Source organism: Janthinobacterium sp. YR213 (genome assembly GCF_900099875.1).
Lineage (GTDB): Bacteria > Pseudomonadota > Gammaproteobacteria > Burkholderiales > Burkholderiaceae_D > Janthinobacterium > Janthinobacterium lividum.
Window position 1 is genome coordinate 114,529 of record NZ_FNDA01000001.1, and the last position, 115,343, is coordinate 229,871.

95 protein-coding genes (2 of these 95 only partly in view) are annotated in these 115,343 nt (G+C 64.3%); 52 read left to right on the forward strand and 43 right to left on the reverse strand.

The genetic code is table 11. The features are described 5' to 3' along the window. The 4 genes from BLT98_RS00485 to BLT98_RS00500 all read left to right on the forward strand — a co-directional run. A protein-coding gene (locus BLT98_RS00485; RefSeq protein ID WP_034787320.1) for an NAD(P)-dependent alcohol dehydrogenase crosses the window boundary here: on the forward strand, nt 1-544 show its 3' portion. 503 nt of this gene lie to the left of the window's left edge; 544 of the gene's 1,047 nt are visible here — the last part of the coding sequence; its start codon lies off the left edge, out of view; the stop codon is at nt 542-544. Nucleotides 545-826: 282 nt separating this feature from the next. After that, entirely contained in the window at nt 827-3,253 is a 2,427-nt protein-coding gene (locus BLT98_RS00490; RefSeq protein ID WP_092604790.1) for a membrane-bound PQQ-dependent dehydrogenase, glucose/quinate/shikimate family, read from the forward strand. Nucleotides 3,254-3,264: 11 nt separating this feature from the next. After that, nucleotides 3,265-3,906, forward strand: coding sequence for a TetR/AcrR family transcriptional regulator (locus tag BLT98_RS00495; protein WP_080753695.1), 642 nt, complete (start codon nt 3,265-3,267; stop codon nt 3,904-3,906). 370 nt (nt 3,907-4,276) lie between these two features. Continuing rightward, a complete protein-coding gene (locus BLT98_RS00500) occupies nt 4,277-4,522 on the forward strand; it encodes a hypothetical protein (RefSeq protein ID WP_034787325.1) in 246 nt (81 codons plus the stop codon). 46 nt (nt 4,523-4,568) lie between these two features. Here the strand turns inward: BLT98_RS00500 and BLT98_RS00505 are convergent, their stop codons facing one another. Together BLT98_RS00505 and BLT98_RS00510 are read right to left on the reverse strand one after the other, a co-directional pair. After that, a complete protein-coding gene (locus tag BLT98_RS00505; protein WP_092604791.1) occupies nt 4,569-5,018 on the reverse strand; it encodes a VOC family protein in 450 nt (149 codons plus the stop codon). Between the two features lie 138 nt (nt 5,019-5,156). Next, nucleotides 5,157-6,782 carry a tetratricopeptide repeat-containing response regulator gene (locus BLT98_RS00510; protein ID WP_092604792.1) on the reverse strand — a complete coding sequence of 542 codons (1,626 nt, stop codon included), beginning with the start codon at nt 6,780-6,782 and terminating at the stop codon, nt 5,157-5,159. A gap of 348 nt (nt 6,783-7,130) precedes the next feature. Here BLT98_RS00510 and BLT98_RS00515 point away from each other — a divergent pair, with 348 nt between their 5' ends. Continuing rightward, nucleotides 7,131-8,195 carry a GGDEF domain-containing protein gene (locus BLT98_RS00515; protein WP_170846247.1) on the forward strand — a complete coding sequence of 355 codons (1,065 nt, stop codon included), beginning with the start codon at nt 7,131-7,133 and terminating at the stop codon, nt 8,193-8,195. A 193-nt stretch (nt 8,196-8,388) separates the two neighbouring features. Continuing rightward, nucleotides 8,389-12,426 carry a phosphoribosylformylglycinamidine synthase gene (gene purL / locus BLT98_RS00520; protein WP_092604793.1) on the forward strand — a complete coding sequence of 1,346 codons (4,038 nt, stop codon included), beginning with the start codon at nt 8,389-8,391 and terminating at the stop codon, nt 12,424-12,426. A gap of 107 nt (nt 12,427-12,533) precedes the next feature. On the opposite strand, the gene BLT98_RS00525 is transcribed toward purL, so the two are convergent. Both BLT98_RS00525 and BLT98_RS00530 read right to left on the reverse strand, forming a co-directional pair. Then, a complete protein-coding gene (locus tag BLT98_RS00525; protein ID WP_092604794.1) occupies nt 12,534-14,276 on the reverse strand; it encodes a TIGR04141 family sporadically distributed protein in 1,743 nt (580 codons plus the stop codon). A gap of 94 nt (nt 14,277-14,370) precedes the next feature. Beyond that, nucleotides 14,371-15,177, reverse strand: a complete 807-nt coding sequence (locus BLT98_RS00530; protein ID WP_092604795.1) for a lipid II flippase Amj family protein — start codon at nt 15,175-15,177, stop codon at nt 14,371-14,373. Nucleotides 15,178-15,446: 269 nt separating this feature from the next. On the opposite strand from BLT98_RS00530, the gene BLT98_RS00535 reads away from it, so the two are divergent. Continuing rightward, nucleotides 15,447-15,902, forward strand: a complete 456-nt coding sequence (locus BLT98_RS00535; RefSeq protein ID WP_092604796.1) for a tellurite resistance TerB family protein — start codon at nt 15,447-15,449, stop codon at nt 15,900-15,902. 39 nt (nt 15,903-15,941) lie between these two features. On the opposite strand, the gene BLT98_RS00540 is transcribed toward BLT98_RS00535, so the two are convergent. From BLT98_RS00540 to BLT98_RS00560, 5 genes are all read right to left on the reverse strand, one after another. Continuing rightward, the gene (locus BLT98_RS00540; protein WP_092604797.1) at nt 15,942-16,469 is read right to left on the reverse strand and encodes a hypothetical protein; all 528 of its coding nucleotides are present in this window, start codon (nt 16,467-16,469) and stop codon (nt 15,942-15,944) included. A gap of 63 nt (nt 16,470-16,532) precedes the next feature. Then, nucleotides 16,533-16,925: a hypothetical protein gene (locus BLT98_RS00545; RefSeq protein ID WP_092604798.1), complete on the reverse strand. Its 393-nt coding sequence runs from the start codon at nt 16,923-16,925 to the stop codon at nt 16,533-16,535. Between the two features lie 33 nt (nt 16,926-16,958). Then, the gene (locus BLT98_RS00550; protein WP_139178926.1) at nt 16,959-17,408 is read right to left on the reverse strand and encodes a hypothetical protein; all 450 of its coding nucleotides are present in this window, start codon (nt 17,406-17,408) and stop codon (nt 16,959-16,961) included. A gap of 186 nt (nt 17,409-17,594) precedes the next feature. Then, the gene (locus tag BLT98_RS00555; protein WP_083299630.1) at nt 17,595-18,320 is read right to left on the reverse strand and encodes a helix-turn-helix transcriptional regulator; all 726 of its coding nucleotides are present in this window, start codon (nt 18,318-18,320) and stop codon (nt 17,595-17,597) included. Nucleotides 18,321-18,635: 315 nt separating this feature from the next. Then, nucleotides 18,636-19,181 carry an NMCC_0638 family (lipo)protein gene (locus BLT98_RS00560; protein ID WP_092604800.1) on the reverse strand — a complete coding sequence of 182 codons (546 nt, stop codon included), beginning with the start codon at nt 19,179-19,181 and terminating at the stop codon, nt 18,636-18,638. A gap of 264 nt (nt 19,182-19,445) precedes the next feature. Between BLT98_RS00560 and BLT98_RS00565 the strand changes: the two genes are divergently transcribed. The 6 genes from BLT98_RS00565 to BLT98_RS29040 all read left to right on the forward strand — a co-directional run bounded on the left by BLT98_RS00565 (nt 19,446) and on the right by BLT98_RS29040 (nt 26,531). Continuing rightward, nucleotides 19,446-20,129 (forward strand): vWA domain-containing protein, encoded by a 684-nt coding sequence (locus BLT98_RS00565; RefSeq protein WP_034787343.1) that lies wholly within the window; start codon nt 19,446-19,448, stop codon nt 20,127-20,129. A gap of 14 nt (nt 20,130-20,143) precedes the next feature. After that, a complete protein-coding gene (locus BLT98_RS00570) occupies nt 20,144-20,902 on the forward strand; it encodes a PP2C family serine/threonine-protein phosphatase (protein WP_092604801.1) in 759 nt (252 codons plus the stop codon). Beyond that, entirely contained in the window at nt 20,899-23,247 is a 2,349-nt protein-coding gene (locus BLT98_RS00575; RefSeq protein WP_092604802.1) for a hypothetical protein, read from the forward strand. Before BLT98_RS00570 ends, BLT98_RS00575 begins: the two co-directional genes overlap by 4 nt. Before the next feature lie 9 nt (nt 23,248-23,256). Beyond that, entirely contained in the window at nt 23,257-24,603 is a 1,347-nt protein-coding gene (locus tag BLT98_RS00580) for a toxin-antitoxin system YwqK family antitoxin (protein WP_092604803.1), read from the forward strand. Further along, entirely contained in the window at nt 24,588-25,949 is a 1,362-nt protein-coding gene (locus BLT98_RS00585; protein ID WP_092604804.1) for a toxin-antitoxin system YwqK family antitoxin, read from the forward strand. Before BLT98_RS00580 ends, BLT98_RS00585 begins: the two co-directional genes overlap by 16 nt. A 243-nt stretch (nt 25,950-26,192) precedes the next feature. Further along, nucleotides 26,193-26,531, forward strand: coding sequence for a hypothetical protein (locus BLT98_RS29040; protein WP_170846248.1), 339 nt, complete (start codon nt 26,193-26,195; stop codon nt 26,529-26,531). Nucleotides 26,532-26,599: 68 nt separating this feature from the next. On the opposite strand, the gene nadB is transcribed toward BLT98_RS29040, so the two are convergent. Further along, entirely contained in the window at nt 26,600-28,213 is a 1,614-nt protein-coding gene (gene nadB, locus BLT98_RS00590) for an L-aspartate oxidase (protein WP_070279521.1), read from the reverse strand. A 204-nt stretch (nt 28,214-28,417) separates the two neighbouring features. Between nadB and BLT98_RS00595 the strand changes: the two genes are divergently transcribed. From BLT98_RS00595 to BLT98_RS00620, 6 genes are all read left to right on the forward strand, one after another. Next, the gene (locus tag BLT98_RS00595) at nt 28,418-29,806 is read left to right on the forward strand and encodes a TIGR03013 family XrtA/PEP-CTERM system glycosyltransferase (RefSeq protein ID WP_092604805.1); all 1,389 of its coding nucleotides are present in this window, start codon (nt 28,418-28,420) and stop codon (nt 29,804-29,806) included. Beyond that, the gene (gene prsK, locus BLT98_RS00600) at nt 29,803-31,854 is read left to right on the forward strand and encodes an XrtA/PEP-CTERM system histidine kinase PrsK (protein ID WP_092604806.1); all 2,052 of its coding nucleotides are present in this window, start codon (nt 29,803-29,805) and stop codon (nt 31,852-31,854) included. Before BLT98_RS00595 ends, prsK begins: the two co-directional genes overlap by 4 nt. A gap of 17 nt (nt 31,855-31,871) precedes the next feature. Then, nucleotides 31,872-33,227, forward strand: coding sequence for a PEP-CTERM-box response regulator transcription factor (gene prsR, locus BLT98_RS00605; RefSeq protein ID WP_092604807.1), 1,356 nt, complete (start codon nt 31,872-31,874; stop codon nt 33,225-33,227). A 104-nt stretch (nt 33,228-33,331) separates the two neighbouring features. Further along, the gene (locus tag BLT98_RS00610; protein WP_034787351.1) at nt 33,332-33,775 is read left to right on the forward strand and encodes a hemerythrin domain-containing protein; all 444 of its coding nucleotides are present in this window, start codon (nt 33,332-33,334) and stop codon (nt 33,773-33,775) included. Nucleotides 33,776-33,810: 35 nt separating this feature from the next. After that, the gene (locus BLT98_RS00615) at nt 33,811-34,758 is read left to right on the forward strand and encodes a hypothetical protein (RefSeq protein WP_092604808.1); all 948 of its coding nucleotides are present in this window, start codon (nt 33,811-33,813) and stop codon (nt 34,756-34,758) included. A gap of 207 nt (nt 34,759-34,965) precedes the next feature. Further along, nucleotides 34,966-35,535 carry a DUF1439 domain-containing protein gene (locus tag BLT98_RS00620; RefSeq protein WP_092604809.1) on the forward strand — a complete coding sequence of 190 codons (570 nt, stop codon included), beginning with the start codon at nt 34,966-34,968 and terminating at the stop codon, nt 35,533-35,535. 1 nt (nt 35,536) lies between these two features. On the opposite strand, the gene BLT98_RS00625 is transcribed toward BLT98_RS00620, so the two are convergent. Next, nucleotides 35,537-35,773, reverse strand: a complete 237-nt coding sequence (locus tag BLT98_RS00625; RefSeq protein WP_092604810.1) for a DUF7661 family protein — start codon at nt 35,771-35,773, stop codon at nt 35,537-35,539. Nucleotides 35,774-36,015: 242 nt separating this feature from the next. Here BLT98_RS00625 and BLT98_RS00630 point away from each other — a divergent pair, with 242 nt between their 5' ends. Next, the gene (locus BLT98_RS00630; protein WP_092604811.1) at nt 36,016-38,064 is read left to right on the forward strand and encodes a M13 family metallopeptidase; all 2,049 of its coding nucleotides are present in this window, start codon (nt 36,016-36,018) and stop codon (nt 38,062-38,064) included. A gap of 33 nt (nt 38,065-38,097) precedes the next feature. Here BLT98_RS00630 and fdx read toward each other — a convergent pair whose 3' ends face one another. From fdx to lpxO, 6 genes are all read right to left on the reverse strand, one after another. Further along, nucleotides 38,098-38,430 (reverse strand): ISC system 2Fe-2S type ferredoxin, encoded by a 333-nt coding sequence (gene fdx, locus BLT98_RS00635; RefSeq protein WP_034787357.1) that lies wholly within the window; start codon nt 38,428-38,430, stop codon nt 38,098-38,100. 100 nt (nt 38,431-38,530) lie between these two features. Next, nucleotides 38,531-39,163 (reverse strand): carbonic anhydrase, encoded by a 633-nt coding sequence (locus BLT98_RS00640; protein ID WP_034787358.1) that lies wholly within the window; start codon nt 39,161-39,163, stop codon nt 38,531-38,533. Between the two features lie 43 nt (nt 39,164-39,206). Continuing rightward, nucleotides 39,207-39,620, reverse strand: a complete 414-nt coding sequence (locus BLT98_RS00645) for a DUF6331 family protein (RefSeq protein WP_092604812.1) — start codon at nt 39,618-39,620, stop codon at nt 39,207-39,209. 137 nt (nt 39,621-39,757) lie between these two features. Next, on the reverse strand, nt 39,758-42,088 hold the full coding sequence (locus BLT98_RS00650; RefSeq protein WP_244517432.1) for a glucose/quinate/shikimate family membrane-bound PQQ-dependent dehydrogenase: 2,331 nt from the start codon (nt 42,086-42,088) through the stop codon (nt 39,758-39,760). Nucleotides 42,089-42,274: 186 nt separating this feature from the next. Continuing rightward, a complete protein-coding gene (locus BLT98_RS00655) occupies nt 42,275-42,694 on the reverse strand; it encodes a MarR family winged helix-turn-helix transcriptional regulator (RefSeq protein WP_211614771.1) in 420 nt (139 codons plus the stop codon). 166 nt (nt 42,695-42,860) lie between these two features. Next, on the reverse strand, nt 42,861-43,760 hold the full coding sequence (lpxO, locus tag BLT98_RS00660) for a lipid A hydroxylase LpxO (protein WP_034787360.1): 900 nt from the start codon (nt 43,758-43,760) through the stop codon (nt 42,861-42,863). 143 nt (nt 43,761-43,903) lie between these two features. On the opposite strand from lpxO, the gene BLT98_RS00665 reads away from it, so the two are divergent. The 3 genes from BLT98_RS00665 (at nt 43,904) to BLT98_RS00675 (ending at nt 46,811) form a co-directional block, all read left to right on the forward strand. Continuing rightward, nucleotides 43,904-44,338 (forward strand): hotdog fold thioesterase, encoded by a 435-nt coding sequence (locus tag BLT98_RS00665; RefSeq protein ID WP_034787361.1) that lies wholly within the window; start codon nt 43,904-43,906, stop codon nt 44,336-44,338. Nucleotides 44,339-44,606: 268 nt separating this feature from the next. Next, the gene (locus BLT98_RS00670; RefSeq protein WP_092604814.1) at nt 44,607-46,187 is read left to right on the forward strand and encodes a methyl-accepting chemotaxis protein; all 1,581 of its coding nucleotides are present in this window, start codon (nt 44,607-44,609) and stop codon (nt 46,185-46,187) included. Between the two features lie 87 nt (nt 46,188-46,274). Further along, nucleotides 46,275-46,811: a CPBP family intramembrane metalloprotease gene (locus tag BLT98_RS00675; protein WP_092604815.1), complete on the forward strand. Its 537-nt coding sequence runs from the start codon at nt 46,275-46,277 to the stop codon at nt 46,809-46,811. A 100-nt stretch (nt 46,812-46,911) separates the two neighbouring features. On the opposite strand, the gene BLT98_RS00680 is transcribed toward BLT98_RS00675, so the two are convergent. Then, nucleotides 46,912-48,411, reverse strand: a complete 1,500-nt coding sequence (locus BLT98_RS00680) for an MFS transporter (protein ID WP_092604816.1) — start codon at nt 48,409-48,411, stop codon at nt 46,912-46,914. 109 nt (nt 48,412-48,520) lie between these two features. On the opposite strand from BLT98_RS00680, the gene BLT98_RS00685 reads away from it, so the two are divergent. Together BLT98_RS00685 and BLT98_RS00690 are read left to right on the forward strand one after the other, a co-directional pair. Next, complete coding sequence (locus BLT98_RS00685) at nt 48,521-49,414, forward strand: LysR family transcriptional regulator (protein ID WP_092604817.1); 894 nt, start codon at nt 48,521-48,523, stop codon at nt 49,412-49,414. Beyond that, nucleotides 49,411-50,055, forward strand: coding sequence for a DUF6000 family protein (locus BLT98_RS00690; RefSeq protein WP_092604818.1), 645 nt, complete (start codon nt 49,411-49,413; stop codon nt 50,053-50,055). Before BLT98_RS00685 ends, BLT98_RS00690 begins: the two co-directional genes overlap by 4 nt. Nucleotides 50,056-50,100: 45 nt before the next feature. On the opposite strand, the gene BLT98_RS00695 is transcribed toward BLT98_RS00690, so the two are convergent. Further along, entirely contained in the window at nt 50,101-51,273 is a 1,173-nt protein-coding gene (locus tag BLT98_RS00695) for a serine hydrolase domain-containing protein (protein ID WP_092604819.1), read from the reverse strand. 343 nt (nt 51,274-51,616) lie between these two features. On the opposite strand from BLT98_RS00695, the gene BLT98_RS00700 reads away from it, so the two are divergent. From BLT98_RS00700 to BLT98_RS00740, 8 genes are all read left to right on the forward strand, one after another. Next, on the forward strand, nt 51,617-54,634 hold the full coding sequence (locus tag BLT98_RS00700; RefSeq protein WP_092604820.1) for a calcium-binding protein: 3,018 nt from the start codon (nt 51,617-51,619) through the stop codon (nt 54,632-54,634). A gap of 98 nt (nt 54,635-54,732) precedes the next feature. Continuing rightward, a complete protein-coding gene (locus BLT98_RS00705) occupies nt 54,733-56,904 on the forward strand; it encodes a type I secretion system permease/ATPase (protein ID WP_092604821.1) in 2,172 nt (723 codons plus the stop codon). After that, entirely contained in the window at nt 56,901-58,244 is a 1,344-nt protein-coding gene (locus tag BLT98_RS00710) for an HlyD family type I secretion periplasmic adaptor subunit (RefSeq protein WP_092604822.1), read from the forward strand. Before BLT98_RS00705 ends, BLT98_RS00710 begins: the two co-directional genes overlap by 4 nt. After that, nucleotides 58,234-59,661, forward strand: coding sequence for a TolC family protein (locus BLT98_RS28550; protein WP_170846249.1), 1,428 nt, complete (start codon nt 58,234-58,236; stop codon nt 59,659-59,661). The genes BLT98_RS00710 and BLT98_RS28550 overlap by 11 nt, the downstream gene beginning before the upstream one ends. Nucleotides 59,662-59,721: 60 nt before the next feature. Beyond that, complete coding sequence (locus BLT98_RS00725; protein ID WP_211614846.1) at nt 59,722-60,222, forward strand: VOC family protein; 501 nt, start codon at nt 59,722-59,724, stop codon at nt 60,220-60,222. Between the two features lie 112 nt (nt 60,223-60,334). Beyond that, nucleotides 60,335-61,564 (forward strand): formate-dependent phosphoribosylglycinamide formyltransferase, encoded by a 1,230-nt coding sequence (gene purT, locus BLT98_RS00730; protein WP_092604824.1) that lies wholly within the window; start codon nt 60,335-60,337, stop codon nt 61,562-61,564. Further along, nucleotides 61,564-62,001 carry a DUF6678 family protein gene (locus tag BLT98_RS00735; protein ID WP_092604825.1) on the forward strand — a complete coding sequence of 146 codons (438 nt, stop codon included), beginning with the start codon at nt 61,564-61,566 and terminating at the stop codon, nt 61,999-62,001. Before purT ends, BLT98_RS00735 begins: the two co-directional genes overlap by 1 nt. Before the next feature lie 16 nt (nt 62,002-62,017). Beyond that, nucleotides 62,018-62,755 carry a hypothetical protein gene (locus BLT98_RS00740; RefSeq protein WP_092604826.1) on the forward strand — a complete coding sequence of 246 codons (738 nt, stop codon included), beginning with the start codon at nt 62,018-62,020 and terminating at the stop codon, nt 62,753-62,755. Here BLT98_RS00740 and BLT98_RS00745 read toward each other — a convergent pair. From BLT98_RS00745 to BLT98_RS00770, 6 genes are read right to left on the reverse strand one after another with little or no spacing between them, the layout of a single operon-like run. Beyond that, nucleotides 62,742-63,443, reverse strand: coding sequence for an ABC transporter permease (locus BLT98_RS00745; protein WP_092604827.1), 702 nt, complete (start codon nt 63,441-63,443; stop codon nt 62,742-62,744). The genes BLT98_RS00740 and BLT98_RS00745 overlap by 14 nt on opposite strands. After that, the gene (locus tag BLT98_RS00750; RefSeq protein ID WP_244517333.1) at nt 63,440-64,714 is read right to left on the reverse strand and encodes a glycosyltransferase; all 1,275 of its coding nucleotides are present in this window, start codon (nt 64,712-64,714) and stop codon (nt 63,440-63,442) included. The genes BLT98_RS00745 and BLT98_RS00750 overlap by 4 nt, the downstream gene beginning before the upstream one ends. Then, complete coding sequence (locus tag BLT98_RS00755) at nt 64,708-65,595, reverse strand: hydrolase 1, exosortase A system-associated (RefSeq protein ID WP_092604828.1); 888 nt, start codon at nt 65,593-65,595, stop codon at nt 64,708-64,710. The genes BLT98_RS00750 and BLT98_RS00755 overlap by 7 nt, the downstream gene beginning before the upstream one ends. Then, nucleotides 65,592-66,452 carry a hydrolase 2, exosortase A system-associated gene (locus tag BLT98_RS00760; protein WP_092604829.1) on the reverse strand — a complete coding sequence of 287 codons (861 nt, stop codon included), beginning with the start codon at nt 66,450-66,452 and terminating at the stop codon, nt 65,592-65,594. Before BLT98_RS00760 ends, BLT98_RS00755 begins: the two co-directional genes overlap by 4 nt. After that, on the reverse strand, nt 66,449-66,694 hold the full coding sequence (locus BLT98_RS00765; protein WP_092604830.1) for an acyl carrier protein: 246 nt from the start codon (nt 66,692-66,694) through the stop codon (nt 66,449-66,451). Before BLT98_RS00765 ends, BLT98_RS00760 begins: the two co-directional genes overlap by 4 nt. Beyond that, nucleotides 66,673-67,428, reverse strand: a complete 756-nt coding sequence (locus BLT98_RS00770; protein WP_092604831.1) for a GNAT family N-acetyltransferase — start codon at nt 67,426-67,428, stop codon at nt 66,673-66,675. Before BLT98_RS00770 ends, BLT98_RS00765 begins: the two co-directional genes overlap by 22 nt. 210 nt (nt 67,429-67,638) lie before the next feature. Here BLT98_RS00770 and BLT98_RS00775 point away from each other — a divergent pair, with 210 nt between their 5' ends. From BLT98_RS00775 to BLT98_RS00785, 3 genes are read left to right on the forward strand one after another with little or no spacing between them, the layout of a single operon-like run. Then, on the forward strand, nt 67,639-69,249 hold the full coding sequence (locus tag BLT98_RS00775) for an acyl-CoA ligase (AMP-forming), exosortase A system-associated (RefSeq protein ID WP_092606710.1): 1,611 nt from the start codon (nt 67,639-67,641) through the stop codon (nt 69,247-69,249). Further along, the gene (locus BLT98_RS00780) at nt 69,246-70,502 is read left to right on the forward strand and encodes a pyridoxal-dependent decarboxylase, exosortase A system-associated (protein WP_092604832.1); all 1,257 of its coding nucleotides are present in this window, start codon (nt 69,246-69,248) and stop codon (nt 70,500-70,502) included. Before BLT98_RS00775 ends, BLT98_RS00780 begins: the two co-directional genes overlap by 4 nt. Further along, nucleotides 70,499-72,439 carry an asparagine synthetase B family protein gene (locus tag BLT98_RS00785; protein WP_092604833.1) on the forward strand — a complete coding sequence of 647 codons (1,941 nt, stop codon included), beginning with the start codon at nt 70,499-70,501 and terminating at the stop codon, nt 72,437-72,439. Before BLT98_RS00780 ends, BLT98_RS00785 begins: the two co-directional genes overlap by 4 nt. Here BLT98_RS00785 and BLT98_RS00790 read toward each other — a convergent pair. Both BLT98_RS00790 and BLT98_RS00795 read right to left on the reverse strand, forming a co-directional pair. Next, complete coding sequence (locus BLT98_RS00790) at nt 72,348-73,283, reverse strand: polysaccharide deacetylase family protein (RefSeq protein WP_092604834.1); 936 nt, start codon at nt 73,281-73,283, stop codon at nt 72,348-72,350. The two genes, BLT98_RS00785 and BLT98_RS00790, sit on opposite strands and share 92 nt — an antisense overlap. Next, entirely contained in the window at nt 73,280-74,566 is a 1,287-nt protein-coding gene (locus BLT98_RS00795; RefSeq protein WP_092604835.1) for a putative O-glycosylation ligase, exosortase A system-associated, read from the reverse strand. Before BLT98_RS00795 ends, BLT98_RS00790 begins: the two co-directional genes overlap by 4 nt. Before the next feature lie 152 nt (nt 74,567-74,718). On the opposite strand from BLT98_RS00795, the gene BLT98_RS00800 reads away from it, so the two are divergent. From BLT98_RS00800 to BLT98_RS00830, 7 genes are all read left to right on the forward strand, one after another. After that, complete coding sequence (locus BLT98_RS00800; RefSeq protein WP_244517334.1) at nt 74,719-76,803, forward strand: glycosyltransferase; 2,085 nt, start codon at nt 74,719-74,721, stop codon at nt 76,801-76,803. Between the two features lie 15 nt (nt 76,804-76,818). Continuing rightward, nucleotides 76,819-78,291, forward strand: a complete 1,473-nt coding sequence (locus tag BLT98_RS00805) for a lipopolysaccharide biosynthesis protein (RefSeq protein ID WP_092604837.1) — start codon at nt 76,819-76,821, stop codon at nt 78,289-78,291. A 2-nt stretch (nt 78,292-78,293) separates the two neighbouring features. Next, nucleotides 78,294-79,367, forward strand: a complete 1,074-nt coding sequence (locus BLT98_RS00810; RefSeq protein WP_348272723.1) for a glycosyltransferase family 4 protein — start codon at nt 78,294-78,296, stop codon at nt 79,365-79,367. Then, entirely contained in the window at nt 79,357-80,922 is a 1,566-nt protein-coding gene (locus BLT98_RS00815) for an MBOAT family O-acyltransferase (RefSeq protein WP_092604839.1), read from the forward strand. Before BLT98_RS00810 ends, BLT98_RS00815 begins: the two co-directional genes overlap by 11 nt. 2 nt (nt 80,923-80,924) lie before the next feature. Beyond that, the gene (locus tag BLT98_RS00820) at nt 80,925-82,115 is read left to right on the forward strand and encodes a hypothetical protein (protein WP_092604840.1); all 1,191 of its coding nucleotides are present in this window, start codon (nt 80,925-80,927) and stop codon (nt 82,113-82,115) included. 41 nt (nt 82,116-82,156) lie between these two features. After that, nucleotides 82,157-83,350, forward strand: coding sequence for a hypothetical protein (locus BLT98_RS00825; RefSeq protein ID WP_092606713.1), 1,194 nt, complete (start codon nt 82,157-82,159; stop codon nt 83,348-83,350). Between the two features lie 87 nt (nt 83,351-83,437). Beyond that, nucleotides 83,438-84,442 carry a 2-hydroxyacid dehydrogenase gene (locus BLT98_RS00830; protein ID WP_092604841.1) on the forward strand — a complete coding sequence of 335 codons (1,005 nt, stop codon included), beginning with the start codon at nt 83,438-83,440 and terminating at the stop codon, nt 84,440-84,442. Here the strand turns inward: BLT98_RS00830 and BLT98_RS00835 are convergent. Further along, entirely contained in the window at nt 84,431-84,793 is a 363-nt protein-coding gene (locus BLT98_RS00835; protein WP_092604842.1) for a TfoX/Sxy family protein, read from the reverse strand. The two genes, BLT98_RS00830 and BLT98_RS00835, sit on opposite strands and share 12 nt — an antisense overlap. 97 nt (nt 84,794-84,890) lie before the next feature. Here BLT98_RS00835 and BLT98_RS00840 point away from each other — a divergent pair, with 97 nt between their 5' ends. The 6 genes from BLT98_RS00840 (at nt 84,891) to BLT98_RS00870 (ending at nt 90,100) form a co-directional block, all read left to right on the forward strand. Next, complete coding sequence (locus tag BLT98_RS00840; protein WP_092606716.1) at nt 84,891-85,124, forward strand: hypothetical protein; 234 nt, start codon at nt 84,891-84,893, stop codon at nt 85,122-85,124. After that, nucleotides 85,121-85,591: a MepB family protein gene (locus tag BLT98_RS00845; RefSeq protein WP_092604843.1), complete on the forward strand. Its 471-nt coding sequence runs from the start codon at nt 85,121-85,123 to the stop codon at nt 85,589-85,591. Before BLT98_RS00840 ends, BLT98_RS00845 begins: the two co-directional genes overlap by 4 nt. A 52-nt stretch (nt 85,592-85,643) precedes the next feature. Continuing rightward, nucleotides 85,644-86,090 (forward strand): hypothetical protein, encoded by a 447-nt coding sequence (locus BLT98_RS00850; protein WP_092604844.1) that lies wholly within the window; start codon nt 85,644-85,646, stop codon nt 86,088-86,090. Nucleotides 86,091-86,351: 261 nt separating this feature from the next. Continuing rightward, nucleotides 86,352-86,996 carry a hypothetical protein gene (locus tag BLT98_RS00860; RefSeq protein ID WP_139178935.1) on the forward strand — a complete coding sequence of 215 codons (645 nt, stop codon included), beginning with the start codon at nt 86,352-86,354 and terminating at the stop codon, nt 86,994-86,996. Nucleotides 86,997-87,205: 209 nt separating this feature from the next. Next, complete coding sequence (locus tag BLT98_RS00865; protein ID WP_092604847.1) at nt 87,206-88,945, forward strand: serine hydrolase; 1,740 nt, start codon at nt 87,206-87,208, stop codon at nt 88,943-88,945. A gap of 57 nt (nt 88,946-89,002) precedes the next feature. Continuing rightward, nucleotides 89,003-90,100, forward strand: coding sequence for a serine hydrolase domain-containing protein (locus BLT98_RS00870; RefSeq protein ID WP_211614774.1), 1,098 nt, complete (start codon nt 89,003-89,005; stop codon nt 90,098-90,100). 159 nt (nt 90,101-90,259) lie between these two features. On the opposite strand, the gene BLT98_RS00875 is transcribed toward BLT98_RS00870, so the two are convergent. The 12 genes from BLT98_RS00875 to BLT98_RS00930 are packed head-to-tail and all read right to left on the reverse strand — an operon-like array spanning nt 90,260 to nt 106,999. Beyond that, nucleotides 90,260-92,695: a glycosyltransferase gene (locus BLT98_RS00875; protein WP_092604848.1), complete on the reverse strand. Its 2,436-nt coding sequence runs from the start codon at nt 92,693-92,695 to the stop codon at nt 90,260-90,262. Beyond that, nucleotides 92,692-93,930: a TIGR04063 family PEP-CTERM/XrtA system glycosyltransferase gene (locus BLT98_RS00880; protein WP_092604849.1), complete on the reverse strand. Its 1,239-nt coding sequence runs from the start codon at nt 93,928-93,930 to the stop codon at nt 92,692-92,694. The genes BLT98_RS00875 and BLT98_RS00880 overlap by 4 nt, the downstream gene beginning before the upstream one ends. Nucleotides 93,931-93,933: 3 nt before the next feature. Further along, the gene (locus BLT98_RS00885; RefSeq protein WP_244517336.1) at nt 93,934-95,895 is read right to left on the reverse strand and encodes an XrtA/PEP-CTERM system amidotransferase; all 1,962 of its coding nucleotides are present in this window, start codon (nt 95,893-95,895) and stop codon (nt 93,934-93,936) included. A 10-nt stretch (nt 95,896-95,905) separates the two neighbouring features. After that, nucleotides 95,906-97,108, reverse strand: coding sequence for a TIGR03088 family PEP-CTERM/XrtA system glycosyltransferase (locus tag BLT98_RS00890; protein WP_092604850.1), 1,203 nt, complete (start codon nt 97,106-97,108; stop codon nt 95,906-95,908). Beyond that, the gene (gene xrtA / locus BLT98_RS00895; protein WP_092604851.1) at nt 97,098-98,672 is read right to left on the reverse strand and encodes an exosortase A; all 1,575 of its coding nucleotides are present in this window, start codon (nt 98,670-98,672) and stop codon (nt 97,098-97,100) included. The genes BLT98_RS00890 and xrtA overlap by 11 nt, the downstream gene beginning before the upstream one ends. After that, nucleotides 98,669-99,964 (reverse strand): TIGR03087 family PEP-CTERM/XrtA system glycosyltransferase, encoded by a 1,296-nt coding sequence (locus BLT98_RS00900; protein WP_244517337.1) that lies wholly within the window; start codon nt 99,962-99,964, stop codon nt 98,669-98,671. The genes xrtA and BLT98_RS00900 overlap by 4 nt, the downstream gene beginning before the upstream one ends. A gap of 15 nt (nt 99,965-99,979) precedes the next feature. After that, a complete protein-coding gene (locus BLT98_RS00905) occupies nt 99,980-101,071 on the reverse strand; it encodes a FemAB family XrtA/PEP-CTERM system-associated protein (RefSeq protein WP_092606722.1) in 1,092 nt (363 codons plus the stop codon). Continuing rightward, nucleotides 101,071-101,928, reverse strand: coding sequence for an XrtA system polysaccharide deacetylase (locus BLT98_RS00910; RefSeq protein ID WP_092604852.1), 858 nt, complete (start codon nt 101,926-101,928; stop codon nt 101,071-101,073). Before BLT98_RS00910 ends, BLT98_RS00905 begins: the two co-directional genes overlap by 1 nt. Continuing rightward, nucleotides 101,925-103,085, reverse strand: coding sequence for a non-hydrolyzing UDP-N-acetylglucosamine 2-epimerase (gene wecB / locus BLT98_RS00915; protein WP_092604853.1), 1,161 nt, complete (start codon nt 103,083-103,085; stop codon nt 101,925-101,927). The genes BLT98_RS00910 and wecB overlap by 4 nt, the downstream gene beginning before the upstream one ends. A gap of 12 nt (nt 103,086-103,097) precedes the next feature. Next, the gene (locus BLT98_RS00920; RefSeq protein WP_092604854.1) at nt 103,098-104,636 is read right to left on the reverse strand and encodes a TIGR03016 family PEP-CTERM system-associated outer membrane protein; all 1,539 of its coding nucleotides are present in this window, start codon (nt 104,634-104,636) and stop codon (nt 103,098-103,100) included. Next, nucleotides 104,620-105,453, reverse strand: coding sequence for an XrtA-associated tyrosine autokinase (locus tag BLT98_RS00925; protein ID WP_092604855.1), 834 nt, complete (start codon nt 105,451-105,453; stop codon nt 104,620-104,622). Before BLT98_RS00925 ends, BLT98_RS00920 begins: the two co-directional genes overlap by 17 nt. Nucleotides 105,454-105,469: 16 nt before the next feature. Continuing rightward, entirely contained in the window at nt 105,470-106,999 is a 1,530-nt protein-coding gene (locus tag BLT98_RS00930; protein WP_092604856.1) for an XrtA system polysaccharide chain length determinant, read from the reverse strand. A gap of 255 nt (nt 107,000-107,254) precedes the next feature. Here BLT98_RS00930 and BLT98_RS00935 point away from each other — a divergent pair, with 255 nt between their 5' ends. Together BLT98_RS00935 and BLT98_RS00940 are read left to right on the forward strand one after the other, a co-directional pair. Continuing rightward, complete coding sequence (locus BLT98_RS00935; protein WP_070254397.1) at nt 107,255-107,878, forward strand: XrtA/PEP-CTERM system exopolysaccharide export protein; 624 nt, start codon at nt 107,255-107,257, stop codon at nt 107,876-107,878. A gap of 200 nt (nt 107,879-108,078) precedes the next feature. Continuing rightward, the gene (locus BLT98_RS00940; protein WP_070254398.1) at nt 108,079-108,825 is read left to right on the forward strand and encodes an N-acyl amino acid synthase FeeM domain-containing protein; all 747 of its coding nucleotides are present in this window, start codon (nt 108,079-108,081) and stop codon (nt 108,823-108,825) included. Between the two features lie 4 nt (nt 108,826-108,829). Here the strand turns inward: BLT98_RS00940 and BLT98_RS00945 are convergent, their stop codons facing one another. Genes BLT98_RS00945 through prsT form a run of 3 tightly spaced genes read right to left on the reverse strand, consistent with a single transcriptional unit; the run spans nt 108,830 to nt 114,858 of the window. After that, complete coding sequence (locus BLT98_RS00945) at nt 108,830-109,594, reverse strand: S1 family peptidase (protein ID WP_092604857.1); 765 nt, start codon at nt 109,592-109,594, stop codon at nt 108,830-108,832. Continuing rightward, nucleotides 109,591-112,071: a hypothetical protein gene (locus tag BLT98_RS00950; RefSeq protein ID WP_092604858.1), complete on the reverse strand. Its 2,481-nt coding sequence runs from the start codon at nt 112,069-112,071 to the stop codon at nt 109,591-109,593. The genes BLT98_RS00945 and BLT98_RS00950 overlap by 4 nt, the downstream gene beginning before the upstream one ends. A 3-nt stretch (nt 112,072-112,074) precedes the next feature. Further along, complete coding sequence (gene prsT, locus BLT98_RS00955) at nt 112,075-114,858, reverse strand: XrtA/PEP-CTERM system TPR-repeat protein PrsT (protein WP_092604859.1); 2,784 nt, start codon at nt 114,856-114,858, stop codon at nt 112,075-112,077. Nucleotides 114,859-115,077: 219 nt separating this feature from the next. Here prsT and BLT98_RS00960 point away from each other — a divergent pair, with 219 nt between their 5' ends. Then, a protein-coding gene (locus BLT98_RS00960) for a nucleotide sugar dehydrogenase (protein ID WP_092604860.1) crosses the window boundary here: on the forward strand, nt 115,078-115,343 show its 5' end (the start). Its footprint extends 1,039 nt past the window's final position; 266 of the gene's 1,305 nt are visible here — the first part of the coding sequence; its start codon is at nt 115,078-115,080; its stop codon lies off the right edge, out of view.

Here is a 115,343-nt window from a genome sequence, read left to right on the forward strand (position 1 = left end):
GAACCACTGGAAGGCCGGCCCTGGCAAGCAGGTCGCCATCCTCGGCATGGGTGGCCTGGGCCACATGGGCGTCAAGATCGCCCACGCCATGGGCGCCGAAGTGACGGTGCTGAGCCAGACCCTGTCGAAGCGCGAAGACGGCCTGCGCCTGGGCGCCAATCATTACTACGCCACCAACGATGCGGAAACGTTCAGCAAACTGGCCGGCACGTTTGACCTCATCATCTGCACGGTGGGCGCGTCCATCGACTGGAACCAGTACATCAACCTGCTGAAGGTCGATGGCAGCATGGTCATCGTCGGCATCCCGGACGGCGCCGTGCCGCCGATCAGCGCCTTCGGCCTGGTGGGCGCGCGCCGCAGCCTGTCCGGCTCCATGATCGGTTCGATCAAGGAAACCCAGGAAATGCTGGATTTCTGCGGCAAGCACAATATTGTGTCGGACATCGAGATCATCCGCATCCAGGATATCAATGAGGCGTTCGAGCGCGTCGTCAAAAGCGATGTCAGATATCGTTTTGTGATTGACATGGCGTCGCTGTAATACCCGGCGCGCCTGTGTTTGTTGGATTACGCGCTTTGCGCTAATCCAACCTACGCATATCCAGCGTTCCGGTAGGTCGGATTAGCTCACAGAGCGTAATCCGACATCCCACCAAATCACCCCCATTCCCGCCAAAAATCAAGCTCCCTTGTCAATTTTTCTTTCCTTGCGTCAAAAATCGGCATAAAATGAAACCGTACAGTACAGTTTCACTACGTAGATTTAAAAAATCAGCCATCCCCGGCGCGTTGGCCTGGGCAGGGGAGGCGTCATGGATAAAAAATGGACACTTCAGCAAATAAGGGAGCGCCGGCGATCCCGGCGGTCTTCAGGGGCAAGCGGCTTGCCCTGACGGTTTTTGGCATTTTTCTCGGGTTTTCGGGTCTGGCCCTGGCGGCCGGTGGCATCGAATTGATTACCCTCGGCGGTTCCTGGTATTACCTGCCGGCCGGTCTGGGCCTGCTCCTCGCCGGCGTGCTGTATTTGCGCCGCAAGCCGCTGGCCAGCAGCATCGTCGCCGTGCTGGTTGTCGCCACCCTGGTCTGGGCCGTATGGGAAATCGGCTTCGCCTTCTGGCCCATGGTGCCGCGCCTGGCGCCGTTCCTCGTCATCGGCCTGGTGGCCGCCTTGCTGCATCCGTGGCTGGCTGGCCGCAAGCACAATGGGCAGTCGCGCGGCTTCGCGGCCCTGTTTGCCGTCGTGCTGGTAGCCGGTTTCGCTGCCATGTTCAAGCCGCACGGCGTGCTGGAAGCCACCGCGCAGCCGCAGCAGGATGCCGTGAAGGCCATCAATGACGGCAGCGCCAACTGGGCGCATTATGGCTATGGACCGCAGGGCACGCGCTTCGCGCCGTACACGCAGATCGACAAGGCTAACGTCGATCAGTTGCAGGTGGCTTGGACCTACCGCTCGGGCGAACTGGCCGAAGGCGCGTCCGAATCGCAGAATACACCGCTGCAGATCGGAGACACCATCTATACGTGCACGCCGACCAGCAAGGTCATCGCGCTGGATGCGGACACGGGCAAGGAACGCTGGACCTTCGATCCGAAGCCAGCCAACACGAAGACGTGGAACCGCTGCCGCGGCGTCGGCTACTACGAGCCGGCGAAAGTGACAAAGCCGTTCCGTTTTGACGGCATGCAGGCGGCCAGCGCGCCGGTGGCGGGCGCGTGCGCCAGGCGCATCGTGCAAGTGACCATGGATGCGCGCCTGATCGAGATCGACGCGCAGACGGGCAAGCAGTGCGAGGGCTTCGGCGACAAGGGCTCCGTCGACCTCACCGTCGGCCTGGGCAAGGTCAAGATGAACGTGCCGTACTACGCCTACACGTCCGCGCCCACGGTGGCGCGCAACCTGATCATCCTTGGCGGCTGGGTCTTCGACGGCCGTTCCACGGATGAACCCTCGGGCGTCGTGCGCGCCTACAGCGCCGACACGGGGGAACTGGTGTGGGCCTGGGACCTGGGCAATCCGGCCATCACCAAACTGCCGCCGGAAGGGCAGACCTACACGCGCAGTACGCCCAACATGTGGTCGACGCCCGCGTTCGACGATGCACTGGGCCTGGTCTATCTGCCGACGGGGAACGAGCAGCCCGACTTCTGGGGCGGCAAGCGCCCGCCGCTGACGGAAAAATACGCGTCGGCCATCGTCGCCCTCGACATGGCCACGGGCCGCGAGCGCTGGACGTATCAAACCGTCCACCACGATATCTGGGATTACGACGTGGCCGCGCAGCCGGCCCTGTACGACGTCCCGGACGGCAAGGGCGGCAAGATTCCCGCGCTGGTTCAGCTGACCAAGCGCGGCCAGATATTCATGCTGGACCGCCGCACGGGCCAGCCGATCGCCGAAGTCATCGAAAAAGCCGTGCCGCAGGAGCACGCGGCCGGCGACTGGGTATCCAAAACGCAGCCATACTCCACCGGCATGCCGGCCCTGGGTGCGGAAACGCTGACGGAGCGCGACATGTGGGGCGCCACCTTCTTCGACCAGCTGGCGTGCCGCATCAGCTTCCGCAAGCTCAATTACCAGGGCGAGTTCACGGCGCCAAGCACGAAAGAAACCCTGATCTACCCGGGCTACTACGGCGGCTTCAACTGGGGTGGCGCGGCCGTCGATGAAAGCAATGGCTATATGTTCGTCAACGATATCCGCATGCCGCAAGTGGTCAGGCTGGTGCCGCGCGAAACGGTGGACGTGGCCAAGCTGACCTCGGGCCACGGCGTGGGCAGCACCTATCCGATGGATGGCACGCCCTTCGTCATCGACCACAAGGCCTTCAATTCGCCGCTGGGCATTCCCTGCCAAAGTCCGCCGTGGGGCGTGTTTGCCGCCATCGATCTGAAGACGCGCACGAAAGTGTGGGAGCGTCCCGCCGGCACGGTGCAGGATGCCGTCATCAACGGCGTGCGCGCCCGGTTGCCTGTCCCGCTGGGCATGCCGACCCTGGGCGGCGGCATGAGCACGGCGTCCGGCCTGGTGTTTTATGCGGGTACGCAGGATTATTATTTGCGCGCCATGGATATCGCCACCGGCCGCGAAGTGTGGAAGGCGCGCATGCCGGTCGGCTCGCAAGGCACGCCGATGACGTATGTGTCGCCCAGGTCGGGCCGCCAGTATGTCGTGGTGGTCGCGGGCGGCGCCCGCCAGAGCCCGGACCGGGGGGATTACGTGATAGCATACGCGCTTCCCAAGACACAGTAAGAGTTTGCTTCATGCCCCAGTTGCGCACCGTTCCAGCTTCCCCGACTACCCGAAGCGAGGAGCGGCGGCGCAAGCTGCTGGTGGCGGCAGCGCACCTCTTCCTCGCATCAGGCTATGACGGCGTCAGCATGGACGCCATCGTGGCCGAGGCGGGCGGCTCGAAGGCCACCGCCTACCGCTACTTCGGCAGCAAGCAGGAGCTGCTGGTGGCGGTGGTGGAATACCTGTGCGCCGACTTCATCATCGACTTGCGCCGTCTCGATACCTCGCAAGCGGGCCTGGAACAGGGCTTGCAGCTGATCCTCGATGAACTGGTGGCCGTCGTCACCAGTCCCCGCCACGTGGATTTCTACCGCCTCGTCGTCACGGGCGCGGCCGCCGTGCCGGCCGTGGGCCTCACCTGGTACGAACACGGCCCGCAAGTGTGGCACGCGCTGATCCTGCGCCTGCTGGAGCAACAGCGCACCCGGGGCCGCATCGCGCCCGATACCTCGTTTTCCAATTTGCCGCAAATCCTGTTCGATGCCGTCTTCTCGCACCTCACAACGCGTACCGTCATGCTGGGACAGGGCGGCGATGCGGCCACGTTCCGGCCCTTGATCGCGGAGCTGATCGAGCTGGTGGTGGCGCGGGTGGAGCGTAGCCCGGATTAGGCCCGGAAGGGTTGCAATCCGGCGGGCGTGATCTCGCGAATCGCATGCACGGATACGCTGCCGGTTGCGATGGCCTCCGCCGGCGCGCGCAAGCCGCGAGGAGTTCTAATATGCCGGCAACTCGCGCCATACATGCAGGCCGTCTGCAGCGCCGCTGTACCATTCCGCCAGACTATCCCGAGCCATCCGGTCTTCATCTTGCATTGTTTGCAACTGGGACATTTTGTCTCAATGTATGGAAATTGTTTTAAAGTAGTATGCATCAGAGCGTGCAGCAACACCAACCATGAACAGACGCTGCTGAAGCAGTGTTTTGAGGTAGCGCTCCTCACGATAGATAGTGTCAAGTAATAGACTGGAAATACGCAAAATGATGGATTGGACCCCTATAGTCTTCGTTACGTTCAAGGCTCTCGTGCTCGGCACGGGCATGTTCTTCGCCATCAAGTGGCATTACGATCAAGGGAAGAAGGATAAGGATAAGGCGAAGCAGAATCGCGCGGTGCTGCGCGCGAGCGGCAAGGTGGTCGCAGGCTTCGTGCTGTTGCTCATGGGCCTGGGACTCGTCACCTTCGTCATTGTGCGGATGGTCGGTCTGGACATGACCCTCCCATGATAGCCAAGAATAATCGGCCGATATCCAGTGATGCGGCAGCCATTCCTCAGGCCGTCTTCTGCGGGAGCTGTTCGGCAAGCCCGATGAGGATGCCTTCAGGGCCACGGATGTAGCAGAGCCGATACATGTTTTCGTACTGGACGACTTCGCCGGCCAGCTTCGCGCCGCGTTTGACGAGCCGGACGAGCGTATCGTCGATATCCTCGACGGTAAACATGACACGCAGGTAACCGAGAGCGTTCACTGGGGCGTTGCGGTGATCGGCGGCCACGGGCGGCGCGAGGAAGCGCGATAACTCGAGACGGCTGTGGCCGTCCGGCGTGCGCATCATGGCAATCTCTACGCGCATGCCGTGCAGTCCGGTGACGCCATCTGCCCAGTCTCCTTCAACCGGGGCGCGCCCTTCGAGAACGAGGCCCAGTTCGGTGAAGAACTCGATGGCGGCATCGATGTCTTCTACCACGATGCCGACATTGTCCATACGCTTGACTGTCATGTTGCCTCCTGGGTGCCTAACGTCAACTGGACGTCAAATTGACGCCTTACGCATGCAGCATGAGGTCTCGTCGCCTGGAGAAATCGTCGGCCCCTGGCTCTCGCCGCAGATTCTCTTGGTTACAGGGTTGCGACAGCATCAAGTGGCAATACCGTACTTATGCTGGGTCGCTGCATACTGCTGCTTCAGCGACTCCAGTTTCGGATGCTTGGGATCGATCTTGCTGATCACCTGCATCTGGTGCTGCGCCTGTTCGGCCAGCGGGGCTTCCCAGCCCAGCATGTTGAGCTGGCGCAGGATGGCGTCGACGGAAGCGAACAGCACTGGCAAGTTGCCCGGCGTCTTGCGCAGGGCCTGGCGCAGCACGAAGACGGCGCCCTTGAGCTCTCCGCTTTCCGATTTGCTGGCCGCATCCTGCATCAATTCCTGCACCTGGTTGCTGATCTGCTGGCCCATGCCTTGCGCCAGGTCGTGGCGGCCCGCCTTTTCAAAGACATCGACGGCTGCTTCCATCGTCACGTCGCTGTCGGCTTCGTTGACGAGTTTCATCATGACGTCGGACGCCGCCTGTTCCAGATTGTTTTTCAGGCAGCTTTGCACGAGGCCCACCTTCAGCTGCGTCGACAGGCCCCGCGCCGTGTCCAGGGCGGCGGCGGCCAGCTGCAGTTCGCTGGCGGCGGCGATCTCGTTGCCCGACAGTTCATGCAGCATGGCCGCCGAGATGGCGCGGCACGCTTCCACGTTGGCGCCGCCACGCAGCGAGCGTTCCATGTCGCGCAGCACGCCGCTCGCCTGCGGCGCATCGCCTTTCTTGACCAGCGTCTTGACCAGGTTGACATGGTCTTCCGGGTCGCGGAATTCGGAGTACTTCGCTTTCGTCACCACCTGTTTATATGCCCGTTCGGCCGCGCCGATGTCTCCCGTGTCATAGGCGATGCCGCCCAGGTGGCGCAAGCGGCGCACCATGTGCGGCGAAATGGCCACCGCGTCCTCGAGGATTTTCTTCGCCTGCAGCTGCTGGCCCATGGCTTCATGGTTTTGCGCCAGCAAGTCGTAGGCGGCCATGAAGCGGGGATAGACTTCCACCAGTTCCAGCAGCGCATCCTGCGCCTCTTCGTGGCGCTGCTGCTCGAACAGGGTACGCGCCAGTCCCAGATGGGCCCAGGCCATGGGCCGCGTGGCCAGCATGTCGCCGTACAGCTGTTCCGCTTCCTTCCATTCATCGAGCTCGATGTGCAGTTCGGCGCGCAGGCGGGCGAAATCGGCCGCCAGGCGCGGGTGCTGCAGCTCGGCCGCGCGGCAGCTTTTCACGGCTTCGCGCAGGTCGCCCTTGTCGATCAGCTGATACGTGGGCAGGAACATGGCGCGCCGTTCGATGGCGCGCGCGATGCGCCCGCTCAGCACGTCGACGGTGAACGGTTTCAATATGTAGTCGGACGGGGTCAGCTCGGCCGCGCTGATCACCTTGCTGTGGATGGCTTCCGAGGTCAGCATGATGAAGATCGTCCACAGCCCGATCAGCTTGTGGTGGCGCAAGTCTTCCAGCAATTGCTGGCCATCCTGGCCGTCCGTGCCGCTACCAAGATCGTATTCGCACAGGATGATGTCGAACGGTTTCTTCGTCAGCAAGCGGATGGCCGTGCCGGAATTGACGGCATATTCCACCTTGGTGATGGCCGCCTGGTTCAGCATATTGTGCAGATTGCCCCGCATGCTGGGGTTCGGGTCGACGATCAGGACAGATAAGTCGCTAGTTTCTGGCATGGTTCAGCTCTCGTTCATCTGTTCGGTCATTTGCGGGAACTCTTCTTATATGTATCTGTCTGGCAGTATTACTTTTTATCAGCATACTGCAAAGCCGGGCGACACTGCCAGCAAAATGCATGCAATCGGGCGCGGGGCAGGGCGCAGGGCGCGTCCGGTGGCGCGCGGCGTTGTATTTCATGGCGCGGCGGCCCTGCGCGCGGGTGCGGGCGACGCATATCCGAGCAAATAGTTGACTAGCATGATAGTATCCTAATTACAACTAGTGTTGAATGCCGCGCAATCTTGCGGCCAGGCATGCGCAAGGCTGTACCGGGCGCTTTTCTTCTTTCTGGTGTCGATACCCGTATGCGTATTCCTGACCTTTCTTCCCTGCGGCGCATTGCTGTTCCCCTCGCATTTGGCGGCAACAGCGAACAGCAGCACACCTATTTTGCGGAGCTGCACCGGGTCGGCATGGTCACGCAGCTGCTGGGCATCATTGCCTATAGCCTGACCTGGCTGATGATGCCGGAGCCTTATCATCCGAACTTCTCGCACGCCGTGCTGGCGCTGCTGGGCATGTTGACGAGCCTGATCGTGCGCTACCGCTGCACCACCTTGCCCGTGCTGACCATTACGGGCGCCTGCGCCGTGCTGACCCTGACTTTTGGCCTGCGCACCATGGCCGACGCCGTCCATCACGCCAGCTTCTGGGTCTTGCCCGTGGGCGTCTTCATGACCCTGGCCATCGCCTCCATCTTCAATGGCGGCCTCAGCTATCTGGCCGTGGTGGCCGGCGTGTGGTGGAACGTGGGCCACGGCCTGTATCCCGTCAACGCTGGCTTGCCCGACCAGTCCTGGGCGCCGTTGATGATCGCCGTCAGCATCCTGTTCGGGCTGGCGCTGAATGTCAGCTTCAGCTTGTTGCGCTTGCGTAACTACCACTCCAAGCTGGAATTGACGCGGCTGGCCTTCCAGGACAGCCTGACGGGCCTGAACAACCGCCGCATGTTCACGCAGCGCGCCCAGCAGATGCATGGCGCGCCGCAGGGCGGCATGCTGCATTTCCTGATGATCGATATCGACGATTTCAAGATCATCAACGACCAGCAGGGCCACGATGCGGGCGACGAGGTGCTCGTGCGCACGGCCGCCATCATCGCCGACAAGGCGCAGGGCCATCTGTGCGGGCGCCTGGGCGGCGAGGAATTCGGCGTCGTCTACGCGGGCGACCGCGAGGCCGTGCGCGCCTTTGCCGGCGCCCTGGTCGCTGCCGTCAGCCAGGCGTTTCATGCCGCACAGTTCGTGTCGATCAGCGTGGGCGTGGCCGAACTGGACCGGGGCAAGGACCTGGGCCACAGCTACCGGCTGGCCGACGAGGCGCTGTACCTGGCCAAGCGGCAGGGCAAGAACCGCTACGTGATCGCCTGATGCAAGGCCGAGGGTGTTGTTGCCATGTCAAAAATGGCCGCTGTGCGGGGCAAAAGGGGGGCAAAGCCCCAAGTTCCGGTCATAAGACAGGGGTAAAACGGGTATAATGCGCGCAAAGGAAATTTGCCGTACGAAAGATATTGTCATACCTACCTTTAACCCGCAGCCACGCTGCATCAACCACCTTCCAATCATGTTGATACTGCCGGGTTCCAATGCCCTGTCCCATTTCCGTAGCCACCGTCTGTTAAGCCAACTGCAAGCCGTCTCGCCTGCGATTGTTGCCGTACAAGCACGCTATGTCCATTTCATCGATGCCAGCGCGCCTCTCACCAATGACGACAGCACGCGCCTTGGCGCCTTGCTGACGTACGGCGAGCCGGCCCACGCTGACAATACGGAAGGCGCTGCCGAAGAATTCTTCGTCATCCCCCGTTTCGGCACGATTTCGCCGTGGGCCTCGAAAGCCACGGACATCGCGCACAACTGCGGCATGGCGCACATCAAGCGCGTCGAACGCGGCATCGCTTTCCGCATCAACCTGAAATCGGGCATCCTGGGCAGCGCCATTGGCGCCGGCAAACTGACGGACGAGCAGGTGCAAGCCGTGGCCGACCTGCTGCACGACCGCATGACGGAATCCGTGCTGCGCAGCGCGGACGACGCCAAGGACCTGTTCCGCACCCTGGAAGCGCGTCCACTGGAATCGATCGACTTGCTGGGGCAGGGCAAGCGCGCACTGGAAACGGCGAACACGGAACTGGGCCTGGCGATGTCGGAAGACGAAATCGACTACCTGGACGCCGCCTTCACCAAGGCCGGCCGCAACCCGACGGATGTGGAACTGATGATGTTCGCGCAGGCGAACAGCGAGCATTGCCGCCACAAGATCTTCAACGCCGACTGGACCATCGACGGCGTGGCGCAACCCAAATCGCTGTTCGGCATGATCAAGAATACGCATGAGCTGCAGCCGAAGGGCACCGTCGTTGCCTACAGCGACAACTCGTCCATCATGGAAGGCGCGACCGTGTCGCGCTTCTACCCGCGCGGCGCCAGCCACGAATATGCGGCGTCAAACGAACTGACGCACACCCTGATGAAGGTGGAAACGCATAACCACCCGACGGCCATCTCTCCCTTCCCGGGCGCTTCCACGGGCGCGGGCGGCGAGATCCGCGACGAAGGCGCGACGGGCCGCGGCGCCAAGCCGAAGGCCGGTTTGACGGGTTTCACCGTATCGAATCTGTCGCTGCCGGACGCCGTGCGCAGCTGGGAAACGGCCGCTTCCGTGACGGCGCCATTGGCCTCGCGCACGGATGCGGACCAATACGGCAAACCGGAGCGCATCGCTTCGCCCCTGCAGATCATGATCGAAGGCCCATTGGGCGGCGCCGCGTTCTCGAACGAGTTCGGCCGTCCGGTTCTGGGCGGTTATTTCCGCACGTATGAGCAGAACGTCGGCACGGACAAAGACGCCGTGTTCGGCTACCACAAGCCGATCATGATCGCGGGCGGCATCGGCAATATCTCGGCGCAGCACACGCACAAGAACGACATCCCTGTCGGCAGCCTGCTGGTGCAGCTGGGCGGTCCGGGCATGCGCATCGGCATGGGCGGCAGCGCCGCTTCGTCGATGACCACCGGCAGCAACACGGCCGACCTGGACTTCGATTCCGTCCAGCGCGGCAATCCGGAAATGGAACGCCGCGCCCAGGAAGTCATCAACGCCTGCTGGCAAATGGGCGCGGACAATCCGATCATCTCCATCCACGACGTGGGTGCGGGCGGCTTGTCGAACGCCTTCCCGGAAATCACCAACGATGCCAAGCGCGGCGCGATTTTCGACCTGCGCAAGGTGCCGCTGGAAGAATCGGGCATGGCGCCGAAGGAAATCTGGAGCAATGAGTCGCAGGAACGCTACGTTCTGGCCATCGCGCCGGAAAGCCTGCCACTGTTCAAAGCCATGTGCGAACGCGAACGCTGTTTGTTCGCCGCCGTGGGCGTGGCCACCGAAGAGCGTCAATTGAAGCTGATCGACCCGGAACTCGGTAACGAACCGGTCGACATGCCGATGGACGTTTTGCTGGGCAAGCCGCCGAAGATGCAGCGCGACGTGGTCCACGTGGCCAACGATTTCCCGGCGATTGATCTCACCGGCATGGACCTGGTTGATGTAGCGCAAAAAGTGCTGCTGCTGCCGACCGTGGCCGACAAATCCTTCCTGATCACCATCGGCGATCGCAGCGTGGGCGGCATGACCGTGCGCGACCAGATGGTGGGACCATGGCAAGTGCCGGTGGCCGATTGCGCCGTCACCACCATGAGCTTCGAGGGCTACCTGGGTGAAGCGATGGCCATGGGCGAACGCACGCCGCTGGCCGTCATCGACGCAGCAGCTTCCGGCCGCATGGCCGTGGGCGAAGCCGTCACCAACATCGCCGCAGCAGCCATCGGCGACATCTCCGACATCAAGTTGTCCGCCAACTGGATGGCCGCTTGCGGCCAGCCTGGCCAGGACGCGGCCCTGTACGACACGGTAAAAGCGGTCGGCATGGACCTGTGCCCGGCGCTGGGCATCAGCATCCCCGTCGGCAAGGATTCGCTGTCGATGCGCACGACGTGGAAAGACGACAGCACGGGCGCGGCGAAATCCGTCACGTCGCCGGTGTCCCTGATCGTGTCCTCGTTCGCGCCAGTGACGGACGTGCGCAAGTCGCTCACGCCGCAGCTGAAGACGGACAAGGGCGACACGTCCTTGATCTTGATCGACCTGGGTCGCGGCAAGAACCGCCTGGGCGCATCTGCGCTGGCGCAAGTCATGGGCCAGTTGGGCAATGAAACGCCGGACGTGGACAGCGCGGAAGACTTGAAAGGCTTCTTCGCCGCCATTCAAAAGCTCAACAGCGACGACAAGCTGCTGGCCTACCATGACCGTTCGGACGGCGGCCTGTACGCCACCCTGACGGAAATGGCCTTCGCCGGCCACACGGGCATGTCCGTCAACCTGGACATGCTGACCATGGAAGGCGAGCACTCGAGCGACTGGGGCGACGCCAAGAACTGGACGGGCCAGGTGGCGGAACGCCGCAACGAACTGACCCTGCGCGCCCTGTTCAGCGAAGAGCTGGGCGCCGTGATCCAGGTGCGCGCGGAAGAAAAATCGCTCGTCATGGACGTGCTGCGCACCTTCAACCTGGGCGCCTGCAGCCATATCATCGGCAAATTGAACGACCGCGACGTCATCGAATTCACGCGCGACGCCAAGCTGATCTACACCCAGCCGCGCGCGGACCTGCACCGCCTGTGGAGCGACACGAGCTGGCGCATCGCCCGCCTGCGCGACAATCCGGCTTGCGCGGACGCTGAATACGACCGCCTGCTGGATGTCCAAGATCCGGGCATGTCGCCGATCGTCACCTTCGACCAGAACGAGAACATCGCCGCGCCATTCATCGCCACCGGGGTGCGTCCCCGTGTCGCCATCCTGCGCGAGCAGGGCGTCAACTCGCACATCGAGACGGCCTACGTGATGCACCAGGCAGGCTTCACGGCGGTCGACGTGCACATGAGCGACCTGATTGCCGGCCGCGTCAAGCTGGACGACTTCCAGGGCGTCATCGCCGTGGGCGGCTTCTCGTACGGCGACGTGCTGGGCGCGGGCGAAGGCTGGGCGAAAACCATCCTGTTCAACGCCAGCCTGGCGGAACAGTTCGCGCGCTTCTTCAACCGCACGGACAGCTTCGGCCTCGGTATCTGCAACGGCTGCCAGATGATGAGCAACTTGAAATCCATCATCCCCGGCGCCCACGCCTGGCCCAAGTTCACGCGCAACAAGTCGGAGAAATTCGAAGGCCGCTTTGCCATGGTCGAAGTGATGGATTCCCCATCGATCTTCTTCAACGGCATGGCCGGCACCCAAGCCGGCATCGCCATCGCCCACGGCGAAGGCTACGCCGACTTCTCGCAAACGGGCGACATCACCCAGGTCACCAAAGCCATGCGCTTTGTGGACAACAAGGGCGCCGCCACCGAAGCGTATCCATACAACCCGAACGGCTCGCCGGAAGGCATCACCTCCGTCACCACGCCAGACGGCCGCTTCACCGTGCTGATGCCGCACGCGGAGCGCGTGTTCCGGAGCGTTCAACAGTCGTATCACCCTGAAGCGTGGGGCGAGGACTCGCCGTGGATGCGCATGTTCAGGAATGCACGGAAGTTTGTGGGGTAATCAGTTCGCTTGCAGAGCAGCGCTGGAGTTCAAGGCGCTGCTGCTGGGGTGGGAATGAGGAAGCCGCTGTCGGGAGATAGCGGCTTTTTTCTTGTGGAGTAAAATAATTACAGTATTGCTACTTCCTCTATATCCGTGCCAGCGATAGATACTGAATATTGCCGTTCAGATAAGCTTCGATAGGCGCCAACCAAGTTTATTTTACTGAAAAAAGGCAGGTCCTCTCTAACTGAGGCACATTTTGCCCCTAGCACTAAAAAAACCACTTCATAGTCTTTTGCCATAAATTTTATTTCTGGAATAAGTTTTCTGGATTTATACTTTAGCTGAGTTCTGGCGTTTGTTCTAAATTTCTGATCTGATATTAATAGCTCTGCTGCAACTCTTCCTTGCGCAAATAAATGGCTCAATCCACTGGAATTACCTTTCTTATGTTTTACATGAATGAATTTATTTCCCATCAATAAATCGCAAACCTCGATTGGTGAGGCACTTGAATCGGATTTAACTAATTTCTTATCTAGTAGGTCGCACTCTAATAAGGCAGAAACTCTTATATTGTAGTCGCCTTCAGACTCGTAAATATTGTTACTTTCTTTCTTTGGCATGGCGTCTTTGGAGCCTTTTCTGATTTTTTCATTTTTTTCCTTCGGAATCATCTTTACTTTTGGGAATGCTATTTCTGATATCGGTATAAGATTTAGCGCATCGTTTACTCTCTTAATGTAATCTTGATCTATGGTAAACCACTCTTTGTCAAATAGTATGTGTAACTTGTCGCCGTCTGAATATTCAAAGTATATACAGTCGTATATGGAGAAAGAGGTTGCTTCGACCTCCTTGCTTTGATGGCAAAAAAGTCTATGCGATTTTAATTTCTCGATTGATATTTCATCGGGTGGGTTGGTTAAGTAATAGTCAGATATATCAGGACTGGCCTTGTATTCTTTTTTTGAATTTGTATAAGAAAAACCAAATATATCACCCCAATCAATGATGCTTGGCAAGGTGAGTTTTGTTTTTTCGGTATCCTTCGCCTTAAGTTTTTCCAGTAGAGCATTATTGAGCTTCTCAATTTCTGCGCCATTTTTAATTCTTTGTATATTATCAACCCAGGCAAATCTGTCCTTATAATTAGGTTGCAATGATTTTTTTGCCACTTCTTTGGCAATATCAAATAATTCTGAGTAATTGAAAATTGTGGCCGAGAAACTATAGTGCCCGCCACTGCCTGATATTCCATGCCATGGTATTCCTTTTATTGCGTCGCCTGTTACTGCTTTCAATACATCTCTACTAACGTCTACACCAAAATCATTTATGTTTGAACTTTTTGTTGCCTGGCTTCTTTTTTGAATTGGCGCGACATCAAGAGATAATAGATCAACTGAGCGCAATGTGTCGTGATTTAATGTGTTTAACGCAGCTTTAATTCCAAAATCACTAGATAAATCATCGTCATTTAATAAATATCTGCCATATCCGAACGAAAATGCAATAATTCCATCTTCTAACCGAAGTAGTAAAACAGCTGATGATGACAGTGTTTCTAGTCCGGGAACTTTTTTTCCATGTATTTTATCAAGATAATTCGCCCATATCGGTCTTGTTTCATCTGTGGGTTTTTTCTTGATATAAATGATTCCATCAAGTCCAAAAGTTTTATCGATTTCTAGGGTTTCAACATCTTTAATGTCTACGCTTAATAGTCCTGATAAGTTGGCAATCTTCTTTGATGTATAGAAGGCACTTAAGTGTATGGTGAAAGGCTTTTTTTTATTTTCAAGCCCTTCTTCTTTGTTTTTATAGGCTTCAATAGGTATTGCATCAACTAGATTATCTGTTTTCATGATTTATCTCGCTATTGTAATTGCAGTTGATTTTAGTGATTTTATGTAATTAATTTCATTTTTTTGTCTTTTAGGTATTTTTTGACGTGAGAAATCACAACCCCGTCGCCACCCCCACAATCACCACCGCCGACGGCACCAGCAAAAACTGTGCAATCAGCGTCCCCGCCAACCGGCTCCCCACCAGCCATACCACCGCGCGCCGGAATTGCGATTCTTCGATCTTGCCCTCGATGACGTCATCCGTCATGCCCGACATGTGCGGGTCGATGAAGACGGCCATCATGATGGTGGCGCCGCCGTTGATGATGGAGGACAGGGTGCTGGAGGTGACGCGCACGCTGGGGTCCAGCACGCCCGCGTACAGGGCCGCGAAGACGCCTACCGTCCACAGGGCCGTGGCGATGACGTTCATGGCGGTCATGGAGACGGAAACGCCCGATTGTTGGCGCAGGCCCGTGACGTTGGCGGGCTTGGGCAGGCTGGCGGAGGTCTTGAGGTAGGACAAGCCGCCCTTAAAGACGGCGTGCAGCAGCAGTTTCGGCACGGACCTGTGTACCTGGAAATGCTCGACGGCGCGGCAGAAGGCGCGCTGAAAGGTGGGGATCAGGATCGCGCCCAGTAAGGTCGCCAGACTGGCGGAGAACAGCAGCCAGCGGAAGTCGCCCAACAGCGTGCTGGCGGCGACGTGCTGGTCGATGCCTGTTTCCACCCGCTTGGCGAGAAATGGCCCGAGGAAGGAATTCGAGGTGCGCGACAGCAGCATCAGAATGCTGAACAGGGCCAAGGACACGGCGATGCGCCGCGTGCGGATGCCGGCGATGCGCACGGAGTAGGCGAGGGTGCCGATGATGTGGATGATGAACGTCAGTGCACAAATCAACAGCAATTGCTTGTCCATCACAACCTTGCAATAAAGAAAATGTAATTCCATGCTGCCATGAAGTTACTTATTTTTCAACTGCAAATTATTTAACTTTGCGTGTGGCTCAATTGGTGGTGGATTGCAGTTGTTTTTCAGGGCAAGGCATGGCGATCGGCAAACGCGGCGCGCTCAGTTGCGCGCTTGTTGCTCGTCCCTTGCTTGTATTTCAAGCTTGCACCCTCAACTATCCCTGGTGGCGGCATGTGTTGCCGCTCGATATGCACCAACCAAACCGGAGGTACACCATGAGTTTCGATTCCTTTCTGTCCAAACTGAAGAGCAAAGCCAGCGAACTGAAAACCGAGGCCTTGAAGTACAAGAACAAGGATTTCCTGAATGCCGCGATGGCGGGATCGGCCCTGATCGCCATGGCGGACGGCAGCGTCAGTGCGGAAGAGAAGCAGAAGATGGTGAAGTTTATTGAAAGCAATGATGCGCTGTCCGTGTTTACCACCACGGACGTGATCAAGGCTTTCCAGGAATATGTCGGCCAGCTGGAGTTCGACAAGGATATCGGCGAAGCCAAGGCGTATCAGGCGCTGGGCAAGATGAAGTCGAATGTGGAGGCGTCGCGCCTGCTGGTGCGCATGATTATCGCCGTCGCTTCGTCGGACGGCAATTTCGACGCCAACGAGCAGCGCGTGGCCAGCAAGATCGCGCGCGAGCTGGGCTTGAATCCTGCGGAGTTCGAGCTGCAGTAAGCGCCAAGCCAGCCGGCCGGCCAGCCCCGGCTGGCTAGCTTAATCCTTGTCCCACCACGGCGGCGCGTCCTCCGACCTCGGGCATGCCGTCTTCAATGCACTTATCTTGTAGCGGATCTCGATCACCTGCCCATGGTGAAACGGACCGCGTATCCAGTCGCCGGAATGAAAGAGGTAGGATTTGCCATTGATGCAGCGTTCGGTCGGCATGTCGCCGATGGGGCCGGTCGAACGCAGGGTGACGCGCACTTCGCCAGTTGCATCGAGCGGCGCGTCGGCGCTTGCATACAGTATATCTATGCCGACATCGCAGACACTGGTGCTGCCTATCTTGCTGCAGTACTTGATATACGTTTGCTGGCGCGCCGTGACCATGTGATCCTCATGCCGCATCGGCTTGCCGTCGTCAAAGGTAAAGCGCAGGACGACTTGCGTGGGCTCGCTGGCAGGGTGGCGCGTGGTGCTGGTGCAGGCGGCGCTGACGAGGGCCAGCAAGGGCCAGGCCAGCAGGCGCAGGATGCCGCGCAGCAGCGCCGGGATCGGGTTGTTGCCGGATGGGTGTTGCATGTGGCGTTGCCATTTGTCTCATGAACGGGGCGCCGATCATAGCATGCGAAGGCAGCGGCTCCGCTAGCACGTGCCGCGATTCAATTCCTGCAACACCTTCTTGCACAGCATCCCATAACCGACCCCCGTGCCCCGCTTGTGTGTTGCCAGGTCGTAGCCGGCGCTGATGTCGTCCCACGCCACGCTGCCGGGCAGGGGGCGCAAGTCGTCGTCGAGCTCCATCTCGAAATGAATGAAGTGGCCATCGGCGCTCAGCAGCTTGCCGTACACGGCGGGCATGCCGGGGCAAGCCAGTTGCAGGTCGAGCATGAGGGCCGTGCCCAGCGCCACGCCATGGCTGGCCGCGCACTGGCGCAAGGCGTCGGGCAGGGGGCGCGCGCGCCACCAGGCCGCCGTCTGCTTGATGGCGGCCTGGGTCAGCGCGTTTTGCTGCTGGACAGAATACTGTTTGCTCATGGCTGCCACCCATGCGGCACGCGGCTTGCCGCCCTAACGCGATGCCAGGCCCATGCTTTTCACATGGGCTGGCACGATCTCGCCGCTGGCCAGTTTTTCGGCCGGTACCCGCATCAGCACTTCGCCACCCACGCTGCCGTCGTCGCGCAGGTCGATGCGCATGGCCAGTTGCTGGTCGAGCGCCACGAAGCTGTCGCTGCCGGTGGCGATGATGCGGTGTTCTTCCTGGTCATCGATGCGCGCATACATCATGGCGCCGATAGTTCCCGCGTTGCGCAGGTAAAGCACTTGTCCGTTCGACAGCTCATAGCCGCCGCGGAACGGGGCAAACCTTTCCGCACTCATGAAATGTTTGTGTGCCGGCAATTCGATCGTGTGCAGGCGTCCGCCGGGAACGACGACGGTCTGGCTGTCGGGCAGCGTTTGCGCATTTGCCAGCAGGGCGCAGACGCCCAGGGTGCCGGCCAAGATCCATGTTTTCATTTTTTTACCCATCCTTGAACTGTGGTGCCGTCCGCTGCCGGCGCGGCGATATTGATGCGGGTGACAGGGAAACCGAACCGGCTGGTCCGCAAGCGCTGCTGTCACACTGGCAAGGCGCGGACTGCCGGTGTTGCCAGTGTAGACAGGCAAGATGCACCGCGCATCATCCGATCGGATGACACGGCCTCATGCATCGAGCACGGCCAGGTGCGCCGTGGCGCCGTGGATCAGGGCAATCAGCTCGCCCTGGCGCCGCGTATCCGTCTTCAAATAGGTATGGTGCAGATGCGTCTTGACGGTGTTGACGCTGATGCCGCCCTGCGCGGCGATTTCCTCGATGGTGGCCCCTTGCGCCAGCGCCTTGCCCACTTGCGCCTCGGCTTGCGTCAAGTCAAACAGCTGGCGCAATGCAGGGACGGACGTGCTTGCTTTGGTGGGATCGCGCGCGATCAGCAGCGCGCATGGCGGCTGGCAATCGGCAAGCGGGGTGACGGTCAGGGCGAGGGGGGCTTGCTGCTTGCGCGTCAGGCGCAGCGACTGGCATTGCGCCGCGCCGCCGGCGCTGGCGATCACCAGGCGCACGGCGCGCATCAGGGCGGGCGGGGCAGCGTGTTCCAGCTGCGCCGCATGCAGGGCGTGGCCGGCGGGAGTGGCGAAGCGTAATCCGAGGTTGGCGTCGAGCACCAGCACGACGGCGCCCATCGCGTCGAGCGCTGCCAGCGCACAGTGGCTGGCCAGTTGCGCTTCGCGCAAGCGCTGCTGCAGGCACAGGGCGCGCTGCAGATGCGGCAAGAGCTCCTGCCATTGCTGGCCGCTGAGGCCGGCACTGTCGAGCTGCGGCCAGTCGCCGATGCCGCAGGCCGAGTCGTACATGGCGCCGATCAGTTTGCCCACATTCATTGCCGTGCTCATGCTTGCCCCCAATCCTGATTACATCAGTGTGCCGCGGGCGTGCAGGTGCGGAACTGGGTAAGGGCAGTGTGGTACAGCGATTGGCCCCACCTTTGTAAGGAAGGGCTGGACGCTGCCATCTGGCCTGGGCATCTTTCAAGATAGTATAAATATGGCACCGCTGCAATGCGGTGCTGCAGCTGATTGCGGATGTCCGTTACGCACTTTCGGCAACCAGGCGTTCCAGGAGCATGCGGGATTTTGCATCCCTGGCATGAACACAAGGTCACCAAGCTCTTTTGGGCCGAGCGCGCCTGTGACGTTCGTGTGCAACGATCAAGTTTCCGCTCTGGCTGCAGTCAGTGCAACCTGGAATGGACCGGTGCCAGGCGCAGCAATGGTCAAAGTCAAATGCATGATGACTTGGCCGTTCATCGATACCGCATAGCTCGTGCTCGATAGGCCTGCAGTCGCACTGGCCGGCGTGACCATCTTCGATTGGTAGGTGGCCCCCTGGGTCTTCAAATAATCCAGGAAGCCGACCACCAGATTCCTGGTCATCGACGCGTCCAGGTCATTTGCAAAGACATTGCATGCGCTCTCGCCGATACTCGTCAGGACGAAGCGCGAGTTGTCGAGTTGCACGTTCCAGGCGTTACCAGAGTAAGCCCCCAAATATACTGCCGCATCGATGCTTGATAGCTTTTGAAAGCCCGGCCGTGCTAACCAGGCCTGGAATTTTTCCGGATAGGGGAAGTTCATAAAACAGCCTTGAACGAACTGGTCAACGACCTGCGCGGTAGCCAATTCGGACGCTTTAGGAGAAGCGCAAGCGGCGAAAGGGGAAACAAACAGCAGAAGTGCCGCAACGATTTTCTTCATGAATAACCTTAAATTTAATAGGTACCTATCCGTTTCTGGCCGCTACCCGACAGCCGGAATAGTTCAGTGTACGAGGTTGTTGCTTTCACGGCAAGTTCGTCAGGTGCCCGATGGGTGAGGACAAGGAAACTGGCGGAGACAAAAAACCGGGAAAATGGCGATTTTGACCGCGCGCTATAGCATCCGAAGCAATCGGACACATGGAAAACATATCCATAGGGTAAGCTTCGGGGCTAAGCTATTTCGCAACTCTATCAAAATTACATGACCTCCATAATGATCCCCGACGTCGCCCTGGTCGACAATACCGAACAACGCACGCCGCTGGTGCTCGTGCTGGACTGCTCCGGCAGCATGGATGGCGAACCCGTCTCGCTGCTGAACGAAGGCCTGGCCTTGCTGGAACAGGAACTCAAGTCCGACGTGATCGCCGCCAAGCGCGTGCGCATCCTCGTGATTCAATATGGCGCCCACGATGAAGCGGTCGTGGCCAGCAACTGGTGCGATGCCATGGATTTCACGGCGCCACGTCTGGAAGCGAACGGCACGACGCCGACCGGCGCGGCCGTGGAACTGGCCCTGGCTGAGATCGAGCAGGAAAAGCAGCGTTTCCGCGCGGCAGGCGTGGCGTATACGCGGCCGTGGCTGTTTTTGATGTCCGATGGCGAGCCGACGGACCGCTGGCAGCACGGCGCCGAACAGGCGCGCGCGGCCGAGCAGGCCAATAAAGTGGCGATCTTCCCCATCGCCGTGGGCGACCACGCAAACATCGATACCCTGGGCGAATTCTCCAGCCGTGGCGAGCGGGGCGTGAAGCAGTTGAAAGGCTTGCAGTTCCGCGAACTGTTCCTGTGGCTGAGCGCCAGCATGCAGGTGGTGTCGCAATCGCGTCCCGGCGCGCAGGCGCAACTGGCCTCGACGGACGGCTGGTCCGTCGTGAGTACGTGAAAGCCAGCTGATCCATGACGATAGTAAACAAGCATTGGCGCGTGTTCGGCGCCTCCGTCACGGGCAAGGCGCACCTGGATAAAGATATTCCTTGCCAGGATGCGCACGCACATGCCGTCGTGGACGATGTTTTGGTCGCCATCGTCTGCGATGGCGCCGGATCGGCCCGCCTCAGCGAGCAGGGCGCGCAGTTTGTTGCCGCGCACGCCGTGCAGGCGCTGGCCGGGCGGCTGGAGCAGGGCGCCAGCGTGCAGGATTTGGCGGACGGCGCGCTGGCCGGCACCCTGGCGCAGATCCGCGCCGCGCTGGACGACATCGCCCGCGCCGCCAACGCCACCCTCGACGACTACGCTTCCACCGTGGTGGGCGTGGTGATGGGCAGCGACAACGGTTTCTTTTTCCACCTGGGTGACGGCCTGGGCGTGGCGCAGCTGAACGATGGCGGCGAACTGATCTCGCTGCCCGCCAACGGCGAATACGCGAACGAAACCTATTTCATCAGCGGCGAGCGCTGGCGCGAACAGCTGCGCCAGCTGCCGATTCCCCAGGCCGTGCGCGGCATCGTGCTGATGTCCGACGGCTGCATGCCCTTTGCCATGAGCAAGAACAATGGGGCCCTGTACGCGCCATTCATGGATGCCGTGCAAGCTTATCTGCGCACGGTCGACAGCGTGGAGCTGGGCAATGCGGCGCTGGCGTCTACCCTGGCCGACCCGCGCACGCACCAGATCACGGGCGACGACAAGACCTTGCTGCTGGCCTTGCGCGCATGAGCAAGAAGCAAGGTGTGACACCGGGCCTGAGCCCGGGGGGAAAAATTTGGCTGGATAAAGTCCGCAGCCTGGTCTTGGGCAAACTCGTCAAGAGCGGCGGCGCAGGCAGCGTGTATCTGTTGCCGGGCGCGCCCGCGCAGGTCGCCAAGCTCTACCATCCGCACCTGGACCGGGCCGCCAACCGGCGCAAGCTCGAAGCGATGCTGGAACTGTCGCCCGAGCTGCCCGATCAACTGGAAAACGGCAAACGCTACGTCCAGATCGCCTGGCCGCAGGCGGCCGTGTTCGACGGCCAGGGTGGCTTCGCCGGTTTCGTCATGCCTTTGCTGGACATGGCGCAGACGGCCGAGCTGGAACAGATCATGCAGGAGCGGCAAGCGCGCGCGGCAGGATTGCCCACGGGACTCGGTCCCAAGCTGACCCTCGCCGCCAACCTGGCCGCCGTCATCGATGCGCTGCACCAGCAGCAGCATTACGTGGTCGATCTGAAACCCGTGAACCTGCGCTTTTACCGCGACTCGCTGTACATCGCCATGCTCGACTGCGACGGCTTCAGCATCCAGGGCCATGCGGAGCGTTTTCCTGCCGAGCAATTCACGGCCGACTATCTGGCGCCGGAATTCCAGCGCAAGGGCATGCCGGCGGGCACGGAAATGGCGCAAGACCGTTTTGCGCTGGCCGTCGTCATCTTTCAGTTGCTCAACTTTGGCATCCACCCGTACAGCGGGCGGCCCGGCAGTGCGCAAGTGGCGACCGACATTCCCGGGCGCATCCGCGACGGCTGCTACGCGTACGGCATAAAACGCCACAAGCAACTGGCGCCGAACGCCACCAGTGGCCACGCGCTGATGCCGCCCGAATTGCGCGCCATGTTCGACCGCGCGTTTTCCCCATCCCCCAAACCGCAGCGACCATCGGCGGCCGATTGGGCGCAGTTGCTGCGCGGCTATGCGCAGCGCAGCGGCGGCAAGCTCGTTGTGTGTACGGCGAATCCCGAACACCAGCATTTTGCGGGCCAGGGGTGCGCGGCGTGCGCGCGCGACAAGGTCATCGCTGCGGCCGCGCAAGCTTCGGTGCAGGCACAGCAGATGCAGTTGCAACAGCCGCCGCAGCAGCGCAGCACGCGCGGCGCGCACCATACGGCGCCGGGGCAGGCGCCCGTGCGGCTGCCTGCGGGTGCCGCGCAGGCCAATGCGGGCGGCATTTCCGGCAAGGGCTGGGCCGTGGTGGTGCTGCTGATCGTGCTGTTCCTGATCGGCTTTACGGCCTGGACCTCGTCGCCGGACGAAGTCAAGGACAAGGCCAGCCTGCAGGCGCAAGCGGACCAGGCGGCTGGCCTGGAAGTATTCAGCTGGCGCCAGCGCAAGGCGGCCGGCTTCCAGCAGTCCGATGCGCGCAAGGCCGTGTACAGCTTGTCGCAAGCGATGACCAAGGGCGACGATGACGCCGTCACGCGCGGCTTGCAGTTGCTGTACCGGGCCGGCGAGGACAAGTCGTCGCGCTACGAGGGTGACAAGGTGCGCGCGCGGCTGCGTACCACTTTGATGGAAGGCCTGGGCGCGATGCCCGGCTATGCCCCCGAATTGGCGAAGACCTATCTTGACCAGTTGCAAGCCGACCCGCGCGATCACCTGGCAGCGGCGGCCATGGGCCGCATGCACCTGAGCTTGAACGAACCGCAGGCGGCGCGCCAGTACTTCGAACAAGCCGTGTGGGGTCGTCCCACCGATGGCGTGGCCTGGCTCGGCATCGCGGCCACGGCCCTGCTGCGTGGCGGCGATGAGCAGGATGCCGTCAACCTGGTGGGGCTGGCGCAGCTGACGTCTTACCGTTACGCGGTAGAAAACGCCATGCCGACGGAACCGGGCCAGCCGTCCGACAATGGTGTCGCCGCCACGGAAAAACGCATGGACCGGGCCGCCAAGGTGCTGCGCCTGGCCCAGGGAGGGGGCTACCAGAAGCGCTGGGACAAGGCGCTGGCCGATGGCGCACTGCTGGCGGCAAAACTCAAGGCCTTGCCGCCCTTGCCGGACCAGCCTGCGGGCGTGCTGCGCGAGACGATGACGACGGTTGATTACGGCGTGCTCGACAAGCAGAATGCTACGGGCGAAAACCGCTTGACCCTGTCGATTGCCGCCGACGGCAGCCTGACGCATGCGGTGGCAGAAATGCCGATGGAACCCCAGTTGAACAAGGTCATGCAGGACAGCGTGAAGCGCTGGACCTATTTGCCGGCCGTCAAGCATGGCCAGTTGCGGGATGCCAAGGCGGAGGTGCTGGTGCGCTACCGCAATGGCCGGGTCAGCTTTGTGCCGGCCGAGCCGCGTGTCTCGCCAGACGATTAAAGGAATGACATGAAAATCAAGACCCTCTGCGCGCTGCTTGGCGCTTCCTTGCTGTGGCCCGCGCTGTCGCAGGCGGAAATCGTGCAGCGCCAGGTGCTGACAGCCATCGCCGCCGAGCAGGACAGCGAAGGCGGCGACGTGTTCACGATTGCCGGCACGACGGCCTGCGGCGGCAAGCAGATACGCATGGATGCCCGCTCGGTGAACCTGGACGAGGCGCCGTACGAAGCGCTGAAAGTCCAGCTTGCTGAACGCATGCGCGCCAGGACGCCCATGCTCGTCACCCTGAAAAAATGCCCGGAGGACGCGAGCGTGCCCATCGTGCGCCAGATCGCCGCCTGCACGCCAGCCGCCTGCGCCGATGGCCGGGCGCGGCTGTACCTGCACGAACGTTTCTACCCCATCGAGCAGGAAAACGCGCCCAACGTGCTGCTGTTGCCCTTGCCGAAAGGCAAACTGCCGGGCACGTGGAAGGTGGAGATTTATAGCGTGGCGGGACACAAGCTGCGCCTGTCGGGCCAGGTCAACCGCGCCGACTATGCGCAGGGCGAGCTGGTGGGCGGCTATGTCGCGTATTACCCCGACGGCAAGATCGAGAAACAGGTGGCGCAGGATGGGCAGGGCCGGCAGGATGGCGTTACCAGCCTGTATCGTGCGGATGGCAGCCTGGAATCGCGTGGCAGCTGGCGGCATGGCTTGCCGGAAGGCACGCACCAGCAATATCACGCCACGGGCCAGATGCGCGAGGCCAGCGTGTACCGCGAGGGCAAGCGCGTTGACGGCCCCGTGCAGACGTTTGACGAAAATGGCAAGTTGAGCACCAGTTATGTGCTGCGCGACGGACGCATGGAAGGCGAATTGATCGCGTATTTCCCGGATGGAAAAGTGTCGAACCGCACGCAAGTGAGCAAGGGCAAGTTCAATGGCAGCACCACGGATTACTATCCCGATGGCAGCATACACAGCAGCATGACGCAGCGCAACGATCTACCGGTCGGGGAAGCGCTGGAGTTTTATCCGGATGGCAAGGTGCAAACCCGCCAGCAGTATGGTGATGACGGTGGATTGCTGAGCATCCAGCGCTACAGCCCTCAAGGCGTGCTGGTACTGGAAAGACGTTGGGATGCGAAGTTGCGCGAGCAAGGCACGTCGCGCTCGTGGTACGAGAACGGCAAGCCCGAGCAAGCCATCGAGTACGTGAATGACTGTCGCGACGGTTGGAGCCGCAGCTGGCACGAGGATGGCAGCTTGAAGAGCGAATGCCGGTATGTGGCCGGCAAGGCCCAGGGCGCATGTGGTGAGGCGCCACCAGCGCCGGAATTGCAGCGCAAGGAGCAGGCATGGCGCGCACTTTGAAACATCTGTTTGGCGCCATGCTTCTGTTGCCGGCGCTGGCCCACGCCGAGATCGTGCAGCGGCAAGTGATCACGGCGATCACGGCCGCGCCTGGCAGCGGCGATGTGCTGACGGTGGCCGACGATACGGGCTGCGGCGGACGGCAGCTGCGCATGGATGCGGCGTCAGTCGGACTGAACGAGGAGCAGTATGGCGTCATGAAGGCCGAGCTGGCCAACATGATACGCGACAAGAACCCTTTGCTCGTGCGCCTGCGCGCCTGCCCGGCGCCCGGCCGGACTGGGGCCGAGGCCATTCCCGTCATCCACATGCTGCGCGGCTGCGATGCGCACTGTGCCGATGGCAAGGCCCGTTTATATTTGAACCACAACCTGTCGCGCGGCGAGGTGATGGAAGAGGCGCGCTATGCGTTGGTCCTGCCGCTGCCGCCCGGCAAGACACCGGGCACCTGGCAAGTCGAGATCTATCATGTGCGCGAAGGCGAGCCGAAGCGGCTGATTGGCCACGTCAACGATCCCGATTATCTGCGTGGCAAGCTGGTGGGCAACTACAGCATGTATTACCCGCATGGACAAGTCGAGATGCAGGTGGCGCGCGATGGACGCAGCTTGCGGGAGGGTGTGCAGACCCTGTATTACCCGGACGGCAAGGTTTCCATGCGCAACACGTGGCGCAATGGCGTGCAGGAGGGTGAGGAACAGGCTTATCACCAGAATGGCAAGCTCCTCGAGTCGCGCACCTACCGCAACGGCGCCCGCGCCGATGGTGTGGTGGAAACGTTCGACAAGGACGGCAAGCTGCGCACGCGCACGACCCAGGTCAAGGGCCGGACGGATGGCGAGCTGCTGCTGTTCTATCCGGATGGCGCCGTGGAAAGCCGCAGCCGGCATGACAACGGCATCATGACGGGGCCCAGCACCCGCTATTTCCCGGATGGCAAGGTGCAGCGCACCGCCAATTACCTTGACGGCAAGCCAGTCGGCGAGAGCGTCGAATACTATCCGGACGGTAAAGTCGCCATCAAGCGCACACACAGCGGCCACTTTGTCTTGCGCAGCACACAGCGTTTCAGCCGGACGGGCGTATTGATCGTGCACAAGCTGTGGAACGAGGGCGGCCGCGAGGAGGGCGCGCTGCGTTCCTGGTATGCGAATGGCAAGCCGAGGCAGCTGATCGAGTACGTGGATGGCGAACGCCAGGGCTGGACGCGGCACTGGCGCGAAGATGGCAGTGTGGAAAGCGAATGCCGCTATGTGGCGGACGAGCCGCAGGGGGCGTGTACGGGGGCGTCTGCGAAGATGTCGTACACGGAGGATGGGATCGAGTTTGAGATGCCGGAGGCTTGATACTTGACGTGTATTCCAACGGTGCTGCGGCAGTTTGATAAATACCGCATTTATCTAGATGGTTGCATATTTACTACAGGAAATCAGTCAATTTCCTCTATTTGTATTGGAAAGAAATACTTTATTTTTTACCTATGAGAATTGGCCTATAGTCACCATACCAAAAAATATAGCCTCAAGGAAACGGCAATCTTTTTTGCGGGCGCAACGACACGCCACTATGCCGGAACCTGAAAGAAGTAAATGATCAAATACTTAGCGATATCAATGGTGTTGTTCACCAGCATTGCCAATGCCCAAGTGCATGTAAATGGGTACACGAAAAAAGATGGAACTTACGTGGCACCGCATCAAAGAACCGCACCTGACAGCACCATTTCGAATAATTACAGCACACAGGGCAATGTCAATCCCTACACGGGGAAGGCTGGAACTGTTCCAAATCAAGCAGATAGCCCTTACGGATATCAGCCTCAGGCAAAGCCAGCGCCACGCCAGGAGATTCAACCACTGCAACCTCTACCATCGTTACAACCAACGCAGCCACTGCCACAGCCGTCTGTGTGGGGAACGCAAAAATAAAAGAGAAGGGCGGTCTGATGAGCCGCAAGGGAGTATGCCGGTGAGGCATCTCCCCGATCACGAACAGTCTACCGGTGCGGTGGCGTCAGCACGCTGGCTATCGCCTTCGGCAACGTTTCCGGATAATCGCGGCTGAAGTGCAAGCCGCGGCTTTCGCGGCGGGACAGGGCGCTGTTGACGATCATCGAGGCCACGTCGACGAGGTTGCGCAGTTCCAGCAAATCGTGGGTGATGCGGAAGTTGCGGTAGTACTCGTCGATCTCTTCCTTCAAGAGCGCGATGCGGTGCTGGGCCCGTTCCAGGCGCTTGGTCGTGCGCACGATGCCCACGTAATTCCACATGAAGCGGCGCAGCTCGTCCCAGTTGTGCGAAATCACCACTTCCTCATCCGCATCCGTGACCCGGCTTTCATCCCAGTCGGGCAGGTATGGCGTGCCCAGCTTTTCCTTGCTTTCGATATCCTGCGCGCAGGCGCGGCCGATGACGATGCATTCCAGCAAGGAATTCGAGGCCAGGCGGTTCGCCCCATGCAAGCCCGTGCAGGCTGTCTCGCCGACCGCATACAGGCCCGGCAAATCGGCCCGGCCCGCCAGATCCGTCACGACGCCGCCGCACGTATAGTGGGCGGCGGGCACGATGGGGATAGGCTGCTTGGTGATGTCGATGCCCAGTTCCAGGCAGCGCGCGTAGATGGTCGGGAAGTGTTCGATGAGGAATTCGGCCGGTTTGTGGCTGATGTCCAGGTGCACGTAATCGAGGCCCCGTTTCTTGATCTCGAAGTCGATGGCGCGCGCCACCACGTCGCGCGGCGCCAGTTCGGCCCGTTCGTCGTGGGCCAGCATGAAGCGCTGGCCGGCCGCAGCGCCCGCTTCGGGCGGCAGTTTCAGCAGGCCGCCTTCGCCACGGATGGCTTCTGTGATCAAAAACGATTTCGCGTACGGGTGGTACAAGCACGTGGGGTGGAACTGGATGAATTCCATGTTCGACACGCGGCAGCCGGCGCGCCAGGCCATGGCGATGCCGTCGCCGCTGGCCGTGTCGGGATTCGTTGTATATAAATACACCTTGCCGGCGCCGCCCGTGGCCAGCACGGTGTGCTCGGCGGCAAACGTCAGCACTTTACCCGTTTGCTCATCCTGCACGTACAGGCCGTGGCAATGGGGCTGGGCATTGCGCTGCGTGGGCTTCATGCCCAGCTTGTCGGAGGTGATCAGGTCGATCGCGCAATGGTGTTCGAACAGCGTAATGTTCGGGTGGGCGCGCACCTTTTCTTCCAGCGTTACTTGCACGGCATGCCCGGTGGCGTCGGCCGCGTGGATGATGCGGCGCTGGCTGTGTCCGCCTTCGCGGGTCAGGTGGAAACCCAGCTCGGCCGTGGCGTCGCGGGTAAACGGCACGCCTTGCTCGATCAGCCATTCGATGGCTTCGCGGCCGTGCTCGACGATGTAGCGCGTGGCGCTCTCGTCGCACAGGCCGCCGCCGGCGATCAGGGTGTCTTCGATGTGCTGCTGGTGGCTGTCGCCCGAGTCCAGCACGGCCGCGATCCCGCCTTGCGCCCAGTTGCTGGCGCCATCGAGTAGCGCGCGTTTGGAAATGATCGCGACGGTGCGCGTCTCAGCTAAATGCAGTGCAACCGATAAACCCGCCAGGCCACTGCCGACAATCGCTACATCAAATTTCATGACATTTATCTTTTTTCAGGGGAAGCATACTATAGTCCATTTCACATCAATCGGTAATGTGTTGAGATAAATTCTGCCAGTGAAAGATAGCTGGGGCCGTAGCTTGTGGCGTATCAATGTCTTCGTGGAACAGTTCGCCATGATGGCAAGACCGGTGGCAAGCCGCCCTGTGCGCGGCGTGCCGCCTTTGCCGCAGGAGGCCCCATGATCCGCATCTTCAGCCATTACGTCTCGAAAACAGCGTTTATCTTGCTGTTGCTGGAAATCATGATCCTGCTGCTGTCGGCCACCCTGACATCCTTGCTGTGGCTGGCGGATGGCAGCCGCGTGCTGCGGGTGAGCGAGGTTTACCTGTCTTCCTCGATCTTTGCCCTGGTAATCGTTTTCAGCATGAGCGCGCTGGGCATGTACCAGCACCGCTCGCGCGAAGATATCCGCAACACCTTATTGCGCATCCTGCCGTCGTTCGCCTTGGGTTTTGCCGTGCTGAGCGTGCTGATCCGTTTTATTCCTTCCTTGCATTTCGGACGCGGCAGCGTGCTGATCTTCGGCCTGGGCGCCATCGGCGTGCTGCTGGCGCGCCTGGTGGTGTTCAAATCCTCGCAATCGGCGCTGATGGAAGGCCGGCTGATCCTGGTGGGCGGCGGGGCGCTGGCGCGCGAATGCATGGAGCTGGCGGCGAGCAAGATCGGTTTCCACCAGTTTACGGTGGTCGGCTGCATCGATGTGGCGGGCGAGCGCTGCTGCGTGCCGGCCTCGGCCTTGCTGCCGGCCGAACCGTCGCTGCTGGCCATGGCCCAGCGCCATGACGCGCATGAGATCGTCGTGTCCGTCAGCGACCGGCGCAATGGCGCGTTTCCTGCCAAGCAACTGCTGGAATGCGCGCTGGGCGGCGTCAAGGTGATCGACGCGGCCACGTTTTTCGAGCGCGAAGCGTGCCAGATACGCATCGATTCCCTGCAACCGAGCTATCTGATCTATGGCGGCGGCTTCGACCAGAGCTTTTTCCGCGCCGCCTCGAAGCGCCTGTTCGACCTGGCTGCCAGCGGGGTCATCTGCCTGACGGCGCTGCCCGTGATGCTAGTGACGGCCCTGTGCATCCGCCTGGAAGATGGCGGCCCCGTGTTTTACCAGCAAGAGCGGGTAGGGCGCGACGGCTTGCCCTTCAATGTGCTGAAATTTCGCAGCATGCGCTGCGACGCGGAGCGCGATGGCAAGCCCATCTGGGCACTGGACAACGATGCGCGCATCACGCGCGTGGGCAAGCTGATCCGCAAGCTGCGGATCGACGAGCTGCCGCAAATGCTCAATGTGTTTCGCGGCGAGATGAGTTTCGTGGGACCGCGCCCAGAGCGCGCCTACTTTGTCGAGCAACTGAAGGAGCAGGTGCCGTACTACAACATTCGTCACAGCATCAAGCCAGGCATCACGGGCCTGGCGCAGGTGCGCTATCAATATGGCGCTTCCGTCGACGATGCGGTGAACAAACTGCAATACGATTTGTATTATGTGAAGAACAATAGCCTGTTCCTCGACTTGCTGATCCTGCTCGACACGGTGCAGGTAGTGCTGTTTGGCAAGGGCAGCCGATGATACGGGCGCAGTCGGACTGGCTGGCGGCGGCCGACGCGGCGGCCCTCAGCCATGGCCTGGCGTCGCTGGCTTTCTTCGTGCTGGCGCTGCTGCTCATCAGCAACTGGCGCGCGCGCCAAAACGTGCGCGCCTTGCTGGTCGCTTGCCTGGCGACGGGCGGCTGGGCCACGGGCGCGGTGGTGCTGGTGCTGCTGGGACAGCGCACCGCCTTGGCCGGCGATGCGCTGGAACTGCTGCGCACCCTGGCCTGGCTGGTGTTTTTGCTGCTGCTGATCGAACCGTCGCGGCCCCGCCTGCGCCTCGTGCTGGCCGGCATCGCCCTCACGGCGTTGGCGCCCTGGCTGTTCTCCCTGGCTTCATCCTGGCTGGCATTGCCATTGCCTGCGCGCATCATTGCCAGTGTCTGCCGTTTGCTGCTGGCCGTGCTGGGCATGTTGCTGGTGGAACAGTGGTACCGCAACACGCCACCGTTGAAACGCTGGGGCATCAAGTTTGCCTGCCTGGGCGTGGGCGGGCTGTTCGCCTACGATTTCTATCTGTACAGCGACGCCTTGCTGTTTCGCACGGTCAACGATGACATCTGGGCGGCGCGCGGCATCGTCGACGCCCTGTGCGCGCCACTGCTGGCCGTCTCTGCCGCGCGCAATCCGGGCTGGGCACTGGGCCTGTCCGTCTCGCGCCAGATGCTGTACCGCTCGGCTGCCTTGCTGGGCTCGGCCATCTACCTGCTGGCCATGGCGGCCAGCGCCTATTACTTGCGCTATTTCGGCGGCACCTGGGGTTCCCTGATGCAGATGGCTTACCTGGGTGGCGCGGCCCTGCTGCTGGCGGGCGTATTGTTTTCCGGCAGCCTGCGCGCCAAGCTCAAGGTGACGATCAATAAACATTTTTACAATGCCATCTTCGATTACCGCGAGGAATGGCTGCGATTTACGCGCGCGCTGTCCGAGGATGGCCCGGCGCTGGGCGAACGCACGATACAGGCCATGGCGCAGCTGGTGGAAAGCCGCGCCGGCGCGCTGTGGATCTTGCGCGAACAGGGGCAATTTGCTCCGGCCGCCAGCTGGAACTGGCCGCCGGGCACGTGGAGCGAGCCGGCGTCCGGTCCCCTGTGCCAGTTTCTGGAGGCAAGACTCTGGGTGATCGACGTGCCCGATTGCCAGCAAAATCCGCGCCAGTACGGCGGCTTGCGCTTGCCGCCCGCGCTGCTGGCGCTGCCCGACGTGTGGCTGCTGGTGCCCTTGATGCTGCATGGCCAGCTGTTCGCCTTTGTCGCACTGGCGCGGCCCCGCACGCGCATCGGCTTGAACTGGGAAATCCGCGACGTGCTGAAAATTGCCGGCAGCCAGGCCGCCAGCTACCTGGCGCACCGCGAGTCGCTCGATACCCTGACGGTGGCGCGCCAGTTCGACTCGTTCAACCGCATGTCCACTTTCATCGTGCACGATCTCAAGAATTTGGTGTTCCAGTTGTCGCTGCTACTGAGCAATGCGGAAAAGCACCGCGCCAATCCCGCCTTCCAGGAAGACATGCTGGGCACCCTCGACCATTCCGTGCAGAAAATGAAGACCTTGCTGCAAAAACTGGCGCGCGGCGAGGCGCTGGAAGCACCGGCGCCGCTGCTGCTCGACGGCTTGCTGCGCCAGGCCGTGGCGGCCAAGGCCAGCCTGGCGCCGGCGCCCCGGCTGGAAATCGTCGATGGTGAACTGACGGTGCTGGCCAACCGCGCGCGGCTGGAGCGGGTGCTGGGCCATTTGATCCAGAACGCCATCGAGGCGACGGCCAGCGATGGCAAGGTGGCCGTGCGGCTGCGGCGCGTACAGCACACGGCCGTTGTCGAGCTCGACGATACGGGGCAGGGCATGAGCGAGCAATTCATCCGCGAGCGCCTGTTCAAACCGTTCGACACGACCAAGACGGCAGGCATGGGCATCGGCGTGTTCGAAAGCCGCGAATACCTGCGCGAAGTGGGCGGCAGCCTGGAAGTGCGCAGCGAGCCGCAGGTGGGCACGACGTTTCGCGTGATCCTGCCGCTGCATGCGGCATAGCAAAGGAGTGGGGTGCCATGGGCAAGCAAAAACTGTTGGTCATCGAAGACGATCCCGGCCTGCAAAAGCAGCTGCACTGGAGCTTTGACGGCTACGAAGTCTTGCTGGCGGGCGAGCGCGAGGCGGCGCTGGCGCTGGTGCGGCGCCACCAGCCGGCCGTCGTGACGATGGACCTGGGCTTGCCGCCCGATCCGGACGGTGCCACGGAAGGCCTCGCCACCTTGCAGCAAATCCTTGCGCTGGCGCCGGACACGAAAGTCATCATCCTGTCGGGCAACCAGGAGCGCGCGCATGCCTTGAAAGCCATCGCGCTGGGCGCCTACGATTTCCACCAGAAGCCGTTCGAGGCCGACATGCTGGGCCTGGTCATTGCCCGCGCGTTTTATCTGCACGCGATGCAGCAGGAAAACCGCCGCATGCTGCAGACGCAGGCGGATTCTCCGCTGGCCGGCATCGTCAGCCGCGACCCTGGCATGTTGAAACTGTGCCGCAGCGTGGAAAAAGTGGCGCCCTCGTCGGCCAGCGTGATGCTGCTGGGCGACTCGGGCAGCGGCAAGGAACTGATTGCGCGGGGCTTGCATGCGCTGTCGAGCCGCCATGCACAACGTTTCGTGGCCATCAATTGCGCTGCCATCCCGGAAAACCTGCTGGAAAGCGAGCTGTTCGGCTATGAGCGGGGCGCGTTTACGGGCGCTGCCCGGCAAACCCTGGGCAAGATCGAACTGGCCCATGGCGGCACCTTCTTTCTCGACGAAATCGGCGACATGCCGATGGCGCTGCAGGCGAAATTGCTGCGCTTCTTGCAGGAAAGAGTCATCGAAAGGGTGGGCGGCCGTGCCGAGATCGCCATCGACGTGCGCATCGTCTGTGCCACGCACCAGGATCTGAAAGTGCTGGCGGAACAGGGGCGTTTCCGCGAAGACCTGTTTTACCGGCTCAGCGAAATTGTCTTGCGCATCCCGCCGCTGCGCGAGCGGGCCGGCGATTGCACCTTGCTGGCGCAGCATTTCAAGAACAAGTTCTGCGCCAGCGAAGGCCGCAGCAACCTGCATTTCAGCGCCGGCGCGCTGCAGCTGATCGAGACGTATGGCTGGCCCGGCAATGTGCGCGAGGTGGAAAACTGCATCAAGCGGGCCGTCATCATGAGCGACGGGCCGCAGATCGCGGCCGATGACCTGGGCTTGCCCGCCAGCGCCCAGGCCGCTCCCGCCGATGAATCCATCAATCTGCGTCAGGCCCGCGAAGCGGCCGAGTACAAGGTCATGGTGCGCGCGCTGGCCCGCGCCGACGGCAATATCGCCAAGGCGGCCGAACTGCTGGGCGTGAGCCGGCCCACCCTGTATGACTTGATGGGGCACCACGGCATCAAGTAAGCCGTCTTACTGATATGGATTAAATATCAAGATTGTGTATGGCGTCGCACATACGCTGGCGCCGTCACGGCGCATCCTAGCCTCATCAACAACAAGGAGGGGTTATGAACGCGATCAATTTATTGATGAAGGACCACAAGGCCGTCAAGGCCCTGTTTGCGCAGTATGAGAACCTGAGCGACCGCTCCTTTGCCACCAAGAAAAAACTGGCCGACCAGATCTGCCAGGAATTGACCGTGCACACGCAGCTGGAAGAAGAAATCTTCTACCCGGCCGTGCGCCGCCCGATCCATGACGGCGACCTGATGGATGAAGCCGTCGTCGAGCATGCGAGCGCCAAGGAGCTCATCGCGCAGATTACCGCGATGGATCCCGCCGACGACCTGTACGACGCCAAGGTCAAGGTGCTGTCCGAGCAGATCGAGCACCACGTCAAGGAAGAAGAGGGCGACATGTTTCCCAAAGTGCGCCATACGGCCGTCGACCTCGACGCGCTGGGCAAGGAAATGGCCGCGCGCAAGGAACAGCTGACGGGCGTCGCCGCCTGAGCGGCTTAAAAAATCAACAACCAAGGGAGTATTCCATGCAAGCTACACAATTGTCCGTGTCGGACCTGAACAATCCGGGCGTATCCTGGGGTGCCGTGCTGGCGGGTGCAGCCGCCGCGGCCGCCTTGTCCTTCATTTTGCTGATCCTCGGCGTGGGCCTGGGCCTGTCGTCCGTGTCGCCGTGGTCGTTCAACGCGACGGCCATCGGCGTGTCGACCATCGCCTGGCTGGCCTTCATGCAACTGGCCGCGTCCGGCATCGGCGGCTACATGGCGGGCCGGCTGCGCGTGAAATGGAGTTCCATCCACACGGATGAGGTGCATTTCCGCGATACGGCCCACGGCTTGCTGGCCTGGGCCGTGGCCACCCTGATTACCGTGGCCGTGCTGGCCGGCGGCACGCGTGCCGTGCTGAGCGGCGCCATCGACGCGGGCAGCGGCGTGGCGGCTGCCATAGCCCCCGCAGCGGCAGCGGGCGAAGGTGCTGCTGGCGCTGCAGGCGCCAAGCAAGGCGAGGGCAGCGGCGCCAATCCGCTCGACTATTTCTCGGACATGCTGCTGCGCGCCGCGCCTGCCGCACCGGCTACCACCGCCACCGGCACCCTGGCGGCGCCTGCGGCCAATGCCAGCACCGCCGAGCAGCGCGTGGAAATCGGCAAGATCTTCGCCACCGGCCTGACCACGGGCAGCCTGGCCGCAGATGACCGCGCCTACCTGGGCCAGGTCGTGGCCAGCCGTACGGGCTTGACGCAGGCGGAAGCGGAAGCGCGCGTCGACGCCGTCTACGCCCGCGCCGCCAAGGCTGCCGCCGATGCCAAGGCTGCTGCCCAGCAAGCGGCTGAAACGGCCCGCAAGGCCGGTGCCCACACGGCGCTGTGGATGTTCGTCGCCTTGTTGCTGGGCGCTTTCGTGGCCAGCCTGGCGGCAACGTTTGGCGGCCGCCAGCGCGACCATGAGCGCGTGCTGCGCCATGTGACCATTTAATTCACCGATTTAATCTAGGAGACTGCCATGCGTTCCATCCTCTTGCTGCTGCTGGGCATTCCACTGCCCATCGTCATACTGATCGCCCTGTTCGTACATTAATAAGACGTTGACGTAAAAAAAACGGCGCCCGCCGCAAGCCGGGCGCCGTTTGTGTTGAAGCGGGTCCATGTGTAAGATGGCGCGATCTTTCCACCGAGACTATCCATGAATGTGACCGCCATCCGTCCCTTGCTGAAAACCGCCGCCATCGCTGCCTTTGCCTGCGCCGTGCTGGCCTCGTGTTCCACCCTGATCGGCCCGCGCGACGTGAATGTGTCGCTGAGCAAGATGCAGCAAGGCCTGGAACGTCGCTTTGCCATCGACAAGCGCGTGCTGTCCGTGCTGGATGTCAAACTGACCCACCCGCAACTGTCGCTACAGCCCGAGCGCGAACGGGTTGCCCTCAGCGTGGACGCCAGCGTCTTGCCGCCCTTTATCCGCCAGAGCTGGCGCGGCAGCCTGGCCATGTCGGGCCGCCTCGTGCTCGACGCCCAGCGCAACGCCGTCTACCTGAGCGAAGCGAGCGTGGACAAGGTCGCCATCGATGGCATGGACGAGTCGCAGCAGCGCCAGTTCGCCAAGGTGGCCAGCCTGGTGGCCGACCAGCTCATGCACGAAACGCCGATCTATACGTTCAAACCCGACGAATTGCGCTATGCGGGCGTGCAATTCGTGCCCACGCAGATCCGCACCACGGGCAATGGGTTGACGGTGACGTTCGAGCCGGTGAAGTAGGCTAGGCCTCGAACGCGGGCGCGCCGATTTGCGTGGCCGTGTTATTGCGCGGCGTCGCCTCTTCGTGGAACAGGTCAGCCAGGTACTCGCACAGCGCATCTGCTTGTATATCGTCCGGAATAATGAAATCGGCGGGCCTGCGCTTGCCTTCCGCACCGAGATAGAAGGCGCGCCAGGCGCCCTGACTCTGCCGGACGCCAATCAGCGTGCCGAAAATATTGAATCTGAATTCCTGCATCAAACCTCTCCAGTTATAGAGCCAGGCAAAAAGATGTGGCGAGCGACAGGTATGGCTATTGCTAGATGGTAACATTTGCTGATCATCGGCGCGGGCTTGAGGTGTGCTTCAGCGAACATCGGATCACAGGAGTTGTTCAACCGCCATTGTTGCCCCGCAAGCAGGCCGACTATAATCCTGCCTCTCATGCCTGGACACAGCATGTTCCCCAACATGAAGTTAAAACAATTAAAGGAATCTTCGTGAAACGCTCACTCATCAGCGCCGCCTGCTGCGCCTTGTTCGCCTTCTCCTCGCCCGCGCTGTACGCCCAGCAAGGCACTACCGCCGCCGCGCCCGTCTCCGGCATCGACCTGAAAACCCTGGACCCTGCGGTCAGCCCCAGGGATGATTTCTACGGCTACGTCAACGGCGTCTGGACGCGCAATACGGAAATCCCGGCCGACAAATCCGTCTGGGGCACGTATATCGAATTGCGTGAAATCGCCCAGGGCCAGTTGCGCGGCCTGATCGATGCCACCGTCAAGAACCCCGGCAAGCCCGGCAGCGAAGCGCACAAGATCGCCGACCTGTACACGAGCTTCATGAACGACAAGGCGCGCAATGCGGCCGGTTTCAAGCCGCTGCGCGCCGAACTGGCCCGCGTCGCCGCCGTCAAGGACAAGAAAGACTTGCCGGCGCTGCTGGCCTACCTGCAAGGCAATGGCGTTGCCACGCCGTTTTCCGCCTATGTGGCACCCGATGCGCAAGACCCCGAGCGCTACACGGTCAACATCAGCCAGTCCGGCCTGGGCTTGCCTGACCGCGATTACTACCTGAAGGAGGACGACGCCAAGCTGCAAGCCGTGCGCGCCAAATACCTCAAGCATATCGAAACCATGCTGGCCATGAGCGGCGACAAGGCCGCTGCCGCACACGCGGCGCAAATCCTCGACCTCGAAACGCGCCTGGCGGCCGTGCAGTGGACGCGCGTGCAGATGCGCGATCCCGTCAAATCGTACAACCGCGTCGATTTCGACAAATTCGCGGCACTGGCGCCGGCCTTCGACTGGAACGCCTACTTTACTGCCGCCGGCCTGGCGCCGAAAGCCACGTCGGCCGTGGTGCGCCAGCCCAGCTTCATGACAGGCTTTTCCGAGACCGTGGCCGCCGTGCCGCTGGAATCCTGGAAGAGCTATCTGAACTGGCGCATCATCGAAAGCTATGCTTCCTTCCTGGACAGCGCCACGGTCAAGGAGCGTTTCGCCTTCGACGGCACGGTGCTGCGCGGCGTGCCGCAAAGCGAACCGCAGTGGCAACTGGCGCTGCGCTTCACGGATGGCGCCATCAGCGACGCCGTCGGCAAGCGTTACGTGGAAATGTATCTGCCGCCGGAAACCCGGCCCCGCGTGATGGCCATGTTCGACAATTTCGTCGCCTCGTTCAAGGATGGCATCGAGCAGCTCGACTGGATGGGCCCGGAAACCAAGAAGGAAGCCCAGCTCAAGCTGGCAGCCTTGAAGCCGAAGATCGCGTATCCCGATACCTGGCGCGACTACAGCAGCATGCAGACGCAGCCGAATGACCTGATCGCCAACGTGCGCGCCGCGCGCGCGTGGAGCCGCCAGCAAAACCTGGCCAAGCTGGGCAAGCCGGTCGACCGCGACGAATGGTCGATGACGCCGCAAACCGTGAACGCCAGCTACAGCCCTTCGCTCAACGCCATCACGATTCCGGCCGCCATTTTGCAGCCGCCATTCTTCAACGTGAAGGCGGAAGATGCCGTCAACTACGGCTTGCTGGGCATCACCTTTGGCCATGAAATTAGCCATGCCTTCGACGACTCCGGCAGCCAGTATGACGCCAAGGGCCGTCTGCGCAACTGGTGGACGGCGGAGGACCGCACGGCGTTCAAAGCCCTGGCCGCCGGCCTCGTCAAGCAGTATGGCGCCTACAGCCCCGTGCCGGGCTACCACATCAATGGCGAACTGACCCTGGGCGAAAACATCGGCGACAATTCCGGCCTGTCGATCACCTACAAGGCGTACCAGCGTTCCTTGAACGGCAAGCCTTCGCCAGTCATCGATGGCTTGACGGGCGAACAGCGCCTGTACATCGGCTTTGCGCAGAAATGGCGCGCGAAACTGCGTCCCGAAGCGGCCATCGCGCAGATCAAGAGCGACCCCCATTCGCCGGGCGAATTCCGCGCCAAGGGCACGGTCAAGAACCAGCCCGGTTTCTATGAAGCGTTCGGCATCAAGCCAGGCGACCCGATGTACCTGCCGGCCGAGCAGCGCGTGATCATGTGGTAAGCAGGTAGGGCAGTTGGGCAACCGCGCCGCGGACTATTCCTTGGCGTGGTTGAGCGTGTACCTGGGCAGCTCCACCGTCAGGTCTTCCTGGGCGAGGCGGGCCTGGCAGGACAGGCGCGAATGGGGCTGCAAGCCCCAGGCCTGGTCGAGCATATCTTCCTCATTGTCGCCCAGTTCGTTGAGCGTATCGAAACCCTGCACCACGACCACGTGGCAGGTGGAACAGGCGCCGACCTGGCCGCACGCGTGTTCCATGTCGATCTTGTTGAGCAGCAATGCGTCGCAAATGCTCATGTTCTGCGGCGCGTCAAACACGGCGCCGTCGGGGGCCAGCTCGGGATGGGGCAGGACGGTAATTTTTGGCATGCGGGATTCTCCTTGATGTCGCTTGAATACCGCTACCTTGAACCTTCCCGCCTTGATAAGGTCAAGCGCAATGTTGCGCCTGAGCTGGGGCTTTCTGCGCTTACATCTTCGATGCCGGATGTTCCGCCAGCGGGACAAATTGGCCGGTAGCCTCGTCGAGCGCGTCCAGTGAGCCATTTTCGATGTCATACACCCAGCCATGCAGGGTCAGGCGCTTTTGCGTGATGCCCAGCGCTACCGATGGGTGCGTGCGGATGTTGTTGAGTTGCGCCACGACATTGGCGCGTACCATGCCGTCGATGCGGTCCTGTTCCGTGGCATGCTCGATCGATTCATTGATCATGCGCGCCGCATCCGCGTGCCGCAGCCAGTTCTTGACCGCCGGCATGTGATCGAGGCAGGTGCAGGTGGCGATGGCCTTCATCGCGCCGCAATCGGAATGGCCGCAAATGACGATGTCCGTCACATTCAGGGCCGCAACGGCAAATTCGACGGACGCGCTCACGCCGCCCGGTTCCGGGCCAAACGAGGGCACGATGTTGCCCGCGTTGCGAATCACGAACAGTTCGCCAGGTTCGCGCTGCGTCACCAGTTCCGGCACCATGCGGCTGTCGGAACAGGAAATGAACAGGGCCTTGGGCGTCTGTCCCGTGGCCAGTGTCTTGAACAACTCTCGGCGTTCAGGAAAGACTTCCTTCTGGAAACGTAGAAATCCGGCAATGATGTCGCGCATAAATAAAAGAAGAGAGTGGTGTGAGCCCGTATTATCGCCGATGTCAGCGCGGCTGGCTTGCCGGCTGGCCGGTTTGAGGCCCCGTAATGCAGCGATCGAGATGCTCGATCAATTGCAGGAACACGCGTTTATCGGCAATGTGATTCATCGTGTTGCTCATGAAGACGTCGCTGGCGGCCGCTGCCACGGCACCGCGGGCTTGTGCGCAGGCGGCATGCAGTTGCGCGCGGTCAAGCTCAAGCAGCGCCGCGGCGATGCCTGCACGCGTGAAGTCGAAGGCATCGATGCCGCAACAGCCGGCGGCGCAATAGGTTTCCAGGCGGCAGATCAGCGGCCACAGCCCCTCCAGGTGCTCGTCGATGCCGACGGCTTGCGCATAGCGCTCGCCGAGGTCGATGTGCTCGATCCATGCGTCTTCGGCAATCTGGATATCGTATTGATGGTCGCGTTCCGTCATGTTTGCTTTCCCGCATGCGCGGTGACTGTCTGATAGAGGCGCCATCGTACCGCAAGCGCGGCGGTAGCTGGCATACCATGCAGCAAGGCATGAAAAAACCGCCCGAAGGCGGTTTTGTGTATGCACTGTGTTGCCGCTTACTCCTTGTCAGGCAAGGCGTATGCCAGCACGTAGTCGCCGCGGTCCGGCGCCTGGCGCGCACCGCCGGCGCTGACGACGATGTATTGCTTGCCCGTTTTCGGCGAGACATACGTCATCGGGCCGGACTGGCTGCCCACGGGCAGGCGCTGTTTCCAGATTTCCTTGCCGGTGGCGCTGTCAAAGGCGCGCAGGTAGAAATCCTGCGTGCCGGCAAAGAACAGCAAGCCGGATTGCGTCGACATCGACGCGCCCAGGGTCGGCATGCCGATGGGAATCGGCATCTTCATGCGGATACCCATCGGACCCGTATCCTGCACCGTGCCGACCGGCACCTGCCACACGAGCTTGCGGGTTTTCAGGTCGATGGCCGACATGGTGCCGAACGGCGGCTTCTGGCAGGGAATGCCCGCTTTCGACAGAAAACGTTCGCGCATGGCGCCGAACGGCGTGCCTTCCTGCGGCACGACGCCCATCTCGATGCCGCTGGCACCCTTCGGAATGGCGGCGCGCGGGATCATGTAGTTGGCCAGGCCCAAACGCATGTCGTTGACAAACATGTAGTTGGTGGTTGGGTCGACGGAGACGCTGCCCCAGTTCATGCCGCCCAGCGAGCCTGGGAACTGCAGCGAACGGTCGAGGCCTGGCGGCGTGTAGACGCCTTCGTGGCGCATGCCCTTGAATTCGATGCGGCACAGCAACTGGTCAAACACGGTGCCGCCCCACATGTCGGACTCGTGTAAGGTGGCGTTGCCGATCGACGGCATGCCGACGGAAAACGGCTGCGTGGGCGAATAGCGCTCGCCAGGCACCTTGCCTTGCGGTACAGGACGCTCTTCCACGGCCGCGATGGGCTCGCCCGTCACGCGGTTGAGGAGGAAGATTTCGCCTTGTTTCGTCACTTGCGCCAGCGCGGGCAGGGTGCCGCCTTTGCCGTCGGGAATGTCGTACAGCAGCGGCTGGGCCGGCAAGTCGAAGTCCCACAGGTCGTGGTGGGTGGTCTGGAAGGTCCAGCGCACCTTGCCCGTTTTCGCGTTGACGGCAACGATGGACGAGCTGTACTTGTCGTCCAGCGCCGTGCGCGTACCGCCGAAGAAGTCGGGGGTGGCATTGCCGGTCGGCAGGTAGATGGTGTCCAGCTGGGCGTCGTACGACATGGCCGACCAGACGTTCGGCGTGCCGCGCGTGTAGGTCTGGCCTTGCGGCGGCAGTTTCGTGATGGCCGGGTTGCCCGGATCCCAGGCCCACACCAGTTCGCCGCTGCGCACGTCAAACGCGCGCACCACGCCGGGTGGCTCGCCGGTGGAGAAGTTGTCGGCCACGCGGCCGCCGACGACGACCAGGTCGCCCGCGATCAGCGGGGTCGATGTTTGCTGGTAGTAGCCGGGCTTGACTTCACCCATGCCCACCTTCAAGTCGACGGTGCCGTGCTCGCCAAAATCGGCGCAAGGCTCACCGGTAGCCGCGTCGAGCGCGATCAGGCGCGCATCGATGGTCGGCAGCAAGATGCGCTTGCGGCAGGCGGCCGGGGCGGCGTCGCTGGAGGCGCTGGCCGGCAGCGGCTGCGCGGCGGGCGCTTCATGGTAGCCCAGGCCGCGGCAGCGCTGCCAGTTTGGCGCGGAACCTTGCGGGTCGTATTTCCAGCGCTCGGCGCCCGTATCGGCGTCCAGCGCCACGACCTTGCCGTAGGCCGTGCAGACGTACAGGGTATCGCCCACTTGCAGCGGCGTGTTCTGGTCTTCCGCGCCAGAACCATTGCTTTGCGGGATGTCGCCCGTGTGCGCCGTCCAGGCCAGTTTCAGCTGGCCGACGTTGCCCTTGTTGATCTGGTCCAGCGCGGCGAAGCGGTTGCCGGCCGTGGTGTTACCCCAGTGCAGCCAGTTTTTCTGCTGCGCGCCGGGAGCGACCGGCGTCACGCCCGCCACGACATCCGCTTCAATGACGGACTTGGGCAGGAAGAAATTGACGCCTGTGATGGCCAGGCAGACGGCGATCAGGCCCGCCAGCGCGAAGGCGCCTTTGCCAGCCGGCACGCCGGTGGCGCGGCGCAAGCCGGGATAGGCGAGGGCTACCAGGCATGCCAGCACGCCGAAGACGAACAGGCGCGACACCAGGGGCCAGAAGTTCCAGCCCGCGTCGATGGGGGCCCAGATCAGGGCAACGAGAAAGGCGGCACCGAACAGCAGGGCGCCGGCCGGCTTGCTCCGCCAGACGAGTACGCCAGAGGCGAACGTGGCAATGCCCATCGGCAGGTAAAACCAGCTGCCGCCCAGGTACGCGAGGTAGGCTCCGCCGATAGCGAGGAAGAGGCCGGACAAGATGAGCAGCACGGCTGGCAGGTAGCGCAGCGGCGACGCTGCTTGACCCCGCGTTGCGGGTGTGGATGAACTGGAAGGGTTCACGATGATTCCTTTTATTGTTGACCGGGCGGCCAGGCGCCGCCAGGTGATGCTGAATAACCAAGACTCGGTTCCCCCGTTGGGCGAGGGGTGAGCGTCCGCCCGCTGGCGGGATGCTCAGCCCGGGTTTGGCGTGGTGGATTTGATGTCGAGATTGGCGATGATGCGGCTGAGCATGTCCAGCAAGGCGTGTTCTTCCTCGGCGCTGAAACCGGCGAGGGCTTCGCGGTTGCTGACATGAATCGCTTCCTTGATCAGGGGCGACTGCTGTAATGCGGCCGGGGTAAGGCCGAACAGGCTGCTGCGTCCATCGCTGGGATCGGGTTGGCGGCTGACCAGGCCGTCACGTTCCATGCGCGCCAGGGTGGCCGCCATGGTCGGCTGCTCGACGGCAGCGGCCACGGTCAGCGCTTTCTGCGTCAGCTGCGCGCCATTTGCCAGTTCGTAAAACACGGGCAACTGGCCCGGCGCCATGCCGATCAGCTTGAGCTTGCGCTCGATGACCCTGGCAAACAGGCGTGCAGCCCGGCTCGTCATGTGGCCTGCGGACTGCTCTTTCTGGAAGTCGATCACGAACATCCCCGGTGAAAAGAATATAGCATGCTATCATAATTTTGATGAAGATAGCAGGCTATGCATTTTTCCAGGCGGCCGGAAATGCAAAAACCGCCTGAAGGCGGTTTTTTTTGGGTGAAGCCAGTGCTTAAATGAAATAGATCAGCGCGATGATGCCGACCACCAGCGCCACGCGGGTGACCTGGTAGGCCGTCTTGTTCCACGCCTTGAAGCGGCGGCGGTACTGGCCCATGGTCCAGGAAATCTGGAACAGCTTGCTCACGCCGCCCACCTGGTCGCCCAGTTCGTTCGGCGAGGCGGCGGCCGTCATCAGGGTGCGGCCCAGCCAGCGGTTCAAGCCTTGCGCCCAGCGGTAGCGCATCGGACGCTCGATGTCGCAGAACAGGATGATGCGGTCGCTGTCGGCGTCGTTGCGGGCCCAGTGGATATACGTTTCATCGAACATCACGGCCTGGCCGTCGCGCCAGCTGTGGCGTTCGCCATCGACGTCGATGAAGCAGCGGTCGTCGTTTGGCGTCTGCAAGCCCAGGTGGTAGCGCAGGGAGCCGGCGAACGGGTCGCGGTGCGGGTTGAGCTTGCCGCCTTGCGGCAGTTCCGCGAACATGGCCGCCTTGATCGAGGGAATCGATTGCAGCAGCGCATAGGTTTGCGGGCACATCTGCTGCGCCGAAGGGTGGTTGGCGTCATACCATTTCAGGTAGAAACGCTTCCAGCCATACTTGAAGAAGGAATTGAAACCCACGTCATTATTCTTTTCGGCCGCCTTGATCTTTTTCATTTCCTGCATGCGCAGCGCTTCATCGCGGATGATTTGCCAGTTCTGCTGCAGCGGCGCCAGTTCCGGGAATTGATCGACAGAAAGGTATGGCGTGGCCGGCACCTTGGAAAAGGTGTGCATGAACAGGTTCAGCGGCGCCATGAACGAGGAATGATCGAAGATCTGGCGGCGAAACGGCAGGCGCACCTTGCCACGAAAATGAATATGTAAAACGGAAAACACAAAAATGCCCAGCAAGGCCCACTTCATACACAACCTCGTTTTTTAAGAATGGGGCAATTATAACCAGTTAATGCCATCGCCACCCCGGGCCACGGTGAAGGAAAGATGAAGCGGCGCATGGGAGAGCTCTGTCCTACAATGGCTGTTCTCCACACTGATACGAGGTAACAATGGAAATCTGGCACGCACCGCTCGACCTGGCCACCCTCAACGCCGCCAGCGAGGGCACGGCCATGCGCCACCTGGGCATCGCATTCACGGCCTTCGGCCCCGACTGGATCGAAGCGACCATGCCCGTCGACCACCGCACCATGCAGCCATTCAAGCTGCTGCATGGCGGCGCTTCCGTGCTGCTGGCCGAAACCCTGGGCAGCATGGCCGCGAATGCCTGCCTCGATTCCAGCCGGCAGGTGAGCGTGGGCCAGGAAATCAATGCCAACCATGTGCGCGGCGTGCGCGGCGGCCATGTGACGGGCCGCGCCACGCCGGTCCACCGGGGTCGCACCAGCCAGGTCTGGGAAATCCGCATCACCGATGATGACGGCAAACTGTGCTGCATTTCGCGCATCACCATGGCTGTCATCGATGCCCCGGGCGCGGGCTGATACGTCCCATCTTGACTTGCGTCAAGGCATTAAAAGCGGCCGCGTGGAATCATAAATAACGCTGTTCGCTTATAATTCAGTGTGCTGTTGTAGGGCGTGAGGGTATGTCCCGCGCGCCTGCATTGCCCGAAATTAGAAGCTGACTGCCCAAAAAACGCCAGTTAGAGACCCATCCTGCGCCATGCAGGAACGGCAAGACGACGGCGAGCAGATCGCTGGTTTTTAGATAACCAGCAACAATCAACTTTATTACAGGGCAATAATAACAATGATGTCATTCAATCGTTTGACGATAGGCGCGCGCCTGAGCGCAGGCTTCGGGCTGCTGGTGCTACTCATGCTGGTGCTGGCTGCCTTCGCGCTGCTGCGCATAGCCGCCATCTCCGGCGCCATGGACGCGCAAGAAAAAGTACAACTGGAAAAACTCGAACCTCTGTACGTGGCGCGCGAAGCGCTCGACCAGACGGGCCTGGCCGCCCGCAACGCGTATATCTTCCATGACCAGGCCGCCGCCGAAAAAGAGCTGGCCATCCTCGACAGCCAGAAGGCGCTGTACCTGGAAGCGCTGGCCCGCCTGGCGCCGCAGTTCGCCGGCGATGCGCAATTCGAGAAAGTCAGCACGGGCCTCAAAACCATGGCGCGGGAATTGCAGCGTCCGCGCCAGTTCCGCGCCACGGGACAGATGGAGCAGTATGGCACCTTCCTCGTCGAGGAGTGCAGCCCTTTGCGGCGCCAGATCGTCGCGGATATCGATACTGTGCTGAAAAACGTGCAGCGCGAATCGGAGCAGGCCAGCGTGGCCGCGCGCGCCATCTACGGCCAGTCGCTGCGCTGGATCGGCGTGCTGGCCGCGCTCAGCGTGCTCATTTGCATTGCCGTCGCCACCGTCATCACGCGCGGCCTGCTGCGCCAGCTGGGCGGCGAACCGGCGTATGCGGCCTCGATTGCCGGGCGCATCGCGCTCGGTGAACTGGCCATCGACGTGCACACGCGCCACGGCGACGACAGCAGCCTGCTGTTTGCCATCAAGACCATGCGCGACAACCTGGCCGCCATCGTCGGCAAGGTGCGCCACGGCACGGAAAGCATCGCCATGGCCTCGACCGAGATCGCTACGGGCAACCGCGATCTGTCGCAGCGCACGGAGCAGCAGGCCGGCTCGCTGGAAGAAGTGGCGTCATCGATGGAGGAACTGATTTCCACCGTACGCCAGAATGCGGACAACGCCCAGCAGGCGAACCGCCTGGCGCGCGAAGCGTCGAAGGTGTCGGAGCAGGGCGGCAAGGCGGTGGCCGAAGTGGTGCATACGATGGGCCTGATCAATGCCTCGTCGAACAAGATCGTCGACATCATCGGCGTGATCGACAGCATCGCCTTCCAGACGAATATCCTGGCCTTGAACGCGGCAGTGGAAGCGGCGCGCGCCGGCGAGCAGGGACGCGGTTTTGCCGTCGTCGCCACGGAAGTGCGCAGCCTGGCGCAACGGTCTAGCGCCGCCGCGCGCGAAATCAAGGCCCTGATCGACGATTCCGTCAGCAAGGTGGGTACCGGAACCTTGCTCGTCGAGCAGGCCGGCGTCACCATGCACGACGTGGTGGCCGGCATCGGCAGGGTGACGGGCATCATGGCCGAGATCAGCCACGCCACGCAGGAGCAGGGCGCCGGCATCGAGCAAGTCAACCGCGCCATCGTCGACATGGACCGCGTGACCCAGCAAAACGCGGCCCTGGTCGAGCAGGCGGCCGCCGCCGCGCAGGAATTGCAGCAGCAGGCGGCGCAGCTGGAACAGGAAGTGGGCATCTTCAAATTGGCCAAGCCGGCCAACGGACCGCTGCGCCTGGCGGCTTGATGCCGAGAGCGCGGCAGCACGGCGCGCCATGCGCCAATAGTCGTATTCCGCGCTACAATGAGAGCTGGATCAACGCCAGGACTTCTCATGCAAGTGCGCCGCAGCCATGATCTATCCAGCCCGGACGACGACAAACCGGCGCCGCCCGTGCTGCAGCTGGCCCTTGCCGGCCTCGGCTGGGGTTTGCTCACCTGCATGCTGTGCTTTGCCATCCTGTTTGTGACCAAATGGCTGTTGCCGCCCGAATACTGGGGCACACACACGGGGCTGTCCAAGTTCAAGCGCGAAATGTCGCTGCCCCTGCTGGTGTTCTGGGTCGTCATTTATTCACCCATCCTGGAAACCTTCCTTGGCCAGCTGCTGCCGCTGGAAATCCTCCGGCGCCTGGGCGCCAGCCGCCAGCTGAGTATTTTTATCGGCACCATCCTGTGGGCCATCGTGCATTTCATCAGCGGCGGCTTGCTGCATGCCATCGTCGCGCTGGGGTCGGGCGCCATGTTCAGTTTTGTCTACCTGCGCTACCGCGGCCCCAGTGTGGCCGTTGCCTACGCAACAACGACGTTTGCACGCGCCTGCAACAATATCGCCATCCTGGTGGCCGTGTTCTACGGCCTCGATACCTAAAGCACCTTCCAAAACCTACTGCGCGTCGGTATAGGCGGCCTGCGATGCTCACCATACTCTAGTACGGTTACGCTTCTCGACCACCTCTACCTTCCGCTCGCTACGGTTTTGTTAGGCGCTTTTCTTCCTTCCTGAGTAAATACGGCACCAGCGCCGCCAGCGCCACGGCCAGTACCGCCAGGCCGTTCAGCAGCTGTCGGAAGGCGGCGTCATAGCTGGCGCGCAGCAGCGTTTCCTGGCCGCCCAGCAGTTGTGTCGCCTGTTGGAGATCGCCGAGCGCGGCGCGGCTGGCGGCGGCCAGCACGGGCAGGCCTGCCGGCAGTTGCCGCGCCAGCGCTGCACCGATCAGGCTGGCCAGCACGGCGCCCGCCAGGGCCAGCGCCACGCCATCGGCGCTGACGCGCACGGTATTGAAGATACCCGTCGCCATGCCGGCCCGCTCCGTTTCCACCACGCTCAGGGCCATGCCATCCATCAAGCCCCACGGCAAGCCGATGCCCACGCCGATCAGCAGCAGGGGGCCGGCCAAGGTGCCAGCGTCACCGCCGCCCAGCACCTGCGCCAGCCAGGCCAGGCCCGCCGCGGCCAGCAGCAATCCCGCCGCGCACAGGGCGCCGCTCCCCACCCAGCGCGACAGCAGCGCCGCCAGCATGGGCACGAGCAGCAATGGCGCGGCCAGGGCGATCATCAAACGGCCTGCGGCCAGCGCGGACATGTTGTCGATGCCGATGAAGCGCCCCGGCAGCATCACGATCAGCACGATGAACAGGAAGGCGGGCGAAGCGGCCAGTACTTGCACGGCGACAAAGCTGCGCTGGCGAAACAGCGACAAATCCAGCATGGGCCGCGCCGTCCTGCGCTCGATCGCGCCAAAGGCGAGAAACAGCAGCATGGACGAGGCGACGGACAGCAGCACGGCGCCGTTGCGCCAGCCGTGTTCGGGCGCCAGCAGCATGCCCAGGGTCAACAGGCCCAGCGCGGCGGTGAAGCTGAGGGCGCCGGGCCAGTCCAGCCGGCCCTTGCCGCGCGCCGGATCGGCCGGCACGCTGCTCCATACCAGCAGCATGCCGATGGCGCCCAGCGCGGCCGTGGCGTAAAAGATGGCGGGCCAGCGGGCCAGTGACAGCATGGCGCCGGCCGCCAGCGGACCGAAGGCCAGGCCCAGGCCGAATGTCGTGCCCAGCACGCTCATCACGCGGCTGCGCGCCGCGCCGTGGAACAGGGGCGCCAGCGACGACATGGCGGCGGCGAATGCGGCCGCGCCGCCGAGGCCTTGCACGAAGCGCAGCGCGGCGATCCATGCCACCGATGGCGCGTGGGCAATGGCCAGGGTCGCCACGCAAAACAGCGCCAGCCCCGCCAGCCAGACGCGGCGCCGTCCCAGCACGTCCGTCAGGCTGCCGGCCACCATCATGGCGCTGCCATAGCTGAGGATATACGCATTGATGACCCAGTTCAGAGCGGCGGCGCTGCCGTGCAATTCGGCGCCGAGGGCGGGCAGGGCCACGGCCGGACCCGTGAAACACAGGGGAATCAGCAAGCCCGTCAGGCAAGCGGCCAGCACTTGCAGGGGGAGTGAAAGACGTGAGGAATGGGGCATGGGCGTCGGATAGGAAAGAAAGAGGGGCGAGTATGGCGCGCCCATCATTAAAGAAAAATGGGCTAAACTGATCAAGATATCGGACACAAATGTCTTGAATGGGGGATGAATGGATAGCTTGGGCGGCATCGCCATGTTCGTGCAGGTGGCCGACAGCGGCAGTTTTTCAGCCACGGGCCGGCTGCTGGGGCTATCTTCGTCGGCCGTCGGCAAGAGCGTGGCGCGCATGGAGGCGCGGCTGGGTGCGCGCCTGTTCCAGCGCAGCACGCGGCACCTGGCATTGACGGCGGAAGGGGAGAAATTCCTGCAGCGCTGCAAGCGCATTCTGGCCGAGGTGGAAGCGGCCGAGCGCGAGCTGGGGGAATCGGGCGGCGCGCCGAGCGGCCGCCTTCGCATCAGCCTGCCACGCTACAGCGGCCTGTTCGAGCCGGCCATCGGCGCCTTCATGCAAGCCTACCCGGCCATCGACCTCGACCTCGATTTTTCCGACGCCATGGTCAACATCGTCAGCGACGGTTTTGACGTGGCCGTGCGCACGGGCGAGCTGGCCGATTCAAGCTTGATGCGGCGCAAACTATGTACATTCCGCCGCCTGCTGGTGGCGTCGCCCGCCTACCTGGCGCGCCATGGCCGGCCCGCCGATGGCGCCGGGTTGCTGCGGCACGCGCGCCTGGACTACCGTTTTCCCGCCACGGGCCGCCTGGAACAGTGGCCGCTGATGGACGAGGCAAGCCAGCCGGCGCCCGGCATGGTCTGCAACAGCCTGGAAATGCGCGTCTTCCTGGCCGTGCAGGGGCAGGGCATCGCCTACCTGCCCGCATTTGCCGTGCAGCGCGAACTGGCGGCGGGGCAACTGGTCTCGCTGCTGGACGAGCATACGCAGGCGCGCACGGCATTCTGGCTGCTGTGGCCGGCCAGCCGCCACCTGCCGCCGCGCTTGCGCGTCTTCATCGATTTCCTGGTGGAGCAGTTACAGGATCAAACTTTTGGAGCTTTGCCATGACGCAGGACGCTTCCCTGACGCCCTTGCAGTTGCATGTGGCTGGCGCCACCGTGCGCCACGCGCATCCGTTTCCCATGCCGCAGCTGACCCCGCAGGAACCGCTGACGGCGGCCCTGCGCGACGGCTGGGTACGGCCATTGTATATGGGCTTGCACCAGCCCCAGGCGCAGGCGTGCTTGGCCCGGCTGGCGCAGGCCGACGATACCGTCATCGCCCGCCTGCTGGGGCAATTCGACTGGCGCAGCCGCACGGCGGGCGCCTATCTGGCCGCATTGATGCATCGTCCCGGCTTCACGGACCAGCTGGGCGGCCTGCTGCTGGCCAGTGAAGTCTGCTACGCGGGCAGCGCGTATTGTCTGGCGCTGGCCGCCTTCGACACGCCCGGCAGCCGCGATTATCTGCACCGCTATCTTGAACATTATTTGCGCCAGCCGCAGCTGCACTTTGATCAGGAGCAAGCCATGGCGGCCATTGCCTACCTGGATGGCCAGCAGGGCCGGGATGAGGCGGCGCGCCATGGGCCAGCCTGGGCCGATTTTACCGCCAGCCGGCCGGGCCTGGCGCTGGACGAAGCGCTCGCCGCATGGACTGGCCGCATGGCCACCTTGCACGCCTTGCAGGCCGCGGCGCCAGGCAAATAGGCGCGATCCCCCTCAAACTTCGGCGCCGTTGGTATTGTTGGCGGCCTACCGCGCGCTTTCCATGGATTCGACGGTGTCGAAAAGATGCGCCAGCGCACCTTCCATGGCGCCGGCCGTTGCGTCGCCGCTCTGGTTGGTGATGATGAAGACCCCGAGCTGGTATTTTGGAATGACGTAGGCGTAGCTTTGCGCACGCGGCACGCCGCCATGGTGTACATAATGCGTGCCCAACTGGCGATTGCTGCCGATATTCCAGAAATAGCCAATGCTGAAGTCGTCCTGAAAGCGTACCAGCGGCTTGTGCGATTCGACGACCGCGGGATCGGCACCCAATTGCAGGCGCAGGTATTTCGTCATATCCGGCATGCTCGACTTCAGGTTGCCGGCTGCGCCCCAAGGCAGTTGCGGCATCGGTGTCGTCATGACGGGATTGTCGCTGTGGTAGCCGGGCGCCAGCCGGCCGGCATCCGTGGCAGTGAGTCTCAGCCTGGTATCGTGCATGCCGGCTGCGCGCGCGACGAATTGCGTGAGCAGGACTTCGTAGGGCAATCCGTAGATTGTTTCAAGCGTGTGCGCAATGAGTTCGGTACCGGCGCTTGAATAGGCGTAGTCCTTGCCAAGCGGACCCTGGATGCTGACCGTGTGCAAGTCCTGCCAGAATTGCTGCTGGCCGTAGCTGGCGTAGGCTGCATTGAGCTTTGCCGGCGTGGCGTGTGCGGTGAAATCCTTCAATATGGTGTTCACCTGCAATGGCAGCATGCCCGGCATGGTGCTGGTGTGCGTGATCAAATGGCGCAAGCGAACTGGCTGTTCCTGCGACTGCAGGTTCGGGTAGGCGGCCGGCAGGTACTTTTGTATGGGATCGTCGAGCGCCGCCTTCCCATCCAGCACGGCGTTTGCCAGCAGCAGGCCAGCAAAAGTCTTGCTGATTGAGCCGATTTCATACAGCGTAGCATCGTTCGGCGGATTGCCTTTGCCGGTCTCCAGCTCGCCTTGATGCAGCATGAATTCCTTGCCCCGATAAACGACGGCAATCGAGGTCGCGTGCAGGAATTTTGACTGCAGCAGGGTGGTCGCGGTCTGGCGCATGGCCGCAGGAATGTCATGCGCGGGTGCCGTGGCCGCAGGCTTGCAAGCTGCCAGCACGAGTGTCATTGCAGTGATGCTTGCGGTGAGTTTGCTTATCATGCGCACCATCCATCCAAGGGGGAGGGGCATTCTCGCACAATGGGTGCAGCAGTGAAAGAAATTGTGCTGCCCTGCGCCAGCCGCGCGCTTTTTTCCTCCTTTCCGCCACTCCGCCATTCCGCTTTTCCTTTTTTCTCCTCCATGCAGTGTGACATTTGCATGACAAACAACAGTGCTCCGCCCCCTTGAACGTCAGTAGGGGGTGCATGCGTGGCGACCACCAACCGCGCGCCGTCCATGCACCGAAAGTGCCGGACCGTTGAAGGTGCATGCTGAACTGCAAGTGGATGCGGCCGGGACTTTTGCCTTGCATGTCAGCTTGCGCCGACATATTCAATCTTGGTTTTGACGTTTAACGACAGGAAACTGCAACATGACTGAAAAATTTGCATCGCAAACTTCCACCTCCGCTGACGATGGCATTTCCGCCATCGAGGCATACCTGAACAGTGCCGCCGCCGTGGCGCTGCAGCGCTTCACCGGCACGCCGGATGCCGATGTGCTCAACGGCACCACGGGCGCCGACGTGCTCGAAGGCCTGGCCGGCGACGATACGTATTATGTCAACGACAGCGGCGACGTGATCGTCGAGCTGGCCAATGGCGGCACCGATACCGTGTATACCAGCGTCAACTACACGGTGGCCGACAACGTCGAGAACGTGCGCCTCGCCGCCAGCGGCCTGACGGTGACGGGGAGCGCCAACACCAACAATATCTTTCATGTCAGCGTGGCCGGCGGCAATGTGCTCGACGGTGGCGGCACGGGCAACTCGGTCAATTACCTTGGCTCCAGCGCGGGCGTGACGGCCACCCTGTCAGGGGCGAGTGGTCCGGTGGCGGCAGCGCCGGGCAGCGATGTGCTGGTCAATTTCGCCAGCATCGTGGGCAGCAAGTTCGACGACGTCCTGACCGGCAATGAACTCAAGAACCTCCTGGTTGGCGGCATCGGCAACGACACCTTGCGGGGTGGCAAGGGCGACGATACGCTGCTCGGCGCGGTGGGCGACGACACCTATATTTTTGCCCGCGGTGACGGCGCCGATATCATCGTCGAGGTGGTCGAGGGCGGCGGCCACAATGTCGTTTCCTTCCTGGCCGGCGTCAGCGCCGACCAGCTGTGGTTCCGCCAGGTGGGCGTGAACCTGGAAGTGAGCACCATCGGCACGACCGACAAGATCACCATCAATGGCTGGTTCAGCGCGGGTATCGTGCCACGCATCCAGGAATTCCGCACGGCCGACGGCCGCGTGCTGCTGGGCAGCGACGTGCAAAACCTGGTGCAGGCGATGGCGGGCCTGGTGCCGCCGCCGGCCGGCCAGCTGACCCTGCCGCCGAACATCGCCGGCATCCTGGCCCCGGCACTGGCGCAGAACTGGCGCACCGAGGGAGCAGGTACGGTGAACCCTGACATCATCAAGGGCACGGCGGGCGCCGACGTGATGGTCGGCGGGGCCGGCGACGACATTTATTACGTCAATCATGGCAACGACGTGGTGACGGAACAGCCTGGCGGCGGCCGCGACACCGTCTACACGACGGTCAGCTACACCATGGGCGCCAACGTCGAAGAGCTGCATCTGAGCGCGGCCGGCCTGGGCGTCAGAGGCAACGGCAGCGGCAATGTCTTCCACATCGATGTGGCCGGCGGCCACCTGGTGCAAGGCATCGGCAGCAATAATTCAGCCACCTATGCGGGTTCCAGGGCGGGCGCCACGGCAGCCATCGCCTCCATCAGCGGCACCCCCGTGGCGCGCCCGGGCAGCGATGTGCTGGTCAATATTTCCAGCGTGACTGGCAGCGCCTATGACGACGTGTTGACGGGCAACGAACTGGCCAATACCCTGTCCGGCGGCCTCGGTAACGATATCCTGCAAGGCGGCAAGGGCGACGACTTCCTCGTCGGCGGGCTGGGTGACGATACCTATGTCTTTGCGCGTGGCGACGGCGCCGACATCATCGGCGAGTCCTCCGCCGATGCGAAATACGACAGCATCGCCTTCCTGGCCGGCGTCAATATCGACCAGCTGTGGTTCCGCCAGGTGGGCGCGGACCTGGAAGTGAGCACCATCGGCACCACGGACAAGATCACCATCCGCGGCTGGAGCATTGCCAAGCCGAACATCGAGGAATTCCGCACGGCCGCCGGCCACGTCATGCGCGGTGCCGACGTGCAGCTGCTGGTGCAGGCAATGGCGGGATTGACACCGCCGCCGCTGGGCCAGCTGACCCTGCCGGCCGGCACGGCCGCCGCCCTGGCGCCCGTGCTGGCCCAGGCCTGGCATTTCAACGGTCCCACGCAGCCCACGGGGCAGCACTTTGTCGGCACGGCGGGCGCCGATGTCATCAACGGCAGTGCCGGCGCCGACCTGCTGGAAGGCCTGGGCGGCGACGACACCTATTACGTCAACCACGGGGGCGATTTCATCGTCGAACGGGGCAACGGCGGCAGCGATACGGTGTACACCAGCGTCGACTACAAGGTGGCCGACAACGTCGAGAATGTGCGCCTCATCGGCTCGGGCCTGACGGTAACGGGCAGCGCCTACAACAACAATGTCTTTTATGTCGATACGCCTGGCGGCAACGTGCTCGACGGCGGCGGGACCGGCAACACGCTCAACTACGCCAGCGCCACGGCAGGCGTGACGGCCACCTTCGCACCGGTCGGCGGCCCCATGATTGGGCGTCCGGGCGCCGACGTGCTGGCCAATTTCAACATTGTCATCGGCAGCAAGTTCGATGACGTGCTGACCGGCAATGAGGTCAAGAATATCCTCTTCGGTGGCCTCGGCAACGACACCTTCCATGGCGGCAAGGGCGACGATACCCTGGCTGGCGCGCAGGGCAACGATACCTATCTCTTCGGCCGCGGCGACGGCGCCGACATCATCGCCGAGGGCGTGGAAGCGGGCAGCCACGATGTCGTTTCTTTCCTGGCCGGCGTCAGCGCCGAGCAGCTGTGGTTCCGCCAGGCGGGTGCGAACCTGGAAGTGAGTACCATCGGTACCACGGACAAGATTACCGTCAATAACTGGTACGCGGACACGCCCGCGCGCATCGAGGAATTCCGCATGGCCGATGGCAAAGTCTTGCTGGGCAGCGATGTGCAAAACCTGGTGCAGGCGATGGCGGGCTTGACGCCGCCACCAGCGGGCCAGCTGACCTTGCCGGCCGGTACGGCCGCCATCCTGGCGCCGGTGCTGGCGCAGAACTGGCGCACAGCGCCACCAGCGGCTGGCGTCAGCCAGGGCGGCTTCGGCGGTTGGCAAGCGGATCCGGCGCAACTGGTGCAAGCCATGGCCGGCTTTGCCGTGCCGGCGGCCGCATCGGCGCCCTGGTCGGCGCAAGGCGCTGCGTCGGCGCAGATCCAGCTGGCGGCAGCGCATTGATCGCTCGCGTTGTTAGCTAGTTAGCTTCACCATCACGCAGCCGGGCCGGGGTGACCCGCCACGGCCCGGCTGCGCCATTGAATCTCCGATATTGCCCGATGACAGTCCTCTCCTACCGCAACGATCCGCCCCCCATACAACCTGCGCCCGACACGGGCTTGCTGTCGCTGCTGCTGATGGCCAGCCTGCACGGCATCGCCGCCGACGGCGCCCAGCTCAAACATGCGTTTGGCCAGGCCGTGTTCACGCGGCAAACCGTCCTGCTGGCCGCGCAACAGCTGGGCTTGACGGCCAAGCTGGTGCGCCAGGCGCCGGCACGGCTGGCGCAATCGCCGCTGCCGGCCATCGCCATCGATAGCGCAGGCCGTTTCTTTATTCTCGGCAAGGTCGAAACGGACGATGACGGCGTGAGCAAGGTGCTGATCCAGCATCCGGGCCAGCCGCCGCAAATCCTTGGCCGCGAAGCGTTCCTTGCCGCCTGGACGGGGGAACTGATCTTTTTCACCAGCAAGGCCAGCTTTGCGGGCGAAACGGCCCGCTTCGACTTCAGCTGGTTCATCCCCGCCATCGTCAAGTACCGCAGGCTGCTGGGCGAAGTGCTGCTGATTTCCTTCGTGCTGCAACTGATCGGCCTGGCCACGCCCCTGTTTTTCCAGGTGGTGATGGACAAGGTGCTGGTCAACCACGCCATGAAAACCCTGAACGTGGTGGCCATCGGCCTGGTCTGTGCCATCGTCTTCGAAGCCGTGCTCAGTCTCATCCGTACCTATGTATTCGCGCGCACCAGCAGCAAGATCGACGTGGAACTGGGCGCGCGCCTGTTCCGCCACCTGCTGGCCTTGCCGATCGCCTACTTCCAGGCGCGCCGCGTGGGCGATTCCGTGGCGCGCATCCATGAACTGGAAAACATCCGTTCTTTTCTTACTGGCAACGCGATGACCCTGGTGCTGGACTTGCTGTTTTCCTTCATCTTCATCGCCGCCATGCTGTGGTACAGCGCCGCGCTGAGCGTGATCGTACTCGTTTCCATTCCCGTCTACGCGGCCCTGTCGATGCTGCTCACGCCCGTGCTGCGGGGGAGATTGAACGATAAATTCAACCGCAGCGCGGAAAACCAGTCCTTCCTCGTCGAGACGATCAGCGGCGTCGACACGCTCAAGGCCATGGCCGTGGAACCGCGCTGGCAGCAGCAGTGGGAAAAGCAGCTGGCCGGCTATGTCTCGGCTGGCTTGTCGGCGAATAACATCGGCATGCTGGCCAGCGGCGGCGTCACCCTGGTCAGCAAGCTGGTGACGGCGGCCATCATGTGGTGGGGCGCCACGCTCGTCATCGACGGCAAGATGACGGTGGGCGAACTGGTCGCCTTCAACATGCTGGCAGGGCAGGTGGCCTCGCCCATCCTGCGCCTGGCGCAGCTGTGGAACGATTTCCAGCAAGTGGGCATTTCCATGAGCCGGCTGGGCGATATCCTCAACGCCCGCACGGAAGCGGGCAGCCAGAAGGCGCGCCTGCCGCGCATCGCCGGCGCCATCGATTTCCAGCAAGTGGGCTTCCGCTACCGGCCCGATGCGGCCGAGGTGCTGCGCAATGTGTCGATTGCCATTGCACCTGGCGAAGTGATCGGCATCGTCGGGCGTTCCGGTTCCGGCAAGAGCACGCTGACGCGGCTGGCGCAGCGCCTGTACATTCCCGAGCGGGGCAAGGTGCTGATCGACGGGCAGGATATCGCCGTCATCGACACGGCCTCGCTGCGGCGCCAGATCGGCGTGGTGCTGCAGGAAAACATCCTCTTTAACCGCTCCGTGCGCGACAACATCGCCCTGATCGACCCGGCGCTGCCTATCGATGCCGTTATCGCCGTGGCGAAACTGGCCGGTGCCCACGATTTCATTTGCGAGTTGCCAGAAGGCTACGACACCATGGTAGGCGAGCATGGCACGGGCCTGTCGGGCGGCCAGCGCCAGCGCATCGCCATCGCCCGCGCCCTCATCGGCAATCCGCGCATCCTGATTTTCGATGAAGCGACAAGCGCGCTCGACTATGAATCCGAAAAGATCATCCAGGACAATATGCGCGGCATTTGCGCGGGTCGCACCGTGCTGATCATCGCCCACCGCCTGTCGGCCGTGCGCGAAGCGAACCGCATCGTGGTCATGGAGCGGGGGCAAGTGGCCGAACTGGGCACGCATGCGGCGCTGCTGGCGAATCCGGGCGGGATCTACGCCCATCTGTACAGCCTGCAGCAGGGCACGAGCGGGAGCGCCGCATGAGCGCCGGCCACCGTCTGGCCGCGTATGGCGAGCTGTTCAAACGCTACGGCCAGGTGCTGCGGCATAGCTGGCGGGACCGCGCCGCATTGCGCGGTCCCGTGCTGAGCGAAGACGAGGCGGCCTTCCTGCCGGCCGCGCTGGCGCTGCAGGAGCGGCCCGTGTCGCCATCGTTGCGCCTGACGGCCAGGGTGCTGATGCTGCTGGTCGGCTGCGTGGTGCTGTGGGCTGTCTTTGGCCAGGTCGACATCATCGTCAATGCGGCCGGCAAGATCATTCCCTCTGGCAACACCAAGACCATCGCCTCGGTCGATGTGGCGGCCGTGCGCGCCCTGCATGTGCGCGAGGGGCAAGCCGTGCAGGCGGGCCAGCTGCTGGTGGAGCTCGACAGCCGCGGCCCGGACGCCGAGCGCGACAAGGCCGCCGGCGACGCGGTGGCGGCCGCGCTGCAGATGGCCCGTTCGCGCGCGCTGATCGTCGCCATCGACACCTTGAATACGCCGAAGCTGGCGGCGCCCGATGGCGTTTCCGCCGCCCAGCGCGAGGAAGCGCAGGGCCACCTCGATGGCCAGTACGCGAGTTTCCGCGCCAGGCTGGCGCATCTCGACGGGGAAATCGCCCGCTATGCCCAGGCGCTGCCGCTGGCGGCGCGGCGCGCCGGCGATTACCGGGCCCTGCTGGCCACGCGCGACGTGGCCGAACACGCGTGGCTGGAAAAGGAGCAGGCGCGCATCGACCTGGCCGGCCAGCTGGCGTCGGCCCGCAGCGAGCGCGCGGCCCTGGTGGCGCAGACGCGCAAGGACGCCTACGACGCGCTGACGGAAGGGGCCAGAGTGGCGGCGGCCAGCGGCCAGGATGCGCGCCGCGCCGGCGCCCGCGGCAGCCTGCTGCGCCTTACGGCGCCCGTCGACGGCACGGTGCAGCAGCTGAAGCTGCATACGGTTGGCGGCGTGGTGCCGGCCGCGCAGGCGCTGATGCAGATCGTGCCGCGCCAGGGCAGGCTGGAAATCGACGCCGTGCTGGAAAACCGCGACGTCGGCTTCGTCCAGGAAGGGCAGGTGGTGGCCGTCAAGGTCGATGCCTTCGACTACACAAAGTATGGCACCGTGCCCGCCGTCGTCCGCAGCGTCTCGCGCGACGCCATCGAAGACGAGAAGAAGGGTCTCGTGTATGCCGTGAAAATCACGCTGCAGCAGCCGGCCATGGTCATCGACGGAAGATTGGTGCCGCTGTCGGCCGGCATGGCCGTGCGCGCGGAAATCCGCACGGGGACGAGAAGGGTGATCGAATATGTGCTCTCGCCGCTGGTGCAGCACCAGAAGGAGGCGCTGCATGAACGTTAGATGCCGCACCGCCTTGCTCGCCGCTGGCCTGTGCCTGTGCGTGGCCGCCGCGCCAGTCCGGGCCCAGTCCCTGGACGCCGCGCCATGCCCATCCACGCATGATGCTGGTGTGCTGCTGACCGTGCCTTTGACCCTGCCGGCGGCCGTCGACCTGGCCCTGTGCCATAACGCGCAAGTGCACGGCGCCTGGGCCGGCATCCGGCTGCAGGCGGCCGGGCTGGGCGAGGCCAAAGCCGCCTATCTGCCGACCCTGAATGCGAGCGCGAGCCGGGTGCACGACCGCACGGCCTATCCGGGCTCCAGCACTGCTTCCGGCAGCTTGAACAGCAATACGGCCTCGCTGAATCTGTCCTGGCGCCTGTTCGACTTTGGCGGGCGCGCGGCGGGCCAGCGTTCGGCACAGGCCTTGCTTGACGCGGCCCTGGCGAACCGTGACGCCGTGCTGCAAAAGACCCTGGCGGCCACCGTCAGCGCGTATTTCGACGCGCAGACGGCGCGTGCCAGCGTGCGCATGCGGCAGGAATACCAGGCGCTGGCCAATGAAACGGTGCTGGCCACGCAGCGCCGCGCGCAACGGGGACTCGGCTCTCACAGCGACACCCTGCAGGCGACGAGCGCCCTGGCCAAGGCGTCCCTGGGCGCCAGCCGCGCCGATGGCGAGTTCCAGAAGGCCCGCGCCGTGCTGGTATATACCCTGGGCTTGCCGGCCGATGCGGGCGTGATCCTGGACGACGATGCGGATGGCGCGGCGGCGGGCTTGCGCGAGGGTATGCAAGATGAGTTGCAAGCCTGGCTGGCGCTGGCCCAGGCGCAACATCCGGCCATCCTGGCCGCGCAGGCGCAGCTGGCGGCGGCGCGCGAAAGGGTGGACGTGACCCGGTCGGAGGGCCGTCCCAGCATCGACCTGACGGCCAATCTCTACCAGAACGGCCGGCCCAACCAGGGCTTGTCCGCCGCTTCCACGCGCGAAACCCTGGTGGGCATCTCATTAAACATCCCCCTGTTCGACGGTTTTGCGCGCCAATACAAGGTGCGCGGCGCATTGGCGCAGGCCGGGCAAAGGGAGGCCGAGGCCGAGGAAGTGCGGCAGCAGACCCTGATGGAACTCGTGAAAACGCATGCGGAGGCCAGCACGGCGCTGTCCAACCTGGCCGCCTCGCAGGCGTGGCTGGACGCGGCGCGCGATGCCCAGGCCAGCGTGCAGCGCAAGTTTGGCCTGGGCGCGGCGGACATCCTGGAAATGCTGAACACCCAGTCGGCGCTGCTTGAGGCGCAGCAGGAGCGCATCCGTTGCCAGGCGGAATGGCGTTCGGCCCGGCTGCGCCTGCTGGCCAGTGCCGGCGTGCTGGGGCGGGACGATATCCCGGACGGTGGCGTTAAAAGCGGCGGCAAACAGCGCGCCTCGACGGCGCAATAATGACTATATTGGAGGCTGGCCTTCCCGCGCGGGGAGGTGTTGCTATCGACCAAGGGAGACATCATGCACAGCATACAAAAGATTACCCCGTGTTTATGGTTCAACGGCCACGCCGAGGCGGCGGCCCTGTTTTATACGGGGATTTTCCCCAATTCGAAGATCGGCCAGATCCTGCGCTATGGCGAGGAGGGCAGGGAAGTCCACGGCCAGGAGCCTGGCAGCGTCTTGACGGTAGCGTTCGAACTCGACGGCCAGACGTTCACGGGCCTGAACGGCGGACCCCTGTTCCAGTTTTCCGAAGCGATCTCGTTCCAGGTCAATTGCGAGACCCAGGACGAGGTCGACCACTACTGGAACCAGCTGTCCGAAGGCGGGCCGCCGGAAGCCCAGCAGTGCAGCTGGCTCAAGGACCAGTTCGGCGTGTCCTGGCAAATCGTGCCCACCATCATGGTCAAGCTGTTGGGCGATCCCGATCCCGTCAAGGCCCAGCGCGTGATGAAAGCCATGATGGGCATGAAAAAGATCAACATTGACGAGATCAAGCGGGCCTACGCGGGCTAGGCTGGCCGATCGGGCGGGTGGAGCGGGGCGCACGCCAGCGGCGCGCCCTGTCCAAGATGGCCGGCATTTGCTATAGTCCCAGCCATCTTTCCATCCGCTTACAGACCCTGCCATGACCACAAGCACCAGCAGCACCATCGCGCCCCGCACCTTCGGCACGCCCCTGTCTTCCACCGCCATCAAGGTCATGCTGCTGGGTTCCGGCGAACTGGGCAAGGAAGTGATCATTTCACTGCAGCGACTGGGCGTGGAAGTGATTGCCGTCGACCGCTATCCGAACGCGCCGGGCCACCCGGTGGCGCACCGCTCGCATGTGATCGACATGAGCGACGGCGTGGCGCTGGCAGCCCTGATAGCCCTGGAAAAGCCGGACTTGATCGTGCCGGAAATCGAAGCCATCGCCACCGACACCCTGGCGGCGCTGGAAGCAGCGGGGCAAATTACGTGCATCCCGAATGCCCGGGCGGCCGTGCTGACGATGAACCGCGAAGGCATCCGCACCCTGGCGGCGGAAACCCTGGGCGTGGCGACGTCGCCGTACCGCTTCGCCAGCAGCCTGCAGGAGTTGCAGGCCGCTTGCCAGGAAATCGGCTTCCCGTGCGTCGTGAAACCCGTGATGTCCTCGTCGGGCAAGGGCCAGTCCAAGCTCGATAGCGCGCAAGACGTGGAAACGGCATGGGCGTATGCGGCCAGCGGCAGCCGTGTCGATACGGGCCGTGTCATCGTCGAGGGTTTCATCGACTTCGATTACGAGATCACTCTGCTGACGGTGCGCGCCGTCGGCGCTTCGGGACAGGTCGAGACGCAGTTCTGCGAGCCGATCGGCCACTTGCAGGTGCATGGCGACTACGTGGAATCGTGGCAGCCGGCGCGCATGGCGCCGCTGGCCCTCGAGCGTTCGCGCGACATCGCCCGCAAGGTGACGGACAACCTGGGCGGCCTGGGCCTGTTCGGCGTGGAGCTGTTCGTCAAGGACGACATGGTGTGGTTCTCGGAAGTGAGCCCCCGTCCGCACGACACGGGCATGGTCACCATGGCCAGCCAGGTGCAGAGCGAATTCGAGCTGCACGCGAAAGCCATCCTCGGCTTGCCCGTCAACGTGGCGCTGCGCTCGCCCGGCGCCTCGGCCGTCATCTATGGCCAGATGGAAGCGAAAGGCATCGCCTTCGAAGGCGTGGCCGATGCCTTGAGCGTGCCGGGCGCGGACTTGCGCCTGTTCGGCAAGCCGGAATCGTTCGCCCGCCGCCGCATGGGCGTGGCGCTGGCCACGGCCGACGATATCGACACGGCCCGCGCGCGCGCCGTGCTGGCCGCTTCCAAAGTGAAACCGGTCGCCCGCTGATGGCAGAGGCCAGCCTGCCGCAGGCCGACGCCGGCGGCGATGACGTCAAGCGCAAGCTGCGAGGCCACATCGCGCGGCGCAACCTGGCTGGCGCCGCCAACGACTGCAAGTGGAACGAACTGCTGGCCTTCATGCGCGGGCAGCCCGATTGGGTACCGTCGTACCGTTACGGCTCCGTCACCGGCTATGTGTCGCGCTGGGATACTGAATGGGATTACCACCCGCCGTTCCCGTTCATGGGCGTGGAGTGGCTGGACATCAGCCTGTATTCGGAAGAACACGTGGCCATGCTGCTGCCCAGGAAGATCATCGACCACGGCGTGTGGATCGTGCCGGAACTGGAACGCATCGGCTTCGATTTCGAAGTGCGCGACCGGGTGGCGCGCATCTGGGGCTATTTGCCCCGTTCCTACGACGACTTTCCTCCCGCCGACTAATTCAAAGAGTATTCTCATGCCTGAAAACGCTATTCCCCAAGTACCGCAACCTGACGACGCCGTCGTCGGCAAGGAAGCGGGCGCGCAGATGCTGGCCACGGCCTGCGCCGCGCGCGACGCCTTCTATGCCACCCTGGGTGCCATGGGCGCCGACGTGCTGGCGCCGCTGGTCAACCCGGCCTTCATGGGCGGCCCGCGCTGGCCATCGTTGCGCCAGGCCTGGAGGGTGATACGACGGAGTGATTCCATCCTCATCGCCAGCGATGGCTTGAGCGATCCTTTCGAGGATGACGACGACGTGTTCGTCCCGCGCGGCCACCTGCTGGAAGTGTGCATCGAGGCGCCGCTGTCTGCCTTCGACGGCAAGGAAGTGGCGCATTCCTGGCTCTTCGACGTCATTTACCAGGTCAGCCAGAACGTGGCCGACCATGGCTCCATCGATTTGCTGGTGCAGCGCCATGGCAGCGTGTCGATGGCGCTGGACTTGCAGCAGGCACCGGAGGGACTGGAAGACGAAAACGAACAGGTGGGTGTGCTGCTGGCCCAGGGCGCAAGCAGCATTCCCCCATCCTTCGACACGCCGTATGGCGAAGTGCTGCTGCTGACGCTTACCGTGCTGCAGCCGGCCGAACTGGCGTACATCAGCGAGGCCGAAGACAAGGCCCGATCGCGGCGCGACCTGGCCGCCGCGCTGGCCGCTTCGCCGACCGGGCATTGGAGCGTTGCCGCGCGGCCGGCCGTCATTCCCCGCTAGGCGGTTCGGCTGGCGCGACGGGCGGTTTTTCCGGTTCGGCGGCCGCCGCATCAACAGCGACGGCGGGCGCGGGCGGCGGTTCTTTCCACTTGCCCGCCGCCTTCAGCTTGTTCTTCAGCCCCGGCAGGGGAAAACCCAGCGCATAGGCTTTTTGCGCGTGCGCGCTGGCCTTTTCGTATTCCTTCTTCTTCACATACATCAGGCCCAGGTTGTACTGGATGGTGGCCTGCTCGGGCGCCAGGCGGCTGGCCGCGTCCAGCTGTTCCAGCGCCGTCGCGTCCTGGCCCGTGGACAGCAAATAGCTGCCATACACCATGCGCGCCGTCACGTCGTGCGGCGCGAAGGCGATCGCCCGCTCAAAATAGCAGCTGACCGTGTAGCGGGCGCCGGGCGGCTGCGCGCTTTTCAGGCGCAAGCCCAGCTTGGCCATCGAGGCCAGCGCCCGGTGGTGATTCGGGAAGTGCTCCAATGTGTAGCTGATGTCGGCGCCCAGGCTGCCCGTCAGGCCCTGCGCGAGCGTTTCCACTGCCCGTGAAAAATGGAACTTTTCGACCACGGACAGGCCCTCGCGGTCTTGCGCGCTCGTATAGTCGCCGCCCGGCGTGTGCTTGACGTAGGGCGGGCAATCGGCGGCGCCGGCGCCGGCGCAGCAGGCGGCGAGGGCGCAGGCTAACAAGGGATGCTTCATGTCGGGCTCCTGTGACTGACCTGGTCCAGCAAATCGGCCAGGGCGTTGCTGCGGGCTTGCCGCGATTGCAGGGCGATGGCGGCGGGGCTGGCCAGCGGCGCGCGCCCCTGGCGCGCCAGTTCCAGGAAGCGTAGCAGGGCGCGCGCGCAGTCGCTGCTCGACGCCAGCTGGCCGATGGTGTCGATGCCGCAGTGGCGCAGCTTGGCCGCGCTGTCGCCCGCCAGGTCGGTCAGCGCCAGGATGGGCCGGCGGCAGCGCAGGTATTCGTACAGCTTGGCGGGAATCTGTCCGTTGCAGTTGGCGGCCTGCAGCAGCAGCAAGCCGTCGGCGGCCAGCATTTCCTGCAGCGCCGCGCCGTGCGGCTGCAAGGGTTCCAGGCTGACCAGGTCCTGGATGCCGTATTTCACCAGCAATCGCGCCAGCCACGCATCGTGGCCCGTGGCGCGCAGCACCAGCTGGAAATTGCGGGCATGCAGCACGCCGTCGTGCCGCAGCCGCGCCAGGGCTTCGAACAGCGCTTGCGGATCGCGCTCGGACGGGTAGATCACGCCGCTGTGCAGCAGCAGGAAGCGGCTGCGCTGGCCGCGCGGCCCGTCCTGCGGCGCGGCGCCCTCGTCATCGTCGTGGCCATTTTCGATCAGGCGGAAGCGTTCGCGCCCCACCTGCGCCAGGCGCCGCTGGTGCGCCGCGATGGCGCCAGGCGTGGTGCAGACGATGGCCGCGCTGCGCGCCGCGATGCGCTGTTCGATCCACGCATGCATGCGGTGCAGGCGCGGCTCGGGCGGATACGGCGCCAGCGGGTCGCTGTCATCGAGCATGGGGTCGCGCTGGTCGGCGACCCATGGCAGGCCGCTGAGTTTTTGCAGGGTCAGCGCGATCAGGTGCGCCGTGGCGATCGGATACGTCGACCAGATGGCGTCGGGCCGGTATTGCCGGATCATGCGCAGGCCGGCCGGCACGGCGCTCAGCCACCAGGAACTCCAGCGGTCGGGCAGCGCCAGGCAGCGCGGGTAGCGCCCGGCGATGGCCAGGTGGCGCGCCGCGTCCAGCGCCAGGGTGCGCCGCACGGTGGCTTGCGCGCCGATCTGCGCTAGCTGCGTATCGCCCCGCTGCGCATACGCGAACGGCGCGGGACTGAGCACGAGCGGCTGCCAGCCGCAGTCGGGCAAATGACGGGCAAAACCCAGGGTGCGCAGGATGCCGCTGCCGCCGGCCAGCGGCGGAAAATGGTAGGCGACCATCAGCACCCGTTTTGGCGCGGACGTTACCATGACTGCAGCCACCGCGCGCACAGCTGCTCCACTTCGCCGCGCCAGGCGGCGCTGGCGAACGTGTGGTTGGCGCCATCGACCTGCGCCTGCGTCCATTGCGGGCGGGCGGCCACGGCGCGCCAGGCAGGATCGCCATCGAGCAGGGCTTGCCACTCGCGCGCGCCCAGGTCGTCGCCGCTGAGGACCAGCAGCACCTTGCCCTGGAATTGCGCCAGCGCCCGCAGCAGGGCTGGCGCGGGTGCGTCGTCTTCCGGCGTTGCCGGTTCTTGCGTGGCGGCGGCCACCTGCCGCAGCGAGGCCAGGCTGGCGCCCAGTCGCAGTCCGCCGCTGGCCAGCTTGCGCCAGAATCCGCCTTGCAGCAGGCGTGGCAGATAATAGTGGCGCAGGGTGGCGCGCGCCAGGCCGGCGCTGCTGCGCACCCACGGGTTGAGCAGGACCAGCGCTTTGACGCGCGCGTCATGCGGCGCATGGCAGGCGGCGGCCGTGGCGCCATCGCACAAGCCCCACAGCGCCACTTCGCGCAAGGTCGGCACGGCATCGAAGAATTGTGCCAGTGCACCGGCGATGTCGGGACCGGCGGCGCGGTAATCGCGCGCGCTGCCCTCGCTGTCGCCCATGCCGCGCAAATCGAAACGCAGCACGGGCCAGCCTTGCGCAGCCAGGGCGCGGGCCAGCAAGACGAACTGGCGGTGGCTGCCGGCGCGGTACTGCGGCCCGCCCGTGACGATCAATACGCCGCGCTGGCCCGGCACGCCGGGCAGGCTGAGGATGCCGGCAAGGCGCGCCTGCGCCTCGCTGTCTTCAGCTGTGCTGCGAAAGCGCAGGGCCAGCTCGCGCACGGCGTGCGCCGCGGGGTGCTGCAGGCCGTCGTCGCGCTTCATGGCGGGGGCCTTTCCTCGTCGAGCCAGTCGCGGCACAGTTTCCGCGTGGCGTACAGCAGTTGCGGACACGCCAGCAGTTCGCCGCTGTGCCAGAACGGGCCGTCATCGAAGCTGGCCACATGCACGGCGGCGCCGCGTTCGCGCCATTGCCGGGCCAGCAGCGGCGGCGACCAGGGGCCCGTTTGGTCCGCCGCGTGGTAATCGAGCCAGTAGACGGGCACGCAAGGCAGCAGCGTCGACGCGTTGACACCGTCGATGGCCTGCGCCAGTTCGGGCGCCAGCAGGTAGCCGGCCACTTCCACAGGTTCACTTTCCGCCAGCGCGGCGCGCGCCTGGCCGGGCGCTTCCTGTGTAGTCCCGGCCAGCATGCGGGTCGCCAGGCGCAGGCGCAGGAAGCGGTCGATGCTGCGCCGCCCGTCGAGTTCCGGTTGCCACAGCAGCAGGCGCGCCAGGGGCAGCGGCGGGCGGCTGGCGAAATCGAGGGCCAGCAGGGCGCCCAGGCGCAAGCCCCACACGGTCAAGGGGCCGTCGACCCGCTGCGCCATCCACGCGCAAGCCAGGTGCAGGTCGTTGTGCCAGATGTCCCAGCGCGCTTCGCCAAAGTCGCCGCTGCTGTCGCCGCAGCCAAACAGGTCGATCTGCAGCACGCTGTAGCCGGCGGCGGCAAAGGCGCGCGCCTGCGCGGCGGCCACGTGGCGGCTTTTATTGAGCTCTTCGGCAAATGGATGGACGTAGAGGATGCCGCCGCGCGCGGCCTGGCCCGGTGGCGGCAGGTGCAGCAGGCAGTAGCGCTGGCCACCGCTGGCGGGCAGGAAGAAGGGCAGCAGCGGCAAGGCGTCGAGGGCGGCGCGGTTCATGCTCGCAGCTTTGCAAACACGAAATCGTGCAGGGTGCCCACGGTGGCGAAGTGGCGCGCATGGATGTCGTCGTCGGCGACGCTGATGCCGAAATGGTCTTCCAGCGCGGCGATCACGCCGATCACGGCCATGGAGTCGAGTTCCGGCACGCTGCCCAGGAGCGGCGTGTGGGCCTCCAGCACGCGCCCGTTCAAGCCCAGGGTGGTGTCGAGGATGTGCTTTACTGCTTCAAGATGCGGCATGTCAGCTCCAGGGAAGGGTAGTGCGGCAGGGACGACGTATCGAAGGCCAGGCAGGGGATATCGCCGGGGCGGCGCGACAGGTGCAGGTAAGGCGGCAGGCTGGCGGCCATGGCTTGCCAGCGGCCGCAGCGGATAAACGTGGCCGTGCCCAGCGCGTGCGTGCCCAGGCGCGCATGGGCGCCCAGCGAGGCGCGGTTGAAGCGCGAAATGCGGCTGCACGACCAGCGTACGCCCTGCGCGTACAGCACGGCGTTGGCCTCTTCCCACAGGCGCGCGAAGACCAGGCCGCCCCGTTGTTCCGGATGCACCCACACGTCCAGGTCCCACGACGACTGCTGCGACGCCAGCGCATAGCGGGCGCGCACCTCGTCTTCCTGGCAGCCGTGGCGCAGCAGCCAGATCCAGCCGGCCATGCCGGTCTTGTTCCGCGCCACCAGGCATTGCGCACCCTGGCGATAGCGTTCGCCCAGCGCGCCGGGCCGGCGCTGGGGACCGGGGGGCAAGTCCGCTTCCGCCAGGCAGGGCGTCACCGTGATCGACTGGCCGCGCCCGCCGCACAGGGAACCGGGCGCCACGGCTTGCGCGACGAATTGATAACGATATAGCGCGCAGCGCCCGCCCGGCATGCGGGCCAGCAGCCGTGCCACGGCCAGCCAGGCGCTGTCGCGCCAGCCCAGCTGGCGAAGGCTGTCGGCTAGCCGTTGCAGCAAGGGAAATTCCGGGGACAGGGCCATGGCGGTCGAGGATGGGGCGGCTATGCAGCCAACGCTGTCCATTAGAGCGCAGCGGCCCGGGGCGGATGTTGCGCGGCCTCAATCATTGCGCCGGATCGGCGGCCGGCCGCCGCGAGAGGCGCTTACTTGATAAAAATCAACACTGCCGCGCCCGTTTGTCCCAATCATAGGGGATGCATGACCTGGCATGCCGAGCAGAGGGGCGAAACGATGGCGACACTGATACACGATCTGATCTTCGAAACGGCGCAGCGCGCCCCCCACGCGCCGGCCCTGTCGTGGCAGGGCGAGGAAATAGGCTATGCCGCGCTGGCGCAGTCCGTGCGCGAGGCGGCCGGCACCCTGCTGACCCTGGGCTTGCAGCGTGGCGCGCGCGTGGCCGTGTACCTGGAAAAACGCCCGGAAAACGTCAGCGCCATGTTCGGTACGGCGGCCGCCGGCGGCGTGTTCGTGCCCGTCAATCCGCTGCTCAAGCCGGACCAGGTGGCCTACATCCTGGCCGATTGCAATGTGACCATCCTCGTCACGTCGCGCGAACGCCTGGCGCAGCTGGGCCCCGCGCTGGCCGCCTGTCCGGACTTGCGGACGGTGCTGCTGACGGGCGAAGGGCATGCGGAGTCCCGCCTGGACAAGGTCCGCGTGCTGCCGTGGACTGCGGTGCCCACCAATGTGCCCGCCTTTGGTGCGCCCGTACCCAAGCCGCATGCGGCGATCGACATCGATATGGCCGCCATTTTATATACCTCCGGCAGCACGGGGCGGCCGAAAGGCGTGGTGCTGTCGCACCGCAACATGCTGGCGGGCGCGCTCAGCGTGTCGGGCTACCTGCGCAACACGCCGGAGGACCGCATTTTATGCGTCCTGCCGCTCAGTTTTGATTATGGCCTGAGCCAGCTGACGACGGCGTTTGCCAGCGGCGCCTGCGCCGTGCTGATGAATTATCTGCTGCTGCGCGATATCGTCGAAGCCGTGGAGCAGGAAGCCATCACGGGCCTGGCCGCCGTGCCGCCCCTGTGGGTGCAGCTGTCGCAGCTGAGCTGGCCATTGTCCACGCCCTTGCGCTACATCACCAATTCGGGCGGCGTGATGCAACGCGCCACGCTTGACAAGCTGCGCCAGTCGTTGCCGCGCACCCAGGTCTACCTGATGTATGGCTTGACGGAAGCGTTCCGTTCCACCTACCTGGCGCCGGAACAGCTGGAGCGGCGTCCCGATTCCATCGGGCAAGCGATTCCCAACGCGGAAGTGCTGGTGCTGCGTCCGGATGGCAGCGTGTGCGACGCGGACGAGCCGGGCGAGCTGGTGCACCGCGGCGCGCTGGTGGCGCTCGGCTACTGGAACGATGCGGCGCGCACGGCCGAACGCTTCAAGCCGCTGCCGCCGCAGGCCAGCGGCCTGGTGCTGCCGGAACTGGCCGTCTGGTCGGGCGACACGGTGCGCCGCGATGCGGATGGCTATCTGTATTTCGTGGGCCGCAGCGATGACATGATCAAGACGTCCGGCTACCGGGTCAGCCCGGCCGAGATCGAGGAAGTGGCGTATGCAAGCGGGCTGGTGGGCGAAGCCGCGGCGCTGGGCTTGCCCCACGCCGTGCTGGGCCAGGCCATCGCCTTGCTCGTCACGCCCGCGCCCGGTGTGGAATTGCTGCGCGACAGCGTGCTGGCCGCCTGCCGCGCCCGCTTGCCCAGCTATATGGTGCCGCTGTGGGTGGAAATCCGCAACGGCGTGCTGCCGCGTAATCCGAACGGCAAGATCGACCGTCCCTTGCTGGCCAGGGAACTGGCACGCGCGTATGCGGTCCAAACAGGAGATGCCGCATGAAGGACTTGATTCACTCGAACAATACGGAATTGCCACCGCACCCACCGCTGCGCCAGTTTGCCGTGGAAAACGACATGCTGCTGGTCGGCGGCATGCCCCTGCGCCGGCTGGCCCAGAGAGTAGGCAGCACGCCGTTCTATGCCTATGACCGGGCGTACATCACGCGCCGCGTGGCGGAACTGCGCGCCGCCTTGCCCGCTGACGTGCACGTGCATTACGCCATGAAGGCCAACCCCATGCCTGCCGTGGTGCAGTGGCTGGCGGGCCTGGTCGACGGTATCGACGTGGCGTCGGGCGGGGAACTGGCCACGGCGCTCGATACGCCCATGCCGGCCGAGCGCATCAGTTTTGCGGGACCGGGCAAGAGCGATGGCGAACTGGCGCGGGCCGTGGCGGCTGGCGTGCTGATCAACGTGGAGTCTGGCGCCCAGCTGGAAAGGGTGGCGCTGGCCAGTGAACGGCTGGGCGTGACGGCCAGGGTGGCCGTGCGCGTGAATCCCGATTTCGCCTTGCGCCGCACGGGCATGCGCATGGGCGGGGGCGCGCAGCCGTTTGGCGTCGATGCGGCCCTCGTGCCGGCATTGCTGGGCCGCATCGGACAGCTGGGGCTGGATTTTCACGGCTTTCACCTGTATGCGGGTTCGCAAAGCCTGTCGGCGCCGGCCTTGGCCGAAGCGCAGGCCCTGAGCGTGCAGCTGGCCCTGCAACTGGCCGACAGCGCGCCATCGCCCTTGCGCACCCTGAATATCGGCGGCGGCTTTGGCGTGCCGTATTTTCCCGGCGACCAGGCGCTCGACCTGGCGCCCGTGGCCGCAGGCTTGCAGCGGCAGCTCGCCATCCTGGCCCAGGCGGCACCGGGCGCGCGCCTGAACCTGGAACTGGGCCGCTATCTGGTGGCCGAGGCGGGCGTGTATGTGTGCAAGGTGATCGAACGCAAGGTGTCGCATGGACAAGTGTTTCTGGTGACGGATGGCGGCTTGCACCATCATTTGGCGGCCTCGGGTAATTTTGGCCAGTTGATCCGCAAGAATTATCCGGTCGCCATCGGCAACCGGCTGCAGGGCGGGGCGCGCGAAGTGGCGTCCGTCGTGGGACCGTTGTGCACGCCGCTGGACTTGCTGGCCGACCAGATGGAGATGGCGCGCGCCGAAGAGGGCGACCTGGTGGTGGTGTTCCAGTCGGGCGCGTATGGCTTGACGGCCAGTCCGACGGCCTTTCTCGGCCATCCGCTGCCGGCCGAGGTACTCGTATGAGCGGCCTGTGCGGTTGGTTGGCGATGGCGGGCGGGGGGCATGCCGGCGGCAGCGCAGCCGATGGCGCAGCCCAGGCCGCCTTGGCCAGCATGGCGGCGCCCTTGTCGCGCTTCGATAGCGCGCCCCTGGCCGACAGCTTGAGCGAAGTGGGCGGGGTGGCCGTGGCCGCCATCGACGGCAGCCGTCATGTGTACCAGCAAGATGGCTTGCAGGTGGCCATCTGGGGCCGGCCCGAACTCGACGGCTCGGCGGACGACGTGGCATGCCGCCTCGCTTCCCTGTGGCTGAGCCGGGGAGTGGCGGCTTGCGCCAGCCTGTCGGGACCATTTGCGCTGGCCATTCTCGACGCCTTTTCCGGCTCGGCCCTGCTGGCCGTGGACCGTGCCGGCATGCATCCGCTCAGCTACGCGAACAATGCGCAAGGCTTGTTCTTTGCTTCCTCGCATGACGCCTTGCTGGCCCATCCGTCCGTGCGGGGGGCGCTCGATCCGCAAGCCCTGTATCACTATTTGTTCTTCCACATGGTGCCTGGCCCGGCCACGGCCTATCTTGGCCAGCAGCGCTTGTTGCCCGGTGAATACTTGCATGTGCGGGGCGGCAAGCAATGCAAGGGCAGCTACTGGCAACTGGCCTTCCAGGAGCCGGCTGCGCGCACGCGGGCCAGCTTTGCCGGCAACAAGCAGGAATTCCTGCGCCTGCTGCGCCAGGCCGTGGAAAGCGGCCTGGGTGCGGATGGGGCGGACACGGGCGCGTTTCTCAGCGGCGGCACGGACAGTTCCACCCTGGCCATCATCATGGGCCAGGTGACGGGCCGGCCCGCGCGCACGTATTCCATCGGTTTTGACGCGCCCGGCTATGATGAAATGGCGTATGCGCGCCTGGCCGCCAGCCATGCGGGCAGCATCCACCACGAACGCTACGTGACGCCAAACGACGTGCTGGCCGCGATTCCCGCCATGGCGGCCATTTTCGACCAGCCTTTCGGCAATGCCTCGGCCATTCCCGCCTACTATTGCGCGCAGATGGCGCGCGAGGATGGCGTGACGCGCCTGCTGGGCGGCGACGGCGGCGATGAATTGTTTGGCGGCAATGAGCGCTATGCGCACCAGGCCTTGTTGTCGCAGTACGAGCGCTTGCCCGTCATGTTGCGCCAGGCCATCATCGAGCCGCTGCTGTTCCGCGAGCGCGCGGGCAAACCGTGGCGGCTGGGCGACAAGGCGCGCCGCTACATCGAGCAGGCCAGCCTGCCGCTGCCGGCCCGCCTCGACAGCTACAATCTGCTGCTGCGCCATGGCTACCGCACGGTGCTGGAAGCAGGTTTTATCGACACCATCGACCCGGGCATGGCGCCTGGCTGCGTGAATGGCGCGTATTGGGAACGCCAGGGCCAGGGCTTGAGCCAGATCAATGAGTTGCTGGCGCTGGACATGCGGTTTACCCTGGCCGACAACGACCTGTTCAAGGTGCGCAAGGCGTGCGAACTGGCCGGCGTGGAAGCGGCGTTTCCCTTCCTGCACGATGCGATGGTGGCGTTCGCTGCGCGCCTGGCGCCGCAGGATAAGCTCGACGGCATGCGCCTGCGGCCTTTCTTCAAGCGGGCGCTGGCGGAAATCCTGCCGCCGGCCATCGTGCGCAAGAAAAAGCACGGCTTCGGCCTGCCTTTCGGCCAGTGGCTGCACAGCCACGTGCCGCTGCGCGAGTTTGCCTTCGACAATCTGACCCAGCTGCGCGGACGCGGCATCGTGCGGCCCGCCTTCATCGACGATCTGCAGGGGCGCTTGCTGGCGGAACACCCTGCCTATCACGGCACCATGGTGTGGCTGCTGCTGATGCTGGAACAGTGGCTCAGCCAGCATCCGGGCGCGCTGGGTGCGCTTGCCGGCGGTTTTGCCGCATGCGCCACAGAAACGCCAGGCGTCCTCGATCCCACGGCGTAAAGCGGGGCAACTGCAGCAGGTCGAGTCCCGCGCCGGGGCGCGCCACGCCCCAGTCCGTGGCGACGGCCGCCTTGAAACCGAGGTCTTTGACCATGGCCACGTGCGGCGCGCCGTAGTCGCGTCCGACCTTGCCATTCGGATAGGCAAACAGGGAGACGGGCGCCTGGATCAGCGCTTCCAGCTGCTGCTTGCCATGGGCGATGTCGCGCTGCGCCGCCCGCTCCGCCAAGGTGGACAGGATCGGATGGCTGGCCGTGTGCGCGCCCAGTTCCATGCCGGCCGCCTGCAGCTGGCGCAGCTGCGCCGTGCTCAGCATCGCCGCCGGGCCTGCCGTGGCGCCCGCCTGGCGGCGGATCTGCATGGCCAGCTGCTGGCGGCGGGCAAATGGCTGGTATTTGAGCTGGCCCAGCAGGGTGGCGATGGCCGCCTGCCGCTGTGCCAGGCTGGCGACGGGGAACGTTCCCAGGCCGTGTACGCGCAAGTCCAGCACGGGGCCTGGCGCGTGGCGCACGGCCTCGACCACCGTATCGTTCCACATCTGTCCCCCATCCAGATAGCCCGTGGCGATAAAGAATGTGGCGTGCAAGCCATGGCGCTGCAGCAGCGGCAGGGCCACTTGCGCATTGTCCGCATAGCCATCGTCAAAGGTGATGCAGGCGGCGCGCGGCGGCAGGCTTCCATCCTGCAAGCGCCGCACGGCATCGCTGAGCGGCAGCGGCGTATAGAAACGTTGCAACAGGCGCAGCTGGCGCTGGAACAGGGGCGCATCGACTTCGCCGGGAAACAGTGGATCGGGCCGTGCCAGCACGCGGTGGTAGATCAGGATGGACAGCGTCGCCGTCATGGCTGCTCCGCCACCGTTGTCCGCGCCTTGGCCGGGCGGGATGCAAGGGCCGGCGCCTGCTGTTCGACGATGATGCGCGTGGCGATCAGGGCGGCCATCAGGTAATACGGCATGTCGAAGTACAGCAGGCTGAGGAAGGCGCCCCCCACGGCAAAGCCGATCAGGCTGGCCTGGCTCATGGTGGCCAGGCCGTGCGCCCAGCGCAATTCCGGCTTGCCCCGCGTGCGGCGGATGATGACGGCCGCCGTGCGCCAGGTGGCGATGCCCAGCGCCAGGTAGATGAAGAGGCCGACGAAGCCGTGTTCGCCCAGCGCCTGGAAATAGATGCTGTGCGCCGCATGCACATCCGTGGGAATGGGCGCATAGCGGGCAAAGATGGCGGCGTCGGAGACATCGAAGCCGCCGCCGAGAAAACGGTCGCGCGCCAGGTTCCAGGCCATGCGCCAGGCATTCAGGCGGCCCATGGCGGACACATCGTCCTGATACGTGTTGATGGTGTCCATGCGTTCGGCCCAGCGCTCGGGCATGAAGGCCAGCAACAGCGGTGTGACCGTGCCGAGCAGCGCGCCCAGCACCATCTTGCGCTCGCTTTTCAGCCACATGAACAGGCCCATGGCGGCGATGGCCAGCAGCGCGCCGCGCGAATACGAGCCCAGCGCGGACAGCGCGGACAGCAGCATGGCCGCCGACAGGCCGTGGCGATGCCAGCGTTTATCCGTGTTTTGCTGCAGATAATACATGAGGGGGATGGTGATGATCAGGGCCAGGGCCAGCGCATTGTTATCGCCAATAAATGTTTCTTCCGGTCCCCAGACTCGCTCCGTGCCGCCGCTGCGGATGGTGAAGATGCCGCCTTTCACGCCGTAGTAGCCGATCGAAACCACCAGCACCCAGACCAGGCGCACGATGTCCTGCCGCGTGCGTATCACCATCATCACCACAAAGCTCATCAGCATGATCTTCATGACCTTGTTCCACTGCACCCATGACGACTCGGGCAGCAGGGCGAACGGCGCCGTCAGGTTCATCCACGCGACGAACAGCAGCAGCAGCACGCTGATGGGCGTCAGGGGCAGGTTTTTCGGCTCGCGCGTCATCACGAGGCTGACCAGGGTGGCGATGGCGATGATGAAGGCGAACGGCATGTGGGTGGCGAAACCCCAGCCCTGCGTGTGCGGGTTCATGACGCTGACCCAGACCCACATCAGGCCGCCGATGGCTGGCGCCTTCAGGATGAATGGCAGCGAACCCAGGATGATGACGGTAATCAGTATGTCGCGCATGAAGGGGGACGCTCCTGGTGTTGCCCGGGTTGGCAAGGTCTTGATGCCTGTCAACGGGCTGGCGGGCAGGCTCAGTACACTGGATCAATACCGCTCGGCGTTGTGGAAACTGCCAATCAGTTTTGTCATGGTAAGACCAAGGAGGCATGTCCTTGTTGACCGTTCTCATGGCGACCTATAATGGCGCCGGCACCTTGCCCCAGGTATTGCGCGCCTACATGGGACTGCGCGCGCCCGTGGGCGGCTGGCGCCTGGTCATCGCCGACAATGGCAGCACTGACGCCACGGCCCGGGTGATCGCCGCCTTCCGCGGGCGCTTGCCCTTGAGCTATGTCTGTGTGGCGCGGCGGGGACGCAGTCCGGCCCTGAACGGCGCCGTCGAATATGCCTTGCGCCTGGGCGGTGACGGCGGCGAGCTGTTCGTCTTTGGCGACGATGACGCCATGCCCGCATCCGACTGGCTGTGCCGCCTGCAGGACTGCGCGCGTAGCCATCCTGGCTACGCCCTGTTCGGCGGCGCCATCGTGCCCGCCTGGCGGGAACAGCCGGAGGACTGGCTGCTGCGCCTGACCCCTGTCGGCTTGACATGGGGCATTACCAGCCCCGACCTGCGCGACGCGCCCGTGTATCCGGGCCTGGTGTGGGGCGCCAACATGGCGATACGCCGCCGCATCTTCGAGGCGGGCGCCCGCTATGACGAAAGCATTGGCCCGCAGGGCGCCAATTACGCCATGGGCAGTGAAACCCGGCTCAACCTGGAGATGCATGCGGCTGGCAACCCATCCTGGTTCTGTCCGCGGGCGAGGGTGGCGCACATCATCCGCGCCCCGCAAGTGCAGCGCGCCTGGATATTGCGCCGCGCCATGCTGTTTGGCCGGGGCCAATGCCGGCTGGCGACATTCGAACCCAGCGTGGAGCTGCTGGGCGTGCCCCGCTGGATGCTGGGTAGATATGTGCGCGACTCCCTCGGCGCCGTGCGGGCCTGGCTGCGGCGCGACCACGCCGACCTGTTCCTGCGCCAGTGGGAACGGGCATGGCTGCGGGGCTTTTTTCATGAAGCGTGGCGGGGACGGCGCAAGCGGCTGCCGCGCATCGTCATCAGCAGTTATTCGGGCGAGCTGGGCGGCATGGAGCTGCGCATGGCGCAAGAGGCGAAAGTGCTGGGCGCAAGCGGCTATGACAGCGTGCTGGCCCTGCGGCGCTTTCCCGGCTTTACTCCCTGGGTGCAGGGTCTGCGCGCGCAGCGCTTGCAGGTGCAAGTGTATGAACCGCCCTTGTTTCTCGAACACTGGGCCTGGCGCCGCTGGAATTGGCTGCGCGCCAGGCTGACGGGCGCGTGGCGGCTGCGGCGGCTGCGGCCCGATCTCGTCCACGTGGCGTTTTGCTGGACCAGCTATGGCGCTTCCATCCTGTGGCTGGCCCGGCAATGCCGCTTGCCGGCCGTGATCAGCGTGCACAATGCGTTTCCCATGGAAGCCTTCAGCGATTGGCAGCGGCCCCGGCTGCAGGAAGCGTTCCGCGGCGTCAAGGGCGTATATGCCGTGTCGCCGTCGGCCATGCGGCATTTCCTCGACTTGTACCGGGACATGCTGGCGCCGCAGACGCGGCTGGCTATCATTCCCAATGGTGTCGATACGGACACTTTTGTTGTTTCGCCCGAACGCCGGATGCTGGCGCGGCAGCAACTCGGGCTGCAGCCGGACGCGCTCGTGCTCGGTTGCGTGGCGCGGCTTTCCGCACAGAAACGCCCGCAAGCGCTGCTGGCTATGTTTGCCCGCCTGGTCGCGCAGTTTCCCAACTTATATTTAGTGCTCGTGGGCACGGGGCCGCTGGAAGCCATGCTGCGGCTGCAGGTGCGACAATCGGGTTGGCAGGAGCACGTCGTGTTTGCCGGTTTCCAGCAGCGCGTCGAATTGCTGATGCCGGCCTTCGACCTGCATGTGCTGCTGAGCAAAAACGAGGGTTTCGGCATCGCCACCATCGAAGCCATGGCCTGCGGCGTGCCGGCCGTGGGCACGGATGTGCCGGGCACGCACGATATCCTGCACGACAGCGCAGGCGGACTGCTGCTGCCGCTCGACGATGAGCACGCCGCCTGCGCGGCCGTGGCGCAGCTGCTGATGGATGCGCCACGGCGCGCCCGCATGGGACGGCTGGCCCGCGAGGAAACCGTGCAGCGCTACTCGATGCCGCGCCTGGAACGCCAGCTGCGCCAGTTCTATGCGGGCCTGGTGTAGGCGCGGGCGGCCCGCATGAGCGCCACCCGCCATTCGTTCTTTTTCTCGTTCGCCGAAAAATACACGGTGCTGCTGCTGGGCATTGTCGCCACCATGGTGCTGTCGCGCCTGCTAACGCCGGACGAAGTGGGCGTGTATTCGCTGGGCGCCGTGCTGGTGGCCTTGGCGCAAGTGGTGCGCGATTTTGGCGTGGGGCAATACCTGATCCAGGAAAAGCAGCTCGACACGGTGAAATTGCGGGCCGCGCTGGCCACCAGCCTGCTCGTCGCCTGGCTGCTGGCGGGCCTGGTGCTGCTGGCCAGCGCGCCGCTGGCGCATTTCTATGGCGAACCCCGGCTCACCCTCGTGCTGCGCCTGCTGGCGATCAATTTCCTCCTGATACCGTTCAGCGCCTTGACCTTGCCTATATTGCGCCGGCAACTGCGCTTTCGCGCCATCTACGCCATCAACGCGGCCAATAGCGTCGTCAACCTGCTGGTGGCCGTGCTGCTGGCGCTGTATGGCTACAGTTACATGAGCATGGTGTGGGCGGCGCTGGCCGGCTCCTGCGCTTCGCTGCTGGTGAGCCTGCTGCTGCGGCCCGCAGAGCTGCCGTGGCTGCCGGGACGGCGCGGCATGGGCGATATCGCCCGCTTTGGCGCGTATGCGACGGGGGGCGGCCTCGTCGACGAGGCGGGCGTGGCGGCGCCGGACCTCATCATCGGCAAGCTGATCGGCATTGAAAGCCTGGCCCTGTTCGGCAAGGCGCAAAGCGTGCTCAATATCTTCAACCAGGCCATCACCAGCGCGATTTCGCCCGTGGTGTTTCCCCTGTTCGCGGCCCGCGCGCGCGGGGAAGGGGGGCAGGGCGGGGCGGAACTCGTGTATCTGCGCACGATCAGCTACATGACGGCGCTGGCCTGGCCGTTTTTTCTCTTCCTCGCCTGTATGGCTTTGCCGCTGGTCAAGGTGTTGTACGGTTCGCAATGGCTGGCCTGTGTGCCCTTGATCCGCATCATGTGCCTGTCCTCGGCCGTGTATAGCATGTTCAGCATGGCCCGCTACCTGTTCGTGGCGACGGGCCAGCTGCATGCGCAGGTGCGGCTCGATGCCTGCGCGGGCGTTATCAAAGTGGCGCTGCTGCTGGCGGCGGCGCCGTTCGGCCTGGTGGTGGTGGCTTGGGCCGTGGTGCTCAGCAATGTGCTGCGCAGCTGGCTGAATTACGGCTGCCTGCGGCGCTTGAGCGCGCTGGACTGGCGCATCCTGGCCCGGGCATTGCGCAAGAGCCTGCTGCTCTGCGGCGTCAGCGCCGTCGCGCCCATCGCTTCGCTGCTGTGGCTGCCTGTGGATACCCCGGCGCTGCTGGCGCTGACGGGCACGGCGCTGGCCACCTTGCTGTGCTGGCTGGCCGGCCTGTTCCTGTTGAAGCATGAGCTCGCTGGCGAGTTTCTGTTATTGCAACGCAAGCTGGCTGGCCGTTGGCTGGCAGTCAAATGCACGAAAGGATGACCATGCGTGTCGGTATCTTGTCCTACCCGATGCTGTTCCAGCGCGACGGCGGCTTGCAGATCCAGGTACGCGAAACCATTGCCGCGCTGAACCGGCTGCCCCAGTTGCCGGCGCGGCCCCTGGAAGTGCAACTGGTGGACGCCAACCATGAGCGGCTGGCCGATTTCGACGTGCTGCACGTGTTTTCGGCGAGCAATGGCACTTACCGCATCATGGAAATGGCCAGCGAGCAAGGCGTACCCGTGGTGCTGTCGCCGCTGCTGTCGCCGAGCTGGGGCCGGGCCAGCGCCTGGCGCGCGCGGCTGGCCGACCGGCTGGCGGGACGCCTGACGGAGTGGATGGTGCAGACGAGCTATGCGCAGACGCGGCGCGCCTTGCAGCTGGCCGACGTGGTGATCGCCCTGGGCGAGGCCGAACGCGACGCCATGGTGCAAGGTTTCGGCATGCCAGCGGACGCCGTCCGCGTCTTGCCGAATGGGATCAACCCGCATTTCTTCACGGCCAATGGCGATCTGTTCCTGCGCGAAACGGGCATCGCCGGACCGTTCGTGTTGATGGTGGGCAGCATCTCACCGTATAAAAACCAGCTGGGACTGGCCCAGGCGCTGGCGGGCGCCGGCTTGCCCCTGGTGCTGATCGGCACCGCGCCGCGCGAACAGCAGGCGTATCTGCAACTGCTGCTGGACTTGCCGCACGTCAGCTGGTTGGGCGCGCTCGACCACGCCGACCCGCTGCTGGCCAGCGCCTACCATGCGGCGTCCGTGGCGGCCTTGCCCAGCCAGGGCGAAGTGTTTCCCTTGAGCGTGCTTGAAGCGCTGGCGGCCGGCACGCCTGTCGTCATGACGGCGCAAAGCGCGCTGGACTTGCCCGATTCCGTCTTCGCGCTGCGCAAGGTGGCCTGGGACGATGGCGCCGCGCAGCGCCAGGCCATCCTCGCATTGCTGGCGCTGCCGCCCGAGCGCGCCCGCGTGCAAGCCCTGGTGGAACGTTTTACGTGGGAACGGGTGGCGGCGCAGATTGCCGAGTGTTACTACCAGGCGCAGTCCTTGCCGGCCAGGAGGCAGCATGCTGTTTAATTCTTTCGCTTTCCTGTTTGCATATCTGCCCATCGTGCTGGCCGGCTATTTTTTGCTGGACCGCCTGGCCACCGCCGGCGCATCCGCCAGCTGGCGCCGCCTGGCGCCCGCAATTTGGCTGGCGCTCGCCTCCCTGTTCTTCTATGCCTGGTGGGACGTGCGCTACCTGCCGCTGCTGCTGGCCTCGATCTGCGTCAATTACGGCGCCGGCCGCCTGATCGGCGCCAGCGCGGGCGCGGCCCGCAAGCGCGTGCTGGTCGCGGCGCTGGCGCTGAACCTGGGGCTGCTCGCCTACTACAAATATGCGAATTTCTTCATCGACAGCGTGAATGCCATTGCCGCCAGTGCTGGCGCTGCAAGCCTGCCTTTGTCCGGCCTCGATATCATCCTGCCGATAGGCATCTCTTTCTTTACCTTTACGCAGATCGCCTTCCTCGTCGATTGCTACCGGGGAGAGGTGCGCGAATACCGCTTTATCCACTATGTGCTGTTCGTCAGCTATTTCCCGCACCTGATCGCCGGCCCCGTGCTGCACCACCGCGACATGATGCCGCAGTTCGCCGACCCGGCCAACGCCCATCCGCGCGCCGCCAATTTCGCCATCGGCCTGTCGATCTTTACCATCGGCCTGGCAAAAAAGGTGCTGATTGCCGACAACCTGTCGCCGCTGGCCATGCCCGTGTTCGCGGCCGGCGCCGAACCGACCCTGATCGAAGCGTGGATCGGCGTGCTGGCCTATACCTTCCAGCTGTATTTCGACTTTTCCGGCTATTCGGACATGGCCATCGGCCTGTCGCGCCTGTTCGGCGTGAAATTGCCGCTGAACTTCAATTCGCCGTACAAGGCGGCCAATATCGCGGACTTCTGGCGCCGCTGGCACATGACCTTGTCGCGTTTCCTGCGCGACTATCTGTATATTCCCCTGGGCGGCAGCCGGCGCGGCGAGGCCATGCGCTACCGCAACCTGATGCTGACCATGCTGCTGGGCGGCCTGTGGCATGGCGCCGGCTGGACCTTCGTCATCTGGGGCGGCTTGCACGGCCTGTACCTGGTGCTGCAGCAGGCGTGGCAGCGCGCGTTCGGTTCGCTCCGGGCGCGCTGGTGGCCCGCTTGGTGGTCCACCTTGCTGACTTTTTTTGCCGTCATGCTGGCCTGGATTTTCTTCCGCGCGCCCGACGTGGCCACGGCCTGGGACATCACGGGCGCGCTGGTGGGAAGCAATGGTGTGAGCCTGCCGCGCGGCCTGGCCAGTCACGCGGCCAGCCTGGCGCAATGGGGGCTGCATCCGGCCTTTGACGGCATCCGCTGGATCGAACTGGCCGGCCCCGGCTTGCCCGTGCTGCTGGGCGCCATGCTGCTGGCTTTCAAGGCGCCGAATACGCAGGAAATATTCTTTCTTTACGAGCCCGCCATTGAAAGAATCTTTCAGCCGGCAGGACGCTGGGCCTTCAGCTGGCGGCCCACGCGCCGCTGGAGCGTAGGTTTGGCCGCGCTGTTCGTCGCCTGCATCTTCGGCATGAACCGGGTCACCGAATTTCTCTACTTCCAGTTCTGACCATGGATACCGCCGCCCGCCGCTACCTGACCGGCTTCCTCGCCTGCGTTTTCCTGGTGCTCGGTTCCGTCTCGCTCCTGAACTACCAGGTCGACCCCTACCTGCTGCACCAGTGGGACAGCCCCTTGCTGCAGCGTCCGCGCCAGTTGAATGAAAAGCTCGGCGCCTGGGCCAAGACCTATGCCGTGGCGCGCTACCGGCCGGCCATTATCTACATCGGCAATTCGCGCACGGAACTGGGCTTGCCGACGGGCGTGCGCGCCTTGTTTGGCGGCAAGAGCGTCTTCAACAGCGCCGTGTCGGGCGCCTCGATCGGCGACGCCATCCGCCTGGCCGAGCATGCGGCCAGGGTCAGCCGCGTCGAGACCATGGTGTGGGGCATCGACGCGCCCACTTTTTCCCTGGACATGGGGGCGGCGCGGGTGGAAGACAGCCTGACGGGCGCCGAGCACGGCTTTTTCGCCCGGCGCGCCCTGGTCAACCTGAAGCGCGGCCTGACCCTGGACATGACGGAGGACAGCGTGCGCATCCTCACCGGCAATGCCGGCGATGTCTGCCGCTCCAACCTGGCCTTGTATGGACAGCGCGACGAGACGTGCACCCGCAAGGGCATGCGGCACTGGCTCGGCACGAAGGACGCCATTCCCGTGCGGCTGCAGGAGTTCGGCGATGGACTGGGGCCGACGCCGCCATCGACACTGGCGCTCGACGCCAGCATCGGCAAGCTGTGCCGCAGTGGCCTGCGCCTGCGCCTGTACATCAACCCCACGCACGCGCTGACCTTGTATGCGCTGCACTGGCGCGGCAAGTGGGATGCCATGCAGGCCTGGCAGCGGGGACTGGTGCAGCTCGCCGGGCGCCACCGCCAGCAGGGCTGCGACGTGCGCCTGTATGATTTTTCCGGCTTTAACAGCATCACGACGGAAGCGACCCCGCTCGTCAGCGGCAAGCCCGAGATGCATTATTACTGGGAGGTGTCGCACTACCGGGACAATGTGGGCCGCTTGATCCTGGCCCGCCTGTTTGGCGGCGACACGCCGCCGCCGGCCGACTTCGGCGTGGAGCTGACGCAGGCCAACGTCGACGCCCACCATGCGGCCGCGCGCGCGGCGCGCGACCGCTATCGCGTGGAACATGCGCGCGAGGCGGCCTATGCGCAGCGGGTGCTGGACGGGCCGCTGATCCGGCGTTGAACGCCATTTCTCTACTCATGTTGCTACTTCCCGTGCTGACCATGGATACCACCGCCCGCCGCTACCTCGCCATCTTCTTTGCCTGCGCCCTGGCCGCGCTGGCACTCGTTTCCGCCGTCAATTACCGCGTTGACCCGTATCTGCTGCACCAGTGGGACAGCCCCCTGGTGCAGCGCCTGCGTCCCACGTATGAAAAGCTCGCAGTGTGGGGCAAGACGTATGCCGTGGCGCGCTACCGGCCCGCCGTCGTGTATATCGGCAATTCGCGCACGGAAATGGGCTTGCCGGCCAGCAGTATGCGTACTTTGTTCGATGGCAAGAACGTCTTCAACAGCGCCGTCTCGGGAGCCTCGATCGGCGACGCCATCCGCCTGGCCGAACACGCGGCCAGGGTCAGCCATGTCGACACTCTCGTGTGGGGCATCGACGCTCCTTCGTTTTCGCTGGAGCTGGGCTCTGCCGGTGTGGAGCCGGGCTTGACGGACGGCGGCCCCGCCTTTTTCGCGCGGCGCGCCTTGCTCAACATCAAGCGCGGGTTGACAGTGGACATGACGCGCGACACATGGCGCATCCTCAGCGGCAGCTATGACGGCGCCTGCCTCTCCAGCCTGGCCCTGCATGGCCAGCGCGACCAGTCCTGCATCACCGCCCGCAACCATGGCTGGGTCGGTACGGCGCGCGCCTTCACGCCGCGCCTGCAGGAATTCGGCGACGGCCTGGGGCCGACCGAACCGGCCCTGCATGCCTTCGATACGAGCGTGGGGAAACTGTGCCGTGGCGGCACGCGCTTGCGCCTGTACATCAACCCCACGCACGCGCTCACGCTGGACGCCCTGTACTGGCGCGGCAAATGGGATGCCATGGAAACATGGCAGCGCGACCTGGCGCAAATGGTCGGACGCCACCGGCGCCTGGGCTGCGACGTGCGCCTGCTTGATTTTTCCGGTTTCAACAGCATCACCAGCGAACCGATCCCGCAAGTGACGGGCGCGCGCGAGATGCGCTATTACTGGGAAGCGTCGCACTATCGCGAGAATGTGGGCCGCTTCATCCTGGCGCGCCTGTTTGGCGGCCCGCTGCAGCCGCCGGGGGACTTCGGCGCGGAGTTGACGGAAACCGGCATCGCGGCCCACCAGGCGGCCACGCGCGCCGCGCGCGAGCGCTACCACGCGGTGCACGCCAAGGAAACGGCCTACCTGCGCCATGTGCTGACCTTGCCCCGCGAACCCAAATAGGCTGCGGCAGGCGCCAGGCGTACAGCGTGGGGCAGGGCGCATGCGCTATGATGATGTTTTGCCATCCAGCAAGTTCCAGGACTCCCCATGAAAATCGCCTTCTTTGCCAGCCAGCCCTACGACCGCCGTTTCTTCGATGAAGCCTTGCCGTCCCAGCCCGACGCTGCCGGCATCGAACTGGTCTACCACAGCGCCTTGCTGAGCCAGGAAACCGTGGTCCTGGCGCAAGGCGCCGACGCCGTGTGCGTCTTCGTCAACGACGTGCTCGACGCGCCCGTGCTGGAATCGCTGCAACGCTACGGCGTGCGCGCCATCTTGCTGCGTTGCGCCGGCTACAACAACCTCGACCTCGAAGCGGCCAGGCGGCTGGGCCTGTTCGTTGCCCGCGTGCCCGCGTACTCGCCGGAAGCCGTGGCCGAATACACGCTGGCCCTCGTGCAAACCCTGAACCGCCACACGCACCGCGCCTACGCCCGCGTGCGCGAAGGCAATTTCTCGCTCGATGGCTTGCTGGGCGCGACACTGCACGGCAAGACGGTCGGCATCGTCGGCACGGGCAAGATCGGCCTGGCGACGGCGCGCATCTTCAAGGGTTTCGGTTGCACGGTGCTGGGCCACGACCCGTATCCGGCGCCCGCGTTTGCGCAGCTGGGCACGATGGTGGAATTGCCGCAACTGCTGGCCGAATCCGACATCGTCTCGCTGCATTGCCCCTTGATGGACAGCACGCGCCACATGATCAGCGAAGCAACCTTGCCGCTGATGAAAAAGGGCGCCATGCTGGTGAATACCTCGCGCGGCGGCCTGATCGACACGGGCGCCGTCATCGAGGCGCTCAAGTCGCGCCAGCTGGGTTCCCTGGCCATCGACGTGTACGAGCAGGAAAGCAATCTGTTCTTCCAGGACCGCTCGTCCGACATCATCGACGACGATATCTTCCAGCGCTTGATGACGTTCCCGAACGTGCTGGTGACGGGCCACCAGGGTTTCTTCACCATAGAAGCGCTGCGCGAGATCGCCGCCATCACATATCACAACCTCGCGTGCTTCCGTCAGGGCAAGGCTTGCGAGAACAGCGTACTAGCCAGCTGACACCTGTTTTTTCGGCTTGGGCGGTGGCTTGGGTTTCGGCAGCGGCAAGGCGTCGGCCGTGCGCCGCGCCAGCTGGCTGAGCCAGTCGCGCTCATCCCACAGCCCGCCATCGATGAGGAAATACGGCTTGGCTTGCGGATAAGGCGGCGCTTCCTGCAGCGTGCCTTGTGCGCTGATCCAGGCGCGTCCCGCATCCGTCGGCTTGATGAAGAGCTGGTCGTCGGCGACGATGGCGAACATCTTGCCGTCGCAATACAGACCGTATTCGCCAAACATTTTCTTTGCGCTGAGGCTGCCCGCGCCCGCCATCTGGTCGAGCAAAAAATCCACCGTGCCTTGCTGTGATGCCATGTCATCCTCCGTGTGAAAGAACAGTGTAGCGCACTGGCAAGGATTCGCCGGCGCGGCTACACTACGGCCATTGATTTTTTCGCATGATCTATTTTCCATGACACCCGAGCATATTATTCACCGCGGCATCAGCATCACCACCCTGGCCGCAGGCGACGCCATCGAAACCCACTGCGCACCGGGCCACACGGCCATCCGCGAGCAGGCCGACGGCTGGTGGCTGTACTTTGTCGATGAGGATGGCACTGTCGACGGCTACGACAGCCCGTTCCCCAGCCATGCCGAAGCGCTGTGGGCGGCCAAGGCCGCAGCCGAGTTCAGCGCGCAATGAAGGCCAGTCCCTGGGCTTTCCTGGGTTTGCCGCAAGCCCCCGTGCCGGAAGCGGAAAGCGCGGACTACGGCGCCTGCCGCGCCGAGCTGCACGGCAAGCGCCTGGTCTTGCGCGTGGCGAAAACCACGCCGACGAAAACCGGCCAGTTCGTCACCGTCTGGAAGCGCCCCCATCCTGACGCCGACATCGCCCCGCTGGACGAAGTCGATCCCGTCGATGTCGTCATCATCGCCGTGGCCGACGACGATGGCGCGCGGCATGGCTTTTTCATTTTTCCGCGCAGCGTGCTGCTGGAACGGGGCGTGATGTCGCGCGCCAGCCAGGGCGGGAAGCGCGCGCTGCGCGTGTATCCGCCATGGTGTGTGCCGGAGTCGATCCAGGCGCAGCGCACGCAGCGCTGGCAGGCGGCGTGGTTTGTGGCGGCGGGGGATCAGCAGGGGCTGGCAAAGCTGCTGGACATCGCCTGACGTTTCCGGCCCAGGGGCAGATATACATACTGAACAGCATGGGAAAGCGGGAATGAAGTCCTTTTTTGATGGAAAAATTTATCTGACGCTTTTTGTCGTGTTTGCGATCTTCGTTCTTTCCCAGCTGGGGCGCAATGACACGCCCAAGCGCGGTCCCGACGTCATGCAGTTCATCGAGAGCGACCTGGCCGAAGTGCTGCAGAACGGCGGCAATGTGATCGACCGGACGAGCCGCGTGCAGCTGCATGCTGTGGTCTATTCGGTGCGCTTCAAGGACGAGGGCTGGAGCGCTGCGCTGCGCGACAGGAATATCGCCACCTTGCGCAGGCTGGACTGGACGCAGCGTGCACCGGCCGTGCTGTGCAAGATGGGCGCGCAGGCGACCATCGGGGAAGGCGAGAGCATGTATCGTGGCCAGGGCACGAATAGCATCAATTTCGACTATAGCGCGAAGACCGTCAGGGCGTGCGCGGCACCGGCCCCATCGTCGAGTTACTAGCGCTTTGGGGCGGCTCCAGTATCCGGTGCGTGATCGTGTCGGAATGGCAGCGTTGCCCTGCCTGGACAGGAAATTCAAAGAAAAAAGAAAGTGAAATGCAATTGCTTATAAATAAATATGGTCAGCACATCATTGATGCGGCGGCCAGGCTCTCGTAGCGTGAAAATGTTGCAGTATTGATCCATTCCATCAAGCGCCAGGCGCCATTGATGGAGCAATTCGATGTCCGCTAAGCGGACAGGATCTAAAAGGTCAAGTTTAATGTGGAATTTTTTTAAGCGTAAAAACACGCCAGAATTGCCTATCACGCCTCAGATTGTGGCGCAGGTTGAAGTTGAGATAAGTCAAAATAGGTCTGCAGAAAAAAATAAAATATCCTTCTTGTGCGCTGAAAAAATTCTTGAGTATTTTGAAAACTCCCAGGGACTTCTGACACCTGACAGCGAGAGTGAACTCGACTCGCCGCGGGTACGCCAACAACTCTATAAAATTCTGCTGGAGCGGCCACTCGCGCCATACTCCACGCTAATTCGACAAGTCTTTGAGAAGGAAGTGCAGTATAGAATTGCGCTTTGGAATGGGATAATTAAGGATGATGGTGATTCTTACGAAGGAATTTATCGTTGCGCCTTCTTGCTTTATCGTTTAGGCAGCACGAGCGATATCGAGGCCCTTTGGGTGGCAAAGCATATCAATATGGATGTCGGAACATCAATGGGCGTGGAATTTTTTATTGGTGCGGGATTTCAAGCGACAGTTTCCTATTTGGCAGAATCGAACTTGCGGGATGCGGATGAAATATCCTCGTACGTAGCCGGCTGGTTCGATCAGGACGATGCGGAAAAATGGCAAAAGGACTGGGAGCTCGGTATGGCGCAGAATATTTCAAGTACCGGCGATTCGTGAAGGCCTGCAACGGTGCAGAACCCGCCAACGGCGGCAAGCGGTCAGAATTCGTCACGCCAGCAAACGCGGGCCGCAACTCATCCGGGAAAATGACCGTCCATGACTGATATTTGACGGCCTGTCGCAATCCCGCATGGCGGCAGGACGGGCTGACGTATCGTCAACGTTTCCTTCCTGGCATCCGTCCATCACCGTTGAAAGAATCGTTCATGCGAGTTCATCCCCTGGCACTGGTCCTTACCCTGTTGTTCGCAAGTGGCGCCCGGGCGGACGCCTTGGACGACATCATCAAGGCCGAAATGAAGATGCGGCAAATCCCCGGCCTGTCGCTTGCCATCATCGAGAACGGCAAGATTGTCAGGGCGCAAGGGTACGGTGTGACGGAAAAGGGCGGCAAGACGCCGGTCAGCCCGCACACACTGTTCCAGGCCGGGTCGGTCAGCAAGCCGGTGGCCGCGCTGGGAGCGTTGCACCTGGTAGAGCAAGGCAAGCTTGGCCTTGACGAGGACGTCAATCCCCGCCTGCTCACGTGGAAGCTGCCGGACAGCGCCCTGACGGCCGAACAGAAGGTGACCTTGCGCAGGCTGCTCAGCCACAACGCCGGGCTGACCGTGCACGGCTTCCCTGGCTACGCCCGCAATGCGCCGCTGCCCAGCGTGGTCCAGGTGCTGAACGGCGAGCAACCCGCGAATACCGCGCCCATCCGTGTTGACATCGTTCCAGGCAGCAAGGTGCGTTACTCGGGCGGCGGCTATACCGTCATGCAACAAATGGTGGCCGACGTGAGCGGCCAGGCGTTTCCCGACTACATGCGCGATGCAGTCCTCACGCCATTGGGCATGCATGAGAGTTCCTATGTGCAGCCGCCGCCGGCCGAGCGCGCGCGCCTGAATGCCAGCGGCCACCTTGCCAACCGTAGCCTGGTGGCAGACCGTTGGCATGTGTATCCGGAAATGGCGGCGGCCGGCTTGTGGACCAACGCGTCGGACCTGGCGCGCTACGCCATCGGCGTGCAGCAATCCTTGGCGGGCACGTCGAATCCGGTCATTTCGGCAGCCTTGACGCAACAGATGCTGACCCCGCAAATAGAGAACGCGGGCCTGGGCGTCTTCCTTCACGGCAGCGGCAGCGCGCAACGCTTCTCGCACGGCGGGCGTGACGAAGGCTTCGATACCTTGCTGACGGCATTTTCCCGCACCGGCCAGGGTGCCGTGATCATGATTAACGCGAATGACAATTCCCGCATGATGGACCGCCTGACCGACGCCATCGGCCGCGCTTATCGCTGGCCGGATGCCGATTACGCCGTCTTGCGCAAGCAGCCCGCCATCACGATCGATGCCAGGGCGCTCGGCCGCTACACGGGCCGCTACGAGTTGGCGAACAACACGCTGGGCACCTTCGACATGCAGGGTGGCCGGCTGCGCAGCATTTCCGATGGCTTGCCCGACGAAGTGTTCGTGCCCGTCGGCCCACAGCGCTTCCATTCGACGTCGCGCAATTGCGAACTGGCTTTTGCCGTCGATGCACAAGGCGAGGTGACAGGCGTCGTCGTGACGACCAAGGACAAAGCGAACAAGGCGCCGCGCATCGGCCCGCTGATGCACACTTTGAAAGCGCGCACCGACCCCAAGCCTGCGCGTACCCGGAGTGTGCAGGCATTGCTGGCCGATATCGCGCGTGGCGGCAGCGCCTTGGCCAACTCGGCATTCGCCACAGCTGGCATCAAACGCAATTTTGGCACACAGGCGATTGGCGAACTCGCCAATGTGAAGTCACTCACTTTTTTGCATGAGCAAGCTGTTGCAGGCCGCGCGATCGAACGCCATGACAGCAAGGTGGATAGCATCCTTGCCTTCCGCGCCAGCGGCATCCAGCCGGCGCGCACGCTGCTGGTTTACCTGACGGCGGACGGCTTGTTTGCCGACTTCGACCTGGTGGACGACTGAACGCTGCGGTGGAGCACGGTGTTTCCCTGGAAATAAACAACGAACCGACAATTTCCAATGAAAAATCCCGATACGGACAACAAGACGCTGCTGCCATTAAAAACAGTGGCGTTTTCTTTCTTGCTGATGGCATCCGCTTTCGTGCATGCCCAAGCTGGCGATCATGCCCATGCGGAAAAGGCCGATGATTACTCCGCCAGGATTGACAAGCTGGTACAGGCGACCAGTCCAAGAAGTTTTAATGGCGTCATTCTCATCACGAAAAATGGAAAAACAAAATACTCGAAAGCCCATGGCTATGCGGATTTTGAGAACAAGATACCGTTAAGGCTGGACGATAATTTCAGGATCATGTCGAACAGCAAGCAAATGACGGCTGTATTGATTTTAAGGGAAGTTGAAAAAGGCAAGATAGACTTGCACAGTCCTGTAAGACGATATCTGCCCGATTTGCCGCAAGCCTGGGCCGATCAGGTGACGGTGCATCAATTGCTCAATTTTTCGGCGGGAATCACTGAAATCGACCAGCCGCTGAGCTTCAAGCCGGGAACGGATTTTCTGTATGGCGTGACAACGTATGCCATGCTGGGTCAAATTTTTGAAAAAGTCAGCGGCAAAACGTATATCGAGGCAGCAAATGACTTGTTCAAGGAACTGGGAATGAAGAACAGTTTTTGCTATGAGGAAGATAAAAACAATGACGTCATCAATGGATATGTGAACACGGAAAATGTATTCGCGCTGAAGGCGCATCCCGTGCAGGGAAAAAACTGGATCGGCTTCATCCCGGCCGGCGGCATTGTTTCAAATGCAAAAGATTTGACGATCTGGGATGAAAATCTGCATCGGGGCAGATTGTTAAAACCGGAAACCTATCAGTTGATGACGCGTTATAATATATCCAGCCAGCATGTCGCTTTCGGCGATGGGAAAAATGGTTATGGCTACGGCGTTTATGTGAGCGATACAACGCCCGTCAAATATATAGGCCACTCGGGAAAAGGCCTGGGCTTTGCATCGATTAAAGTGTATTTTCCTGAAAAAGACGTCGATGTGGTTGTGCTGGAAAATCAATATAGCGAGGATAGCGGCCTCCATTACTATTTTGAAATAAAAATAAGAGAAATAGTAATGAATAGCAATCTTTTACGATAGCCGGGGCCAGCTCGAACGGCTGTTTCGCAAGTCGCCTGGCGTGGATTTGCAAGCACGGCCCGCCAGATTAAAACGTGCCAGGCCGCGTGCGCGGCAACAGCGTTCCAGGCGCACGCGTATCCGGCAAATGTCGCTCCTGCGTCGCTGCAGGCCGCCTGGCTAGGCGACTTTGCTGAGCACATAGCGGTACTTGCCTGACGCCTCCGCCGCAATCTCGTCGACTTCCTCGATAATGACGTCCACTTGCGCGCCCAGCCTGGCCTGGAAGCCGGTAACGATGGCGGCGCGGGTGGCGTCATCCAGGCGCGGCAGGCAGACCAGCAGCACGCGCGTGCGCAGCAGGCTTTCCTGGATGATCTTGAAGCTGCGCACTTGCGGCAGTTCGCGCACGATGTAGACGAGGGCCAGGCCGTGCATGACGGTGCCATCGGCCGCCGTGAGGAAATCCGTGCTGCGTCCTTCGATTCTCTGCAGCAGGGGCAGACCGCGGCCGCAGGCGCACGGCTGCGTGCCCAGCGCGCCCACGTCGCCCGTGGCGTAGCGGATGAACGGGTAATCCTGCGTGGCCAGGTGGGTGACGACGATCTGGCCCGTGGCCCCTGGCGGCAGCGGCTGGCCATTGCCATCAAGGATTTCCACGATGATGTCTTCGGCCGTGATGTGCATGCCGCCTTCCGGGCATTCGTGGGCGATGAAGCCCGCGTCGCGCCCGCCGTAGCCGTTGGCCACGGGGCAGGCGAAGGCGGCGGCGATCTGCGCGCGCTGCTCGTCGTACAGGCGTTCGGCCGTGACGAACGCCACTTTCACGCCGAGGCCGTCGAGCGGCAGGTCGCGCGCGCTGGCGTGGCTGGCGATGCGGCACAGGGCCGACGGATAGCCGAACAGCATGCGCGGACGCCAGCGGCGCAACTGCCTGACATAGCCATCGAGGCGCGCGGGCGACATGGCAAACGCGGGCAGCAGGGTGGTGCGCAGCAGTGCGTCGCGCAGGCGGCGCACGCGGTCTTGCGCATGCAGCTCGATGGGCGAACCCCACAACACGGCTTCACGGTCGCCGATGTCGACGCCCCACCAGCGCGTGGCGCGCCACTTGGCGGCGATGTCGTGGCTGACCCTGCGCCGTCCCAGGAAAAACTGCAGCGGCTCGCCGCTGGAGCCGCCCGTGGCGAATGGCCGCAAGCCCACGGCGCGGGCCGACTTGAAGCTGTCGCGCGCGGCGGCGATATCGCCCTTGCGCAGCAGCGGCAGGCGCGACAGGTCGCTCAGTTGCCTGACTTGGCCGGGATCGAAACCGCTGCGGGCGAACAGCGCCCGGTAATGCGGCACGTGATCGGCCGCGTGGCGCAGCAGCGCGCGCAGGCGCGCCAGCTGCCACGCTTCCAGCTGCTGCGCGCTCCACCACTGCGAGCGTTCCAGGCGGCGCAGCAGGCGCGCGCTGTGGTGGCCCTTGCACCATTCATGCAGGGGAAACAGCCAGCGGGCGACGCAGCGCGTGTAGGCGCCGGGGCGCGGTGCGGCGCGGATGCGGCGGTAGTGCGCGGCCAGCCTGGGCGCGATGCCGGGCCAGCTGAAGGTGGCGGCGTGCGCCAGGCCCGCCTGCACTTGCTGCCGCGCGCGCGGCGGGTCGCGCAGCAGCGCCAGGATGGCTTGCGCCATGGCCGGCGCCTCGCCGGGCGGCACCAGCAGCGCCGTCACGCCATCCTGCAGCAGGGCAGGGATGCCGCCCACGTTGGTGCTGACGACGGGCACGCCGCAGGCCAGCGCTTCGAGCACGGAATTGGGCATGTTGTCGGCCAGGCTGGGATTGAGGACGATGTCGCAAGCTTGGTACAGCGCGGGCATGGCGGCATTGTCGACGTGGCCGGCGAAGCGCACGGCATCCTTCACGCCGAGGGAGCTGGCCAGACGCGCCAGCGCCGCGCGCTGCGGCCCGCCGCCGGCCAGCACCAGGCGCGCCGCGGGAAAAGCCTCGCGCACGATGGCGAAGGCGCGCACGGCGCTGGCGTTGTCGTACAGGCTTTCCAGGTGCCGCGCCACGAGGATGGACGGGCCGTCCCTGGACGGCGCACGTGGCGCAGCCGGCGCAAAGCGCTGCAAGTCCACCACGTTCGGCACGATGTGGGCCGTATGGCCATATTGCTCGAAGATGCCGGCCAGGTAGGCCGAGGGCACGACGATGGCGCTGGCGCGGCGCAGGCTGAACGCCACCAGGCGCGGCCAGCGGGCGAAAAAGGCGGCCGCTTCGCCGCCCCGGTAATTGAGCAGGGCAGGCTTGCCTTTCAGGCTGGCGATCCACAGCGCGGGCGCCGCTTGCAGATGCCAGGACCAGCCGGAATTGGCCATGATGTGGAACAGATCGACCGTATTGGCGGCGCGCCACAGCCGCCACAGGTGCACGGGCAGGCGCAGCGCGGCGCGCAGGTAGCGGATGCGCGCCAGCCAGGGCGGCAGCACGGGGCCGTTGACGGCCAGCAGCTGCACTTGCGCGCCATCGTCGCGCAGCTTGCGCGCCAGTTGCGCCGTCTGATTCGCCATGCCGCCGGCCGGCGGCGGCAGCGGGCCGACCAGCGCGATGCGCAGGCCCGTGAAGATCATGGCATGACTCCGGCCGCATTCACCGCCATGCGGGCCGCCGCCACGCGCGCATACACGGGCGCATAGCGGCCCACGCTGGCGTCCCAGCTGCGCTCCGTCTCGACGAAATCGCGCGCATGGCGCCGCAGCGCGGGCCAGCTGGCGGGCGCCAGCAGCAAAGCCAGTATGGCTTGCGCCAGCGCCTCGGCGTCGCCGGCGCGAAACAGCATGCCCGTCTTGCCATGCTCGACCAGTTCGCGGTGGCCGCCCACGTCGGACGCCACCACCAGGCGGCCCTGGGCCATCGCTTCGAGCGGTTTCAAGGGCGTCACCAGCTCCGTCAGGCGCATGGGCAGGCGCGGATACACGCAGATGTCGACCAGCTGATAATAGGCGGCTACCTGCGCATGCGGTACTCTGCCCGCAAAGACCACCGCGTGGGCTATGCCCAGTTGCGCCGTCAGCGCCTGCAGCGCCGCTTCCTGCGGCCCGCCGCCGGCCAGCAGCAGCCGCAATGCCGGCTGCGCCGCCAGCAGGCGCGGCATGGCGCGCAGCAGCAGGGCAAGTCCTTCGTAGGCATAGAACGAGCCGATGAAGCCGAGGACCAGATGGCCATGCAGGCCCAGTTTATGCGCCAGCCACAGGTCGCCGGACGCCGTGACGCTGAAGGCGCCCGCCTCGACGGCGTTCGGAATCACGGTGATTTTATGCGCGGGCACGCCGCGCGCGCACAGCTCGCGCCGCAAGCCGTCGCAGATGGTGGTGACGGCATCGGCGCGGCGCAGCGCGTAGGTTTCCAGCGCGCGCGTGAGCCGGTAGCGCAGGCCGCCGGGCCGGCTGCTGCCATGGTCGGCTGCCGCGTCTTCCCAGAAAGCGCGCACTTCATACACGACGGGGATGCCCAGCGCGCGGCCCGCGTTGAGGGCCGCGATGGCGTTCAGGGCCGGCGAATGCGCATGCAGGATGTCGGGCTTGATCCGCTGCGCCAGCCGGCGCAGGCGCACGGCCAGGCCGATGATGACGGCCGCTTGCCGCAGCACGGGCAGGCGCGCCCACCAGCGCGCATCGGGCGCCGTGCGGTAGAAATGCCAGCCGTCGACCAGCTGCTGCGCGCCTTCGGACGGTCCCTGCTTGGCACTGGTGAGCTGCATGGTGTGCCAGCCCAGCGCACGCTGCTGCCGCAGGATGGCCAGCGTGCGGAAGGTGTAGCCGCTGTGCAGGGGCAGCGAGTGGTCGAGGATGTGCAGGATGCGCATGGATTAACCTGGGACGGCGGTGGCTACAGGGACGGCTGGGGTCCGATCCGTTGGGTCTGACCCCGTTGCAACCTGGCGCAGGAACGCTTCGAACATCAGCAGCGCCCACAGGGGCGCGCTGTAGTCGCGCCGCCCGCTCGCGTGCTGTTCCAGCAGCAGGCGCACGTAGTCCATGTCGAACAGGCCGCATTGCGCCAGGGTGGGACCGAGCAGCCGTTGGTGCAGGCGCTGGCGCAACGGGCCGCGCAGCCAGTCGGCCAGCGGCACTGAAAAGCCCATCTTCTGGCGGTACAGCAGGCTGTCGGGCAGCAGCGGGCGCAGGGCTTTTTTCAGCAGGTACTTGCCTTCGCCGCGCCGCAGCTTGAACTGCGGCGGCAGGCCGGACATCCACGCCACCAGTTCATGGTCGAGCAGGGGCGAGCGCACTTCCAGCGCATGCGCCATGCTGGCCCGGTCGACCTTCGTCAGGATGTCGCCGGGCAGGTAGGTTTTCAAGTCCAGGTACTGCACCTGCGACAGCGGATCCTGCGCGGGACTGGTCAGCGCGTGGCGGCGCAGCACTTCCACGGCGCGGTAGCCGTGCAGGCTGCGCCGCAGCTCGGGGCTGAACAGGCGCGCGCGCATGGCGTCGCCCAGCAGGCTGACGCCGTGAAAATACGCATCCGTCGTGTCGCGTGCCAGGCCTTCGAAGGTGGTCTTGGCGCGCAGGAAGCGGGGCGCCCAGTCGGCCTTCGGGTACCACCGCCCGAGGGTGCCGAACAGCGACTGGCGCAAGCCGGCCGGCAGCAGCGGGTCCATCGCCTTGCGCACTTTTTCCTCGCGCGTGTGCAGGCGGTAGCGGCGGTAGCCGGCCAGGCTTTCATCGCCGCCATCGCCCGACAGGGCCACCGTGACCCGCTGGCGCGCCAGCTGGCAGACGCGGTAGGTGGGCATGGCGGAACTGTCGGCGAACGGTTCGTCGTATAAATTGGCCAGCAGGTCGATCAGCTCGAAGTCGTCCTGCTCGACCTGGCGCGCATGGTGCGCCGTGGCGTAGCGGCGCGCCACCAGGTCGGCGTAGCGCGCTTCGTTGTACGCCGGGTCGCCGAACGAGATGGAGCAGGTGTTGACGGGCGTGCTGCTGGCTCCGGCCATCAGCGCCACCACGGCGCTCGAATCGACGCCGCCGGACAGGAAGGCCCCCAGCGGTACTTCGGCCACCATGCGGATGCGCACGGCTTCGCGCAGGCGTGCCAGCAATTCGTCGGCCGCCTGCGCCTCGCTGGCGGGCGGATTCGGCGTGAACGGGATGTCCCAGTACGATTGCGGCGCGGGCAGCGGCTGGCCGGCGCGAATTGACAGCGTATGCCCGGGCGGCAGCTTGCGCGCGTGCTGGAAGATGCTGCGCGGTTCGGGCACGTAGCCGTACGCGAAATACTCTTCCACGGCCAGCGGGTCGAGCGCGCGCGGCATGGCCGGATGCGCGAGCAGGGCTTTCAGTTCGGAGCCGAACAGCAGGGTGCCGTCCTGCGCCTCGCCGTAATACAGGGGTTTGACGCCCAGGCGGTCGCGCGCCAGGAACAGCAGGTGGCGGCGGCGGTCCCACAGGGCGAAGGCGAACATGCCGCGCAGGCGCTGCACGCATTGCTCGCCCCATTGCTCCCAGGCGTGGACGATGACTTCCGTGTCGCTGCTGGTGCGGAAGGGGTGGCCGAACTGGCGCAGTTCCGCCATCAGGCTGCGATAGTTATAGATTTCGCCATTGAAGACGATGGCGATGCTGCGGTCGGCGTTGAACAGCGGCTGCTGGCCGCTGGCCAGGTCGATCACGGACAGGCGCCGGTGCGCCAGGCCCAGTCCCGGCTCGCGGTGCAAGCCCCCTTCGTCCGGCCCCCGGTGGCGCAGGCTGTGGTTCATGCGCGCCAGCAGCAGCACGTCGATGTCGCGCTGGCCCTGCAAATCAAAGATGCCGCTGATGCCGCACATGGGAGGCCTTTCAGGGAATGGTGGACAGGGGGGAGGGCTGGCGCGCGCCCGTCAGGCGGTCGTACACGGCCAGGTAGGCGCAGGCCATGGCGGGCAGGCTGTGCTCGGCCAGCACCTGGCGCCGCCCGCGCGCGCCGTGGCGCGGGCCCAGTTCGGGCATGCTGTAATAGTCGAGCATGGCGTCGGCCAGCATCTCGGGCGACCCGGGCGGCACCAGGGTGCCGCTCCAGCCCGACTGCACCAGTTCCGCATTGCCGCCCACTTGCGTGGCGACGATGGGCAGCCCCGTCGCCATCGCTTCGAGGATGGTGTTCGAGCTGCCTTCGGCCAGAGATGGCAGCACGAACAGGTCCATGGCGCGCAGCAGCTGCGCCACGTCGTCGCGCGCGCCGGGCAGCCAGGCAAGATGGGCCACGCCGGCCTGCTGCAGCAGATCCAGGCAAGCCTGGCGGCACGGTCCGTCGCCGACGATGATCAGGCGCAGGCGCGCGCGGGCGCCCGGCTGCGCCAGCAACAGCATGAAGGCGTGCACCAGCGAGGCGTGATCCTTGACGGCCGCCATGCGGCCCACGCTGCCGATGACGAAGGCGCCATTGCACAGGAAGCCGGGCGGGCCTACGGCAGCCGGCGGGCCCAGGCGCGGATGGAATTGCACGCTGTCGACGCCATTGCCGATGTGCGACACCTGCGCGGGCGCCGCGCCGATGGCATCGACCAGCCATTGCCCCAGGTCGGCGCTGACGGCGATGAAGTGCTGCACCAGCGGCAGCATGCATTTGCGCAGCAGCCGGTATTTGCGGCGGGTGCCGTGCAAGTCGCTCATGTCGCGCCCGTGTTCGCCATGCACGCGCAGGCGCACGCCGGCCAGGCAGGCCAGCAATTGCGCTTCGAGGCAGCCCAGGTTGCGCGTGTGCACGAGTGCCGGGCGCAGCTGTTTCAGCACGCGGTACAGGTGCAGGTAATGGCGCCAGTCCTTGCCTTCGCGCTTGTCCAGGCTGATGACGTCGACCCCGGGGGTGGTCAGGCGCTGGCGAAACGCGGTGGCATTCTTCATGCAGACGATGGCGTGCCGGTAGCGTTCCGGCGGTAAATAGTTGATCAGGTTGACGAGGCCGTTTTCCAGCCCGCCCACGTCGAGCTGGTGGATCACGTGCACGATCAGGGGGGCGGCGCTGGCCGCCTGCGTGCCGCCGCTAACGAGGTCAAGGGCCATGCGGCAACTCCTGCAAGCGTTGTTCGATGACGGGCAAGGCTGCCAGCAAGAAGGCTTGCAGGTGCGCGCGCGGTGGCGGCGCCAGCTCGTCGTAGACGGCAAAGACGATGATGTCGGCACCATCCTGGCGCCTGCCCAGCAGCTTGGCTTGCGCCAGCAGCAGTTTTACCAGCACCGGTCTGGCCGTCATCATGCCGCCCTGGCGGTACACGCGCCACACCAGCAGGCGCTCGCCGCCGTGGGCCAGCACGCTTTCGCGCACGCCCATGGAACCGCTGGCCAGGTTGACGTGCTGCACGCGCTGCGCCAATGGCGTCCAGCGCGCGCCGTATGGCGAGGATTGATGCGTCAGCAGTTCGGCATCGCGCGCCTGGCGCGCATACCAGTGCAATTGCAGCCCCACGGGCGCGCCGTCGCCGTCCTGGCGCGCATACGTGGCGGCAAACAGCGCGGGCGCGCCCGCATATGGCGCCTGCCACGGCGCTGCCGCAGCGTGCAGGCGGCGCCATGCGGGCGGATCGGGCAAGGCCAGCACGATGGCGGGCAGCCTGGCATTGTCGTCGCGGTGGCTGGCCAGCGCCAATGCCGGCCACAGCGCCGCCAGCAGCAGGCAGGCGATGCTGGCGCGCACGGCGGCGCGCGGGCTGGCCGCAGCGATGTTGGCGCCGGGCCGGGCTGGCGGCACGGCGCGCGCCAGCGGCAATTCGCGCCAGCGCGCGGCCAGCCAGAACAGCAGCAACGCCACCAGGCCGAAGAACAGCCAGCCATAGATCAGGTGGTCGACGCCCACGGCCAGGCGCATGTTGCTCAGGTGGCCCAGCATCACGATCAGGTAGGCGCGCACGCCATTGGCGAGGATGGGCACGAGCAGCGCGGCGGCCATGACGGCCAGGCGCCGCCGCGTGCTGCGGAAGTTGACATGCGCGAACAGGGCGCCCAGGGCCAGCGCGGCGATCAGGTAGCGCAAGCCGCTGCACGCTTCCACCACTGACCAGTTCCCTGTGGGCAATGAAAAACTGCTGCCATCGCGAAACACGGGCACGCCCGTCCATTGCAGCGCGGTGACGGTAAAGGCGGCCGTGAAGTCGATCAGGGGGTCGAGGAAAACTTCGCCAAACGGCACGGCGAGGAACAGATACGCGAGTGGAAACGCCAGCAGGCGCACGGCCGGCCAGCCGAGGATGGCCAGCACGCAGGCGGGCAGCATGGCGGTGGCCGCATACTGTTCCACCACGGGCACGTTGGCGGCATCGGCCAGCAACCAGGCCAGGCCCAGCGCGCCCAGCAGCAGCAAGCCCTGCCGCGACGGCTGGGGCGCCAGCGCGGCCAGGCGGGCGCGCTGGCGCCAGGCCAGCCAGCAACTGATGGGCACGATCAGGAAGCCGTGCGCGAAGGTTTGCGAGCGGGACCACAGTTCCACCATCGACCAGAAGGTGGCGTGGTACAGCAGCACGACGGCGGCCAGGGCCAGCAGCAGGAGCATCAACGCTTGCTGCCGGTCCTGGCCGTGCGGCCAGACGGCCGCATCCGGCAAGCGGGCCAGCTGGTCGAGTTGCAGACTCATGTGGATGGCTCCCGCACGGGTAGCAAAGGCGCGGCGGCACCGCTGGCAGGCGTATCCGTACCGGCCTCGGCCGATACACCCAGCATGGCGCCCAGGCCGCGCAGGTTGCGTTCCCAGTCGTAATCCTGTAACACCAGTTGGCGCGCCGCCGCGCCGATGGCCACGCCGCTGCCTTCGGCCGCGCCATCCTGGGCATGGCGCAGCACGCGCGCGGCATGGTGGATGAATTCGGCATCGTCGCGCGCCAGCAGCAGTTCCAGGCCCGGCTGGGCGGCGATGCCTTCGAGCGCCTGCGGCGTGGCCAGCACGATCTTGCCCATCGCCATCGCTTCCAGCACCTTGTTTTGCACGCCGCGGGCAATGCGCAGGGGGGCCACGGCCAAGGCTGCGCCGGCCAGGTAGGGCCGGATGTCGGGCACCTTGCCCGTCACCACCACGCCAGCTACCTTTGCCAGCGCCGTCACGGCGGGCACGGGCGCGCTGCCGACGATATAGAACTGCAACTGGGGGAACTGGCGCCGCAGGGCGGGCCAGACGTGGCGCACGAACCATTGCACGGCGTCGACGTTCGGCCAGTAATCCATGGCGCCCGTAAACACCAGCACCTGCACCCCTGGTGGATACACGCCAGTCTGGGCCGGCATGGGCGTGAAATACGCCGTGTCGACACCGTTATTGACGTATCCAGTCTTGCGCCGCGCCATCGGTGCGCATTGGCGGAACAGGGCCGCTTCGGCCGCCGAGACGAAGCTGGCGGCCGTGAATTGCTGGGCGATATGGCGCTCGTACTGCAGCAGCAGATGCGCTTCGCGCCGGTACAGCTGCGACATGGGCCAGGGCTTGCTGTCGCCGTACTGGCGCCATTTGTCGGAATCGACATCGACGAAATCGATCACGCGGTGCAGGGCGCGGCCCGCGCTGCCGTCGATGTATTGCGCCATGGGCCCGGAAAAGGCCAGCGCGTGGCGCACCTTGCCGCCCGACAGCAATCCATCGACCCATTGCAGCAGGCGCGCATCGCGGTAGTACTGCACGCTCATGGCCTGGCGCGACAGCAGTGCCTGCATGGCGCGCCAGCGGGCCGTGCCGCGCCGTAAGGCGATGAAGCGCGTGCTCGCGCACAGGGCGGCCACGGTTTTCGCATGCTGCCAGTCGTCTTCATCGTCGATGAAGCAGCCCAGGTGCACGCGGAAATGCCGGCTCAGGTATTGCAGCATGTGCCACGAACGTATCTTGTCGCCCTTGTTGGGCGGATACGGCAGGCGGTGGGCGAGGAATAAGAGTTCACGCATGGCGGGTCCCGTCGCTTAGCCCAGTTGCCGCACGATGTGCGGTCCCAGCAGGTTGGCCAGCGGCAGCGGCAGGCGGCGCCAGGCGCGGATGAATAGCGCGTATTTCGGATTCAGGGGATTGACGTCCGGCAAGGACTTCGCGCGCACGAGCTTGTAGGCATACGGCAGCGGCTGCGGCGTAAAACCCCAGTTCTTCTTGAAATCGTATGCTCCGGTGCCCAGCTTGCTGCGGCCGAAATCGAACAGGCGGTAGCCACGCGCGCTGGCGCGGCGCATCGCCTCCCAGTACATGAAGTCGTTGGCACCCGTGCTGCGCGCCAGCACGCTGCCGCCGCCGTAATAGGGCAACACTTCATCGCGGAAATAGAACAGCAGCACGCTGGCTTGCGCCTGCTGGCCGTGGTACACGGTGAGGACCTCGCAATCGCTGCCAAACACCGTGCGCAGCAGGGCAAAATGGCGGCGCGCGAAGACGGGCGTGCCCAGCCGGTGCACGCTGGCCGCGTAGACCGGGTAGAAACGGTTGAGGTCATAGTCGATGGCGCTGTGCAGCCCGCCCGTCATGGCCTTGCGCACGACGGCGCGCTGCTTGCGTGGAATGGCCAGCAGGTTCTGTTCGGCGTCGGCATGCAGGGGGCGGCGGAAGGTCGCGTACAGGGGTTTCTGCAGCCAGGAAGAGTCCGCATTTTCCGACGCGTTTTGCTCCACCTCGCGCCAGCGGTATTCCAGTTGCCCCACGCCGAGGCGCCGGGCCAGCGCCTGCGCGGCGCTGTCGAGGGCCCGGCGCACGGCCGCGCTGCCGCCGGCGATGCCGCCGTACACGCAAAACGGCAGCGAGACGAGCGAGGAGCCGAACAAACGGCTGCGCAGATGGGCCAGCGGCAGCACGGCGGCGATGCGCCCGTCCTGTTCCGCGTACAAAAAATAGCTGTCGTGGTTAAAACCTTGCTGCATGATGGTTTGCCAGCCGGCGCGGTGAAAGAAGGTCGCTTCCGGGCACGTGTCGACAAAGGCATCCCAGCGCCCATGTTCGTGCCCCTGCAGGGAGCGCACGGCGATGGCGGTGCTGGACTGTACCGGGTCGGGGGCAAGGCTGGCCTCGTGCATCATGTGCTTTCCAGAAAAATACGGTCCATGCGGTCCCAGGCGAAATCGCGCGTCAGGCGTTCCAGCCGCGCTTCCATGCGCCCCAGGTTCAGGTAGTGGCGAAAGCGCGTCCTGGCACTCAGGCCCGTCGGGCGCGGCTGGCCGGGATCGAGTTCCCAAGGATGAAAATAGAATATGCCAGCTTGCCCGTCGCGCGAATTGATGCGTCGCAAAAGCCAGCGCGACAGTGCATATGGCATCAATCGAAAGTAGCCGCCGCCGCCGGCCGGCAGGTTGCGCCCGCGCAGGCGCACGGTGCTGACGGGCAGTTCCAGCATGCCCAGCGGCCCGCGCGGGCGCCAGGCGAAGCGGGGAGCATCGGGCATGCCGTAATGGTCGTGGCGGATCGGGTAGATGCTGGAACTGTAGCGGTAGCCCGCTGCCTGCAGCACGTCGAAGGCCCACAGGTTGGCCGCGCCGATGGAAAAGCTGGGCGCCCGGTAGCCATGCACTGCCAGCCCCGTCAATTGCTCGAGGATAGTCTTGCTGTGGCGCACATCCTCGGCGAACTGCGCGGCCGACTGGTCGCAGGCGCGCAGGTGGGCATAGCCGTGGCTGGCCACTTCGTGCCCGGCGGCGGCCACGCGGCGCAGCATGGCCGGATAGCGCTCGGCGATCCAGCCCAGGGTAAAAAAGGTGGCGTGGATGCGCCGCGCGTCCAGCAGCAGCAGGATGCGCTCGATATTCGACTCGACCCGGCATTCCATGCGGGGCCAGTCGGCGCGCGCGATGTGCGGCGCGAAGGCGGAAACCTGGAAATAGTCTTCCACGTCGATGGTCAGCGCGTTGCGCAATATCACAGCTGAAGGCGGCGTCATGGCGTGCCCCGGCGCGCCACCAGCCAGGGCGCGATGACGGCGGCGATGCGCTCGGCCGCGTGGCCATCCCACAGGGGCGGAATGCGGCCGCGCTTGCCGCCCGTGTCCAGGATGCTGCGCGCCAGCGCCAGGATGGCGGCCGGCTGCGTGCCTGCCAGGGTGTTCGTGCCATCGCTGACAGTGACGGGCCGCTCCGTATTGGCGCGCAGGGTCAGGCAGGGCACGCCCAGGGCCGTGCTTTCTTCCTGGACGCCGCCCGAATCCGTCAGCACCAGGCGCGCCCCTTGCATCAGGCCCAGCATTTCCAGGTAGCCCAGCGGCGGCAGGCAGATGATGGCCTGCCGCGCCAGCAGCGGCTCCAGGCCCGCCAGGCGCAAGCCGGCCAGGGTGCGCGGGTGGATGGGGAACAGCAGCGGCAGCCGGGTTGACAGCTGCCCCAGCGCCTGCAGCAGCGCTTCCAGTTGCTGCGGCTCATCCACGTTCGACGGCCGGTGCAGTGTCAGCAGCCCATACGCGGGCGGGCAGGCGTGGCCGTGGGCGCGCAGGGTGGCGGCGGGCTTGACCGCGCGCGGCAGTTGCTGCCGCAGGCTGTCGATCATGACGTTGCCCGCAAAATGGATGCGTTCGGGGGCGATACCTTCGCGCAGCAGGTTGGCGCGCGCGCCTTCCTCGCTGGTCAGCAGCAGGCTTGACAACTGGTCCGTCAGCACGCGGTTGATTTCCTCGGGCATGCGCCGGTCGCCGCTGCGCAATCCCGCCTCGACATGGATCACGGGCGTGCCGCGCTTGGCCGCCACCAGCGCGCACGCCAGGGTGGAATTGACGTCGCCCACCACCAGCACGGCATCGGGCGCCAGCGGCGGCTGCGCATCGAGCACGGCGTCGAAGCGGCGCATGATCTCGGCCGTCTGCTGCGCGTGGTTGCCGGAGCCGACGTCGAGGCTGATGTCGGGCGGGCGCAGGTCCAGGTCGATAAACAGCTGCCCATTCATGGCCGTGTCGTAGTGCTGGCCCGTATGCAGCAAGGTCACGCGCACGGCAGGCGCCTGGCGGGCCAGGGCCGCCAGGATGGGCGCCATCTTCATCAGGTTGGGGCGCGCGGCCACCACGCACAGCAGGTGCGCCGGCGCGGCGGACACAAGAGACGGTTCGGACATGCTGCGGCCTCCTTAGAAATGCATGGTGAGCGTGGCGCTGACGCCGTTTTCGCGGTAGTCGCCGCCGTGGTTGCTGGCGTGCCGCGTGTGCCGCACGTCGATGCTGGCCGTCATGTCCGGCTGCAGGATGCGCGTGTAGCCGGCCGTCAGGGTGATGTTGTTGTCGCGCCGGGGCACGCTCAGCGAGCGCACGCTGGCGTAGCCGGCATTGACAGTCACGCTGGTGCGCGAGCTGGCTTGCCAGCTCCAGCCCACGTTGCCGCCGATCTGGCGCGTGCGGTCTTCGCTGCCGAACTCCACGCCGGGCAGCAAGCCGCTGTCGATGCCGCTGGCCGTTTGCGCCGTGCGGTCGACGGCCGTGACGCCAGCGATCATCGTGCTTTTCGCCGTGGCGCGCGCCATCGTCAGCTTCAGCTGTTTTTGCAGGAAATAGCGGTGGCTGAAGTAATTGATGGCGCCCCGTTCCGGCCCCAGGCTGTTGGCGTAGCGCAGGAAGGCATCGATGCGCAGGCGCCGGTCGCGCGCGTTGGGAAAGATGCCGCGCCACAATTGATCGAGCAGCCGGCCTGCGTCGCGGTCGCCCAGGCGCGAAAACTGCGTGGGCATGGTGGTGATGTTTTCGCTGTAATTGAGTTGCCAGTTGGTATGGCGCTGCAGGAAAGTGGCGTCCAGGCTGTAGGTGTGGCCAAAGAAGCGCTTGCCCGTGCTGAAGGCCACGCTGGTGCGCGGCGACGGCGTCCACACGCCGCCCAGCGACCAGAAGCGGCCTGCCGGCGCCTTGCCGGTGTTTGATAGATAGCCTTCCTTTTCCATGCCGCCGCTGGCCGTGGCCGCCCATTTGCTGCTGAACGGATAGCGCAGGCCCACGCTGCTGCGCTGCATGCGCACGGGGGCCAGCTTGCTGTCCTGCGTGCGGCGCACGTCGTGGCTGGCGTTCCAGGTCCAGCCGCCGGCGCGCGGCTCGCCGCTGAGCAGTAACTCCATTTCATCGCTGTGCACGGACAGCAGTGCGCCGCCACTGTCGACCGTGTTGCGCGTGTAGCGCAGCTCGGCCGTTGCCAGGCCGCGGAAACGGTGGCGCAGATAGGGGCTGATGCCGGTGGTGCGCACGGTGCTGGCATTGTCCGTGCCGGGCAGCTCGGCTATCAATTGCGGGCCGAACGGCGAGATGTTGCGCCGGCTCACGCTGGCGTTCGCATCGATGAAGAACCAGTCCTTGACCAGCTCGGCGTCCGCCGAGGCGGCCAGTTCATGGTTGTCCGTATCGGCACGTTGTCCCGACAGGTATTTGTGCCAGCTGTAATCGAGGTGCACGCGCAGGCGGGGACCCGTGCCGATAAGGGCGATGGCGGGTGCGATCTCCGTGATGAAGTCCGATTGCGCCTGGCCGGGTGGTGCGCGCAAGGCGTTGTCCGTATAGCTTTCGCGCAGGCGCAGCGACGGTTTCACCAGCCAGTCGACGGCGCCGGCCGGCAGGGGCAGCAGCAGGGATAGCAAGGGCAGCAGTAGCGGCGGCGGTAGCGAAACCCCGCGGCTAATCGTAATGGCCATAGCCGTAGTAGTCGTTGCCGGGGAACGATTTGGTCTTGTTGTAGATCAAATGAATGTGTTCGCACGACTCGATCTGGCGCAGCGCTTCCTTGACGGCGTGCTGGGTCGTCGTTTCCGCCTCGACCACCATCACCACTTGTCCCATCTGCCCCACCAGCGCGTGCGCCTCGCTGGTGATCAGCAGGGGCGGCGAGTCGAAGACGACGATGCGGTCGCCATAGCGGCTGGCGATCTCGGCCAGCAACCGGCTCATGGCGCGGCTGGCCAGCAATTCCGTCGCGTGCTTGTTGCTGCGCCCGGCGGGCAGGATGCTCAGGTTGGCAACGTTGGTTTTCAGGATCACGTCGGCCATGGCCAGTTGTGGGTCGAGCAGCACGTCCATCAGCCCCGGTTCCGGTGGCAGGCCCAGCACTTTCAGCACGGACGGGCGCGCCACGTCGGCATCGACCAGCAGTACCGTGATATCCATTTCCATGGCGATGCTCATGGCCAGGTTGATGGCGCAATACGTCTTGCCTTCGCCCGGCATGGCGCTGGTGACGACGATCAGGTTGCCGTGGCGGATGGCCTCGGCGCCGCTGGCGCGCGCCTGGCGCAGCAGCGGGCGCTTGATGATGCGGAAATCCTCGGCCACCGAGCTGCGCCCGCCATCGTGCGTGAGCATGCCTTGCTCGGCCAGCCGGGCCAGGTTCAGGGGCCGGTACTGGGGCGACCGGGCCGCGTCCGCACCCACCGCGCCCTCGACGCCATACGGCACGCCGGCCTCGGCCACGCCCAGGATCGTGGGTTCCTGCTTGCCGCTGTCCTTGCTGCTCATCGTCGCTCCCCTGGATCTAGAATTTCAGCAGCGCGGCCGTCATGACCCCGCCGTACAGCACGAACAGGCTGCCCAGGCAGGCGCCAAAGCCATAGCGGGCGCGGCGGCGGCGCACCTGCTGCAGCGCCGTCCAGTTCATCGATACCGTGCCCAGCACGTTCAAGCCCGTGGCATCGCGCAGTTCGGCGGGACTGAGGAAGGTGGGGCGCACCTGGCTGATCAGGAGGGCCGTGGCGACGCCGGCCACCAGAGCCGCGCCCAGCGCCGCGCTGAACAGCAGCGGACGGTTCGGGCCGACGGGCGCATATTGCACCGTGGGCGGGTCGATGATCTTGAAGGCCATCATCTCGGTGGTGGAACTGAGTTCGCCCGACAGCTTGGCCGCTTCGCGCCGGCCGATCAGCTTTTCATAGTTTTCCTTGTTGATGATGTAGTCGCGGTTGAGCTGCGCCAGCTGCGACTCCACCTCGGGCACGGCATTGCTCTGCGCCAGCAAGCGCTCGTTGCGCGCGCTGTATTCCTGCACGCGGGCCTTGATGGCGGCCACCTTGGCATCCGCGTCCGTCAGCGCCACCTTCAGCTGCTGCAGCATGGGGCTGTAGTTCTTGCCCGGGTCGCCGGCCGCCGATTTCAGCTTGCTTTCCTCGATCTTGCGTTCTTCCAGCTGGGCCACCAGGCGCTTCGAGGCGATGATGTCGGGATGCAATTCCGTAAATTGCATGCGCAGGCTGTCGAGGTTCTTGTTGATCGACGCGATGCGCTCGTCGAGTTCGGGATTCGTGATGGCCGAAGCGTTCGGCTCCAGGTCGAGCACGGGCTCGTCGCCCTCGATCTGGCTCTGGATGGCCTTGCGCGATTGTTCCGCCTCGACCAGTTCCAGCTTGGCATTGTTCAGGCTATCGGATGACATCAGCAGCTGGCTGCCATAATCGATGCCCTGGCGCGGCAGCAGCAGGTTGTTGCGGATCTTGAATTCCTTCACCAGGTTTTCCGCCGCGCTCAGCTTGTCCTCGTAATTCTTGATCTGCTCGTCGATGAATTGCACCGCCTTCTGCGTATCCCCTTTCTTGCCCTGGAAACTGCCTTCGACAAAGATGGTCAGCAGGCTTTGCACCACGTCGCGCACCAGCTTCGGGTCGCGCCCGCTGTAGCTGATGGTGTAGATGTCATACGCGTTGGTGCCGGTGATCTTGATGCGGCTCATCAAGTCGTCGAGCTGGGCCTCGTGCTCGCGCACGGTCTTCGAATCCAGGTCGAGGTCGACCATGCGCATGACGCGCTCCACGTTCGGCCGGCTGAGCAGGGTACGGCTCATGATGGCCACCTGCTGTTCCGTGTTCGGCACGCTGGTCATGCCGGCCATCAGCGGCTTGAGGATGGTTTGCGTATCGACAAACACGCGCGCCGACGTCTGGAAGTCGTCGGGCAGGGTGATCACCCTGATGAAGCCGGCGATGGCCACCAGCCATGCCACCAGCACCGCATGCCAGCGGTACTTCCAGATACCTTTCAGGCTGGAAAGCAGTTGCTGTATCAATTCTTCCATGTCGCTTCCTTCAGGTGACGGTGCTGCACGGTAGATGGGGTGGCGGCGCGGACAACGACGGCATCTTGCAAGAAATGCTTGCCTGTTGGGTAAGCAAAGTATAGGGCGGCTGTGAGGCAAGATTTCCCAAGATGATTGCTTCTTGATACGCCTCAAGGTTCTCTTGCCAAGTTTTAATAATCATAGGAAGTTCGCGGCCCAGGCTGGTTCTGCGGGGCCGGCCATGGATGCGCCATCGACTCGAAGAGGCTCCGCATGAATCCGTTTCGCCGTGCATTTGTCTGCAACACGCTGGTTCTGGCGGGCGCTGCCAGCCTGCTCGGTGCCTGCCGCACGCGCCATCCGCTGGCACCGGCCGACGACAGCGCGCCCATGCACGATTACCTGATCGGACCGGGCGACTCCGTCAACATCATCGTCTGGCGCAACCCGGAAGTGTCGCTGACGGTGGCCGTGCGGCCGGACGGCAAGATCACCACGCCGCTGGTCGAGGATTTGCCCGCCAGCGGCAAGACCTCGACCCAGCTGGCGCGCGACATCGAGCAAGCCTTGAGCAAGTTCATCCAGCAGCCCGTGGTGACGGTCATCGTCACCAATTTTTCGGGCCCGTATGGCGAGCAGATCCGCGTCATCGGCGAGGCGGCCAAGCCGCAGGCGCTGCCATACCGGCTGGGCATGTCGCTGATGGACGTGCTCATTGCCGTGGGCGGCATTACCGATTTTGCGGCCGGCAACAAGGCCAGCATCATCCGCATGCGCGAAGGCAACCAGCAGCAGCTGCGAGTGCGCCTCGATGATTTATTGAAAGAAGGCGATATTTCCGCCAACGTCATGATGCGGCCGGGCGACGTGCTGCTGATACCGGAAAGCTTCTTTTAATAGCAAGCTCGACAATATCAAAACAGCATTTTTGTTTGTCATTTTGTACTTGCGGGCAAATTTCAGCATGCAATTTTGCTATTGAATAGCACATTTCTTCTGTTTTTTTAGCTGGATGTGGGAACTTCTCCAGTTTTTATCTTGTCACAAGGCATTGGCTTCAGTCCGTCTCGACGGCGGCCGATGAACGTGAGGACAAGATGAGCTTTGAAGATGAACCCATTATTTCCTTCGACACGCCAGGCACCTTCAGTGACCTGGTGGTGGGCGAGGGGCAGATCGACCCTGCCATGGAGCATGAGCTCGACCTGCAGCGCTTTCATATCCGCATGGCCAATTCGCGCGGCCGGCGCGAGGCGGCCAGTTTGCTGATCCGCAAGATGTACGGCTGGCGCGGCTATGCCGTCGATCCCGGCATCGCGCATGCCCTGAATAAAATCACGCTGTTTGCGGAAACGGCCGGCAGCACCGTCGGCACCATGACCCTGTGCCTAGACAATGACGAGACAGGCCTGCCCGCCGATGAAAACTTCCGCGACAAGCTCGACGTGCTGCGCGAAGAGGGCCGGCGCCTGTGCGAACCATCACGCCTGGCCATCGACAAGGGCGTGAGCAAGCGCGTGTTTGCGGCGCTGATTCATATTTCTTATATCTATGCCCACAATATTCACGGCTTTACGGATTACGTGATCGAAGTCAACCCGCGCCACGTGGTGTTTTACAAGCGCATGCTGGGTTTCAAGGACTTCGGCGGCGAGCGCGAGTGCACGCGCGTGGGGGCGCCGGCCGTGCTGCTACGGCTGGACCTCGATTACATGGGGGCCCAGATCCGCAAATACGGTGGCCTGATGGAACAGCATGGGGGTGAACGGTCGTTTTACCCCTTTTTTTTTCCGACATGGGATGAGCCTGGCATTACGGACCGGCTGAGGCAGGGGCGCAACTGATACCTCATTTGTTTTTCAGCAAGATCGCCTGCATGTAGCTGCCCGGAATCGCGTAAGTGATGCCGCTGGGCGCGCTGATGGCTGCCTCTTTGAGGCCCTTGACGTACACCATGTTGACGATGCCGTAGACGAGACCGGTCTCGGGATCGAACAGGGGGCTGCCGCTGCTGCCCGGATACGCCGTCGCGTCCAGCTGGAACACGGTGTACGGCGCCTTTTGCAGTTGCGCCAGGCGCCGCACGTCGAGGCGCTGCGCGTTTTCGCTGGGCATGACTACCGGCGTCAGCGATGACACGGTGGCGCGGTGCGTCACGTGGTGCAAACCGAGCAAGGTGCCTAGTGGAAACCCCGTAAACGCCATGGCCTGGCCTTCGCGCACCGTGGCCGCGTCGCCCAGCGCGAGGGCGGGCAGGGGCGCGCCCGCCAGGCGCAGCAAGGCCAGATCGTGTTCCGTGTCCAGCGCCTGGACCTTGGCGGGACGGAATTGCGCCACCTCGCCCTGGCCCGTGAGTATGCCGATGATTTCGTTCGGATTGGCGTCAAGCAGTTTCTGGATCACATGGGCGCAAGTGAGCACGCTCAAGCCGTCGCCCGTCACGAAACCCGTGCCGATGAAATTCATCGGCGGCGTGCGCGTCTTTTGCAGGCTGCCCACGCCAACGATGGACGGTTTCACGCGCGCGATGGTTTGCGCCAGTGCCGCCTCGGCGCGGCACGGCACGCTGGCCAGGGCCAGGCAAAACAATAGGACGGAAGACAGGAATTTCATGGCGGCGTGCTTTCAACGGTCGGAGGTGGCGGGGGCTGCAGCAGCGCACACAGCAGCATCAGATAACACAGCAGGGCGATGCGCGGCACGTCGAGCAGGCTGTCGAACAGGCCGACGACGAGAAAACCCAGCAGGGCGGCGGCGCACGCCAGCGCGCAGGAATCGCCGTGGCCGGCCTGGCGCAGCAGGCGCAGGCCGGCCACGGCCAGCAGGGCCAGCATGGACAGGGCGCCGCACCAGCCCGTTTCCACCAGCACATGCAGCGCCATGCTCTTGATGTGCCACGGCAAGTGATGGTGGTCGCTGCTGAAAAACCAGTAATTGTTGGCCTGTGTAAAGCGCCCATTGGCGATCAATTCCTCGCCGCCGGGCCCGCGCAAGCTCAGATTGTCGACTTCGATCACGGACGAGGTGGCCGTGCCGCTGGCCGCCAGTTCCAGTTGCACGGGCGGACGCAGCAGCCAGGCGCCCCCGCCCAGCCAGGCGCTGTCGAACGGCACCTCGTAGTGCTGCCACGTGCCGACCGGCGTGCTGTCCGGCGGCGCGCGCAGGCGCAGCGGGACATGCACGCAGCCTTGCGCATACAGCAATTGCCGCTGGCACAGGCGCACCAGCAGCACGGGCATGGGTCCCGTTCTACGCGCATCGAGCGCCAGGGTGTAGCGCGTGGCCGGCTGCACGTGCAGGCGTTGCAGCAGGCGCAGCAGTTCGCCATAGCCGGCGCTGTAGCCGGGACTGGCCAGGCGCACATAGCGGTTACCCGGGTTTTCCTCGCTTCCGCCATCTTCCGCATAGGCGATGCTGGCCGGCACCTCGCGCTGGGGATTGTGCCAGTAATAGGTGGCGGGAAAGCTGCCCATGCCCATGCCGAACAGGCGGTCGTCCCAAGCGGACGGCTGCATGGCCAGCACTTGCCGCCAATGGCGCAAGCGGCCTTGCATGTCGAAGGCGGTGGTGGCGAAACGTTCGGTGGCGTAATAGCTGGCCGAGACGGGAATGGCCAGCAGCAGCAGGATGCCGGCCGCGCCCGCGACGCTCAGGCTGGCCCGGTCCAGCCGCCACAGCGGTGGGCGCAAGCGTCCATTGCACAGCATCAGCATGGCCAGCAGCACCACCAGGCCGGCCGGCAGCAGTGCTGGCGGTCCCGCCCAGTGCCAGCCTATCCAGGCGAGATTGCATGCCAGCATGGTCCATGCCACCATCGCCAGGCCCAGCCTGGCTGCCCCTTTTTTCCCAGCGCCACTGGGCCACAACGCGCCCGCCAGCAGCGCGGCGGCCAGCAGGAACAGGAAATACGGGCCTTTCAGCCAGCCGGCCGTTTGCTGGCCGGCCGGCTCCGGCCACCAGGCGGCCAGCAAGCCTTGCAGGCACAGCGCGCACAGCAGGCTGGCCGGCGCCAGGCGCCACGGCAAGGGCCGCGCCGCCAGCACGAAGCTGGCTGCAAGCAGGACGACGGCGGCAAGCAAGCCCCGGTAGCCAGCCAGGCTGAACATGTATGCGAGCAGGACGGTACCCAGGCCGGCCAGCAGCAGCTTCAGCAAGAGTTGGCGCACGGGCGGCTGGCCTTGCGGTGGCCGCGCCGCGCCGGGCGCCGTCCGCAGGACTTGCCAGAATGCCAGCAGCATGGCCGCTGCCAGGGCCGCGTACAGGCCCCGTGAAAAGGTGGTGAAGGCCGCGTGCAGGGCCAGGGCCAGCAGCAGCATGGCCAGCGCCGCCTGCCAGCGGCTGCGGGCGCGCGCCAGCCACAGTGCGGCAAACGGCAAGCTCAGGGCCAGGTAGCCGTCCAGCGCCGCGCCGCCCGTGTGCATGGCGGAAAACGGCGCCGTGATGCGGTAATCGCTGGACAGGTTCAGCAGGCCGGGAAACACGGCCCGTTCCCATAGCGCGAACAGGGATACCATGGCCAGCCCGGCCAGCATGCCCGGCAGCGCATAGCGGCGCAAGGCGGGAGGGTTCGCGTCGCGCAGCAGCATCGGCAGCAGCAGCATGCTCCAGGCCCAGGCTTTACCGAGCCGCAAGCTGTTATAGGGACTCAGGTAGTTATCCCAGGCATTCAGTTCGAGCTGCGGCAGCGGCAGGACGCCGCGCAGCAGCGCCGCCAGCCAGGCCAGGCTGCACAGCAGCAGACAGGCACGGGCGGCCGGCGAGAGGCGCGCCGCTGCGCCCCGGGCCGGCCTGCCCAGGCGCCAATAGCCGCAAGCTACCGTCAGCAACAGCAGCACGTCGATTTCTTCGAGGAAGAACCAGCCCGTCCACGGCGCCAGGTCCAGCACGGGCAGCAGGGCGGGCACGCAGAACAGCCAGCTGGCGGGGCGCCAGCACAGCAGCAGGAAATATGCGGGCAGCAGGGCGGCAAACAGCAGGCCGGGCCAGCCGTGGCCTAGCGGATAATGGCGCAAGGCCAGCACGCAGGCCGTGCCCGCCAGCAAGGCCAGCGGCCGCGCCGCCACACCGGGCATGGCCGCGTGCACAGCCATGGCCTACAGCTGGGTCAGCAAGGCTTGCGCTGCGGCCCGCTGCGGAAAGTCCTTGTTGGCGGCCAGCAGTTGTTCCAGTTGCTTGCGCGCACCGCCCTTGTCGCCCGATTTCGCCAGGGCCGCGCCCAGGTGATACTGCACTTCGGGCGACTTCGGCGCGAGGCCCGCCGCCTTGCGCAGCAGGGCCGTGGCGCGCTTGACGTCGCCTTGCTCCAGCACGATCCAGCCCAGGGTGTCGAGCACGGCGGGATTGTCGGGCGCCAGCTTGAGTGCCTGCTCGGCCGTGGCTTGCGCGCGTGGATCTTTTTCCTGCTGATATGCCCAGGCCAGGTCGTTCAGCGCCACCACGTTGCCCGTGTCCTTGGCAACGACATACTGGAAGTGCTCGATGGCGGCGCGGTATTGCTTCGCTGCCAGCCGGGTACCCGCCAGATAGGTGCGTGTCGGCAAGTCTTCCGGATGGGCTTTCAGCCAGGCGGCCATGCGCGTCTCGGCTTCGCGGTCCTGTCCCGACGCCTGCAAGGCGCGGTACAGCTGCACCTGCAAGGGGCCGATGGGGCTGATGCCGAAGGCGTGCTGGTATAGCTTGACGGCTTGCTGCGGCAGCTTTTGCTCCATCAGCACGTCGCCCTCGAGCTTGTAGCCGGCCGCCAGCTTCGGCTGCTGTTCCTGCACGTGGCGCGCCACGGCCAGCGCCTCGCGCTGGCGGTTCAGGTTCAGCAGCATGGCCACTTCCACCACGCGCGCTTCCAGCAAGGCCGGGTCAAGCGCCTGCGCCCGCTTGACGGCTTGCAGCGCATGATGAGGGTCGCCCAGCGCCAGGTGCAGGCTGGCGATGCGCATCTGCAAGGGCGCCGATGTGGTTTGCAGGCTGGCCAGCTTGCTGTAGCTGTCGAGCGCGGCCGGTGCCTGGCCGGCGCTGTACTCGACCTGGGCGCGCAGGGCCAGCGCATCGGCGTCGCCCGGATGGCCCGTCTGCAGGGTACGCGCCAGTTCCAGCGCCTTATCGGGCGCGCCCGTCTTCAGGTAAAAGTTACTCAGCAGCAGAGCCGGCGCGACGGCGTCGGGATTGTCGCGGTGGGCCCGTTCGAGCCAGCGCCGCGCCTCGTCCGTCTTGCCCTCCGATGCGGCCAGCTTGGCCAGCGCCGCGCACAGGTCGGCATTTTTCGGCGCCTTCGCCAGCGCCCGCTCGAAGCGCTGTTTCGCCTGCTCCGGCTTTTTCTCGGCCAGGTCGATCTGTGCCAGGTTGTTCAAGGCAGGTAAATAAACGGGGTCCATGCCCAGGGCTTGCTCGAAACTGGCGCGCGCGGCGGGCAAGTCGCGCAAGGCGAGGTAGACACCGCCTTTCAGGTTCAGCAGCAAGGGATTCGTGCCTTTCTGCTGTTGCTCCATCATCTTGACGCTGGCCAGGGCCTTGTCGTTCTGCTTATTGCGCAGCAAGGTCATCACCAGCATGGTGCCCGCTTGCGGCGTGCTCTTGTCGAGCATGCTGGCGCGTTCCAGTTCATTGATGGCGCGGCTGTTCTCGCCCATGCCCAGGCGGCTGATTCCCAGCGCCGCGTGCAGCCTGGCCGTGTCCGGCGCCAGGGTGCTGGCCTGTTCGAAATACGCCGTTGCCTTGTCGTACTGGCGCGCGCGCAAGTGGGCTTCGCCGGCCAGCGACAGCAATTCCACGTCGTCGGGGAAGGCGGCCAGCATCGGTTGCAGCAAGCCGATGGCCGCATCGGTCTTGCCGCGCATCAATTCAATCGAAGTCATCATCTTGACGGCATACAGATGCCTGGGGTACACGGCCAGGAAGCGCCGCAGGTAGGTTTCCGCCTGGGGCGGCGAGCCGAGCGCCAGTTGCACGGCGCCGGCCAGCAGGATGGACGGCATGTGATCGGGCGCCGCCTTGAGCACCAGTTGCAAGGCTTGCAAGGCCGCCTTGTTCTTGCCCTGGCGGAAGTCGAGCAGCGCCTGCGTCTGCAGCAAGCCCAGGCTGTTGGGCGCCGTCTTGCGCGCCGTGGCCAGCTGGGCCGCCGCTTCCAGGTAGTGCTTTTCCACGATGTCGAGGTTGGCCAGGTCGATATGCGCCTGGGTATTGTCCGGTTTGATCTTGAGTATCCGCATGTAGGCGAGCCGCGCCGCGCCGTTCTTGCCTTGCAGGCGCAGCAAATCGCCCTGCAGGCGCAAGGCGTCCAGGTTGGCGGGCGCGCTTTTCAAGGCTTGCGCCAGCAGCAGCTCGGCCGCCGGCACTTGCTGGTCCAGCGCCGCCAGGCGTGCCAGGCCCAGCAAGGCCTCGACGTGGTCGGGATGGGCTTCGAGCAGGTGCGAGTACAGGGCGCGCGCCTCGTCCCGGCGGCCCAGGGCCAGCAAGGCATCGCCGCGCAGGGCCAGCACGCTGGCGGGTTGCGCTGCATCGTCGGCGATCTCGGCCAGCACCTTGTCGAACTGGCCCAGCATCAGCCAGGCCTTGCCCAGCAATGGCATCACTTGCTGCGACGCCAGGCCCAGCGACTTTGCCTTGCGCAATTCTTTCTCGGCCGACAGCGCTTCTCCCGTGTCGATATAGATGCTGCCCAGCAGCAAGCGCGCGGCCGCATTGTCCGGTTCCTTTTGCAGCAGGTTCTTCAACTGGATGATGGCGGCCCGTGCTTCGCCTTTCTGGCGGTACTGCTGCGCGTCGGCCATCAGGGTCTCGCTGCTCTGCGTGCCGTGGCATGCCGTCAGCAGGGGCAGCAGCAGGGTGCAGCACAGCGCGGCGGCAGGCAGGCCAGGGAAAGGGCGGGGCAGGGAACGGGCCATGGAAGTCTCCGGTAACGGCGTGCATGAGGAATCGGCATGGCCTAGCTTAAAAAGATGGCCGCCGGTCTCCTTGATTGCGCTCAACAAGCCGCCGATTGTCGGCGCGCCTGCTGGCCGCCGGCCCGTGTTTCTTGTTCCCGCTCAAGAATGGCCGGACCGGCAACCGTAGAATTTCCCGGACGGCGATGCTCAGGCCGCAACCATTCGGAGCACAGGCATATGGACAGCAATGTGGATAGCAATGCGGGCGTGGTGGCGGTGGTGGGGCTCGGTTATGTGGGCTTGCAACTGGCCGTGGCGTTTGGCATGCGCCAGCGCACGATCGGCTTTGACTTGTCGGTCCGCAAGGTGGAAAGCTACCGGCGCCACATCGATCCGACGGGCGAAGTCAGCCATGAACAGCTGCTGGCCGCGCAATGGCTGAGCGTCGGCTGCGATCCGGCCGAGCTGCAACTGGCCGATTTCATCGTCGTGGCCGTGCCCAC

Bases quoted from the DNA above. Each gene is read 5' to 3' on its own strand.
- BLT98_RS00785 (WP_092604833.1), top strand. From the start codon at position 70,499: ATGAGCGGCCTGTGCGGTTGGTTGGCGATGGCGGGCGGGGGGCATGCC.
- wecB (WP_092604853.1), bottom strand. From the start codon at position 103,085: ATGTCCGAACCGTCTCTTGTGTCCGCCGCGCCGGCGCACCTGCTGTGC.
- BLT98_RS00510 (WP_092604792.1), bottom strand. From the start codon at position 6,782: ATGCCAGAAACTAGCGACTTATCTGTCCTGATCGTCGACCCGAACCCC.
- BLT98_RS00745 (WP_092604827.1), bottom strand. From the start codon at position 63,443: ATGAAGCATCCCTTGTTAGCCTGCGCCCTCGCCGCCTGCTGCGCCGGC.
- BLT98_RS00705 (WP_092604821.1), top strand. From the start codon at position 54,733: ATGACAGTCCTCTCCTACCGCAACGATCCGCCCCCCATACAACCTGCG.
- BLT98_RS00790 (WP_092604834.1), bottom strand. From the start codon at position 73,283: ATGACGGCGACGCTGTCCATCCTGATCTACCACCGCGTGCTGGCACGG.
- BLT98_RS00875 (WP_092604848.1), bottom strand. From the start codon at position 92,695: ATGATCTTCACGGGCCTGCGCATCGCGCTGGTCGGCCCGCTGCCGCCG.
- fdx (WP_034787357.1), bottom strand. From the start codon at position 38,430: ATGCCAAAAATTACCGTCCTGCCCCATCCCGAGCTGGCCCCCGACGGC.
- purL (WP_092604793.1), top strand. From the start codon at position 8,389: ATGTTGATACTGCCGGGTTCCAATGCCCTGTCCCATTTCCGTAGCCAC.
- BLT98_RS00735 (WP_092604825.1), top strand. From the start codon at position 61,564: ATGGCAGAGGCCAGCCTGCCGCAGGCCGACGCCGGCGGCGATGACGTC.
- BLT98_RS00835 (WP_092604842.1), bottom strand. From the start codon at position 84,793: ATGGCATCACAGCAAGGCACGGTGGATTTTTTGCTCGACCAGATGGCG.
- BLT98_RS00780 (WP_092604832.1), top strand. From the start codon at position 69,246: ATGAAGGACTTGATTCACTCGAACAATACGGAATTGCCACCGCACCCA.
- BLT98_RS00905 (WP_092606722.1), bottom strand. From the start codon at position 101,071: ATGCACGAGGCCAGCCTTGCCCCCGACCCGGTACAGTCCAGCACCGCC.
- BLT98_RS00775 (WP_092606710.1), top strand. From the start codon at position 67,639: ATGGCGACACTGATACACGATCTGATCTTCGAAACGGCGCAGCGCGCC.
- BLT98_RS00910 (WP_092604852.1), bottom strand. From the start codon at position 101,928: ATGACGCCGCCTTCAGCTGTGATATTGCGCAACGCGCTGACCATCGAC.
- BLT98_RS00710 (WP_092604822.1), top strand. From the start codon at position 56,901: ATGAGCGCCGGCCACCGTCTGGCCGCGTATGGCGAGCTGTTCAAACGC.
- BLT98_RS00700 (WP_092604820.1), top strand. From the start codon at position 51,617: ATGACTGAAAAATTTGCATCGCAAACTTCCACCTCCGCTGACGATGGC.
- BLT98_RS00670 (WP_092604814.1), top strand. From the start codon at position 44,607: ATGATGTCATTCAATCGTTTGACGATAGGCGCGCGCCTGAGCGCAGGC.
- BLT98_RS00585 (WP_092604804.1), top strand. From the start codon at position 24,588: ATGGCGCGCACTTTGAAACATCTGTTTGGCGCCATGCTTCTGTTGCCG.
- BLT98_RS00560 (WP_092604800.1), bottom strand. From the start codon at position 19,181: ATGAAGAAAATCGTTGCGGCACTTCTGCTGTTTGTTTCCCCTTTCGCC.
- BLT98_RS00545 (WP_092604798.1), bottom strand. From the start codon at position 16,925: ATGAGCAAACAGTATTCTGTCCAGCAGCAAAACGCGCTGACCCAGGCC.
- BLT98_RS00935 (WP_070254397.1), top strand. From the start codon at position 107,255: ATGAATCCGTTTCGCCGTGCATTTGTCTGCAACACGCTGGTTCTGGCG.
- BLT98_RS00880 (WP_092604849.1), bottom strand. From the start codon at position 93,930: ATGCGCATCCTGCACATCCTCGACCACTCGCTGCCCCTGCACAGCGGC.
- BLT98_RS00525 (WP_092604794.1), bottom strand. From the start codon at position 14,276: ATGAAAACAGATAATCTAGTTGATGCAATACCTATTGAAGCCTATAAA.
- BLT98_RS00925 (WP_092604855.1), bottom strand. From the start codon at position 105,453: ATGAGCAGCAAGGACAGCGGCAAGCAGGAACCCACGATCCTGGGCGTG.
- BLT98_RS00620 (WP_092604809.1), top strand. From the start codon at position 34,966: ATGAATGTGACCGCCATCCGTCCCTTGCTGAAAACCGCCGCCATCGCT.
- BLT98_RS00860 (WP_139178935.1), top strand. From the start codon at position 86,352: ATGTGGAATTTTTTTAAGCGTAAAAACACGCCAGAATTGCCTATCACG.
- BLT98_RS00500 (WP_034787325.1), top strand. From the start codon at position 4,277: ATGATGGATTGGACCCCTATAGTCTTCGTTACGTTCAAGGCTCTCGTG.
- BLT98_RS00950 (WP_092604858.1), bottom strand. From the start codon at position 112,071: ATGGCTGTGCACGCGGCCATGCCCGGTGTGGCGGCGCGGCCGCTGGCC.
- BLT98_RS00515 (WP_170846247.1), top strand. From the start codon at position 7,131: ATGCGTATTCCTGACCTTTCTTCCCTGCGGCGCATTGCTGTTCCCCTC.
- BLT98_RS00865 (WP_092604847.1), top strand. From the start codon at position 87,206: ATGCGAGTTCATCCCCTGGCACTGGTCCTTACCCTGTTGTTCGCAAGT.
- BLT98_RS00580 (WP_092604803.1), top strand. From the start codon at position 23,257: ATGAAAATCAAGACCCTCTGCGCGCTGCTTGGCGCTTCCTTGCTGTGG.
- BLT98_RS00530 (WP_092604795.1), bottom strand. From the start codon at position 15,177: ATGGACAAGCAATTGCTGTTGATTTGTGCACTGACGTTCATCATCCAC.
- BLT98_RS28550 (WP_170846249.1), top strand. From the start codon at position 58,234: ATGAACGTTAGATGCCGCACCGCCTTGCTCGCCGCTGGCCTGTGCCTG.
- BLT98_RS00540 (WP_092604797.1), bottom strand. From the start codon at position 16,469: ATGCAACACCCATCCGGCAACAACCCGATCCCGGCGCTGCTGCGCGGC.
- BLT98_RS00795 (WP_092604835.1), bottom strand. From the start codon at position 74,566: ATGCGCGACATACTGATTACCGTCATCATCCTGGGTTCGCTGCCATTC.
- BLT98_RS00900 (WP_244517337.1), bottom strand. From the start codon at position 99,964: ATGCGTGAACTCTTATTCCTCGCCCACCGCCTGCCGTATCCGCCCAAC.
- BLT98_RS00740 (WP_092604826.1), top strand. From the start codon at position 62,018: ATGCCTGAAAACGCTATTCCCCAAGTACCGCAACCTGACGACGCCGTC.
- BLT98_RS00685 (WP_092604817.1), top strand. From the start codon at position 48,521: ATGGATAGCTTGGGCGGCATCGCCATGTTCGTGCAGGTGGCCGACAGC.
- BLT98_RS00655 (WP_211614771.1), bottom strand. From the start codon at position 42,694: ATGACGAGCCGGGCTGCACGCCTGTTTGCCAGGGTCATCGAGCGCAAG.
- BLT98_RS00645 (WP_092604812.1), bottom strand. From the start codon at position 39,620: ATGACGGAACGCGACCATCAATACGATATCCAGATTGCCGAAGACGCA.
- BLT98_RS00940 (WP_070254398.1), top strand. From the start codon at position 108,079: ATGAGCTTTGAAGATGAACCCATTATTTCCTTCGACACGCCAGGCACC.
- BLT98_RS00695 (WP_092604819.1), bottom strand. From the start codon at position 51,273: ATGCCCCTCCCCCTTGGATGGATGGTGCGCATGATAAGCAAACTCACC.
- BLT98_RS00505 (WP_092604791.1), bottom strand. From the start codon at position 5,018: ATGACAGTCAAGCGTATGGACAATGTCGGCATCGTGGTAGAAGACATC.
- BLT98_RS00770 (WP_092604831.1), bottom strand. From the start codon at position 67,428: ATGGCCCTGTCCCCGGAATTTCCCTTGCTGCAACGGCTAGCCGACAGC.
- BLT98_RS00805 (WP_092604837.1), top strand. From the start codon at position 76,819: ATGAGCGCCACCCGCCATTCGTTCTTTTTCTCGTTCGCCGAAAAATAC.
- BLT98_RS00595 (WP_092604805.1), top strand. From the start codon at position 28,418: ATGATCCGCATCTTCAGCCATTACGTCTCGAAAACAGCGTTTATCTTG.
- BLT98_RS29040 (WP_170846248.1), top strand. From the start codon at position 26,193: ATGATCAAATACTTAGCGATATCAATGGTGTTGTTCACCAGCATTGCC.
- BLT98_RS00555 (WP_083299630.1), bottom strand. From the start codon at position 18,320: ATGAGCACGGCAATGAATGTGGGCAAACTGATCGGCGCCATGTACGAC.
- BLT98_RS00665 (WP_034787361.1), top strand. From the start codon at position 43,904: ATGGAAATCTGGCACGCACCGCTCGACCTGGCCACCCTCAACGCCGCC.
- BLT98_RS00870 (WP_211614774.1), top strand. From the start codon at position 89,003: ATGAAAAATCCCGATACGGACAACAAGACGCTGCTGCCATTAAAAACA.
- nadB (WP_070279521.1), bottom strand. From the start codon at position 28,213: ATGAAATTTGATGTAGCGATTGTCGGCAGTGGCCTGGCGGGTTTATCG.
- BLT98_RS00575 (WP_092604802.1), top strand. From the start codon at position 20,899: ATGAGCAAGAAGCAAGGTGTGACACCGGGCCTGAGCCCGGGGGGAAAA.
- BLT98_RS00890 (WP_092604850.1), bottom strand. From the start codon at position 97,108: ATGGCCCTTGACCTCGTTAGCGGCGGCACGCAGGCGGCCAGCGCCGCC.
- BLT98_RS00840 (WP_092606716.1), top strand. From the start codon at position 84,891: ATGACACCCGAGCATATTATTCACCGCGGCATCAGCATCACCACCCTG.
- BLT98_RS00690 (WP_092604818.1), top strand. From the start codon at position 49,411: ATGACGCAGGACGCTTCCCTGACGCCCTTGCAGTTGCATGTGGCTGGC.
- BLT98_RS00830 (WP_092604841.1), top strand. From the start codon at position 83,438: ATGAAAATCGCCTTCTTTGCCAGCCAGCCCTACGACCGCCGTTTCTTC.
- BLT98_RS00815 (WP_092604839.1), top strand. From the start codon at position 79,357: ATGCTGTTTAATTCTTTCGCTTTCCTGTTTGCATATCTGCCCATCGTG.
- BLT98_RS00825 (WP_092606713.1), top strand. From the start codon at position 82,157: ATGGATACCACCGCCCGCCGCTACCTCGCCATCTTCTTTGCCTGCGCC.
- BLT98_RS00535 (WP_092604796.1), top strand. From the start codon at position 15,447: ATGAGTTTCGATTCCTTTCTGTCCAAACTGAAGAGCAAAGCCAGCGAA.
- BLT98_RS00850 (WP_092604844.1), top strand. From the start codon at position 85,644: ATGAAGTCCTTTTTTGATGGAAAAATTTATCTGACGCTTTTTGTCGTG.
- BLT98_RS00680 (WP_092604816.1), bottom strand. From the start codon at position 48,411: ATGCCCCATTCCTCACGTCTTTCACTCCCCCTGCAAGTGCTGGCCGCT.
- BLT98_RS00550 (WP_139178926.1), bottom strand. From the start codon at position 17,408: ATGAAAACATGGATCTTGGCCGGCACCCTGGGCGTCTGCGCCCTGCTG.
- BLT98_RS00610 (WP_034787351.1), top strand. From the start codon at position 33,332: ATGAACGCGATCAATTTATTGATGAAGGACCACAAGGCCGTCAAGGCC.
- BLT98_RS00570 (WP_092604801.1), top strand. From the start codon at position 20,144: ATGACGATAGTAAACAAGCATTGGCGCGTGTTCGGCGCCTCCGTCACG.
- BLT98_RS00820 (WP_092604840.1), top strand. From the start codon at position 80,925: ATGGATACCGCCGCCCGCCGCTACCTGACCGGCTTCCTCGCCTGCGTT.
- xrtA (WP_092604851.1), bottom strand. From the start codon at position 98,672: ATGAGTCTGCAACTCGACCAGCTGGCCCGCTTGCCGGATGCGGCCGTC.
- BLT98_RS00495 (WP_080753695.1), top strand. From the start codon at position 3,265: ATGCCCCAGTTGCGCACCGTTCCAGCTTCCCCGACTACCCGAAGCGAG.
- BLT98_RS00845 (WP_092604843.1), top strand. From the start codon at position 85,121: ATGAAGGCCAGTCCCTGGGCTTTCCTGGGTTTGCCGCAAGCCCCCGTG.
- prsK (WP_092604806.1), top strand. From the start codon at position 29,803: ATGATACGGGCGCAGTCGGACTGGCTGGCGGCGGCCGACGCGGCGGCC.
- BLT98_RS00930 (WP_092604856.1), bottom strand. From the start codon at position 106,999: ATGGAAGAATTGATACAGCAACTGCTTTCCAGCCTGAAAGGTATCTGG.
- BLT98_RS00755 (WP_092604828.1), bottom strand. From the start codon at position 65,595: ATGAAGCGCGACGACGGCCTGCAGCACCCCGCGGCGCACGCCGTGCGC.
- BLT98_RS00885 (WP_244517336.1), bottom strand. From the start codon at position 95,895: ATGTGCGGCATCAGCGGCATCTTTGATTTGCAGGGCCAGCGCGACATC.
- BLT98_RS00810 (WP_348272723.1), top strand. From the start codon at position 78,294: ATGCGTGTCGGTATCTTGTCCTACCCGATGCTGTTCCAGCGCGACGGC.
- BLT98_RS00750 (WP_244517333.1), bottom strand. From the start codon at position 64,714: ATGGTAACGTCCGCGCCAAAACGGGTGCTGATGGTCGCCTACCATTTT.
- BLT98_RS00565 (WP_034787343.1), top strand. From the start codon at position 19,446: ATGACCTCCATAATGATCCCCGACGTCGCCCTGGTCGACAATACCGAA.
- BLT98_RS00490 (WP_092604790.1), top strand. From the start codon at position 827: ATGGACACTTCAGCAAATAAGGGAGCGCCGGCGATCCCGGCGGTCTTC.
- BLT98_RS00615 (WP_092604808.1), top strand. From the start codon at position 33,811: ATGCAAGCTACACAATTGTCCGTGTCGGACCTGAACAATCCGGGCGTA.
- BLT98_RS00640 (WP_034787358.1), bottom strand. From the start codon at position 39,163: ATGCGCGACATCATTGCCGGATTTCTACGTTTCCAGAAGGAAGTCTTT.
- BLT98_RS00920 (WP_092604854.1), bottom strand. From the start codon at position 104,636: ATGGCCATTACGATTAGCCGCGGGGTTTCGCTACCGCCGCCGCTACTG.
- lpxO (WP_034787360.1), bottom strand. From the start codon at position 43,760: ATGAAGTGGGCCTTGCTGGGCATTTTTGTGTTTTCCGTTTTACATATT.
- purT (WP_092604824.1), top strand. From the start codon at position 60,335: ATGACCACAAGCACCAGCAGCACCATCGCGCCCCGCACCTTCGGCACG.
- BLT98_RS00760 (WP_092604829.1), bottom strand. From the start codon at position 66,452: ATGAACCGCGCCGCCCTCGACGCCTTGCCGCTGCTGCCCTTCTTCCTG.
- BLT98_RS00945 (WP_092604857.1), bottom strand. From the start codon at position 109,594: ATGAAATTCCTGTCTTCCGTCCTATTGTTTTGCCTGGCCCTGGCCAGC.
- prsT (WP_092604859.1), bottom strand. From the start codon at position 114,858: ATGGCCCGTTCCCTGCCCCGCCCTTTCCCTGGCCTGCCTGCCGCCGCG.
- BLT98_RS00765 (WP_092604830.1), bottom strand. From the start codon at position 66,694: ATGCCGCATCTTGAAGCAGTAAAGCACATCCTCGACACCACCCTGGGC.
- BLT98_RS00625 (WP_092604810.1), bottom strand. From the start codon at position 35,773: ATGCAGGAATTCAGATTCAATATTTTCGGCACGCTGATTGGCGTCCGG.
- BLT98_RS00675 (WP_092604815.1), top strand. From the start codon at position 46,275: ATGCAAGTGCGCCGCAGCCATGATCTATCCAGCCCGGACGACGACAAA.
- prsR (WP_092604807.1), top strand. From the start codon at position 31,872: ATGGGCAAGCAAAAACTGTTGGTCATCGAAGACGATCCCGGCCTGCAA.